The sequence below is a fragment of the Nocardia sp. JCM 34519.1 genome (assembly GCF_020361265.1).
GTDB classification, from domain to species: Bacteria; Actinomycetota; Actinomycetes; order Mycobacteriales; family Mycobacteriaceae; genus Nocardia; species Nocardia arthritidis_A.
Genome location: NZ_JAIRBR010000022.1, coordinates 1 through 114325 on the forward strand (window position 1 = coordinate 1; position 114325 = coordinate 114325).

117 protein-coding genes and 1 tRNA gene (1 of these 118 cut by a window edge) are annotated in these 114325 nt (G+C 66.6%); 62 read left to right on the forward strand and 56 right to left on the reverse strand.

The window, feature by feature from the left end; genetic code table 11:
* The 8 genes from LGY53_RS35530 to LGY53_RS35565 form a co-directional block, all read left to right on the forward strand.
* A partial coding sequence (locus LGY53_RS35530; RefSeq protein WP_225731087.1) for a hypothetical protein occupies positions 1–542 on the forward strand: 542 nt, incomplete at its 5' end.
* Positions 542–898 carry a hypothetical protein gene (locus LGY53_RS35535; RefSeq protein WP_225731088.1) on the forward strand — a complete coding sequence of 119 codons (357 nt, stop codon included), beginning with the start codon at positions 542–544 and terminating at the stop codon, positions 896–898. The genes LGY53_RS35530 and LGY53_RS35535, both read left to right, overlap by 1 nt.
* Before the next feature lie 153 nt (positions 899–1051).
* Entirely contained in the window at positions 1052–1387 is a 336-nt protein-coding gene (locus LGY53_RS35540; protein ID WP_225731089.1) for a WXG100 family type VII secretion target, read from the forward strand.
* Positions 1384–1689, forward strand: coding sequence for a WXG100 family type VII secretion target (locus LGY53_RS35545; protein ID WP_225731090.1), 306 nt, complete (start codon positions 1384–1386; stop codon positions 1687–1689). Before LGY53_RS35540 ends, LGY53_RS35545 begins: the two co-directional genes overlap by 4 nt.
* Positions 1686–3023 (forward strand): polymorphic toxin type 28 domain-containing protein, encoded by a 1338-nt coding sequence (locus LGY53_RS35550; protein WP_225731091.1) that lies wholly within the window; start codon positions 1686–1688, stop codon positions 3021–3023. The genes LGY53_RS35545 and LGY53_RS35550 overlap by 4 nt, the downstream gene beginning before the upstream one ends.
* Before the next feature lie 4 nt (positions 3024–3027).
* Positions 3028–3480, forward strand: coding sequence for a contact-dependent growth inhibition system immunity protein (locus LGY53_RS35555; protein ID WP_225731092.1), 453 nt, complete (start codon positions 3028–3030; stop codon positions 3478–3480).
* A 43-nt stretch (positions 3481–3523) separates the two neighbouring features.
* The gene (locus LGY53_RS35560) at positions 3524–3820 is read left to right on the forward strand and encodes a hypothetical protein (RefSeq protein ID WP_225731093.1); all 297 of its coding nucleotides are present in this window, start codon (positions 3524–3526) and stop codon (positions 3818–3820) included.
* 26 nt (positions 3821–3846) lie between these two features.
* Positions 3847–4188 carry a hypothetical protein gene (locus tag LGY53_RS35565; RefSeq protein WP_225731094.1) on the forward strand — a complete coding sequence of 114 codons (342 nt, stop codon included), beginning with the start codon at positions 3847–3849 and terminating at the stop codon, positions 4186–4188.
* 187 nt (positions 4189–4375) lie between these two features.
* Here LGY53_RS35565 and LGY53_RS35570 read toward each other — a convergent pair whose 3' ends face one another.
* Complete coding sequence (locus LGY53_RS35570; protein ID WP_225731095.1) at positions 4376–4903, reverse strand: DUF6508 domain-containing protein; 528 nt, start codon at positions 4901–4903, stop codon at positions 4376–4378.
* On the opposite strand from LGY53_RS35570, the gene LGY53_RS35575 reads away from it, so the two are divergent.
* The 4 genes from LGY53_RS35575 (at position 4890) to LGY53_RS35595 (ending at position 11587) form a co-directional block, all read left to right on the forward strand.
* Entirely contained in the window at positions 4890–5186 is a 297-nt protein-coding gene (locus LGY53_RS35575) for a hypothetical protein (protein ID WP_225731096.1), read from the forward strand. The two genes, LGY53_RS35570 and LGY53_RS35575, sit on opposite strands and share 14 nt — an antisense overlap.
* Before the next feature lie 48 nt (positions 5187–5234).
* Positions 5235–5561 carry a hypothetical protein gene (locus tag LGY53_RS35580; RefSeq protein WP_225731097.1) on the forward strand — a complete coding sequence of 109 codons (327 nt, stop codon included), beginning with the start codon at positions 5235–5237 and terminating at the stop codon, positions 5559–5561.
* Between the two features lie 31 nt (positions 5562–5592).
* Positions 5593–9222, forward strand: coding sequence for a tetratricopeptide repeat protein (locus LGY53_RS35585; protein ID WP_225731098.1), 3630 nt, complete (start codon positions 5593–5595; stop codon positions 9220–9222).
* Positions 9223–9628: 406 nt separating this feature from the next.
* Positions 9629–11587: an amidohydrolase gene (locus tag LGY53_RS35595; protein ID WP_225731099.1), complete on the forward strand. Its 1959-nt coding sequence runs from the start codon at positions 9629–9631 to the stop codon at positions 11585–11587.
* Positions 11588–11839: 252 nt separating this feature from the next.
* Here LGY53_RS35595 and LGY53_RS44510 read toward each other — a convergent pair whose 3' ends face one another.
* The 4 genes from LGY53_RS44510 to LGY53_RS35615 all read right to left on the reverse strand — a co-directional run bounded on the left by LGY53_RS44510 (position 11840) and on the right by LGY53_RS35615 (position 15458).
* The gene (locus LGY53_RS44510) at positions 11840–12376 is read right to left on the reverse strand and encodes a restriction endonuclease (protein WP_225731100.1); all 537 of its coding nucleotides are present in this window, start codon (positions 12374–12376) and stop codon (positions 11840–11842) included.
* A complete protein-coding gene (locus LGY53_RS35605; protein WP_225731101.1) occupies positions 12373–13332 on the reverse strand; it encodes a hypothetical protein in 960 nt (319 codons plus the stop codon). The genes LGY53_RS44510 and LGY53_RS35605 overlap by 4 nt, the downstream gene beginning before the upstream one ends.
* 405 nt (positions 13333–13737) lie before the next feature.
* Positions 13738–14979 carry a hypothetical protein gene (locus LGY53_RS35610; RefSeq protein ID WP_225731102.1) on the reverse strand — a complete coding sequence of 414 codons (1242 nt, stop codon included), beginning with the start codon at positions 14977–14979 and terminating at the stop codon, positions 13738–13740.
* 179 nt (positions 14980–15158) lie between these two features.
* Positions 15159–15458, reverse strand: a complete 300-nt coding sequence (locus LGY53_RS35615) for a hypothetical protein (RefSeq protein WP_225731103.1) — start codon at positions 15456–15458, stop codon at positions 15159–15161.
* A 500-nt stretch (positions 15459–15958) separates the two neighbouring features.
* On the opposite strand from LGY53_RS35615, the gene LGY53_RS35620 reads away from it, so the two are divergent.
* From LGY53_RS35620 to LGY53_RS35645, 6 genes are all read left to right on the forward strand, one after another.
* Positions 15959–16026, forward strand: a tRNA-Arg gene (locus tag LGY53_RS35620).
* A gap of 333 nt (positions 16027–16359) precedes the next feature.
* On the forward strand, positions 16360–16632 hold the full coding sequence (locus tag LGY53_RS35625; protein WP_225731104.1) for a hypothetical protein: 273 nt from the start codon (positions 16360–16362) through the stop codon (positions 16630–16632).
* Positions 16633–16756: 124 nt separating this feature from the next.
* On the forward strand, positions 16757–17590 hold the full coding sequence (locus LGY53_RS35630; RefSeq protein WP_225731105.1) for a hypothetical protein: 834 nt from the start codon (positions 16757–16759) through the stop codon (positions 17588–17590).
* A gap of 31 nt (positions 17591–17621) precedes the next feature.
* Positions 17622–17840, forward strand: a complete 219-nt coding sequence (locus LGY53_RS35635) for a hypothetical protein (protein ID WP_225731106.1) — start codon at positions 17622–17624, stop codon at positions 17838–17840.
* Positions 17841–18337: 497 nt separating this feature from the next.
* On the forward strand, positions 18338–19207 hold the full coding sequence (locus LGY53_RS35640; RefSeq protein WP_225731107.1) for an NAD(P)-dependent oxidoreductase: 870 nt from the start codon (positions 18338–18340) through the stop codon (positions 19205–19207).
* A gap of 165 nt (positions 19208–19372) precedes the next feature.
* Positions 19373–19699 (forward strand): antibiotic biosynthesis monooxygenase, encoded by a 327-nt coding sequence (locus tag LGY53_RS35645; RefSeq protein ID WP_225731108.1) that lies wholly within the window; start codon positions 19373–19375, stop codon positions 19697–19699.
* A gap of 219 nt (positions 19700–19918) precedes the next feature.
* Here LGY53_RS35645 and LGY53_RS35650 read toward each other — a convergent pair whose 3' ends face one another.
* The 4 genes from LGY53_RS35650 to LGY53_RS35665 all read right to left on the reverse strand — a co-directional run bounded on the left by LGY53_RS35650 (position 19919) and on the right by LGY53_RS35665 (position 23843).
* A complete protein-coding gene (locus tag LGY53_RS35650; RefSeq protein WP_225731109.1) occupies positions 19919–20551 on the reverse strand; it encodes a hypothetical protein in 633 nt (210 codons plus the stop codon).
* A gap of 721 nt (positions 20552–21272) precedes the next feature.
* Positions 21273–22139, reverse strand: a complete 867-nt coding sequence (locus LGY53_RS35655) for an N-acetyltransferase (protein ID WP_225731110.1) — start codon at positions 22137–22139, stop codon at positions 21273–21275.
* Between the two features lie 252 nt (positions 22140–22391).
* Positions 22392–22979 (reverse strand): hypothetical protein, encoded by a 588-nt coding sequence (locus tag LGY53_RS35660; RefSeq protein ID WP_225731111.1) that lies wholly within the window; start codon positions 22977–22979, stop codon positions 22392–22394.
* A gap of 399 nt (positions 22980–23378) precedes the next feature.
* The gene (locus tag LGY53_RS35665; RefSeq protein WP_225731112.1) at positions 23379–23843 is read right to left on the reverse strand and encodes a hypothetical protein; all 465 of its coding nucleotides are present in this window, start codon (positions 23841–23843) and stop codon (positions 23379–23381) included.
* A 176-nt stretch (positions 23844–24019) separates the two neighbouring features.
* On the opposite strand from LGY53_RS35665, the gene LGY53_RS35670 reads away from it, so the two are divergent.
* Positions 24020–24496: a DoxX family protein gene (locus LGY53_RS35670; RefSeq protein WP_225731200.1), complete on the forward strand. Its 477-nt coding sequence runs from the start codon at positions 24020–24022 to the stop codon at positions 24494–24496.
* Positions 24497–24609: 113 nt separating this feature from the next.
* A complete protein-coding gene (locus LGY53_RS35675; protein WP_225731113.1) occupies positions 24610–25911 on the forward strand; it encodes a sialidase family protein in 1302 nt (433 codons plus the stop codon).
* An 83-nt stretch (positions 25912–25994) separates the two neighbouring features.
* Here LGY53_RS35675 and LGY53_RS35680 read toward each other — a convergent pair whose 3' ends face one another.
* Entirely contained in the window at positions 25995–26330 is a 336-nt protein-coding gene (locus LGY53_RS35680; protein ID WP_225731114.1) for a DUF3140 domain-containing protein, read from the reverse strand.
* A 260-nt stretch (positions 26331–26590) separates the two neighbouring features.
* On the opposite strand from LGY53_RS35680, the gene LGY53_RS35685 reads away from it, so the two are divergent.
* A complete protein-coding gene (locus tag LGY53_RS35685) occupies positions 26591–27922 on the forward strand; it encodes a phosphoribosyltransferase (protein ID WP_225731201.1) in 1332 nt (443 codons plus the stop codon).
* Between the two features lie 390 nt (positions 27923–28312).
* Positions 28313–28651, forward strand: a complete 339-nt coding sequence (locus LGY53_RS35690; protein ID WP_225731115.1) for a non-heme iron oxygenase ferredoxin subunit — start codon at positions 28313–28315, stop codon at positions 28649–28651.
* A 59-nt stretch (positions 28652–28710) separates the two neighbouring features.
* Here the strand turns inward: LGY53_RS35690 and LGY53_RS35695 are convergent, their stop codons facing one another.
* Together LGY53_RS35695 and LGY53_RS44515 are read right to left on the reverse strand one after the other, a co-directional pair.
* Positions 28711–29355 carry a cyclase family protein gene (locus LGY53_RS35695; protein WP_225731116.1) on the reverse strand — a complete coding sequence of 215 codons (645 nt, stop codon included), beginning with the start codon at positions 29353–29355 and terminating at the stop codon, positions 28711–28713.
* 1 nt (position 29356) lies between these two features.
* Entirely contained in the window at positions 29357–29479 is a 123-nt protein-coding gene (locus LGY53_RS44515; protein WP_374111285.1) for a hypothetical protein, read from the reverse strand.
* A 250-nt stretch (positions 29480–29729) separates the two neighbouring features.
* Here LGY53_RS44515 and LGY53_RS35705 point away from each other — a divergent pair, with 250 nt between their 5' ends.
* Together LGY53_RS35705 and LGY53_RS35710 are read left to right on the forward strand one after the other, a co-directional pair.
* The gene (locus tag LGY53_RS35705) at positions 29730–31625 is read left to right on the forward strand and encodes an aconitate hydratase (protein WP_374111281.1); all 1896 of its coding nucleotides are present in this window, start codon (positions 29730–29732) and stop codon (positions 31623–31625) included.
* A 269-nt stretch (positions 31626–31894) separates the two neighbouring features.
* On the forward strand, positions 31895–32374 hold the full coding sequence (locus LGY53_RS35710; protein ID WP_225731117.1) for a hypothetical protein: 480 nt from the start codon (positions 31895–31897) through the stop codon (positions 32372–32374).
* A 21-nt stretch (positions 32375–32395) separates the two neighbouring features.
* Here the strand turns inward: LGY53_RS35710 and LGY53_RS35715 are convergent, their stop codons facing one another.
* Positions 32396–33175, reverse strand: a complete 780-nt coding sequence (locus tag LGY53_RS35715; RefSeq protein WP_225731118.1) for an acyl-[acyl-carrier-protein] thioesterase — start codon at positions 33173–33175, stop codon at positions 32396–32398.
* Positions 33176–33427: 252 nt separating this feature from the next.
* On the opposite strand from LGY53_RS35715, the gene LGY53_RS35720 reads away from it, so the two are divergent.
* The 4 genes from LGY53_RS35720 (at position 33428) to LGY53_RS35735 (ending at position 36519) form a co-directional block, all read left to right on the forward strand.
* Positions 33428–34804: an acyl-CoA dehydrogenase family protein gene (locus LGY53_RS35720; protein WP_225731119.1), complete on the forward strand. Its 1377-nt coding sequence runs from the start codon at positions 33428–33430 to the stop codon at positions 34802–34804.
* Between the two features lie 161 nt (positions 34805–34965).
* Positions 34966–35772, forward strand: a complete 807-nt coding sequence (locus LGY53_RS35725; RefSeq protein ID WP_225731120.1) for an LLM class flavin-dependent oxidoreductase — start codon at positions 34966–34968, stop codon at positions 35770–35772.
* A 184-nt stretch (positions 35773–35956) separates the two neighbouring features.
* On the forward strand, positions 35957–36148 hold the full coding sequence (locus LGY53_RS35730; RefSeq protein WP_225731121.1) for a hypothetical protein: 192 nt from the start codon (positions 35957–35959) through the stop codon (positions 36146–36148).
* 167 nt (positions 36149–36315) lie between these two features.
* Positions 36316–36519 (forward strand): cold-shock protein, encoded by a 204-nt coding sequence (locus LGY53_RS35735; protein ID WP_225731122.1) that lies wholly within the window; start codon positions 36316–36318, stop codon positions 36517–36519.
* Between the two features lie 531 nt (positions 36520–37050).
* Here the strand turns inward: LGY53_RS35735 and LGY53_RS35740 are convergent.
* Both LGY53_RS35740 and LGY53_RS35745 read right to left on the reverse strand, forming a co-directional pair.
* Positions 37051–37647 carry an SMI1/KNR4 family protein gene (locus LGY53_RS35740; protein ID WP_225731123.1) on the reverse strand — a complete coding sequence of 199 codons (597 nt, stop codon included), beginning with the start codon at positions 37645–37647 and terminating at the stop codon, positions 37051–37053.
* Positions 37648–37705: 58 nt separating this feature from the next.
* Positions 37706–38530, reverse strand: coding sequence for an alpha/beta fold hydrolase (locus LGY53_RS35745; protein ID WP_225731124.1), 825 nt, complete (start codon positions 38528–38530; stop codon positions 37706–37708).
* Positions 38531–38661: 131 nt separating this feature from the next.
* Between LGY53_RS35745 and LGY53_RS35750 the strand changes: the two genes are divergently transcribed.
* Positions 38662–38829, forward strand: coding sequence for a hypothetical protein (locus LGY53_RS35750; protein WP_225731125.1), 168 nt, complete (start codon positions 38662–38664; stop codon positions 38827–38829).
* A gap of 16 nt (positions 38830–38845) precedes the next feature.
* Here the strand turns inward: LGY53_RS35750 and LGY53_RS35755 are convergent, their stop codons facing one another.
* Together LGY53_RS35755 and LGY53_RS35760 are read right to left on the reverse strand one after the other, a co-directional pair.
* Complete coding sequence (locus tag LGY53_RS35755) at positions 38846–38989, reverse strand: hypothetical protein (protein ID WP_225731126.1); 144 nt, start codon at positions 38987–38989, stop codon at positions 38846–38848.
* Positions 38990–39098: 109 nt separating this feature from the next.
* On the reverse strand, positions 39099–40061 hold the full coding sequence (locus LGY53_RS35760) for a DUF5937 family protein (protein ID WP_225731127.1): 963 nt from the start codon (positions 40059–40061) through the stop codon (positions 39099–39101).
* Positions 40062–40170: 109 nt separating this feature from the next.
* On the opposite strand from LGY53_RS35760, the gene LGY53_RS35765 reads away from it, so the two are divergent.
* Positions 40171–41559, forward strand: a complete 1389-nt coding sequence (locus LGY53_RS35765; RefSeq protein WP_225731128.1) for a wax ester/triacylglycerol synthase family O-acyltransferase — start codon at positions 40171–40173, stop codon at positions 41557–41559.
* Here the strand turns inward: LGY53_RS35765 and LGY53_RS35770 are convergent.
* Both LGY53_RS35770 and LGY53_RS35775 read right to left on the reverse strand, forming a co-directional pair.
* Complete coding sequence (locus tag LGY53_RS35770; RefSeq protein ID WP_225731129.1) at positions 41552–42487, reverse strand: alpha/beta fold hydrolase; 936 nt, start codon at positions 42485–42487, stop codon at positions 41552–41554. The genes LGY53_RS35765 and LGY53_RS35770 overlap by 8 nt on opposite strands.
* Before the next feature lie 58 nt (positions 42488–42545).
* A complete protein-coding gene (locus tag LGY53_RS35775) occupies positions 42546–43004 on the reverse strand; it encodes a MaoC family dehydratase (RefSeq protein WP_225731130.1) in 459 nt (152 codons plus the stop codon).
* A gap of 126 nt (positions 43005–43130) precedes the next feature.
* Between LGY53_RS35775 and LGY53_RS35780 the strand changes: the two genes are divergently transcribed.
* The 4 genes from LGY53_RS35780 to LGY53_RS35795 all read left to right on the forward strand — a co-directional run bounded on the left by LGY53_RS35780 (position 43131) and on the right by LGY53_RS35795 (position 47525).
* Positions 43131–43877, forward strand: coding sequence for a glucose 1-dehydrogenase (locus tag LGY53_RS35780; RefSeq protein WP_225731131.1), 747 nt, complete (start codon positions 43131–43133; stop codon positions 43875–43877).
* A gap of 180 nt (positions 43878–44057) precedes the next feature.
* Positions 44058–45035, forward strand: coding sequence for an alpha/beta hydrolase family protein (locus LGY53_RS35785; RefSeq protein ID WP_225731132.1), 978 nt, complete (start codon positions 44058–44060; stop codon positions 45033–45035).
* Positions 45036–45269: 234 nt separating this feature from the next.
* Positions 45270–46379 (forward strand): lipase family protein, encoded by a 1110-nt coding sequence (locus LGY53_RS35790; RefSeq protein WP_225731202.1) that lies wholly within the window; start codon positions 45270–45272, stop codon positions 46377–46379.
* An 87-nt stretch (positions 46380–46466) separates the two neighbouring features.
* On the forward strand, positions 46467–47525 hold the full coding sequence (locus LGY53_RS35795; protein WP_225731203.1) for an NAD(P)-dependent oxidoreductase: 1059 nt from the start codon (positions 46467–46469) through the stop codon (positions 47523–47525).
* On the opposite strand, the gene LGY53_RS35800 is transcribed toward LGY53_RS35795, so the two are convergent.
* The 3 genes from LGY53_RS35800 to LGY53_RS35810 are packed head-to-tail and all read right to left on the reverse strand — an operon-like array spanning position 47522 to position 50573.
* Positions 47522–48553, reverse strand: coding sequence for a sensor histidine kinase KdpD (locus LGY53_RS35800; protein ID WP_225731133.1), 1032 nt, complete (start codon positions 48551–48553; stop codon positions 47522–47524). The genes LGY53_RS35795 and LGY53_RS35800 overlap by 4 nt on opposite strands.
* Before the next feature lies 1 nt (position 48554).
* Positions 48555–49256 carry a response regulator transcription factor gene (locus tag LGY53_RS35805; RefSeq protein ID WP_225731134.1) on the reverse strand — a complete coding sequence of 234 codons (702 nt, stop codon included), beginning with the start codon at positions 49254–49256 and terminating at the stop codon, positions 48555–48557.
* A gap of 6 nt (positions 49257–49262) precedes the next feature.
* Positions 49263–50573: a hypothetical protein gene (locus LGY53_RS35810; RefSeq protein WP_374111283.1), complete on the reverse strand. Its 1311-nt coding sequence runs from the start codon at positions 50571–50573 to the stop codon at positions 49263–49265.
* A 146-nt stretch (positions 50574–50719) separates the two neighbouring features.
* Here LGY53_RS35810 and LGY53_RS35815 point away from each other — a divergent pair, with 146 nt between their 5' ends.
* The 7 genes from LGY53_RS35815 (at position 50720) to LGY53_RS35845 (ending at position 56890) form a co-directional block, all read left to right on the forward strand.
* A complete protein-coding gene (locus LGY53_RS35815) occupies positions 50720–51403 on the forward strand; it encodes a glycosyltransferase family 2 protein (protein ID WP_225731135.1) in 684 nt (227 codons plus the stop codon).
* Entirely contained in the window at positions 51396–52079 is a 684-nt protein-coding gene (locus LGY53_RS35820) for a DUF2064 domain-containing protein (RefSeq protein ID WP_225731136.1), read from the forward strand. The genes LGY53_RS35815 and LGY53_RS35820 overlap by 8 nt, the downstream gene beginning before the upstream one ends.
* Positions 52076–52762 (forward strand): class I SAM-dependent methyltransferase, encoded by a 687-nt coding sequence (locus tag LGY53_RS35825; RefSeq protein WP_225731137.1) that lies wholly within the window; start codon positions 52076–52078, stop codon positions 52760–52762. The genes LGY53_RS35820 and LGY53_RS35825 overlap by 4 nt, the downstream gene beginning before the upstream one ends.
* Before the next feature lie 83 nt (positions 52763–52845).
* A complete protein-coding gene (locus LGY53_RS35830) occupies positions 52846–53979 on the forward strand; it encodes a molybdopterin-dependent oxidoreductase (RefSeq protein ID WP_225731138.1) in 1134 nt (377 codons plus the stop codon).
* Positions 53976–54428 (forward strand): hypothetical protein, encoded by a 453-nt coding sequence (locus tag LGY53_RS35835; RefSeq protein ID WP_225731139.1) that lies wholly within the window; start codon positions 53976–53978, stop codon positions 54426–54428. Before LGY53_RS35830 ends, LGY53_RS35835 begins: the two co-directional genes overlap by 4 nt.
* A 25-nt stretch (positions 54429–54453) precedes the next feature.
* Positions 54454–55317: a PHB depolymerase family esterase gene (locus LGY53_RS35840; RefSeq protein ID WP_225731140.1), complete on the forward strand. Its 864-nt coding sequence runs from the start codon at positions 54454–54456 to the stop codon at positions 55315–55317.
* A 37-nt stretch (positions 55318–55354) separates the two neighbouring features.
* Positions 55355–56890 carry an AMP-binding protein gene (locus LGY53_RS35845; protein WP_225731141.1) on the forward strand — a complete coding sequence of 512 codons (1536 nt, stop codon included), beginning with the start codon at positions 55355–55357 and terminating at the stop codon, positions 56888–56890.
* Between the two features lie 22 nt (positions 56891–56912).
* Here the strand turns inward: LGY53_RS35845 and LGY53_RS35850 are convergent, their stop codons facing one another.
* The 10 genes from LGY53_RS35850 to LGY53_RS35890 all read right to left on the reverse strand — a co-directional run bounded on the left by LGY53_RS35850 (position 56913) and on the right by LGY53_RS35890 (position 65820).
* Entirely contained in the window at positions 56913–57323 is a 411-nt protein-coding gene (locus LGY53_RS35850) for a hypothetical protein (RefSeq protein WP_167473499.1), read from the reverse strand.
* Positions 57320–57568 (reverse strand): hypothetical protein, encoded by a 249-nt coding sequence (locus tag LGY53_RS35855; protein WP_167473498.1) that lies wholly within the window; start codon positions 57566–57568, stop codon positions 57320–57322. The genes LGY53_RS35850 and LGY53_RS35855 overlap by 4 nt, the downstream gene beginning before the upstream one ends.
* Before the next feature lie 139 nt (positions 57569–57707).
* Entirely contained in the window at positions 57708–58298 is a 591-nt protein-coding gene (locus LGY53_RS35860; RefSeq protein WP_225731142.1) for a hypothetical protein, read from the reverse strand.
* A complete protein-coding gene (locus LGY53_RS35865) occupies positions 58288–58569 on the reverse strand; it encodes a hypothetical protein (protein WP_225731143.1) in 282 nt (93 codons plus the stop codon). The genes LGY53_RS35860 and LGY53_RS35865 overlap by 11 nt, the downstream gene beginning before the upstream one ends.
* Before the next feature lie 17 nt (positions 58570–58586).
* Positions 58587–59123: a hypothetical protein gene (locus tag LGY53_RS35870; protein WP_225731144.1), complete on the reverse strand. Its 537-nt coding sequence runs from the start codon at positions 59121–59123 to the stop codon at positions 58587–58589.
* Positions 59124–59169: 46 nt separating this feature from the next.
* Positions 59170–63243, reverse strand: a complete 4074-nt coding sequence (locus LGY53_RS35875; protein ID WP_225731145.1) for a hypothetical protein — start codon at positions 63241–63243, stop codon at positions 59170–59172.
* A 98-nt stretch (positions 63244–63341) separates the two neighbouring features.
* Entirely contained in the window at positions 63342–63689 is a 348-nt protein-coding gene (locus LGY53_RS35880; RefSeq protein WP_225731146.1) for a hypothetical protein, read from the reverse strand.
* Positions 63690–64014: 325 nt separating this feature from the next.
* The gene (locus LGY53_RS35885) at positions 64015–64815 is read right to left on the reverse strand and encodes an N-acetylmuramoyl-L-alanine amidase (RefSeq protein WP_225731147.1); all 801 of its coding nucleotides are present in this window, start codon (positions 64813–64815) and stop codon (positions 64015–64017) included.
* Positions 64816–64844: 29 nt separating this feature from the next.
* Complete coding sequence (locus tag LGY53_RS43840) at positions 64845–64979, reverse strand: hypothetical protein (protein WP_255664819.1); 135 nt, start codon at positions 64977–64979, stop codon at positions 64845–64847.
* Between the two features lie 220 nt (positions 64980–65199).
* Positions 65200–65820, reverse strand: a complete 621-nt coding sequence (locus tag LGY53_RS35890; protein WP_225731148.1) for a LysE/ArgO family amino acid transporter — start codon at positions 65818–65820, stop codon at positions 65200–65202.
* Between the two features lie 73 nt (positions 65821–65893).
* On the opposite strand from LGY53_RS35890, the gene LGY53_RS35895 reads away from it, so the two are divergent.
* The 3 genes from LGY53_RS35895 (at position 65894) to LGY53_RS35905 (ending at position 68136) form a co-directional block, all read left to right on the forward strand.
* Positions 65894–66766, forward strand: a complete 873-nt coding sequence (locus tag LGY53_RS35895; RefSeq protein WP_225731149.1) for a LysR family transcriptional regulator ArgP — start codon at positions 65894–65896, stop codon at positions 66764–66766.
* Positions 66767–66866: 100 nt separating this feature from the next.
* Positions 66867–67403: a hypothetical protein gene (locus tag LGY53_RS35900; protein ID WP_225731150.1), complete on the forward strand. Its 537-nt coding sequence runs from the start codon at positions 66867–66869 to the stop codon at positions 67401–67403.
* A gap of 160 nt (positions 67404–67563) precedes the next feature.
* Positions 67564–68136, forward strand: a complete 573-nt coding sequence (locus tag LGY53_RS35905; protein WP_225731151.1) for an LppP/LprE family lipoprotein — start codon at positions 67564–67566, stop codon at positions 68134–68136.
* Here LGY53_RS35905 and LGY53_RS35910 read toward each other — a convergent pair whose 3' ends face one another.
* The 3 genes from LGY53_RS35910 to LGY53_RS35920 form a co-directional block, all read right to left on the reverse strand.
* Positions 68137–68976 carry an alpha/beta fold hydrolase gene (locus tag LGY53_RS35910; RefSeq protein ID WP_225731152.1) on the reverse strand — a complete coding sequence of 280 codons (840 nt, stop codon included), beginning with the start codon at positions 68974–68976 and terminating at the stop codon, positions 68137–68139. It abuts the gene before it with no gap.
* A gap of 104 nt (positions 68977–69080) precedes the next feature.
* On the reverse strand, positions 69081–70415 hold the full coding sequence (locus tag LGY53_RS35915) for a HAMP domain-containing sensor histidine kinase (protein ID WP_225731153.1): 1335 nt from the start codon (positions 70413–70415) through the stop codon (positions 69081–69083).
* Positions 70412–71107, reverse strand: a complete 696-nt coding sequence (locus tag LGY53_RS35920) for a response regulator transcription factor (protein WP_225731154.1) — start codon at positions 71105–71107, stop codon at positions 70412–70414. The genes LGY53_RS35915 and LGY53_RS35920 overlap by 4 nt, the downstream gene beginning before the upstream one ends.
* 251 nt (positions 71108–71358) lie before the next feature.
* Here LGY53_RS35920 and LGY53_RS35925 point away from each other — a divergent pair, with 251 nt between their 5' ends.
* From LGY53_RS35925 to LGY53_RS35945, 5 genes are all read left to right on the forward strand, one after another.
* Positions 71359–72264 carry a hypothetical protein gene (locus tag LGY53_RS35925; protein ID WP_225731155.1) on the forward strand — a complete coding sequence of 302 codons (906 nt, stop codon included), beginning with the start codon at positions 71359–71361 and terminating at the stop codon, positions 72262–72264.
* Between the two features lie 125 nt (positions 72265–72389).
* Entirely contained in the window at positions 72390–73814 is a 1425-nt protein-coding gene (locus LGY53_RS35930; protein ID WP_225731156.1) for a hypothetical protein, read from the forward strand.
* Positions 73815–73977: 163 nt separating this feature from the next.
* Positions 73978–74268: a hypothetical protein gene (locus LGY53_RS35935; protein ID WP_225731157.1), complete on the forward strand. Its 291-nt coding sequence runs from the start codon at positions 73978–73980 to the stop codon at positions 74266–74268.
* A 103-nt stretch (positions 74269–74371) separates the two neighbouring features.
* On the forward strand, positions 74372–75247 hold the full coding sequence (locus tag LGY53_RS35940; RefSeq protein ID WP_225731158.1) for an alpha/beta fold hydrolase: 876 nt from the start codon (positions 74372–74374) through the stop codon (positions 75245–75247).
* A gap of 37 nt (positions 75248–75284) precedes the next feature.
* Positions 75285–76034 (forward strand): trans-aconitate 2-methyltransferase, encoded by a 750-nt coding sequence (locus LGY53_RS35945; RefSeq protein WP_225731159.1) that lies wholly within the window; start codon positions 75285–75287, stop codon positions 76032–76034.
* Here the strand turns inward: LGY53_RS35945 and LGY53_RS35950 are convergent.
* Positions 76031–78859 (reverse strand): BTAD domain-containing putative transcriptional regulator, encoded by a 2829-nt coding sequence (locus tag LGY53_RS35950; RefSeq protein ID WP_225731205.1) that lies wholly within the window; start codon positions 78857–78859, stop codon positions 76031–76033. The two genes, LGY53_RS35945 and LGY53_RS35950, sit on opposite strands and share 4 nt — an antisense overlap.
* Positions 78860–78978: 119 nt before the next feature.
* On the opposite strand from LGY53_RS35950, the gene LGY53_RS35955 reads away from it, so the two are divergent.
* Positions 78979–79800: an endo alpha-1,4 polygalactosaminidase gene (locus LGY53_RS35955; protein ID WP_225731160.1), complete on the forward strand. Its 822-nt coding sequence runs from the start codon at positions 78979–78981 to the stop codon at positions 79798–79800.
* 56 nt (positions 79801–79856) lie between these two features.
* Here the strand turns inward: LGY53_RS35955 and LGY53_RS35960 are convergent, their stop codons facing one another.
* A complete protein-coding gene (locus tag LGY53_RS35960; RefSeq protein ID WP_374111284.1) occupies positions 79857–81458 on the reverse strand; it encodes an ABC transporter substrate-binding protein in 1602 nt (533 codons plus the stop codon).
* Positions 81459–81632: 174 nt separating this feature from the next.
* Complete coding sequence (locus LGY53_RS35965) at positions 81633–83327, reverse strand: LuxR family transcriptional regulator (protein WP_225731161.1); 1695 nt, start codon at positions 83325–83327, stop codon at positions 81633–81635.
* 396 nt (positions 83328–83723) lie between these two features.
* Between LGY53_RS35965 and LGY53_RS35970 the strand changes: the two genes are divergently transcribed.
* Positions 83724–84557: an SDR family NAD(P)-dependent oxidoreductase gene (locus LGY53_RS35970; protein ID WP_225731162.1), complete on the forward strand. Its 834-nt coding sequence runs from the start codon at positions 83724–83726 to the stop codon at positions 84555–84557.
* Positions 84558–84582: 25 nt separating this feature from the next.
* Here the strand turns inward: LGY53_RS35970 and LGY53_RS35975 are convergent, their stop codons facing one another.
* Positions 84583–85551 (reverse strand): cytochrome c oxidase assembly protein, encoded by a 969-nt coding sequence (locus LGY53_RS35975; protein WP_225731207.1) that lies wholly within the window; start codon positions 85549–85551, stop codon positions 84583–84585.
* Between the two features lie 211 nt (positions 85552–85762).
* Between LGY53_RS35975 and LGY53_RS35980 the strand changes: the two genes are divergently transcribed.
* A complete protein-coding gene (locus LGY53_RS35980; protein WP_225731208.1) occupies positions 85763–87130 on the forward strand; it encodes an FtsW/RodA/SpoVE family cell cycle protein in 1368 nt (455 codons plus the stop codon).
* 25 nt (positions 87131–87155) lie between these two features.
* Here LGY53_RS35980 and LGY53_RS35985 read toward each other — a convergent pair whose 3' ends face one another.
* The 4 genes from LGY53_RS35985 to LGY53_RS36000 all read right to left on the reverse strand — a co-directional run bounded on the left by LGY53_RS35985 (position 87156) and on the right by LGY53_RS36000 (position 91155).
* Positions 87156–88331, reverse strand: coding sequence for an NAD(P)/FAD-dependent oxidoreductase (locus tag LGY53_RS35985; protein ID WP_255664822.1), 1176 nt, complete (start codon positions 88329–88331; stop codon positions 87156–87158).
* Positions 88332–88530: 199 nt separating this feature from the next.
* Complete coding sequence (locus tag LGY53_RS35990; protein ID WP_225731164.1) at positions 88531–89481, reverse strand: hypothetical protein; 951 nt, start codon at positions 89479–89481, stop codon at positions 88531–88533.
* Positions 89468–90835 carry a hypothetical protein gene (locus LGY53_RS35995; protein ID WP_225731165.1) on the reverse strand — a complete coding sequence of 456 codons (1368 nt, stop codon included), beginning with the start codon at positions 90833–90835 and terminating at the stop codon, positions 89468–89470. The genes LGY53_RS35990 and LGY53_RS35995 overlap by 14 nt, the downstream gene beginning before the upstream one ends.
* Positions 90832–91155: a hypothetical protein gene (locus tag LGY53_RS36000; protein ID WP_167473462.1), complete on the reverse strand. Its 324-nt coding sequence runs from the start codon at positions 91153–91155 to the stop codon at positions 90832–90834. Before LGY53_RS36000 ends, LGY53_RS35995 begins: the two co-directional genes overlap by 4 nt.
* A 305-nt stretch (positions 91156–91460) precedes the next feature.
* Between LGY53_RS36000 and LGY53_RS36005 the strand changes: the two genes are divergently transcribed.
* On the forward strand, positions 91461–92981 hold the full coding sequence (locus LGY53_RS36005; protein ID WP_225731166.1) for an AIM24 family protein: 1521 nt from the start codon (positions 91461–91463) through the stop codon (positions 92979–92981).
* A gap of 2 nt (positions 92982–92983) precedes the next feature.
* Here the strand turns inward: LGY53_RS36005 and LGY53_RS36010 are convergent, their stop codons facing one another.
* Positions 92984–93691 (reverse strand): nitroreductase family protein, encoded by a 708-nt coding sequence (locus LGY53_RS36010; RefSeq protein WP_225731167.1) that lies wholly within the window; start codon positions 93689–93691, stop codon positions 92984–92986.
* 170 nt (positions 93692–93861) lie between these two features.
* On the opposite strand from LGY53_RS36010, the gene LGY53_RS36015 reads away from it, so the two are divergent.
* Positions 93862–94206 carry an Lsr2 family protein gene (locus LGY53_RS36015; RefSeq protein WP_167473459.1) on the forward strand — a complete coding sequence of 115 codons (345 nt, stop codon included), beginning with the start codon at positions 93862–93864 and terminating at the stop codon, positions 94204–94206.
* A 206-nt stretch (positions 94207–94412) separates the two neighbouring features.
* Here the strand turns inward: LGY53_RS36015 and LGY53_RS36020 are convergent, their stop codons facing one another.
* Complete coding sequence (locus LGY53_RS36020) at positions 94413–95516, reverse strand: Gfo/Idh/MocA family protein (protein WP_225731168.1); 1104 nt, start codon at positions 95514–95516, stop codon at positions 94413–94415.
* A 92-nt stretch (positions 95517–95608) separates the two neighbouring features.
* Here LGY53_RS36020 and LGY53_RS36025 point away from each other — a divergent pair, with 92 nt between their 5' ends.
* Positions 95609–96088: a TetR/AcrR family transcriptional regulator gene (locus tag LGY53_RS36025; protein WP_225731169.1), complete on the forward strand. Its 480-nt coding sequence runs from the start codon at positions 95609–95611 to the stop codon at positions 96086–96088.
* 181 nt (positions 96089–96269) lie between these two features.
* Here LGY53_RS36025 and LGY53_RS36030 read toward each other — a convergent pair whose 3' ends face one another.
* A complete protein-coding gene (locus LGY53_RS36030; RefSeq protein WP_225731170.1) occupies positions 96270–97298 on the reverse strand; it encodes a triacylglycerol lipase in 1029 nt (342 codons plus the stop codon).
* 400 nt (positions 97299–97698) lie between these two features.
* On the opposite strand from LGY53_RS36030, the gene LGY53_RS36035 reads away from it, so the two are divergent.
* Entirely contained in the window at positions 97699–98400 is a 702-nt protein-coding gene (locus tag LGY53_RS36035; RefSeq protein ID WP_225731171.1) for a cupin domain-containing protein, read from the forward strand.
* 6 nt (positions 98401–98406) lie between these two features.
* Here the strand turns inward: LGY53_RS36035 and LGY53_RS36040 are convergent, their stop codons facing one another.
* From LGY53_RS36040 to LGY53_RS36070, 7 genes are all read right to left on the reverse strand, one after another.
* Positions 98407–99213, reverse strand: coding sequence for an SAM-dependent methyltransferase (locus LGY53_RS36040; protein ID WP_225731172.1), 807 nt, complete (start codon positions 99211–99213; stop codon positions 98407–98409).
* A 15-nt stretch (positions 99214–99228) separates the two neighbouring features.
* Positions 99229–100497 carry a sensor domain-containing diguanylate cyclase gene (locus LGY53_RS36045; RefSeq protein ID WP_225731173.1) on the reverse strand — a complete coding sequence of 423 codons (1269 nt, stop codon included), beginning with the start codon at positions 100495–100497 and terminating at the stop codon, positions 99229–99231.
* A gap of 114 nt (positions 100498–100611) precedes the next feature.
* Positions 100612–102474, reverse strand: a complete 1863-nt coding sequence (locus tag LGY53_RS36050; protein ID WP_225731209.1) for an amino acid transporter — start codon at positions 102472–102474, stop codon at positions 100612–100614.
* A gap of 212 nt (positions 102475–102686) precedes the next feature.
* Complete coding sequence (locus LGY53_RS36055) at positions 102687–104285, reverse strand: FMN-binding glutamate synthase family protein (RefSeq protein ID WP_225731174.1); 1599 nt, start codon at positions 104283–104285, stop codon at positions 102687–102689.
* Between the two features lie 69 nt (positions 104286–104354).
* Positions 104355–105572, reverse strand: coding sequence for a flavin-dependent oxidoreductase (locus LGY53_RS36060; RefSeq protein ID WP_225731175.1), 1218 nt, complete (start codon positions 105570–105572; stop codon positions 104355–104357).
* Positions 105573–105641: 69 nt separating this feature from the next.
* A complete protein-coding gene (locus LGY53_RS36065) occupies positions 105642–105836 on the reverse strand; it encodes a ferredoxin (protein WP_225731176.1) in 195 nt (64 codons plus the stop codon).
* A gap of 9 nt (positions 105837–105845) precedes the next feature.
* Entirely contained in the window at positions 105846–107060 is a 1215-nt protein-coding gene (locus tag LGY53_RS36070; protein ID WP_225731177.1) for a cytochrome P450, read from the reverse strand.
* A gap of 187 nt (positions 107061–107247) precedes the next feature.
* Between LGY53_RS36070 and LGY53_RS36075 the strand changes: the two genes are divergently transcribed.
* Entirely contained in the window at positions 107248–108057 is an 810-nt protein-coding gene (locus LGY53_RS36075) for a GbsR/MarR family transcriptional regulator (protein WP_225731178.1), read from the forward strand.
* On the opposite strand, the gene LGY53_RS36080 is transcribed toward LGY53_RS36075, so the two are convergent.
* Positions 108017–109477, reverse strand: coding sequence for a carboxylesterase/lipase family protein (locus LGY53_RS36080; RefSeq protein WP_225731179.1), 1461 nt, complete (start codon positions 109475–109477; stop codon positions 108017–108019). The genes LGY53_RS36075 and LGY53_RS36080 overlap by 41 nt on opposite strands.
* A gap of 90 nt (positions 109478–109567) precedes the next feature.
* Between LGY53_RS36080 and LGY53_RS36085 the strand changes: the two genes are divergently transcribed.
* On the forward strand, positions 109568–110521 hold the full coding sequence (locus LGY53_RS36085) for an Lrp/AsnC family transcriptional regulator (protein ID WP_225731180.1): 954 nt from the start codon (positions 109568–109570) through the stop codon (positions 110519–110521).
* On the opposite strand, the gene LGY53_RS43845 is transcribed toward LGY53_RS36085, so the two are convergent.
* Complete coding sequence (locus tag LGY53_RS43845) at positions 110511–110642, reverse strand: hypothetical protein (protein WP_255664824.1); 132 nt, start codon at positions 110640–110642, stop codon at positions 110511–110513. The genes LGY53_RS36085 and LGY53_RS43845 overlap by 11 nt on opposite strands.
* Before the next feature lie 74 nt (positions 110643–110716).
* On the opposite strand from LGY53_RS43845, the gene LGY53_RS36090 reads away from it, so the two are divergent.
* Both LGY53_RS36090 and LGY53_RS36095 read left to right on the forward strand, forming a co-directional pair.
* Positions 110717–112039 (forward strand): lipase family protein, encoded by a 1323-nt coding sequence (locus tag LGY53_RS36090; protein ID WP_225731210.1) that lies wholly within the window; start codon positions 110717–110719, stop codon positions 112037–112039.
* 164 nt (positions 112040–112203) lie between these two features.
* The gene (locus tag LGY53_RS36095; RefSeq protein WP_225731181.1) at positions 112204–112860 is read left to right on the forward strand and encodes a GGDEF domain-containing protein; all 657 of its coding nucleotides are present in this window, start codon (positions 112204–112206) and stop codon (positions 112858–112860) included.
* Here the strand turns inward: LGY53_RS36095 and LGY53_RS36100 are convergent.
* Positions 112847–113734, reverse strand: a complete 888-nt coding sequence (locus LGY53_RS36100; protein WP_225731211.1) for an aminoglycoside phosphotransferase family protein — start codon at positions 113732–113734, stop codon at positions 112847–112849. The two genes, LGY53_RS36095 and LGY53_RS36100, sit on opposite strands and share 14 nt — an antisense overlap.
* Before the next feature lie 69 nt (positions 113735–113803).
* Between LGY53_RS36100 and LGY53_RS36105 the strand changes: the two genes are divergently transcribed.
* Positions 113804–114220 carry a heme-binding protein gene (locus tag LGY53_RS36105; RefSeq protein WP_225731182.1) on the forward strand — a complete coding sequence of 139 codons (417 nt, stop codon included), beginning with the start codon at positions 113804–113806 and terminating at the stop codon, positions 114218–114220.
* 72 nt (positions 114221–114292) lie between these two features.
* Positions 114293–114325, forward strand: partial view of a thioesterase domain-containing protein gene (locus LGY53_RS36110; RefSeq protein WP_225731183.1) — the start only. It continues 732 nt past the right edge of the window; only the first 33 of its 765 coding nucleotides appear in the window; it begins with the start codon at positions 114293–114295; the stop codon falls past the right edge of the window.

A 114325-nucleotide genomic window follows, 5' to 3' on the forward strand; every position in this document is an offset into this window, starting at 1 on the left:
AACAACACGGCGGCCGGTCCTTCCAGGGCGTCGCCGTCCGCGTCGCCCAGCGAGTCCTGGCCCTGGCCGCGGCGATCACCCGAGGGCGGCACAAAGCCCGCGGCGAGCAAGGACACCAAGTCCGGGGCGGCGGCCGCGTGATGCTCGTCTACGCCACCATCGCCGACCTCACCGGCCGACTCGACCCCATCCCCGCCAACGCCGCCGCGCTGATCCGCACCGCCTCCGCCCAGGTTCGCGATATCACCAGCAACGACCTCTACGACATCACCCCCGCCGGACTCCCCACCGACCCCGACCTACGTGACGTGCTTCGAGAAGCCACCTGCGTCCAGGTCTTGTCGTGGGTCGCTGCGGGGATCGATCCGTCGGCCGCACCGTTGCGGCCCGAGATCGCCAGCCAGAGCGCCGACGGCGGTTCGGTCAGCTACCAGCTACCCGACCCCGACCGCATCCAGCGCGCCGGTGAACGCCTGTGCCACGAAGCGGTACTGGTGCTGCGCAACGCGGGCATGGCCACCGGACGACCACTCATCTGCTGATGAACACACCCGGCTACCCGCACGGGGTCATACTCGACATCTACCGCGAGGGAGACCCCGACGCCTACGGCGATCTCCGCGACGAACACGGCCAGTTGCTGGACCGGTACGCCCGCCTGCACCACAGGATCGGGCCCTGCGCCATCTCCTGGACCACCAGCGAGATATACATCGATGGCGAAGTCATCGAGATCGCCGCATCCGTCACCGCCCCCACCGATTCCGATGTCTTCGCCACCGACCGCGCCAAGCTCGACGGTCAGCCATTCCGCATCGTCGGAGCAATCCTCGTGCCCCGCAACTCCTTCACCGGTTGGTCACCGGGTAAACGGTTCCGCATCGCCCGCGGATTTTGAGCCCGATCGACTCGGGATCGCGACCATGATCGGATAGTCCCGTTGCGCGGCCGCCGGCGCGGATCACCCTTCGCAGCCGAACCCTGGACATCCGGCGTGATCAGCAGCGATGTGTATGGACGCCAACCGAGCCGACCCGTTATGGTCGGACGCATGAGCGGCAGCGGGGGGCCTTCCGATCCCAGCCAGAATCTGTCCGTTGTGCCTGATGACGTGCAAGCGATCGGCCAGTACGTCTACAACATCGCCGACACCATGAAACAAGCCCTCGACTCCGCCGCCCGAGAGGTCGACAACCTGCTCGCGCAGGGGTGGACGGGGGACGCCGCCGCCGAATTCTCCACCGGCTGGACCGAAACCCACGACGGCGGAACACAACTCCTGCAAGCCCTGACCAGCCTCGCCGAAAAGCTCGGTGTCACCGCCGCCACCTACCGCAACACCGACACCGCCATCAGCACCGGTATCTCCAGCCTGGACCTGCCATGAGCTCGGAATTCAGCGTCGACCTCGACCAACTCGACCAGATCGTGTCCCGTCTCAACGGCCTGGCCGGGTTTCTGCGCGATCATCTGGACGAACTCGACCGCAAGGTCGCGACCCTACGGCGCGGCAGCTGGGAGTCCGCCGCGGCCAACGCCTATAGCGAGGCACACACACAGTGGCTCACGGCCGCCCGCGAATTCGCCGATGGCGTGGCCGCCATGAGCGCCGCCGCCCAGCAAGCACACGGCCGCTACACCCGCGCCGTCGACGTCAACCGCCGCATGCTGGAGTCGGGGCAGCCATGAAAGTCGACTGGCAGACCTATTACGACGCCGCCAAGAAATGCCACGACCTCGCCGACGAACTGCGCAAGGCCGACAAACCGGTCCACGACGCGGTCAAGGGCGACTGTGTCGGCATGGCCGGTGACGCCCCCGGCTGCAAACAATGGGGCGAAGCCTACGACACCGCCGCCCAGCAGACCATGCAAGCCTGCTCCAGCCTGGCCAACGCCCTCACCAACTACGGCGCCGTGCTGTATGCCAACGGCTACAACTACGGCATCGCCAACAAAAGCAATCCCGCCCCCTCACAACCTTCTATCAGCCAGGTCGGCCAGTACCAGGTCGTCATCCCATCCTCGGTGGCCGACAACGGCATCGGTTTCGACCACGACGGTGGCATCAAGGAATTCTTCGACAAACTCGTCGCCAAAATCCTCTCCGCATTCGGCAAACTCCCCAACGGCGACAAGACCAAACTCGACAAGGCCCACACCACCTGGAATACCTTCGCCAACCACGACACCATCACCAGTGCCGCCGCGCGTATTTCGGCGATCTCCGCTCTGTTCGATGGCATGGATGACGCCACCAACCGGCAACTGATCCAGGGCCACTTCGCCACCCTGAAAACCGGCGCCGATACCGTCGTCACCGCGGCCCAGAAGATGGCCGACCCGGTCGGCGACTATCGCGACGCGACCGTGGCCCTCGGCGGCGAAACTACCAGCGCGATCAACAGTGTCGAACTGACCATCGGCATCACCGCATTCGTCGGTGGTGCGCTGTTCCTGTTCAGCCTCGGTACCTCCGCCGCGGTCGCGGCCGGCGTCATCGACACCGACGTGATCGCTACCATCAACGCGATCCAGGCGTCCTACCGTGCCAGCAAAATGGCCAAGGTGCTCGGCATAGCCAGCCTCGGTCTCGGCGCTGTTGCCATCATCGACGCCTTCCACGCCCTACCCACCGTCGATCTCGACAAAGCCATCACCAACCTCGCCGCCATCATCGGCATGAAAGCCGTGATCGATGACGCCAATGATCTCGGCGATGCGGACAAGGCCGGGCAATCGACACCGACAGATCGCATCAAGGAGCACCTGACCGATCGGGACCTCGACGCGGCCAGACGTGAACTCAACGGCGAAGTCGTGGCGGAAAAGCCGGACGGGACGCCATGGGATCACGTCAATGAGGTCAAGGACGCCCAGAATGGTCTGATCAAGCGAATCGGGCAGCTCAAACGCAGATTGAGCTGGCCCAACTTGTCCGACGAGGAACGCCCGCTGGTCGAAAAGGAGCTGTCGGAGGCCAGCCGCCTGCTCGACTACAGTGAGCAGTTCGTGCCGAGGTAAATGTGTGCCGACCAGAACCAGGGACAGCGTGAACGCCGATACTTCGAACCAAACCCTAGAGCAGGTAGACGGCCTCGTCTGGCCGGACCCGCCGCCCGACGCGACGCGCGTGATGAAGACGGTGCACACATTGCGCCGCAAGCCCATTCGCCTGTTCACTGCCGAAGATCTCCGCGTCATGCTGGGACAACGGGAAGGGATATCGGTTCTCCTGCCCCGAGCGCTCGACGTACTGGAGCGCGACCCGCTGGCCGAAGGTGACTACTATCCCGGCGACCTCCTGGTAGCGGCGTTGAAGATTCCCGAAGGCGAATGGGCTGCGAACCCGAACCTCGTGACTCGCCTGCGTGCCGTGATCGATCAGCTGACGCAGCGGGACGATCTGGACATCTATTTCCCCTCCGATGACGAAATATGGTCTCGAATAACGGAATTGAAGTCCTCCGACATACTGTGACGAGCCAGCTGCGGCCGGAACTCGATGACATGCTGGAGGATTGGTGGATTACGACCCGACAGGCAATCAGTTCGACATCGCGGTCGGCGAAGGTGAGGGCACCCGGCAGGCCCTCGAACACATCGCGGCGCGCGGTGCCGAATATTGGCGTACCCGCTCGCGCCACCGGACCGGCTTCAACGCGATCTCGGTGATCGGTTATGTCGATCCTGGCGACGGCCACCAGTACGGGGTCGTCTACGCCTACGGCCATTACGCGCGCTATCGAGAGCAGGGCACCCGCTACAACGCCGCCGAACATGTCATGGCCGACTTCCTCCACGGTATCGACGAATTCTGATGCCCACCTACCCAAACGTCCACGAGGTGCTGATCGCATTGCTTGCGCCGATCGCGCCGACCGTGAAATCAAAACGGCAGGGACAACCGTTGCCCTACAACATTGTTCGCCGCATCGGCGGAGCCGAGGACGGCATCACCGACCGGCCCATCGTGCGCGTCGACACCTACGCCGCCACCGATGAACAGGCCGAACAGTTGAAAGAAGCCTGCCGCCAACGCATCACAGAATCCGGACGAACCCTCGTCGGCGGCATGCTGATCGACACCGCCCACGAAATCACCGCAGGCCACGACATCACCGCCCCGGACCCCGTCGACCACAAGCAAACGGCGGTGTACCAGTTGTCATTCCGAGCGCATTCCTGATTGTGGCTGCGCTGGTGAAACCGACGCCGGTCACAGCGAACAGCGGCGTCGAGCCGTGGGCAGGAACCGGTGAAAGCGTTCGCCAGGACGCCCATTCCTAGAGGCGGCGGCACACACCTACCATGATCGGGTTCGCTGTCGCGCGACGATTGCCAGCCCGCTGGTGTGCGACCGCGCGAACCTCGGATCATTGGTTCGCATGCTGCTCGTACCAGGTACGCAGTCGTTGCAGAGCAGAGAGCAGAGTGCCGTCGCTCAGCGCTGCGAGGATTGTGCCGTCGTTGAAGCGCTCGGCACGGATCACAGCGGTGAGCACGCGTGCGGCATCGGCGACCGGAGCAGTATCCAAGCCCCAGCCACCTGGATAAGCACTCTTGAAATCCCATTTCATCCATGGGAAGTTCACGATCGCGTCGACGTCATACAGGGCCTCGGTCATTCGATGGATCGCGTTGCTGTAGTCGACGTGCGGCATCGACAGGGAGCCGTCGGAATTCTCGAATCGCCAACTCGCTTGGGACTCGGGGTCCTCGGTGAGGATCTCATCCACGGCGGACCACAGTCGGCGCCAGGCTTCCGGCCGTGCGGCACGGAGGACGGATTCGATGGCAGGATCTTCGCTCGGGTCGGGATGGTAGGGGTTGGCCCGCAATTCGGCCTCGGCCTGCCGCACTTTGCGGTTGAATTCGTCGAACTGAGCGTTGATCCGCGCCATCTCCTCCTCGGTGTATCCGGGTGGAACGTACTCGGAGCTCCTGCCGAACAACCTTTTCCACCATCCGGCCACGATTCTTCCCTCCCGGCTCGTCTACAAACTCGCCACCATCCCACGCTGGATCATCAACCAACCCGGAGGAACCCAACCCCGCCAGCCCTACTACTGGAGCCGCGGCCTCGACGGCGGCGGTTCCGGACCCGGCTATCCCGCACCACCACCGGTCCTCGCCGCCCCCAACTGCGGGACAAACCACTGGTGGCCGTGGTTCCTGCTCGGCTGACATCCGCAGTTGGGCAACACCATTCGTCGCACGCCTCCCGGAACTGTCATGGTCGAATTCCTGGGTTACCGTCCCAACAAATACACCCTCGTCCTCAGCAGATCCGCCGCGTTCACCCAACGCTTCGAAGTCACAGGCGACCCGCTACCGGACGACACGACCTCCTGGATCGACATCTACGACACCGACGACCAACTCCTCACCACCTGGCATGCGACCACCGTCGAACCGACGGCCGTCGAGTACCTCATCGAACCCATCCACACCGATACGATCGACGCCCACACCCGAGCCGCCTACAACCTCTACTTGAACTACCCGGGCACCCGATTGCCGTACTGCTGGTTCCGCGGTCCGGTCGTCCGCGAGCAATAGATTCTCCTGGGCTGGACCCCCTTCGGGTTCAGTGGCGCGGATCGTTGATCCGGCCGTCGAAGCCAGTGGATACTTAACGCTGTTGGCCGAAGCTAAGTCGGGAGGGTTCGGCATGGTGGGCGACAAGGCTATATCCTTTCAAGCCTTGATAAGTCAGCAACAAGCGGCTGGGTTCGTAGGGCGTGAGGGCGCCCTAGCGCAGTTTCGGGCTAATCTTGCTGTGCCGATTGGGGATCCGGCGCGTCGGCTGGTGTTCTTCATTCACGGTGACGGCGGAGTCGGCAAGACATCGTTAGTGATGAGGCTGCGGGAGATCTCTGCAGATCACGGGGCGGTGACTGCATATCTGGACGAGTCGGTGTTCACTGTGCCTGATGCAATGCACGCGATTGCCGTAGAGCTGGGCCGCCAAGGACAGCCGATGAAGCGATTCACCCGCCTGTTCAAGACATACCGGCAACGGCGTCTGGAGGTCGAGACCGATCACAATGCCCCGCCGGGGACAGCAACGTTCTTGACCTCGACCGCAGTCAAGCTCGGATTGCACGCTGCGAAGGGAATACCAGGTGTCGGCGGTCTGGTCGAGGTTGTGGACGCGGCAGCGCTGGCCGAGCAAGCGGAGCAGTTCCGCAAGTTCCTGGGCACCAAATTTCGCAGCCACCAGGACGTCTTGATGTTGCTGTCCCCTGTGCAGGCTCTGACACCCGCGTTCGTTGAGGATATCGCCGAGGCAGGCAAACACAAGCCGCTAACGCTATTCTTTGATACCTACGAACGCACTAGTTCGATTCTGGATGAGTGGTTGATCGGACTGCTTGCTGGGACGTACGGGGCTTTGCCACCAAACCTAGTGATTACAATTGCTGGTCGTGCCCCTGTGGATATCACTCAGTGGGCCCACTACCTCGATGTGGTGGCGGATACGCCGTTGGCGCCATTCACAGAGGTGGAGGCGCATCAATTCCTCGCAGTACACCGAATTACTGATCCATCGCTAGTCGAGGTGATGCTGGGTGTCTCGGGTCGGCTTCCGCTGTTGCTTGCCATCCTCGCGCAGAACCGTCCACACGACCCCGCACAGCTCGGCGACCCTAGCGGCGACGCGGTTGAGCGGTTCTTGAAATGGGAGACCGACGAACACCGTCGCGCCCTCGCCGTAGTGGCAGCGCTGCCGCGCTTCGTGGACGAAGATGTCCTTTCAGTCCTGGTCGATGAGGGTGCCAACAGCAGGGAATTGTTTGCGTGGTTGCGGGCACAGCCGTTCACATCACACCTGGCGGGTCGCTGTCACTACCACGACGTGGTACGGGCCGCGATGATCCGTGTGGCTCGTGGTCAATCACCGACCCACTGGCGCGAAATACACGGGCACCTCGCCGAACAACACCGGGCGTGGCGTTTAGTTATCAGCGAACAGGACGCCTGGGGTAATCCGGAGTGGCAAGCCCACTGGATCGAAGAGATTTATCATCGGTTGTGTATCGACGCAGACGGCTCACTGCCGGATGCGTTGAGAACCTTGGTGCAGGCGAGTTCGGAAAGCGAAGCCCTGCGGGGCCAGTGGGTAGAAATGCTCACCCAAGCTGGAATCGACGCTAAGGCTGCGCCACTCCAACAGTGGGGAGAACAATTAGAAACGGCTCTGCTGGCCGATGAGGCCGAAGTAGAATTCTACAATCTGCTCGCCGGGGCGGCGGCCATACCGACTGCCGCACGTGCGGAGGTTCTGCGTCTGCGGGGACGAGTCCATCGCAGTGTCGGTCGGTACGCAATCGCGCTTGCCGACTATAACCAAGCTATCGGGCTGTGCGATAACTTCGCATTCGCCTTCGCTGGCAGGGGCGAGACCTACCGGTTGATGGGGCGATATGACGATGCTCTGGCCGACTTCGACCGCGCTATCGAACTGGACCCGCGGGACGCGTGGACTATCGTCAGCCGGGGCGAGACCCGCCAGCTGATGGGTCGATACGACGATGCTCTGGCCGACTTTACTCGCTCCTTCGAACTCGATCCCAGCTATGCGAGGGCTATCGCCGATCGTGGAGAAACCCTTCAGTTGCTTGAGCGCTTCGACGATGCTCTGGCTGATTTCGACCGCGCGATAGGACTCGACCCTGACTACACGTGGGCCATCGCCAGCCGTGGACGGACTTATCAATTGATGGGTCGCTATGCGGAAGCTCTGGCTGACTTCGACCGCGCGATAGGACTCGACCCTGACTACCCGTGGGCAATCGAGAGCCGAGGTGAAACTTATCAATTGATGGGTCGCTATGCGGAAGCTCTGGCTGACTTCGACCGCGCGATAGGACTCGACCCGGACTGGCCGTGGGCTATCGCCAGCCGTGGACGGACTTATCGATTGTTGGGTCGCTATGCGGAAGCTCTGGCTGATTTCGACCGCGCTATCGAACTCGCCCCGGACTACCCGTGGAACATCGTCAGCCGAGGTGAGACTTGCTGGTTCACGGGACGCTACGACGACGCTCTGGCTGACTTCGACCGCGCTATCGAACTGGACCCGGACTACGTGGCGGCCGTCCTCGGCCGCGGGCGGACCTACTATTTTATGGGGCGCTACAACGACGCCTTGGTCGATTTTAGCCGCGCTATCGAAATCGCCCCGGAGTATGTCGCGGCTATGACGGCCCGGGCTGAGACCTACCGGTTCATGGGACGTTACGACGACGCCCTGGCCGAGTTGACCCACGTAATCGAACTCGTGCCGGACTACGATCGGGCTCTTGCTGCCCGAGGTGAGATCTACCGAATGACGGGTCGCTTTGACGACGCTCTGGTCGATTTCGACCGCGCTATTGAGCTGGACTCGGATTATATCAGGGCTATCGTTGGTCGGGGCGAGATTTACCGTTTGATTGATCGCTGTGACGACGCTCTGGCCGATTTCGACCGCGCTATCGAACTCGCCCCCGATTATGTAGAAGCGATCGTCGGCCGAGGCGAGATCTACGGCTCTATGGAGCGTTACGGCGACGCTCTGGCCGATTTCAACAGCGCTATCGAACTCGCCCCAGACAACCCAAGGGCTATCGTCGGTAGGGGCCAGGTTTATCGTTTGATTGATCGCTGTGACGACGCTCTGGCCGATTTCGACCGCGCTATCGAACTTGTCCCGGATTATGTAGAAGCGATCGTCGGCCGAGGCGAGACCTATCGCTTCATGGGACGTTACGACGACGCCCTGGCCGAGCTGACCCGGGCTGTAGGACTCGCGCCGGACTTCCCATGGGCCATCGAGAGTCGCGGGCAGACAAGCCTGGCAATGGGGCTTGGCCAGGACGCATTGCCAGATCTCACCCGCGCTATCGAACTCGTCCCGGGCTACACCAGGGCTATTGCTAGCCGGGGTGAGATCTACCGGTTGATGGGGCGCTACGAGGACGCCTTGGTCGAGCTTACCCGAGCTACCGAGCTTGCCCCGGACTACTACTGGGTCATTGTCACAAGAGGCGAAGTCTACCAGCTGATGGGTCGCTTCGACGATGCTCTAGCCGACTTCGAGCGTGCCATTGAATTAGTCCCGGGCGATAGGAGGGCTATCGCGGGCCGAGACGAGATCTACCAATTGACGAGGCGGTACGACGCATCGAGTGAGGGGTGTCCAATTAACGACGGATCCGATTCCGGCAGTAGTTAGTTCCGGCTAGGTGGATCTGTCCTTCGAAGGTGATATGGCGTTGGTGGAGCAGATGATTCGTCGGATCTCGATATCGTAGTCGAGGAACGACATGAATACCGGCCAGGCGTTGTCCCACAACCGAACACCGCTGGTCCCATTTGGCAGAGAATTCAGCGAACCGTTTCCGTCTTTCGAGCCGCTGTAGAGCACTCCGTACCGCCCGGTATGCGACATGCGTTTGTCGGTGGAACGCGCGGGACACCTCCATACGGTGCGAAGCCCCACCATGGATTTTTTTTGAACCGCCACCGGAACTTGTCGGCCGAATTGGCGAATAGTTCGAACTTGCCTGCCATGGCTACCTCGTTCCACACCCTTGAGAAAAGTGCATCTGACAAATATCAGCGTAAGCTCCAAATCCTGGATGTTCGGCATGGACATGCGCCGGCGTCAAACGTGGTACACAACGGCGGCGAATAACGGTTCACTCTCGCCTTCCGCCAGCGCCACAGGTCCCTTGAACACCCACTTTCACTTGATGCCTTTGCGCGCCAGTCGAACTGGATTGCCGCAGTGTTCCGGCGGACACGCCTGCGCTCACCGCGAACATCTCCCGAAAGGTGAACACGCCATGTACCCAGACCACGACCAACTCGTGCCAATCCCTCGATGGAGTCGACGCCGAATTCTGGGCCTTATCGGCACCAGTGCGACGATCACCGCAACGACGAGGCTGCTCACCGGATGCTCGAATCTCTCACGCCCGCATACCGATCCGATCGAGCCGCTGCTGGTGGACAACGTGCGCGGATACACCTGCACCAGCGACGGGCGACTACGGGAATTCGGTAGTCTCCTCATCGGCGCAGACGGGCGGGTTGCCGCGGTGGACCCCGCCTCGGTTGGGGGTGTGCGGCGTATCGACGGTCGCGGACGGGCGTGCTTGCCCGGAATGCACGACGCGCACGGTCACGTCTGGGCGCTGGGTGCGGCGACGACCCAGGTGGATGTGTCGGAGTCCAAATCCCTACCCGAAGCGCTTGCGGTGATCACGGCATGGGCGCGGGCGCATCCGGAGTCACTGTGGATCCTGGGCTGGGGATGGGACCAGGGAGCGTGGGGACTGGGTCGGATGCCGACCGCCGATGACCTCGCCACGATCGATGACATATTGGATGGGCGCCCGTTATGGCTGAAACGCCGCGACAACCACGCGGGCTTGGCCAACCGGGCGGCCTTACGCGCCGCTGGGGTCCTCGGCCCCCACTACGACGACCCGCCGGGTGGACACATCGAACGAGACGCCGCCGACCGACCCACCGGAGTATTCGTCGACACCGCCAAGGCATTGATCGAGCAGGTGATCCCTGCGGCGACGCACAGCGACTACGCCGATCGGCTCCACGCCGCTCAACAGATGCTGCACCAGGCCGGTCTGACCTCGATGAGCGAAGCCTCCACCAATCCCGAGCAACTCGCGACCCTCTACGACGCCGTCAACAATGGCCGACTTACGTTGCGGCACAATGTTTTCCTCAGCTGGGAAACGTTCGACCAATTCGGTACGGCGGCTCGTATCGACTCGGTCGCCGACCATCTACTGCGGGTGCGGACTGTCAAGCTCGTGCTCGATGGCGCGCTCGGATCCTATGGAGCGGCCTTGCTGGATCCCTACAGTGACCAGCCCGGCACCTCCGGTCTGCCTCGGTTGGGACCCGACGAACTATCCTCCCGGATCCGCCGGATCATCGCCGCCGGGTACCAGGTCGCAGTGCACGCCATCGGCGATCACGCGAATCGGCTTCTGCTCAACGCTTTCGAAGACGTACTGGGTTCCTCACCCCGAACTCATCTGAGGCATCGGATCGAACACGCCCAGGTGGTCGCGCTCCGGGATTTCCCGCGCATCCAGCGGCTGGGCCTGATTGCGTCTGTGCAGCCCTCCCACGCGGTCGACGATCGGCTGATGGCCGAAAAACGCCTCGGTGCCACGCGGATGGCTGGCGCCTACGCCTGGAGGCGATTCCTCGACCAGGGCACGATCCTGGCCGCGGGCAGCGACTTCCCCGTCGCCTCCTACCGTCCATTCGACGGCTGGCACGCCGCGGTGACCCGGACCGACCACCACGGCCAACCCACCGGAGGCTGGCACGCCGAGCAGACGATGACACCCTACGAAGCGCTTCGCGCATACACCCTCGACGCAGCCAAGGCCGCTCACCAAGAGCACATCCTCGGAACGCTTCAGCCCGGCAGAATTGCCGACTTCATCATCACCGACCAGGACCCGATCCACCTCGACGCTGGCCAGCAGACTTGGCGGACCGCCGTTCTACAGACCTATGTAGGCGGACGCCTTGTCGGCGAATACGGCCAACTCTGACCACACCTGCGGCGATCCCCCAGTTCAGACCGTCCAGGCCAACGCTCCGGGAATACCAACTCTTCGGCTCACACCACCCACTATCCCAGCGCTTCTGGTGGATTCTCCAGCGATTCCGACCGTCCGAGGTGCCGCAACGATGAAGACGATGCCCGAATTCGAGAAGGCAGAAACAGGGCTCCGTTCAGGAGAACCTCCTCAAGACGCACCCCCGGCCGCTCATCATATGCGCGGTTAATATTCGCACCGAACTTACGGCACGCCGATGCCGCCCCGCATGTACGCCGACAGAAATCTCCGTAGCAGTAATTCGACAAACTCACTGGTGCAAGTAAGTTTCTGAATCTCTTCGGTCGTAATGACCAGCACCTTAATGCCTCTCGCCAGAGCGCTTACCCCCAGGGAGTGCGCATAGGTATGATCCCGCGCCTCCCCCGTAATGCCATTTGCTGCAATAAGTATGCCCGCTTCAACCCTGCGGTTATCGAGTATATTTATGAAGTATCCAAGAGTGCTACTGTCAACTGGCTGACTCCAGTCCTTGCATTCGACAAGTATCACGTGAGGAAGCGCATGCAATCCGTCCTGATGCTTTCCATTGCAAACGCCGACGTCGATCTGCTCGCTACGGAAATGACTCACCCCATTCCGTTCGGCGAGACATCCCGGAATGCATTCGAACAAATAGAAGGCAAGCGCTTCGAGCGCTTTGCCCTGAGTGTCAGTATCCGGCGCGGTTCGTGCGACGTCGAGATAGTGTCGGACTATGGCGGGATCCAGTTCCGTCATTGACCATGCACCAGCTGATTGCGGGTATGCGCAAGGAAGGAACCCAAGCGGTCCGGTTCTACGCTGGCGACGAAGTCCATAAGACTCAAAGCCAATATTTGGGGGTAATCGGGCGAAAAGTTAGGCGTCGATGCGCCGGGCAGTTCGTCAAAGAGAATCAAGCCGATGGATTGGCTGTTGTTCCGCATATATTTGGACAATTGCCGCCGCGCGCCATCAAGCGAGCCTTCCTCGCCTCCGAACTTCTTTATCTCAACAAGAACGGTTTCCCGAATACCGGGATGCGTGAAAGCTAGTTCGATTGCCCCGGATTCCCCCCGCGCCTCTCTTTGAACAAGAGCACCTTGGGACTGTAGCATCTTCTCGATATAGGTGGCTATCTGGGACTCGGTGTACTCCTGTCGAGAATTCCTACGAAATACTCGGTCCAGTTCCGCTTTGATCGCCTCTTCATTCCACAGTCTTTTAATCTCATCGGCACTTCTGTCCGCCCGCTGGACATCGTAGAACTTCCACAGCGCTGATGTTGAGGCATCCCTTGAGAGCGGGGCCAAGAATAGTCCGATATGCAACCGCAAGGCATCTGCATTGTCGATACGCGTTCTGACCTGCACAAGATCTCCCAATGCCGGGAGCGGAGGCTCATCAGGAGAGGTGATAACTAGCACAGGGAGGTTACGTGCGGCCGCTATACCAATCTCAAGAAATATGGCAGCCCTCACGCCACTGTTCTCCGCCGCATCGTCCGGGATGATGGCAATCCCAAAATCGAAATCTTCGAGAGGCACTCGAAGTAGATCAACTCCCGGCCCAAGGATCGAGGTTGACTCAGATTCGGCGTGCAGATCGGCAAGAACCTCGTGCAACACCCCCAGATCGAGCGACGCCGATGCCATGATGAGACAACGCATAAACAGATCGTACTCATCCGGCTCCGTAAAGGATCGCTCGACCACGAGCCCGGCTCCCCCTTGTCAGCAAAATAAGACGGTAGTGCCACAACTGCAAACGACGGTGATGCGGTGAACACCACGTCCATGAGACCGACGCCCCTCCAGAGCTTCAGCATCCTGTATCTGTCTGCTGGTCGAAGTTGTGGCTCTATGAGGATCAACGGTCAGGTAGGGCCTGGGCTTCTGCAAGATTCGTGGAACTTTGCGAGTTGACTCAAACGTGCCAGGTTTGATTGAGCGACGTGCTGCGCTTAGCCACCTACCGCGCTGACCGGATCGGTCAGCGCACGGCGTCGGCGACACAACTGGAGTCCCCGTCCAGACATCAAAGGGGCTCAGTAGCCGACCGGCAATAGCCGGAGGCTTGTCGTCTGCCTCAGCTGATACGGCAACCTGCGATACCCCAGTTCACTCCGCCTCGTGATTATGTTTCTGCAGAAACTGGAGTGCGCTCGCCCACCAGCTTTCCAGACGTTCCCCGTGTGAGAGCGCCACGATTACCGTGCCGGGCGAAAGTTGTTCATCCGCTGCGCCTTTCAATGCGACAGCTTCGATGAAGGCGATGTCGCCGACAGCAGCGCGATCGTGTTCATGCCACCTTCGCAGATCTTCGATCGGCGAATAATCGGCCAACGGATGGACGGGTGGTCGCACCGTGTCGAGAAGAGTCGGGAGCACTTCGAGGTCACCGAAGATGTTGTCGAGGTCCTTGCCGGTATGGGTTTCCAGGTAGAATACGGTGACGCCGATCGACGGCAGCAGCGGAGCCATCCGTGTGTGCCTGGTCAACAGCTGTGTCAGTTCGAATGTTGTCCGCTGCTTGAATGCGGAAGATTCACCTGGCCGTGTCGGTAGCGGGCCCAAGTTGACGGCGAGGCCGTATTCGAGCAATCTGTGCAGCGCTACGTTGGTCGTGGGTAAGCCGAAGCGATCACGGAAGCGCTTGTCTGCGTGGGTGAACACCACGGCCGACGACAACTGGTCAGTGAGCCCCAAAAAGGTCAGCTGGTATCCCAACCGCTGTCGGACATAATCACGAAGGGTGTATTCGCGGATGGTGTTTTCATCCAAACCGGCAGCCTGTAAAAAGTCCGCGGAAACTCCCTCGTAATAGTAACTGTCTTCATCGAGGTCACTGTGCAGGGCCAGCTGCCAGTTGGCTTCGCCGACATTCCAACGGCAATCGAGACTATCGACTCGCCGAAGCCCTTCATTAATCCGCGCCACCGTTTGCGCGGTCACCCAGATCGACGGTTCGTCCGCATCGTGGGCGAGGCGTGCGAACAGCATCTTAACTTGCCGGTCATCGGTGTACACGATCGGATCGCCATGCTGACCTCCGAGCTCGTCCAACAACCACTTGCAGTACTTGTCGATCCGAGCGGGATCACGCAGTGTCGTGCGCATCGTGATATCGACTGCTAGGTCCGCGCGTGACCGAGGCCATCTGCCGCCGTACTTCCCGTCCAACCGGTGCCACGTGGCGGCATCGCGGAGCAGCAGGTCACGTAGTTCTCGCTTGCGGGCTTTTCCCTTCGCCCCCTTCGTCATTGGGTTTTGTTCGAGGCGCAGCAGCAGCGTCGATACCAACCGGTGTGTGTCCTTGAGACGCAAGCCGGCTTCGGTAGTCCAGTAGGACCCCTCGTACATCGCTCAATACGAGCACGTCGTACGGCCCGAGACAAGTCAAATTCGACCGGGCTGCTCGGCAGGGTGAGAACGGGGCGAGGAAGGCGACGACTGCGAGATACAGGAATATCCGCACCGCGTATCGGTCATCCGGTGCGATTCGTCAGTGCGATGTCAGTACTAGCTCGTCATCAGGAATGTCAGAGCTGCATATTCCCCAGCATGGTGCTGAACTGGTTCAGCCAGTCTGCGGCGTAGGCGTGGATGTTCCCGGCTGGCTCCCCGTCCTTGGTCGCCATCGATATCAGCAGCGCTTGGGCGAGCGCCAGTTGTCCGACTATCAGCATTTCGGAGTCGACCGCGTTGGGGCCGGTGAGACGCGCCTGAACGTATTCGCCCACGGCCTGAACCTCTTCCTCGCTCTCGGCCGCCATGTATACGGCCAAGAACTCGACGGCGACGCGAATGGCTTCCACGAGACTGGGAGAAGATTCCGTCATGCTGCGACGGTAGGAGCTGCGACGGTTCAAGTGATCGCGACACGCTTGTTGGATTGACATTGCAGTGACGAACCCGCAGGTCAGGCCACTGACATTTCCGTGGCGAAAACCACTGACACTGAGTGGCGAACCCGCTGGTCAGCTACTGACATCCTGATGGCGAGGCGCAATCCGGGAATACGGCGTCCGTCAATCAACAGCGCGACGATCCGTTCTACTTCCGTACTGCTGTCGGCCGGAGTTGACATGAGAATTTCCCGCAACTGTGGCAAACAACAATGTTTGGGTAGCGGCAGGTTCGCCACCAACTCTGTGTTCTGAGTTGGCCTCAAGGGGTGGTCCTACTGAAACCGCGTATCACACAGCTTCTGTACTCTCTATTTACTCTCTACTTTCACTGAGATACAGCCGAATCAAGCTGAATCCGAACGCATCTCGACTCCATGATGTGATTCAATATTCTTCCTGGTAAACGTATAAAAACGCATCTATCCGAACATGGCCGAATGGTTTCGGCAGCCGTGGACTGCGAATCCATTGGTCGCGGGTTCGAGCCCCGCCCGCCCCACTCGATCGAGGGCGTGCCTGCTCGGCGGGCACGCCTTCGGGGTGGGCGATCATCGTCGTGTTTTGTGGGGGCCGCGCCCCCACGCCCCCGGCCGGGGGCGAGCCCCCGGACCCCCGGATCTTGTGGTCATCCTGTGCGGTGACGTTACCTGTCGGCGTGTTGGTTCTGCGGTGTTAGGCCCGCAGACACCTCTCTGGGCTGCGGAAACCGCGAGTTGAAGAACGAGTTCACTGCCGAGCTGTGTCGGGAGAACCGCAGTAAGAACACCTCGATGGTTATCTGGTCCGGATCGATTACTTCGTCTAGTACCTGGTCGAGAACAACCTGCCGACGTTGGCGCCCGAGGTCACACGCGATCATCTCGGATCGTTCATCGAGTCCTTGCTGACGCGGCCGAACGAGCGGACGGGCAAGCCGCTGTCGGCCGAGTACGCGCGAGGTCATTACCGGGCACTTGAGCAGTTCTTCAAATACCTTGTGGCAGAGGACATCATCTCCTCGAATCCATTCGACAAGATGACCTTGCCCGACGCGCCGGAAGTACTTGTAGCCGACGAGAGGGCTAAGGCAGCCCACCGTCGCGCTCGTCTCGGCGACAAGCTGTAGTGGGCACGACTCCCTGTTTGGGATCCGTTGCGACACAAGATGGTTCGATCGAGCTTGTGGATGTGTCGAGCTTGTCTTCGGTGAACAATCACGACGTTCGCGAGTGGTCGGAGAGAATCGACATATGACTGGGCTTTCGTTGACGACCGAGCGACGGGACGAACTGGCCGCACTGCTGGGGGACGAGCAACGACTCCGAACCGAGTATCCGAAAGTCGCTGATTATCTCGATATGGCACCTCAGCTACCCGGAACCGGTGATGACGTTGCCGATGCGGCGTTCGATCTGCGATTCGTGCACTTCATGACCGGCGGTTCGACGACATCGGCGAACCCGTACTGGGACATCGTCGGCCCATCGGTCACCGGCACCGAACAGCGAAGGGTCGTCAACGGTGGTCGGCCGAACGGCAATGCACGACTCGGCTACGCACAGATGATCCTGCAAGCCGTATACGCATACGCGATCCCATCCCCCGAAACCCTGTCGTGGATAAAGGAATTCACCGAAGGGCAAAGCATTCTCGAAATCGGCGCGGGCCGCGGCTATCGGGCCAACCAACTGACAAAGCACGACGTGGCAGTATCGGCATTCGACTCCGAACCACCGGACCAGACCGCGAACGTGTCTTTCCCATCTGCCGCCGGACAACTCGATGTCTGGTATCCGGTCGGCACCCTCGACAACCTCACCGCCGAACAGCAGAAAGACAGCGTTCTGTTCCTGTGCTGGCCACCGGGATGGGGCGATGCAATTGCATCCCGAGCACTCCACGCCTTCGAAAACGCCGGCGGCGAACGCCTGATCTTCATCGGAGAACCCAAGGGCAGCAAAACCGGAGACGACGCCTACTTCGACAGACTCAACACCTCCTGGCAATTGAAATCCCAAGACACACAATACGTTTCCTGGTGGAACCTCGGCGACATCGCCCAAGGATGGGTACGCCGAGGCTAACTCCGGGGTGACCGCGGGCCAGGTGGGGGAGGTGTTGCAGGCGGTGTGGGCGGCGTTTCCGGGCTACACGTTTCATGACGTGCAGCGCGCGCCGGGTGTTGTCGCGGATACGAGGCGTCCGGGGACCTGGTTGTTGCAGTGGCTGGATGGTCCGGATGGGTGGGCCGCATTGTTTGTTGATCGCGGGCAGCCGGTGCCGGGCGTGACCGTGCGGGCGACGCGAGACAGCCTGCATATCTCTCCCGAGTAGTGGAGAAAGCCTCTGCACTGGACTGGCCGAGGGGTGGGCGAAGTGGATGAGTGCGGGGTTCGGCCGTGTTCAATTGTTCTCCCGTAGATGCGCGAACCGGTGCCAGCTGGTTGTGTAACTGCCCTCAATTCTACTGGGGTAGAATAGTTTTACGGATTATCGGATTCGGATAGTTGCGAATTCCATTCCGCGACTGATTATTCGGCTACTCGCCTGACAGCGCGACGATTCGGGTTGTGTGAATCGTCTAGGGCTGCTGGAGATATCAGTGTGCCGCGACAGCCTTCTGGAATATCGTTTACGGCTTCCGTAGAAAACCGGTGGGATCGGCGGGATCCCGGTCGACGACCGGACCGGGCGGCCATACCATGTTCGCGCCTCGGTCCGCGATCGGCGATGCACCGCAGTATATTTCGTGTCGCAAACAGCGCTGAATGCGGAATTGTGGAGTGTTCGTTCACGACCGGACGAGTCGACGCGCGGTAGAGTCGACGTACATGGTGTTGGGAGTGGTGTTGGTAACCGGTTCCTCCGGTGTTGTCGGTGCTGCGGTCGCACATGAAATGCATACCGCGGGTTGGCAAGTGCGTGGGTGGGACCAGCGCCCGGGGCGTTGGACGACCTACTGCGGCGATTTGCGCGATGCGGAGCTTCGAAAACGTGCTGTCGACGGTGTGGACGTCGTAGTACACGTGGCCGCCCTGCATGCCCCGCACGTCGGTTCGGTTCCCGATAGCGAATTCCGGGCGGTCAATGTCGATGCCACCGCCGATTTGCTCGCGCGAGCGGCCGACTGCGGTGTGCGGAGGGTGATTTACACCAGTTCCACCTCGGTGTACGGGCATGCGCTGGTACCCGATGATCGTGCGGTCTGGGTCGACGAGTCACTCCGGACCGAGCCACGCGATATCTACGACGAAACCAAATTCGCGGCAGAGAATCTGGTCCGGGCGCCCGATCACCCGTTCTCGACGATCGTGTTGCGCATCGCCCGATGCTTTCCCGAGCCGCTGGCTGTTCAAGCCGCGCACCGGCTCTACCGTGGGGTCGACGTCCGCGATGTTGCCAGCGCGCACCGACTGGCCGCCGAACGCCCCACGGTGACCGGCCTGTTCAACATCGCCGGTCCAATGGTGTTCCGCCCCAACGACACACGGCAGTTGTGGCGCGATGCCACGGCGCTACTCACCCACCGGGCACCGGAGACGGTGGCGTTGTTCCGGCGGCGGGGCTGGCCTCTACCGGCTCGGATCGACCGGGTTTACGACTCCGGCAAGGCGGAGCGAAAGCTGGGCTATCGTCCCGTTCATGATGTCGCGGCACTCGCGGCTACACCCGTAACCGCACCGGGTGCAACTCCACCGTAGACAGCACCGACATCCGCTCGTCGGCATGTGCGAACGTCTTGCGCCGCAGTCGGTTTCGCTTCATCGGAGCGCCCGACCGCGGCAAGACACCGGTATTCGCTTCCGGTGAGCTCAGTACGAGGCCGATCGATGGTCAAGTAGCCTGCGGTATAGGAAGATTCGTCCATGACCACTATCGATCCCGATCAGAACGTTGTGACTCTGGTCAACGTTTTCACCGTCGAACCCGCCGACCAGCAGCGGCTCCTCGACCTGCTCGACCGAGCGACCGAGGATGTGATGCAGCACCTGCCGGGGTTCGTCTCTGCCAACCTACATGCCGGCCTCGACGGTACCCATGTCGTGAACTATGCCCAGTGGCGGAGCGTCGAGGACTTCCAGGCCATGCTCGAATCCCCCCTCGTGCGCGAACACATGGACGCGGCAGCCGAGCTGGCCACAGTCGAGCCCAACCTGTATCGCGTGCACAAGACGTTTCTCGCGCGGCAGTAGTCGGCATCCGCCGTCGATATCGTTTGTCCCAGTCGGGTACTCGACCGCCGCATCACTTGTGTCGACTGTAGGCAGCCGTTCGGGTGGTCCTGTCCACTTCCGGGATGTCATCGGTGAGGCCAGCGTGAATCGAGGCGCGGTTACACCTGATGCGGCCAGGCGATGAAGAACGCCACGCCTGGCCGGCGGCTGCTCGAATGAGTATGCAGAAGTGGGCCGCTACGACTTCGGGGTGTCGGTGAGCGTGCCTGAGATCTTGCTGTCGTCGCTCGTGCCCCGAAAATCGTCCGGGCTACACGATCCCAGCTTCAGGCTCGTGACCTGACCGTCGAACGTTATCGTGCTTTTCTTTCCGAGCAGAGACAGAGTGCCCTCGACGTCAACTTTTGCGTCACCGCCCTTCGAAGGAACGACTATCGAACCTTTCGTCATTTTGAATATTTCTTCATCACCGTTGGCGTCCTTGTCGTCGGTTCCCACCTTGGAAAGCGAGATTTCACAGTCGCTACCGTTCGAATGGAACTGGAGGTCATCCCTGTTCAAAGGATCATCGATGGGCAACTCGACGCAGCTGGAATCGCTGTCGGAGGTGTATTTGAGGTCAGACTTGACGGTGAATTCCTCGTCGCCTTTGTTCCGTGTCACCGAGATCGGGGTGTTCTCGGCGATCGTGCACGTAGTCGTCTTCGCGCCCGGCTTCTCCGCCATCGCGGCAGGGGCGGCGACCGCGCTGTAGCCGAGTGCCCAGACGCTCAGCAGCACCGCGGCGGCCGGGGCGAACCGGCCCGGTCCGGTGTGACGGGAACGTGGCGAACTCGCCGGTGCCTGTGCTTTCGATCGTTCGATTTCCATGCAAACCTTCCGTCGTTCGTGTGGCGCGTCGATACGACAACGCCGCGCCGCCAGGACAATTCGGCCCGGCCTCGCCACGACCCCGGGCTGAGGTCGGGTAGAACCGATCACCAGCCGGACCTCGTCTCCGCGTGCCGGATCGACGGGTTGCGCCGGACCAGGGCAGACTGCTCCAGCCGCTAGCGACCGATTCCGAAACCGCATTCGTTGCGGTACGGGATACAGATGGGTCGAATCCGGCAAACTCGTCACCCGTTGCGGTCCCGGATCGGCGGCCAGGTGCCGCGCCGCCCCCAGCACCGTTCCACGAACGTACGGAAATCGGCTACTACCCTGCATTGGATCCACCAGATCAGCTCGGCGCGTTGATCTCTGGACCGCGCTCCCATCCGGAATCGTCCCTGTGTCTTCAATTCTGCTGCCGGGAGATCGAGTTCGGTCATCGAGCCCACTTCGAACCGCAGGCCGGGGTGGTCACGCCGCGCCGTCGCGATCATCCCGGGAGACAGGGCATCGACACCTAGCTTGTGCAGGTGGGCGGTGACTTGCCCTGCGCCGCAACCGATATCGGCCCGCCGCATGCACGCTCTCGGCGGACACCGCAAGCGCCCCGCGCAGGTACCGATGTCTGGTGATGGCATCGCGTACCCGGTCGGCATAGTCGACTATCCGCGTTCACCGGCCGTTCGAATTCGGCTTACGAGCGTGCGGCGGAATTGATTCAGGTGTCCCGACATTGGTCCCGGATCTCGGAAAGTTGTTGGAAGCCAGCCGACTTGTAGGTGGCGACGGCACCGATATTGGAGCTCGGGGTGCAGACGATCGCGCTCGACGAGCCGAGCTCCTGAAGTGCGGCCGCCGCGGCGACGGTGATCGCCTTGCCGTAGCCGTGACCGCGATATTTTCGATGCACGCCCATCGGCTCGAGCAACCCGGGCTTCGCAGGACCGGCCGACCACACCGTCACCGCCGCCACCGCCTCGCCCTGGTCGTCGTAGGCGACCAGACACCGGGCGTCGGCGTAGGGCAACCCGGCCGCCATCGCGTGCCAGCGCTCGCCGGTGAACGTCGACCCGTCGAATGATGCCCGCTGTACGGCCGTCCGCACGTGCGCCTGCTCCGGCCCGATCACCTCGATCCGCACGCCCGGGTCCGGCACCGGCTCGGTGAGGTCGCGGCGAAGCGGCGTCCACGGCTCGTCGGCATTCCAGCCGCCCCCGGACAGCAGATCGCGGACCAGTGCATCCGTCGGCGCGGCGACACACGCCTGCCCCTCAATCAGTACGCCGCGCTCCGGGGCGGTCACGTCCTCAACCAGCTGCCGCGCCAGCTCCTCGTCCAGCGCAGCATCCGGCGCGATCGCCAGCCGCAACAACGTCGGCCCGTCCAGCAGCCCGACCGCGAGAATCCGTCCCTCCCGACGCCAAGTCCGCACCGCCGCGGCCGTAGCCTGTGCACCGAACCGCCAGAACCAGCACAGATCCCCCGGATGCAGCTGTATCGGCGCCCCGTCGTACTGCCACTCCCGCAACGCTCCCACAGGCTCGCTCAGCCCGTCGACTCCCGGCGTGCCCAACACAATCGCCATACCCGCGATCACACACCACCGTGCCGACCGTCCGCACCCGGTTTTTCGGGCGACCGGCGGATTCGGGAAGGGCGCGAGGCGAATTCAATGATGTCTGAGCAATCCCACCAACCCTCGAACACCGAATGATCAACGCGCACAAATGAAGTCATCCTGCGATGCCTGGGGGTTCAGGCCGTCAGATCAACTGGGCAACATGGCATTCAAACGCACACATGCCGATTAGACGGTATTGCGCGGAGCGCCGCGAAGTCACCGGCTCGGATCGGGTTCGACAGTGATAGGCAGCGATGTCGTGGGGCTGTGGCCGAGCGCGGTATTGGTGGCGGGGTTGGTGACCGTTACATCCACGGACGACTCGCCGCTGCCGATGGCCGCTTCGTGGTCGGCGGCCAACTGCACCTCCAATTGGTAGGTGGCGGTCTGTCCGTGGGCAAGGGCGAACGGTGCGACGACGGTTCGGCCGAGGAAATCGGTGCCGCCGCCTTCGGCGACGTAGGGCACCGCCTGCCAGACGTTGGTAGCAGGGTTGAGCATCAGCATCGACCCGGCGGGCATCATCTTGACCGGGCTCGGACTGCACGAACAGTGCCCCAGTGACACCACCAAGCCCACCGCGGGATTGTCGGTGGTCGTGGTGTTGGCCAGTGTGACGGTGAAGCGCATGGGCGCCCCGCCCGGCCGAAGCGTGGTCGGGTCCTGCGCCGAAATGGTGACGTCGATACCCTCGGCCGATCCTGTCTCGGCGGAGGCGGAAGCGGAAGTGATCAGCGAGAAGCCAACCGCGGCAACAGCAATCGCGACCCCTGCCAGTCGCCTGTTCGTCTTCTCCCTGCGCATCGAACCTCCTGGGGTCGCTCGTAGCCTGTCGAACCCGACATGGCTGGACATCGCAGTCCACACCAGCTCATATCCGGTACCGGCGACTGTAGGGGCGGCGGCCGCGTTCTACTTGCCGGTCAGCGCACCGAACTGTTCGTCACGCGAACATCCGCCATATCTGGCGTCCCTTGGCAGGTTCATGTGGGCGGTCGGGTGACGGCTCGGCAGGTAGGTGACTCCTCCATCTGGCGCTCCGGCGCGACTCGTGGGATGAGTGCCGTTGGGAGACAAGCAGATCGGCGGTCTCTGCTGCAGACCGTATGCTGTCGGCAGACACCGCCGATCAGCTCGCGAAGCTTCTCGCCACCCGGTCCGAACAGGTCGGGCATCCCGAAACCCTCAGTCGGCCACGGCTTTCTATCGCATTTCATTCGACATGGATCGCGCGTGGATCCAGGGCCGGATTGTGCGGGCGAGGATTCCGAGAGCGACAAAGATGAATATCAGCCCCGCAAGCATTTCTGTTGTTGCGTAAGTAGTGTCGGCAGGATAGATCGTCACCCCTGACAATTCTGGTGTGGGGATACGAAAGACATGAAGTATCGCACCGCGGTCGTAAGGGCCGCCGCCGACGACGATGGGACTCGAACCCGCGCCGCCGCTATCGGGTATGAACGCGCCATCACACATTTTCTTGTCGTCGCGGTGGCATTGGGAGACGATGACGCTGCCCGGAGTACCGATCCACCCGAGACGCCCAGCGCTCTCGTAACCGGCGCTGAACCCGGCAAACACGCATAGGAGAAAGAGGAGCAGCCCGAGTACGATCTTGGCGATCCGATAACCAGCAGCTGCCTGGCCCGACCTGAACGTTCTCCCCACTGTGCCGCATCTCCTTCGAGAGCGTTGTTGCCGCCGACGATACGCCCGAATCTCGAGATTACGCCCGTGTGGGCCGTTGTACCTGCGGCGGATGCGGCATCGTGGATATTGTCGGACTTGCGATACCGGGAGGCGATGTCATGGTGACGAAGTCGAGTCGGGATCTCTGGGTGAGGATGCTTGGCGCCGAAGGGCACTCGGCGGTGATCTGTATCCGGGTGGCGGTCGGGTTGGTGTTCTTCAGCGAGGGGGTGCAGAAGTTCCTGTATCCGGACAAATTGGGGCCGGGCCGGTTCGACAAGATCGGAATTCCGGCCCCGACGTTCTTCGCAAACTTCGACGGTGTAGTCGAAATAGCTTGTGGCGCACTGATCGTGGTCGGATTATCGACTCGGCTGGCGGCGATACCGTTGCTGATCGATATCGTTTCGGCGATCGCGCTGACCAAACTGCGTGAGTTGCGGCCCGGCGGTTTTCAAGGGGTACAGGGCTTTTGGGGCATGGCACACGATGCGCGGACCGATTTCGCGATGCTGCTCGGCTTGGTCTTTCTGCTGTGGGTAGGACCCGGCCGCTGGTCGGTCGACGCGCTGCTGGCCCGACGCTCGGGTGCGTCGTCGTCGACAGACGTTGCGGGAGAACATGTTTCGTAGCCGCCGAGGTGCTCGCTGGATCATCGGCGGGTCAGCGAGATTCCCGTCAGCCCTTTGATATCCCCTCGGGGGCGAGGATCGTGAAAGATACATCCACTCAGGAGGCGCGGATCATGACACTCACCCCTGGCGCCAATATCCAGGTCACCCACGACAGCAATCCGAATAACGATCGGAGCGAGTCCGCACTCGCGGTCAACCCGCAGGATGCCAACAATATGGTGGGGTCCTCGAAGCGATTCACCGATCCCGCGACGTATGCGTTTGCCCTGTCCACCTACAACACCTTCGACGGCGGCTCGACGTGGACGGAGTCGATGCCGGCGGTGCCGTCGGATTGGGCCGGTACCTCCGATCCGGCCGTCGCCTTCGACCGGAGCGGAAATGCGTATCTGCTCGCGCTGCCGTTCGGACCCGGCGCGAACGCGCCGCTCATCGGCATCGCCATCTACCGCTCGACCGACAGCGGACGCACCTGGGGCGCACCACAGCTCATCCATCAGAGCAGCGGCGACGACAAACAGGAACTCACCTCCGACACCTATCCGAACAGTCCCTTCTACGGCAATGTCTACGGAGCCTGGGACGACGGCACGCCGACCCAGGCGGCACTGCGTTTCGCCCGCACGACCGACCTGGGCCAGACCTGGCGTGGCGCCGGGAGCGACGCCGTCGGCACCGGTTTGGCCGACGACTCCTTCTCGCCTTCCCTCACGGTCGCCCCTGACGGCACCCTCTACATCGTCTGGACGAACCAATTCGAGCTGAAGTTCGTCAGGTCCACCGACGGCGGTGAAACGTTCTCCGATCCCGCGGTGATCGCCAGCGGCATCACGTCTTTGGACGCCGCCGGGCTGAACGCACCGGACGGCTTCCCGGAACTACCCGGTGGGACCTTCCGAGTGGATACGATTCCGGCCGCAGTCGCCGGACCCGGCGGGAGCCTCGTCGTGGCCTGGGCCGACTATCGGGAGAATGTCTCCCGCATCTACTGCCGTCGCTCGGGCGACGGCGGCCAGACCTGGGACGGCTCGCCGTCCGGCGATCCGCTGCTCACGGGAACAGCCGTCTCCGATCCCACCCTGCACGACTTCCATCCGCAGCTCGCCGTCACACCGGCGGGGGTGATCGGTTGCGCCTTCTACGAATTCGGGCGGATGCCGACCACGCCCCTGATCAATGTCGTCATGGTCGCGTCCTACGACGGTGGAAAGACGTTCATCGATCGCGTCACCGTGACCGATCACCCCTGGGACCCCGCGGTCGACGCCCCGCTCTCGCACGGAAGCTCGACCACCACGTTCATCGGGGACTACTTCGGCCTGGCCGCCGGCCCGCTCGGCTACTTCCCGTTCTGGACCGACACCCGCACCGGCATCCAGGAAATCTTCACCGCACGCGTCACCGTCAGCTGAGACACCCCCGGCAGCGCCTGCCCCGGCTGGACTCCGATTCGACCTGAGGCGCTGCTCTCCGCCACGAATAGTGACCGTTCCGGTCAGCGAGCGCGCAGCGGGTCATGTCCGATCGACATCAGCCGATGCCGCCACTGTGGTTGTCCGGCAATGGATTCCGGTTCAGCACCGTGTTCGTCGGTCACCTCCCACACCACCGCTCGCATCACCTCGGCATCGTCGGCGTCGGGATCGGTGCGGCGTTTGGCGAGAATCGCGAGCACACGATAGCCCAGCTCGGTGGCTCTGCCGTCGGGTAGCGGCTCGGTGTCGGGGCCTGCGGCATTGGTGCGCAACCAATCCCGCAGCTCGCGGGAGGTCATGTTCACCGCATGGTGGAAATCGGTCCACAAGCGGTCATCCACAATGGTTTCGGCCATGTCAGCCTCCATTCGTTCCGGTCGTCGATCATGACGGCACCGTGCGGCGGCCGAGGGTGTGGGCGAGATAGTCGCCGAGTAGATTCCTCCGTCCGGTCCGGCCGCGCACTGATATCGCGCCTGACCGTAGTGCGGTCATGAGGCGATTAACCACGAATATCGGGCCGAAAACCGCAACCGCTCACAGTGTTCGGCGAGGGAGGTTTTCGCCCTCGCGACACGGGAAGGCCGTAACCGAGGGTCTTTCAGGAGGTTTCGACATCGTGTTCAAGGATCGCCGAGAGGCCGGGCGCCGGTTGGCCGAACGGCTGTCGCTGCCGCACGGCGAGGATGCGGTGGTGCTCGGGTTGACGCGCGGTGGGGTTCCGGTGGCCTATGAGATCGCGCGGGCACTGGGCGCGCCACTCGATGTGCTGGTGGTGCGCAAGCTCGGGGCGCCCCAGCAACCCGAACTGGCCTTCGGCGCGATCGGTGAGCATGGGGTCCGCGTGCTCAACCCGCAGATATCGGCGCTACTCACCGACGCCGAGAAGGCGGGCGTGGAAGCTCGTGAACGTGCAGAACTTTCCCGTCGAGTCGAACGGCTGCGGGGACCTGATCCGCCGATTCCCCTGACCGGGCGCACCGCGATCGTCGTCGACGACGGCATCGCCACCGGCGCCACCGTCCGTGTCGCCTGCCGCGTCGCCCGCGCCCGCGGCGCGGCCCGGGTGCTGCTCGCCGTTCCCGTCGCCGCTCGCGACACCCTCGCCACCCTGCGCGACGACGCCGACGAGGTGATCTGCCTGCACGCTCCGCCGGTGTTCCTCGCCGTCGGGCAGTGGTACCGCCACTTCCGCCAGACCAGCGACCATGAGGTGGCCGAACTACTGCGTGCCGCCGCCGCGGAAACCACTGTGCCACACCCCGTTTCAGCCGCCGACCCGCCGCCGCACGACGAGGAGATCGCCATCCTGGCCGAAACCGTGGAACTGACAGGACATCTCACCATTCCCGAGCATCCGGTCGGGTTGGTCGTGTTCGCACACGGCAGCGGCAGCGGCCGCCACAGTCCGCGCAACCGCTACGTCGCCGAGGTGCTCGAGCAGGCCGGGCTGGGCACGCTGCTGTTCGATCTGCTCGCCCCCGCCGAGGAAGCCCACCGCGACAACGTCTTCGACATCGCGCTGCTCGCCCGCCGCCTGGTCGACGCCACCCTCACCCTCGCCGAGCGGCCCCACACCGCCGGACTGCCGATCGGCTACTTCGGCGCCAGCACCGGTGCCGCGGCGGCCCTGCGCGCGGCCACCGACCCACGCTTGAACATCGCCGCGATCGTCTCCCGCGGCGGCCGCCCCGACCTCGCCGGCGACGCACTGAACCGGGTGCGGGCCCCAACCCTGCTCATCGTCGGCGGCCGCGACCCGGTGGTCCTGGAGCTCAATCGCCATGCCCAGCACACACTCCCGGTCGATACCGAACTCCGCGTCGTCCACGGCGCATCCCACCTGTTCACCGAGGCCGGCACCCTCGAACAGGTCGCCGAACTGGCCCGCGACTGGTTCCGCACCCGCCTCGCCCCCTTACCCGCGACCGGACGCGCCCCCTCCTGAACCATCGAAAGCAACGCGACAACGACAGGCAACGGTCACCCATTCGCCCGCGCCGAACAAAACGCGCGAACCTGCATGATGGCGTCGAGCCAGTCCACCGCTTTCTCCTCAGCGGAAGGCATCACACTCCGCCGCGGGCGAGCCCGCTATGCCCGATCCCGTGACCTCGAAACCGCCCGCTGCGTGAACAGGTTGATCACCGCCGTGATCGCGAAACGGTCGTAGCCTCGACCATATGGCTCTGCCGTATCCGCCACCGATTTCGCCGATCACTCGATCCGCGGGGTCATCGCCGGCATCGGCGGTGGAGACCAAATCACCGTCATCCCCACCTGGACGCCGAAATCATTGCCGCGCAATGGCTTTTACCCGGGAGGGGCGTGAGGATCGATGAATGGGAATGGCATCCGCGTCGCGGCTGTCAACGATATTCCGGTCGGTGCGGGTATCGCGATCGATCGCAGCGTCACCGGCACAGCTGACGATATCGCTCTGCTGCGGGACGGCGACGGCACCGTGTGGGCACTCGATGACACCTGTACCCACGACACCGCCTCCCTCTCGGAGGGCTGGGTCGAGGGCGGATGCGTCGAATGCCCTCGGCATTCGAGCATGTTCGACCTGAAAACCGGTGCGGTGCAATGCCCGCCGGCAACCGAGGACACCCGTCCGCACCGGGTCGAGGTACACGACGGCGACGTCTACGTGTTCCCGAACGAACAACCGTAATCGGACCAGACCCCCCGGGTGCCCGTCGGCTGAGTCGCAGACGCGGGGGCGGCGCGGTTCTAGCCCACGGTGGCGATGGCGCGGACCGGGAAGGAAGTCATCCCACGGATCGGTGGTGGAAGCGCGGTGAGCCGGGCACCGATATCCGGCACCCGGTCCAGGTTCGTCAAATGCTCGATGATCGGTATCCCGGCGCCGAGCAGGGTGTGATGAACCGGTCTCGTGGGCCGAGAGGTGTCGTCGATGTCGAGCGAGTCGATGCCGACCACGGCGACATTGGCCGCGACCAACGCGTCCGCCAGGTCGGAGACGAGATAGGGATGATCGGATTCGCGATACGCGGGTGATCCCCAGCGACTGGACCACCCGGTGTGCACGAGAACGGCTTTGCCCCACAACCGTGCAGGGTCGCCGAGCAAGTCGGGTCCCACCGTGCGTTCGTCGGCCGCACGGATCATCACGATGGGCACATTGAGTAGTCGTTCCACGGGCAGATCTGCCATGTCGGCACCGTCCGCGTCGAAGTGGAATGGGGAATCGACATATGTGCCGGTGTTACCGACCAGATCAACTCGCGCGATCTCGTATGAGATGTCGACCAGTGGGCCATCCCGCCGCGAGGTATGCGTCGTGATCAGTGGTTCCGGCAGCCCGGGAAGGGTTGTCATCCCATTGGTTACGGGATGCGAAAGGTCGATGAACACGCTATACCGGTGTTCCGGCGATCTCGACGCAGTGGCCCGCGGGGACGATGGTGGGCACGACGTTGTTCATCACGGTCTCCTTGGTGACGACGATGACGTCATCGCGGCTGGCTATGTCATACATGACCGGAAGTCGAACTTCCTCCATGATGGCCCACAAACCACGGCGCATGTTCTGCGCCACCGCACGTGCGCGCTCCACCGATGCCGAATAACCCTGGACTCAACATAGCGAGTCACCACCAGCCGTAATGCCGCCGCGCGGGCGTTCGATCGACTCGTTTTCGGCGCATGCTGGAGAGCAGGACATCCGACGACGACGGCGTTTGCGGTCCGCACCCCGGTGGGCAAGCAGGCGCTGACTAGGAGTGCAGATGGCTATCGACAAGCTCTCTGAAAATGGTCCCCAGAACGTCGCGCGCAAGTTGATCCGGTCCCATCTGGTGTCCGGGGTGATGAGTCCCGGTGCGGAGATCGGGTTGCGGATCGACCAGACGCTGACCCAGGACGCGACCGGCACTCTGGTGATGCAGGAACTCGAGGCGCTCGGGCTCGACCGGGTCCGCACCGACCTCAGCGCGCAATACGTCGACCACAATCTGCTGCAGACCGACGAGAAGAACGCCGAGGACCACGAGTTCCTGCTGTCGGCGTGCCGCCGGTACGGCCTGTGGTTCTCCAAGCCGGGCAACGGTGTCTCACATCCGACACATATGCAGCGTTTCGGCAGGCCCGGTGTCACCATGGTCGGCTCCGACTCATACACCCCCGCGGGTGGGGCATTGGGCATGCTCGCGATCGGCGTCGGCGGACTCGAGGTAGCCCTCGCGATCGCCGGACGACCGCTCTACATCCGGATGCCGCAGATCTGGGGCGTGGAGCTGACCGGTGAACTGCCGCAATGGTGTTCGGCCAAGGACGTGATCCTGGAAATGCTCCGCCGTCACGGAGTCAAGGGTGGGCTCAACCGGATCATCGAATACCACGGCCCCGGCCTGGCGACTTTGACGGCGATGGACCGACATGTGATCGCGAACATGGGCGCGGAGCTCGGCGCCACCACCACCGTGTTCCCCGCCGACGGCATGGTGCGGGAGTTTCTGCGGGGCGAGGACCGCGAAGACGACTACACCGAACTAATCGCCGACGCGGGAGCGACCTACGACATCCACGAGCAGATCGACCTGGCGACCATCGAACCGCTCATCGCCAAGCCGTCCTCACCGGGCAATGTGGTGCCCGTCCACGAGGTCGCCGGGGAACCGGTCGCCCAGGTGGTCATCGGATCCTCGGCCAACCCCGGCCTGCGCGACTTCGCGATCGCCGCCGCGATGGTCTCCGGGCGTCAGACCGATCCTGCCGTCAGCTTCGACATCAACCCGACGTCGCGGGAGATCTTCGAGGATCTGACCAGGATGGGCGCCACCTTCGAGTTGATCCGCGCCGGGGCCCGCATCCATCAGTCCGGCTGCATGGGCTGCATCGGGATGGGGCAGGCGCCCGCAGTCGGACGAAACTCGCTGCGCACCATGCCGCGAAATTTCCCGGGCCGCTCCGGCACCCGGGAGGACTCGGTGTGGCTGTGCTCGCCGGAGACCGCTGCGGCCTCGGCATTGACCGGGGCGATCACCGATCCTCGAGACCTCGCCGAGCAGCTCGATCTGACATACCCGGAGCTGGCCCTTCCCGCGCACGCGTCGGTGAACACCGCCATGCTGGTGCCGCCGCTACCCGAGCAGCAGGCCCGCCACGTGCCATTGGTCAAGGGACCGAACATCTCCGCACTGCCGGACTTCGAGCCACTGCCGGATGTGATCGAGGCGCCGGTGCTGCTCCGGGTCGGCGACAACATCTCCACCGATGAGATATCCCCCGCCGGGGCCCATGCCTTGCCGTTCCGGTCGAACATTCCGAAACTGGCCGAGTTCACCTATACCCAAATCGACGAGACCTACCCGACACGGGCCGCCGAGATCGCTTCCGGCACCGGGCATATCATCGTCGCCGGCGAGAATTACGGCCAGGGCTCCTCCCGCGAGCACGCCGCGATCACACCCCGCTACCTGGGCCTGCGGGCCGTCATCGCCAAATCGTTCGCACGAATCCACTGGCAGAACCTGGCCAACTTCGGCATCCTGGCGTTCGAATTCGACAACCCCGACGACTACGACCGGATCGACCAAGGCGACGTGCTGCATATCGACGGGCTCCGCAAAGCACTACAGACGGCAACCCCCGATTTCGGTGCACATCACCGGCGGCCGAGGTGACGACATCCTGCTGCGTCACCGGTTGTCCGAACGCCAAATCCAGGCGGTGCTCGCGGGCGGAATCATCCCCCTGCTCGCCGAATGACCCGGCGGCGGGACCCCTCGGTGACGAACAACCGCCGGGCGACCTCTGACATCGACATCGACCGGCGCAGGTTCTGGCAGAGGATCGGTCTCCGGGCGTGCCCCGATCAGGAGCGCCCGGGTACGGAATAAGCCGTCCCGCATCGGGTATCCGGCGGACGAAATCCACCGGAGGAGAAGTTCGTATGACTACTCGGCTTATCCGCTTCGCCGCAACGACCGCCATGGTCGCGGCGGCTGCGGTCGCGACGACAGGGCAGGCGGCGGCAGCGCCGGCGAGCGTATCGATCAACGGCAATATGCAGGTGATGGGCCTGAGCGTTCTGCACGTCGACGCGCAGGGACAGGGAGACGGCCCCGCTACCGGAACCTACCTGGCCACCGCCCAATTGGGCGGCATGCCGCTGCCCGTGCGGGTCACCGGCCCCGTGACCTGCCTGCGCGTCGAAGGCGACACGGTTTCGCTGATCTACCCGATCACCACCAGCGAACCGGTCATGGTGTTCGCACCCGATTCGATGGCGATCCAGATCACCGTCGCCAAGGGCCGCGATGGTGCGCCCAACATGATCGGCTACGGACTGCCCATGCCCACCAACATGTTCCGGGACTGCCAGCCCGGACCGACACCGATGGTGTTCGACGGGACGATCGACATCAGCTGACCGGAACTTGCGCCGGGCCGCTCAGGACCGAGATTCGATGCGTGCCAATGTCCGTGCGCCGCCGTCGACTTCGAGCTGCACGTGCAGCGCGGAATCGGACCGCCAGGCGCGGATGAGCACGTCGTCGCCCGCCATCACCGGGCCGACGTGCTCGACGATCACCCGGTACGGCGGCGTGTGCGCATCGGGGAACCGCGCGAGCGCCTCCTCCACCGCTTCCCAGTGCACGGCGTTGTTGACGTGCCCGTAGTGGTCGACATCGGTCACCCGCAGGGGAAAGGGCCACGTCTCGGCGTCGGCGCGGGTGTACTCGGCCAACGCGGCTTTCCACCGCAGCCGGTGTTCCGTGGTCGCCGCAAGCATCGGCGCCATGAATCGGTCGCTCATCCGGGCCGGGCGCCCGGCTTCGATATCGACGTGGATAAGGAACATCTCGGTCTCGATCAAGCCACCGTTCTCGCTGCGAACCTGGATGCGCATATTGCACCACCGATTCGACAGCGCCGACGGCCAGCGCCGCAGATGCACCCGGTCGCCGAACTCGATCGGCCGCAGCACGTCGATCACGGTGCGGCGCACGATCCAGCCGGAATGCAGGTCCCCCTCCTCGACCACCTTCAGATGGTCGTACCCGATGTCCTGGAGATATCTGGCCACCGCGTCGAGCCGCAACCGCTGCTCACCGTCGGTGTCTCCCAACCGAACCGGCCATTCCTCATGGAAGGCCCGGCTCAGGTCCGGACACGGCGGCAACGGAAACGCGATATCGGCCAACCGATCGACGGCGGTGGCGGCACTCATGAACGCTCCTTTCGCAGGCCAGGCGCGAGCGTACCGACCGAGGCACCCGACAGCCCGGCTCGACACGGTGCGAGCTTGTTATGTCATAGACGCTCGCCTATTCGACGGCCGATCCGGGCCGGATGGGAAAGACCGCGGCCACCGTACTTTTCGGGATTTCGCGGCGTAGCGTCGATTGTTCGGCAAGGATTCGGGTCGCCCGCGCCGGTGCGGGCGAGGTGTCGACCGGCTCTGGCCGGGTATCGAGAAATCGTGACGTTCGACTTGACACCGACGGTCGCGCAGCACGACTTGGTGACGCGCGTCCATGAATTCGCGCAGGACCGCATCAGGCCGGTGGCCGCCCATTACGACCGGACCCAGGAATTCCCGTGGCCGGTGCTCGAGGAAGCCGCCGAGCGAGGGTTCTACAGCCCGCTTTTCTACCGCGACCTCATCGGTGACCGAACCGGTTTATCGCTGCCGATGTTCATGGAAGAACTGTTCTGGGGCTGCGCCGGTATCGGATTGGCAATCGTGATGCCCGCGCTGGCCCTTTCGGCGATCGGCCAGGCCGCCACCCCCGAGCAGATGCTGCGGTGGGCGCCCGAATGTTTCGGCACCCCAGGGGATTTGAAGCTCGCCGCGCTCGCGATATCCGAACCCGAGGGCGGCAGCGATGTGCGCAACCTGCGCACGCGCGCCGTCCGCGACGGCGCGGATTGGGTTATCGACGGACACAAGATGTGGATCGGCAACGGCGGCATCGCCGATGTGCACGTCGTGAACGCGGTGGTGGACTCCCGGCTCGGGCACCACGGCCAGGCGCTGTTCGTAATACCGGGCGGCACACCGGGTTTGGAGCTGGTGCGAAAGCTGGACAAGTTGGGTTGCCGGGCATCGCACACCGCAGAGTTGAAATTCGATCAAGTGCGGGTGCCGAGTGATCACCTGCTCGGCGGGCCGGAGAAACTCGAGCACAGGCTGGCCCGAGCGCATGCGTCGGCCCAGGACGGTCACGGCGACTCGGCCACCTTGGGCACTTTCGCGCAGACCCGCCCGATGGTCGCCGCGCAAGCGCTCGGAATCGCCAGGGCCGCACTGGAATACATGACCGACTACGCCAACCGGCGGGAGGCGTTCGGCGCGCCGATCATCGACCATCAGGGCATCGGCTTCCCGATCGCGGATCTGGCGACGCGAATCGATGCCGCGCGGCTGCTGACCTGGCGGGCATCCTGGATGGCGGCCAACGGCGTGCCCCACGAACGCGGCGAAGGTTCGATGGCGAAGCTGGCGGCCAGCGAGGTCGCGGTGCAAACCACCGAACGCGCCATCCAAACGATGGGCGGATGGGGTTACATCACCGATCATCCGGTCGAAAAGTGGTACCGAGACGCGAAGCTGTACACCATCTTCGAGGGCACCAGCGAAATCCAACGCATCGTGATCTCCGGTGCCCTGGGAGCGGCGGGCGGCAAACCACCGATGCATATCCGACTCGAGCCGTCCGGCGGCCCGCTGAACAAGATGTTCGGCCGCGGCACCGAGATCCGAATCAGGGCCGCGGCCGCGGCATTGAAGATGAAAGACCATGTGCCGGAACCGGTCAGGAAAGCCGCGATGAAGGTACTTCGGCCACCGCACTGAGCCATTCGCGCTATCGGGCCGCAGACGACCTCACGAACATCCGCGATCGCGGCCGCACCGATGAATTCCGCGCGGATCAGTCGTCGAAGTCTCTGAGTACCGAATGAGATCATGGTCCGTCAGGAGTGGCTGATCTCACCGACGCGGAGAGGAATTCGGTCATGACGAGACCATTTCGATTCGGGGTCGTCGCCCCGCTCAGAACCGACGTGCCGACGTGGCGAGATCGCGTGCGCCGCATCGCCGACAGCGGCTACTCGACGCTGCTCGTGCCCGACTTCCCGCAGCTGCAACCGGCGCCCGGTCCCATGCTGGCCACCGTCGCGGCACTGACCGACCTGCGCGTCGGCACGTGGGTGTACGCCTCTCCGCTGCGTCCGGCCTGGCTGACGGCGTGGGAAGCGCATTCGCTTTCGCTGCTGACCGAGGGCCGCTTCGAGATGGGCATCGGCACCGGCAGACCGGGAATCGAGGACGAGTTGCGCGATAAGGGGATGCCCGCCGTACCGCCGCCGCACGAGCGGCTGGCACAGATCCGTGAAACCGTCCGGACACTGCGCGAACTCGACGGCCCCGGCCTGCACACGCCCGTGGCAATGGCCGTACTCGGCCCGAAGGCCCAGGCGTTGGCGGCCGAGGTCGCCGATACCGTCACCTTCGTGCTCGGCGCTCACCCTCGGCACGAAGTCGCGCGGCTGGCAAGCGATTTCCGCGCTCTCGCCGATGTCGAACTCGCGCTCGCCATCCCGGTTATCGGCGACACCGTCGCACCGCATATGGCGCCCCCCGACACCGACACCGCCGCACTCCACGCCGCGGACGCATTGACCGTGCTTCCCGACGACCCGGCGGCCGCCGCCGAGGAAATCCAGCGCCGCCGCGAGGAAATCGGCTTCTCCTACTTCGTCTTCGGCGCCGACTTCGCCGAAAGGTTCGCCCCGATCGTCGCCGAGCTCGCCGGACGCTAGCCGAGCGTCGATCTCGGGGGCCGGTAAAGGGGTAGCCGAGTACCGCGGCGGCCGAGCGGGTAACGTCGACAGCAATCGAACACGATCTTCGGCCGTCACGCAGGATGCGGCGGGTCGTGGTCGAGTATCGGCCCTCGATCGCAGGCATCAGGCGTTCGGTCGGGGCTACTCGCAAGGAGTCTTCATGGCATCGGCCCGAAGTAGCTGTTTCGTCGATCCGGCAATCCCGTTCGCGGATGTTCGCGCCGCTGAGAAGGCGGCGCATCTCGAGCGGAACGCGCTGGCGGCGAGGACGACAGCCGTCCACGCACAGGACGCTGCCGAGTGCATACAACTGCTGGCCATGCTTGGCCTCGATTTGTCCGAATTGAAGTAGCGGGCGAAGTACACCCGCGACGCTCAGCGACGGCGGCCGCGTGGCGTCGTCGATCCACTGCTGACCGGGCTGCTTCTGGCTGACACGCAGGAGTGTGACATGCTGGGCAACGAGCACGGGTTGTTGATGTGATCGCTCGGCTCACAACAGGAAGTAAAAACAACAGTATGTCGCAAGGCAGTGTGAAGTGGTTCAACGGCGAAAAGGGCTTCGGGTTCATCGCGCAAGATGATGGCGGCCCCGACCTTTTCGTCCACTACTCCGAGATTTCCGGCTCCGGCTTCAAGTCCCTCGAGGAGGGGCAGCGTGTCGAGTTCGAGATCGGCAAAGGCCAGAAGGGTCCGCAAGCCCAAAGCGTCCGCGCCATCTAGGAGCCGACAGTACGAAACCCGCGCCAACGGCGCGGGTTTCCTGCTTTTCGGGCGATTGCGCGGAACAGCACAGCCGGGGCCACGCGAAACCCACATGTCACAACAACCGAGAAAGACAATTGTGAGCGACGAGCACTCCTTCCGTGCCCAGCTGTTCAGTCACGAGCACAAGGCTCCCGACAGCACACCAGCCGAGACGGCCCACATCGATCGACAGCCGCTATTCCTCGCGGTGCCCGACGATGTGCGAGAACACAACTCTCGCCCCAAGTCGAGCCCGGGTGAATCGTCCGTGCAGCCCGAACCGCCGACCGACCCACCGACCAGCTCTTCAGACAACACCACCCAACCTGCCCGAACAGTCGCACCGAAATGATCTAGAGGGCGGTCTTCACGAATCTCCCTCGGCCGCAGACACATCGGTACGCTGGCCGCCGAGGACCGCCCGGCGGCATTGCCCGCTATGTCGATTCGCTTCCCGACGACACAGTGCTGGCCCGGGTCTACTGCCACGGCTAGGGCCCGATTCGGCTACACGATCATCCGCGGGTGCGGCTGCCGGCTCAGGCCCTCGATACCGCGCTCGATCCAGTTCTCGTAGAAGTCAAGGAATTCCGGGCCCAGCTGCCATTCGGCGCTGTTGTACAGCAGGAACACCACGTGTCCGCGAGACTGCCCCGCGGTGATCACCGCCACCTCGTCCCCACAGCCCATGTCGGTGATCACCAGGTAACCATGCTCGATACCGTCATCATCCTCGTCGCGGTAGATGGGGCCGCTGCTTCCCGCCGGAAAGGCCTGCGCGCACGCCGGGCTCGCGCAACGCTCCAACTTCGACCATGGAATCCCGTAGTACGGACCGCTACCGGTGCCGATCCGGCTCAGGAAACCTCGAAAGCCCTCGGGGAGCGGACATTTCATCGCAGCCTCGAGACGCTGCAGCGCATGTTCCGGTACCGCTCGGTTCTCGTGGCGATGGAGATCGGCACCGAACATCACATAGCCGGGGAGCCGTCGGTCGTCGTCATCGACGAAATTGGACGCGCCCGGCCGAGGCACATCCAGCTCACGCAGATGCGCCAGCCGACTCTCAATCCGCGCCAACCGCTCCCCCAGACCCTTTTCCACTCGCCCATCGTGACAACAGACCATTCTCGACGCCACCGAATAATCCGGTGATACGGCGTCAGCGGCGGGCGACTTCTCGGACGGTCGCGGCGACGGCGCGGAAATCTTTGCGTACGACGGTGGAGTGGTTGCTCGGGACGGTCGCGCTCACTCGGACGTTGGGGTTGCGGGCCAGAATCGGGTCGAGGGTGGCGCGCATCGCGGCGTGTCCTTCGGCGGTGGCGCCCAGGGCCGAGCCCGAGGCCACGACGAATCGCATGGGGAAGCTCACCCGGTCGAAGACGGGGGCGCCCGCGGCGACGATCTCGTTGAGTTCGATATTGATCTCGGCGTGTTCGGCGGCGCTCATGCGGGCCGCGTTGCCGGTCAACCGGACCAGCGGCAGCAGCGGCTTGAAGCGCCGGAACAGCCGCCGGATCTCCTCTTTGCCGGCCTCCGGGCCGCCTTCGACGGTGGCCAGATAATCCCAGGGATAGCCGCCGTCGACCATCACCACTCCGGCGACGCGGTCGGGATTCCTTGTGGCCCAATGCAATGCGAGCGCGGCCCCATAGGACCAACCGACCAGCACCGGCCGGTCCACCCCGCGCGCGGCCAGCACGGCATCGATATCGCGCAGGCAGGCCTCGAAGGAGTAATCCGCCGACCTCTTCGACCGGCCGCGGGCGCGTTCATCGTAGGTGATGTGCCGCCAGTCGGCGCCGAGTTCGGCGACCACCGGTCGCCAGTGCCGCTGGCTGGCGTAGGAGCCGTTCAGGTAGACCACGGGACGGCCGGGACCACCGGTGTCGGTGACGGCCAGCTCGGTGTCGTCGACGGGAATCATGCCGGTCCAGGCCGAGTCGTTCGAATTGCCGGTGCGGTTCTGCGCTGCGTTGTTCATGGGAATACCGTCGCCGACCCGACTGATACCGACCTGACTGCGTTCTGACATTCCCCCTGATACCTGGAATCCGAGAAAACACCTCGCTGCAACGACACGGTCGACACTTCGGTGCGTAGTACAAATAGAGGATGGGACGACAGACAGGTGTCGTGATCTTCGTACTCACACTGGTGGCCGTCGTGGTCGCCGTGGACGTCCTTTTCTTCAGAGGATATTTCTGGGCGCGGCTGGCCGCGAACGTCGGGATCGTCCTGCTGTTCGTGGCGTTCTATCTGCGGTTCTTCAAGGGTTCGTGATTCGATACGGCAGGGTTTATTCGATGCACTTGCCGATCAGGAACATCGCGGTGAGAAATCCACCGGCGACGACCAGTACGTAGTGGTCCGCGGATGCGCCGTAGTCGTAGGCCGATATGGCGACGATAACCGCCATCACGAGAAAAAGAATGCGCTTCATCGCTGACTCCCGCAGACTCGGTCTTCAACCGTAGGAGAAGCGACTTCCGTTGCGCCACAGCGGAATCAAGGAATGGCAGCATTCCGGCGACGCCGGGACAGCGGTACGGCTACGCGCCCGCGGTGAGCAGGTCCAAACCGAGCGGCGTGCACTGATGCAGGACCGCCTTGCCGTCCCTCTGGGAGGCGACCAGACCGGCCTCGCGAAGCGTCTTGGCCTGTAGAGATGCGGCGGGCACGGTGACGTCGAGATCGCGGGCGAGCTCGCTGGTGGTGCGCTGATGGATCAGCACCCGCAGGGCGCGGGCGCGGGTGGCGCCGAGCAGGGCCGTGATCGGCTCGGCGGGCGCCGGCGCGTCCAGCAGCGGCAGTGGCGTCGCGGCCGGATAGAAGAGGAGCAGTCTGCCGTCCGGGTGTTGCCCGGCGAGCAGATGCCCCGTCCACAGCAGGGTCGGATAGAGGATGATGCCGCGTCCGGTGAGCATGATGGTGGCGTCGTTCGGCGAGTCGACTTCGAGGGTTGTGGTGTCGCGCCAGCGGATCGACGGGGCGAGACCACTCAGCGCGGCGTAAAGGCCGTCGCGGGCAAGAATCCTTGTCCGCCAGGCGGTTTCAGCGTTGAAGGCGGCCCGCAGCTGGGGCCACCGCTCGGCCAGAACGGCACGGTAGCCGCTCCTCAGCGCCTGCTCGAGCTCCCGCCAGGCGTCTCGGTCCCGCTCCGCGAGCAGGCGAACCCATGGGGTGACCGGACGATCTATCGCGCTCATCCACCGCAGTTCGGCTCGCACCGTGGCGAGCGGCGTCGACATGATCCGATCGATACCCTCGTCGAAATCGACGCTGGGCGGCTCCAGGAAATCGGGACCCGCGCCGCGCGGCGATACCAGCTGCAGCAGCGGGTGCGCTTGGCTGGGCAATCCTCGCAGGACCCGTTTCCGCCACGGCGCGAAGACCGGATGGGCATCCCGGCGTTGAATCATGGCCATCGCGATCGCCGCTTCGGCGAGCGGTAACGGCTGCCCGGCGATCGTCACCCGAAGCAGATCATCGGCGGTGCACTGTATCCGCAACATTGCGCGGCCCCCTGATCGGACGGTACGGATCGAGCTTAAACCGCCTGCGCCGGAACCGCTCTCGCCACAAAGCCCGAATTTCTAGAACCTGTTCTAGTAGTCTTTCGCTATGGAGCGATTGACCGGGCTTGATGCCAGCTTTCTCTATCTGGAAACGGGGACACAGCACCTGCACGTATGTGCGCTGCTGATCTTGGATCCCGAACCGGGGCAGTATTCTTTCGAGACGTTCAAGGCCGAACTCGCCAGGCGGTTGCCGCTGATTCCGCAGATGCGGCGGCGGGTGCACGAGGTGCCGTTCAACCTCGATCATCCGGTCTGGGTGGCGGATGGCGATTTCGACCTCGACTACCACGTGCGCCGGGTCGGACTGCCGGGTTCGGCCGGGCGCGCCGAATTGGCCGAACTGGTCGGCGATATCGCGGGCAGACCGCTGGACCGGGACCGGCCGCTGTGGGAGATGACGGTGGTCGAGGGCCTCGAATCCGGCAAGATCGCGGTGATCTGCAAATACCATCACGCCACGGTGGACGGGATCACCGGCACCAATATGATGATGCACCTGTGCGATCTGGAACCCGGCACAAGCAGGCCGGAACCCGAACCGTGGCAACCGGAATCGACGCCCGAGGACTGGAAGCTGTTCGCCCAGGCCGCTCTTCGCTTCCCGGCCAAGGCGGGCATGCTCGGCATGGTGCCGAAAACTCTCGGCATGGTGGCCGGTTTCGCGCAGCGGCGGCGAAACAACAAGGCGGGCATGGCATTGCCGTTCACCGCACCGCGCACACCGTTCAATCTCGCGATCACCCCGCACCGTTCGGTCGCGTTCACCGAAACCGAACTCGCCGGCATCAAGGAGATCAAGACGGCATTCGGGGTGAAGGTCAACGACGTGGTGCTGACCATCGTGGCCGGCGTACTGCGCAGCTATCTCGAAAAGCACGGCGAGCTGCCGGAGACCTCGCTCATCGCCTCGGTGCCGGTGTCGGTGCACGAATCCACCAGGCACACCGCGGGTATCAACAAGGTGTCGACGCTGTTCTGCCGGCTCGGCACCGATATCGCCGATCCGGTGGAGCGGCTGCGCCAGGTGGCCGAGGCCAATCGCGGCGCCAAGGCCGAGCACGACCTGATCGGCGCCGATTTCCTGCAGGACTGGTCGAAGTACGCCCCGCCCAACGCCTTTCAACTTGCCGCCCGGGTGTATTCCTCGCTGAAGCTGTGCGAACGCCATCCGGTGGTGCACAACCTGGTCGTGTCGAATGTGCCCGGCCCGCCGATGCCGCTGTACTTCCTCGGCGTCAAGGTGGACGGGATGTATCCGTTCGGGCCGGTATTCCACGGCGCCGGATTGACCGTCACGGTGCTGTCGAACAACGGCGATCTCGATTTCGGGTTCATCGCATGTAAGGAGCTGGTGCCCGATATCGCGGCGCTCGCCGCGGCGGTACCCGAGGTTGTCGGCGAATTACTCGACGCCGCAAGGCATTTCAACTGACATCCGGGACGTCCTGTTCGCCATCGGCGTCGGACAGGCCCCTCTTCCCCGCCTGCCGCGCGGCGACATCGGCGCAGGCACGAACCAGCACCGGCACGAAGCGGTCCGCGCGCAGCACGCACGCCGCATGCCCGCCATTGACCAAATGGATTGTGGCGCCGGGAATCATCGTCGCCATCTCCAATTGCCGGTACACCGGAATCGCGTGATCGCGGGTGGTGATCACCACGGCCGTCGGCGCTCGCAGCGCGCCGAGCCACGGACCGGCGTCGAACCGGCCGACCTCGGCGATCACCTGGGACACCGCCCAGCCGCTGGTACTGCGCAGCTCACCGAGCGCCCAGGCATTGAATCCATCAGGAGCCCACGAACATTCGGGCATTTCAGGTAATCGCGCACAGTACTCCGACGCGCGGCGATAGGCGTACGACCCGAACGCGGCGGCGAGCGCACCGTAGGCCCGGTGAAATGCCCGCTCCCGCCACTTCTCTTGGAAACGGTAGGGCGTCGCGCAGAGCACCAACCCCCGCACCCGGTCCGGATAACGATGCGCGGCAAGCAATCCCACGACACCGCCGAGTGAATAACCGGCGCAGATCGCGCCGTCGACGCCGAGCGCGTCGAGCACCGCGACCACGTCGTCGGCACAGTCGGCGATGCGGAACCGGTCCGCGCGGATGCCGCGACCGTGCCAGCGCTGGTCGTAGAGCACCACGCGGAAATGCGCGGCCAGCTCGGTCAGCGCCGGAAACCAGTTGAGATAGGCGGTACACCCGGCGCCGTGCAGGAGCAGCAGCGTCGGCGCGTCGTCCGGGCCCGGTATGTCGACGACATAGGTTCGGCCGCCGGGCAATTCGACGAGCCGGCCGCCGGGCACCGCACTGCTGCCGGGAACGCCGAATTGTTCGCGCAGGCGGCTCGATCGCATTCGGCGCCTCCTTCACCCGGCCCGAAAATGAAACAGGTTCTACAACGGATGCTACCGCTCAATCCAGCGCGCGGACCAGATACTCCGCGACACAGACCGGTTTCTCGCCGCCCTCCCGTTCGATGCTCGCCCGAACGACCACCTGCAGCCCGCCCGGCACCTCGTCGACGCCGACGATCACGGCCCGCGCCCTGATCCGGGAGCCGGCGGGCACCGGCGCCGGGAAACGAACCTTGTTGAGCCCGTAGTTGAGTCGCGCCGACGCATCGGTGATCGCGATCAGGTCGGCCATCAGCGACGGCAGCAGCGAGAGCGTGAGATAGCCGTGTGCGACGGTGGTGCCGAACGGACCGGCCGCGGCGCGCTCTGGATCCACGTGGATCCACTGGCGGTCCTCGGTCGCCGCGGCGAATGCGTCGATGCGGTCCTGCGCCACCGTCAGCCAGCGGCTCACGCCGAGATCGGTGCCAGCGGCCTGCCGCAACGTCGCCATCGTGAAGGTGATCGGCTCACTCATATCGCCACGGTAGCGGGGAAATCCGTTCGGGCGCACGCCGAATGGATCCGACCACGGGCGGGGGCGCATCGGGAATTTCGCAGGTAAGTTGACGGGGATTCGGTGACGAGACAAGGAGGTCCCGCGATGGGGCGTTTGACCGGCAAGGTGGCATTGATCAGCGGCGCGGCCCGCGGGATGGGCGCCGCGCACGCGCGCGCCATGGTGGCCGAGGACGCCCGGGTGGTCCTGAGCGACGTCCTCGACGAGGAGGGCACCGCGGTCGCCAAGGAACTCGGCGACAACGCCACCTACGTGCACCTCGACGTGCGCGAGCCCGAGCAGTGGCGGGCCGCCGTCGAGGAGGCGGTGCAGCGCTTCGGCGCACTGAATGTCCTGGTGAACAACGCGGGCATCGCGAACGGTAACCTGCTCGCCGATTTCGAACTCGACAAGTGGCAGCAGATCGTCGACATCAACCTCACCGGCACCTTTCTCGGCATGCAGGCCGGGGCGCGGGCGATGATCGAGGCGGGCGACGGCGGTTCGATCATCAATATCTCCTCGGTGGAGGGTCTGCGCGGCACCGCGGGTCTGCACGGCTACACCGCGACCAAATTCGCGGTGCGCGGGCTGACGAAATCGGCGGCACTCGAATTGGCGCAGTACGGAATTCGGGTGAACTCGGTGCATCCCGGCCTGATCACCACGACGATGACCGAGAAGATCCCGGCCGATCTGCTGCAGATCCCGCTGGGGCGCGCCGCCGCGCCGACGGAGGTCTCGGCGCTGATCACCTTCCTGGCCAGCGATGAGTCGTCCTACTCCACCGGCGCCGAATTCGTCATCGACGGCGGCCTCACCGTCGGCATCCCGTACAAGCAGTTCTCCTGAATTCCACGCCGCCCGACCGATTCCGATATGCGCAACTCGGCATAATTCGGCGCGGCGGGCGGCGAAATTTCTCCCGAGCCCATAGGGTGGGCCGCGGTTGAGCACCGACTGAACGGTATGTAAAGTCGCGAACGGTTAATCGACTTCACCTCCGCAAACATCCGGAAAACGCTGAGATGAATGGGAGTCGAAATCGTGCTACGCAAAGTGATGACGGCCGGCGCCGCCCTCATACCGCTGATCTCCGGCATCGGCGCCGCGACAGCGGATACCGCACCCGCCGCGGCGGTCGTTCGTATCGATCAATTGGGCCCGACCCGGTCGAAGATGCTGATCGACTCGCCCGCCATGCAGCGCGTCGTGGAGGTGCACGTGCTGCATCCCGACAACGACGAGCCGCGCCCGGCCTACTACCTGCTCGACGGCGTCGATTCCGAACCGCCGGAGACCAATTGGACCCAGCACACCGATATCGTGCGGTTCTTCGCGGACAAGCAGGTCAACGTCGTGCTGCCGGTGGGCGGCGAGGGCAGCTACTACACCGATTGGGAGCGCCCCGACCCGCACCTCGGCGGCCAGCTCAGGTGGGAGACATTCCTGACCGACGAGCTGCCGCCGCTCATCGACAAGGTATTCGACGGCAACGGCCGCAACGCGATCGGCGGACTGTCCATGGGCGCGGCCTCCGCGGCGATCCTGGCCACCCGCCACCCGGACCTGTACCGCGGGCTCGCGACGTTCAGCGGCTGTATCGACACCCTGGAGCCGAACGCCAAACTGGCCATCCGCGAATCGATCAGCTGGGTGGGCGGCAATCCGGACAACATGTGGGGCCCGGATAACGATCCGGCCTGGCAGGCGCACGATCCGCTGTCCAACGCCGAGGCGCTGCGCGGCAAGACCATCTACGTATCCGTCGGCAACGGCGCCTCCGGACCCGAGACCTGGTCCGACCCGCAGATGCCCGCCGCGGTCACCTTCGGCGCGCTGCTCGAATACGCCGCCCGGCTGTGCACCGAGGAATTCCAGCGCAGGCTCGGCCTGCTCGGCGTGCCCGCCACCTTCGTCTATCGCGAGGTCGGCACCCACTCGTGGCCGTACTGGCAGATCGACCTGCACCAGTCCTGGCCCGCGATAGCCGCCGCGCTCGCCGAGTGAGATGAATTCTGGGCAACAACGGCGTGTCGCGTGCACATAATTTCTCTTCCTCCTTCGAGAATTTGCGCGGCAATATTTCAGTTAATTGTCAAACCCATATGAGGAGGCGTATCTGTGAGGTCGACGATCGTGCGCATCGGGACGGGCGCGGCAAAAGGTTTCGCGTTGACAGGATTGCTGGCGGCATTGCTGGCCGGAATACCGGGAATCGCGGCCGCACAACCGATCTATCCGATGCCCGATCCAGATCCTTTCTATGCCGCGCCGCCCGGTCTGGAGAATGCCAAACCCGGTGACGTGCTCGCGGTGCGGCCGATGCCGCCGATCATCGCGTTTCCGGACACCACGGTGAACCTGGTGAAGTTCCGGTCGACGAATTCGACGGGTCAGCCGATCGCGGCCACCACCACGGTGCTCACCCCGCGCAGCCACCAACCCGACGGGCCGCTGCTGTCCTATCAGCACATCATCAACGGCCTCGGCGCCCAGTGCGCGGTATCCCGGGTGCTCTACACCCCAGACCCGAATCTGCAGGTGCGCGAGGCGCCCGTGCTCAACGCCGTGCTCATGCGCGGTTGGTCCATCGCGCTGCCCGACCACCTCGGCCCGAATTTCGCCTACGGCGCCGCGAAACTCGGCGGCCAGATCACCCTGGACGGCCTGCGCGCGGTGCGGCAGGTGGGCGAGCTCGGACTCGCCAACAGCCGGATGGCCATGCTCGGCTACTCCGGCGGCGGCATGGCCACCGCGTGGGCGGCGGCACTGGCCCCGACCTACGCACCGGAGCTGCCGATCGTCGGGGCGGCCGAGGGTGGCGTGCCGATGAACCTGGTGAAGATGGTCGAGGGCCTCGGCTACAACCACCACCCGGTATTCGGCCTCGCGCTGGCCGCCGCCATCGGCCTCGAGCGGGAATACCCGAAGGAACTGCCGATCAGCGATCACCTCAACGGGCTGGGCATGGTGCTGCGCAACCAGATCGCCAACGGCTGCACCAACGAGATCCTGGCCGCGGGCGCGGGCCACGGCGTACTCGACGTGGCCACCGAGACATCGATGGCATACGACCCGACCGCGCGAAAGGTGTTGGAGGACAACAGCCTCGAACTGTACGACGGTGTGCCGAACGCGCCGGTCTACGAATGGCGGGCCCGGGAGGACGCGCTCATCCCGACCGATTCCATCGATAACACCATGCACCGCTACTGCGCGGCCGGAGTTCCGGTCGAGGCCGACCTCTACACCAGCCCGGACCATCTGAGCACCGCGGTGATGGGCGCGCCCACCGCCGTCGCCTGGATCGATGCGCGGTTCCGCGGCGAGCCCGCGCCGAGTAACTGCTGACGAAAGTGTGACGGAGCGGCCGCGCCGGGCGACTCGGCGGGTCGGAATGGACAGAATCGGTCCATGCCCATCGACAGGACGGCGCCAATGCGCGTATTGCTCACCGGCGCCGCCGGATTCATCGGCGGCCGGATCCATCGTGCGCTGCTCGCGGCGGGGCACGAGGTGACGGCCATCGATGTGATGCTGCCCGCCGCGCACGGTATCGCGGCGAAAACGCCGACGGGCGTGCTGCGCAGGGATATTCGCGACGCCGACGCACTGGATCCGCTGCTGCGCGGCATCGATGTGGTGTGTCATCAGGCCGCGGTGGTCGGGGCCGGGGTGAGCGTGCGCGACGCCCCGGCCTACGCCGGACACAACGATCTCGGCACCGCGGTGCTGCTCGCGGCGATGGACCGGGCCGGCTGCGGCCGGTTGGTACTCGCCTCCTCGATGGTGGTGTACGGCGAGGGCAGTTACGCGACCGCCGAGGGTGTGCCCGCGACGGTGACGAGGCGGGCCGTAAGCGATTTGGCCGCCGGGTTTTTCGAATACCGGTCACCGGAAACCGGTGCGGCGCTGGACTGGTCGCCGGTGTCCGAGGACGCGCCCGCGCGGCCGCGCAGCCTGTACGCGGCGAGCAAGGTGGCACAGGAGAATTACGCCGCCGCCTGGGCCGCGGCCACCGGCGGCAGCGTGACGGCGCTGCGGTACCACAACGTCTACGGGCCGGAAATGCCAAGGGATACACCGTATTCCGGGGTGGCGGCGATCTTCCGGTCGGCGCTGGAGTCCGGGCGGGCGCCCGAGGTGTTCGAGGACGGGCGGCAGGCGCGGGATTTCGTGCACGTCGACGATATCGCGGCGGCCAATCTCGCCGCGGTCGAGCGGCCGCTGGAAGGGTTCGTACCGCTCAATATCGCCTCGGGACACCCGATCACGATCGGCGAGGTGGCCGCCACGCTCGCCGCCGCCCGCGGCGGCCCGGCCCCGGTGGTGACCGGGCGCTATCGAGCGGGCGACGTGCGGCATATCGTGGCGAGTCCCGAGCGCGCACGCAGCGCGCTCGGGTTCACCGCACAGATCACACCGATGGCCGGTCTCGCCGAATTCGCCTTCGCCCCACTGCGTTCCGCGGCGGGAGTCGGTGCGCCCGCGCTCTAGGTCCCTGCCGTGCTCAGTGGCAGCCTGACCTCGAAACGGCAACCCCGGTCCCGGTTTTCGGCGGTGACCTCACCGTTGTGCGCGGCGACCAGACCGGCCGCGATCGCAAGGCCCATACCGCTGCCCGCGGGTACGCCGTCGGATGCGACCGGGGAGCGCGCCGCGGTGCCGCGGTAGGCCACCTCGAAGATGCGCGGCAGGTCCTCCGCCGAAATGCCGGGGCCGGTGTCGTCGACCCGCGCCCACGCGTGGTCGTCGGCGGCGCCCGCGGAGATGTCGACCCGCCCGCCCGGCGGAGTGTGCGCGATGGCGTTGGAGACCAGGTTCGTCAGCACCCGGCCGAGGGCTTGATCGTTGGCGGACACCATGATTCGCGCATCCGGCTGGTCCACGTGCAGGTCGACATGCGCGCGTTCGGCGGTCGGGCGGTTGGCGGCGAGCACCTCGTCGATGAGCTCGCGCAGGTCGACGGGTTCCAGTTGCAGACGCAGCGCGCCCGCGCTGATCTTCGACATCTCGAACAGATCGTCGACCATATGGGAGAGCCGGTTGGTCTCGCGGCCGATCTGCTCGGCGTAGCGGGCGACATCGGCGCCCTCGGTGACAACGCCGTCGGACAGCGCCTCGGCCATGGCCCTGATACCGGCCAGCGGGGTGCGCAGATCGTGACTCACCCAGGCCACCAGCTCGCGCCGCGACCGTTCCGCGGCGCGTTCCTGTTCGCGAATCTGTTTCTCCCACACCATCTTCCGCGCCTGCTGCCGACCGAGGAATACGGCGGCGGGCACGGTGACGGCGGCGACGACGGCCAGCACGATCAGGGTGCGCTCCAGCGCGTCGGTGAACATCAGCCCGCTCACCACGATCATGCCGACCAGTGCCGATACGATCGGAATCAGCACCAGCACAACCATGCTCAGCACCAGCGAGCGATTCCGGTTGATATGCAGCAGCACCGCGCCCACCGCGACCACCGGCACCGATCCGGCCAGGGTGTACGCGATCAGATCCACACTGTTCTCGGCCATTTCACGCTCCCTTCTCGGATCCGTTGCGCGCCCACACATAACCGCGGCCCCACACGGTCTCGATCCGGTGCTGCCCGCCCAGCTTGGCTCGCAGGCGTTTGATGTGCACGGTGACCGTGGACAGGTCGCCGAATTCCCAACCCCACACCTGGGCGAGCAGGTCCTCGCGGCTGAACACCTGCCCCGGATGATTCAGCAGGAAGATCAGCAGGTCGAATTCGCGCGGCGTCAATTCCGCGGGCGCACCGTCGATCAGCGCGAGCCGGGCCGCGGGCCGCACCTCGATGGGGCCGTCGCGCACAACCTGTTGCGGCGTATCGGGCGGTTCGGCCCGCGTCGACCGCCGCAGCACCGAGGCCACCCGCAGCGCGAGTTCGCGCGGGCTGAACGGTTTGGTGACGTAATCGTCGGCGCCCGCCTCCAGGCCGATCACCCGATCGTCCTCCTCACCCAGCGCGGTGAGCAGGATGATCGGCGTGCCGGGGCGCGGGCCCGAGCGCACCGCGCGGCAGATCTCGATGCCGTCGGGCGCGGGCATCATCACATCGAGCACGGCCAGCTCGACCTCCGCACCACGCTCCGCGAGGGCGGCCAAAGTGGTTGGCCCGTCCCCGGTTTCGACGACGGAAAGCCCGTCGCGCTCCAGATAGCGGCGCACGACCTCGCGTACCACCGGATCGTCGTCGGCAACCAGAATGGCCATGGCCCCTTACCAATTCGTGAGGATGAGATGGACGAGCAGCAGTGCGCCCGCCGCCTGCACCGCCAGCCAGGCGCGGGCGGCGGGCCGGGGCAGGAAGGCGGTGGCGGCGAGCAGCCAGACGGTGAACGGCAGCCAGATCCGTTCGGTTTCCGCCTTACTCAGCCCGCTCGCGTCGGCGGCCAGGATGGCGGCGAGGCTCGCCGCGACCAGTAATGCCGCCGGATTCAAGGCGCGCAACGTATTCCGCGTCAACGCCCGTGGCAGCGCGGCCGGTGTCGCCAGCCCGACCGCACACACGGTGGCGGCCAGATTGCCCCACCACCAGTACCCGAACGGGCGCTCGCTTGCGATGCCCTGGTAATACCGTTGCACCACAAGGTGATAGCCGTCGAGCCACCAGAATCCGGCGATGGTGAAGGCCGCCACCACCAGCAGCGCACCCACCAGCGCCGGGAATACCGGCCACCGCGCCCGGCGCGACAACAGCACCGCGGCGGCGGGCAGCGCCATCAGCACCAGGCCGTAGTTCAGGTAGATACCGAGCCCGAAGAACGCTCCGGACGCCAATGCCATTACCACCCTTGGCTTTTCGCCGGTAGCGCAGGCGAGCAGCGCGACCGCCCAGGCGGTGACGCCCGCGAAGACGGCGTCCGCCGATACCGCGATCCAGATGGCGGCCGGCGCGAGCACCAGGAACGGCAGCGCCGCCCTGGCCCGATCCTCGGCGCCGAGCGCGCGCAGCGCCACCGCCACCGCGAGCACCGCGCTACAGCCGATCAACAGACAGGCGACGCCCGCCCAGGCGCCGCCGCCGAGACCGACCCGGTCCAGCAGCACGAAGAACAGCAGCGCGCCCGGCGGATGACCGGAGACGTGGGTGGTCCAGGAGTCCGGCTGGAAGTCGAGGATCCGGCCGGTGAAACCGCGCAGCATCGCCGGAATATCGGTGACGCCGCCCACCTCCTTCAGATATTCGTTGGGGTCGAGTAGGCGGTCGGCGAAACCGCGCCGCCAGCCGTCGACCATGGCCAGCGCGAAGGTCCACCCGAGCGAGGTCAGATAGGCGGCGCCCAGTAGAGGCCGCCAAGAAAGGCGCGCGGCGAGCGCCGGGCCGTAACCGATGACCAGGAGCGCGATCACGATCGCAGGCCCGCTCCCCCAGCCGATATGCGGCAGCCAGTAGCCGAATATCGGTGCGGCGGCCGCGTAAAGCGAGCTCCGGAAATGTTCGCCGGAAATTCGCGGAACGAGGAAGGCCAGGGCGGCCAACGCGGCGGCCAGCGCGGCGGCGATCAGGCCGGAGCGGTGTGTCCGCAAAGTTCGGGGCGGTACTTCGGTGCCGAGTTGCACGAAATTCACCTTAAGCCGGTCCGCGCCGGTCACGCGGTGGCTCTTGACGATGTCAGCGTTTCGTCACCGTTTTTCCGGGTCCGCCGCAGCCGGTGCGGCCTACGGTCGGACAGGTGACCGAAACCGTGAACCAATCGAGCAGCGTGACGGTCGTTATCCCGTGCCGCGACGAAGCTGAGGCGTTGCCGAACGTCCTCTCCGCAATTCCGCCCGGTTATCGCGCACTGGTTGTCGACAACGGGTCCACCGACGACACCGCGGCCGTCGCCCGGCGCGCGGGCGCCCGCGTCGTCGGTGAACCGCGGCCCGGCTACGGGTCGGCCGTGCAGGCGGGTATCGCCGCCGCCGATACCGAGCTGATCGCCGTACTGGACGGCGACGGATCCATGGACCCCGCCGAATTGCCAACGCTTGTCGCGCTCGTGCGCGGCGGCGCCGACCTCGCGGTCGGCAGGCGGCGGGCCGTCGGCCGGGGCGCTTGGCCATGGCACGCGAGGCTGGGCAATCGATTGATCGCGGGCAGGCTGCGCCGCGAATTCGGTGTGCCCGTGCACGATATCGCCGCCATGCGGGTAGCGCGGCGGGATGCGCTGCTCGCGCTCGGCCCGCTGCATGCCCGCTACGGCTATCCGCTGGCCCTGCTCATCGCCGCGGCCCGGGCGAAATGGCAAGTGGTGGAACGAGATATCAGCTATCGGCCGCGAGCGGGCGGCGTCTCGAAGGTGTCCGGATCGCTGCGCGGGTCGCTGCGGGCGGTCCGGGACTTCTGGTTGGTGCTGGGGGCCGGGCATGAGTGAAACCGTCGCCGCGACCCTACTGGTGATCGCCAAGGCGCCCGTCGCCGGATTCGCGAAAACCCGCCTCACTCCGCCGCTCACCCCGGCCGAGGCGGCGACGGTGGCGGCGGCTTCGCTGCTCGACACCCTGGATGCGGTGCGGCGCAGCGCGATTCGGCACCGGGTCGTCGCGTTCACCGGCGATATCGCCGCAGCCGAGAACAGCGCCGAATTATCGCGGATGCTCGGCGAATTCGAGATCGTTCCGCAGCGCGGCAGCACCTTCGGCGAGCGGCTGGCCAACGCGCACGCCGACGCGGCCCGCTGGGGCGCGCCGGTATTGCAGATCGGCATGGACACACCGCAACTCGCACCGGCCACCCTGACCGCGGCGGCCCGTCTGCTGGCCGAAACGGGCGACGCCGTGCTCGGGCCCGCGGTCGACGGCGGCTGGTGGGCGCTGGGCCTGGCGTCGCCGCAGCCGGCGCGGGCGCTCGTCACGGTGCCGATGTCCACCGACCGCACTGGTGCGCTGACGCGTAAGGCGATGCGCGACTGCGGGTTACGCGTACGGAATCTGCCGCTGTATCGCGACGTCGACACCTTCGACGATGCCCTGCTGGTCGCCGCACAGACCCGAGGCCGGTTCACCGACGCGCTCACCAGCTTGTCCGACCGGCGAATGGCATTGCGGTGAAACAGCATTCGCCCGACCTGTTCGACTGGGCGCTGACCGGAACGGCCTGCTGGGCACGCACCGGTGATGGACGACGGCACCGGCTGCCGACCGGGCGCTGGCTGGGCCTGGCCGAGCTGGATCCCGCCGCCGACCACGCGCTCACGGCGCGTTGCGATGGGCCGACACTCGATCTCGGCTGCGGGCCGGGGCGGCTGGTCGCGGCGCTGCTGCGGCGCGGGGTGATCGCGCTCGGCGTCGATATTTCGCCGATGGCGGTGGCGATCACCAGATTTCGCGGCGCGCCCGCGCTGCGGCGCGACCTGTTCGGTCCGCTGCCCGGCAGCGGCCGCTGGGCGTACGCGATCCTCGCCGACGGCAATGTCGGAATCGGCGGCGATCCGGTGCGGTTACTGACCCGAGTTCGAGAGTTGCTGGCCCCCAACGGTATCGCCATCGTCGAATGCGCCCGCCCCGGAACCGGTATCGTGTCGCGGCCCGTTCGGCTGGAGTCGCGCGGGCGCGTCGGCGAATGGTTCCCGTGGGCTCAGGTCGCCGTCGACCGCATCGGTGTGATCGCGGAACCCGCCGGGTTCCGGGTGTTGGAAACCGCCGCGGTGAGCGGACGGCATATCGCATGGTTGGGTCGAGCTTCCGAACCGATCATCGACACGCCGCCGAGCGACGGAGCGGGAGCGGCATGAGCGAATCACAACGCCCATCCCGCACGCCGCGACCGAGTGCCAGCGGTACGAGTGCCGAACCTGGTGTCGATGCGGACACGACCATGAGCATGGAACACCGACCACGCACCTCGTCGGCGCGCGGTCCGCAGGTGGCCAGCCGGGTCGGAATCGCCCTCGGCGCGGCCGTTCTCATATGTTTCGGCACCGGGTTACTGAGCCATTGGATTCAGCATCCACCGCCCTGGTTCCAGTGGCCCGCGCATCCGGTGTGGCTGTATCGGGTCACTCAGGGCACGCACGTCATCACCGGGGTCGCGGCGATTCCGCTACTGCTGGTGAAGCTCTGGGCGGTGTATCCGCGGCTGTTCAACCGCCCGGTATTCGGCTCGCCATTGCGGATGCTGGAGCGCGGATCCGTTGCGCTGCTGGTGGGTTCGACGATATTCCAGCTCGGCACCGGGTTGTTCAATATCGCGCAGTACTACCCGTGGAAGTTCTTCTTCACCACCACGCATTACGCCATGGCCTATGTCGCGGTCGGCGCGCTCGCGGTACATCTGGCGGTGAAGCTGCCGGTGGTGCGAACGGCGTTGCGGGACAAGCGTTCCAGCGAGCCAGCGGATGACGACGGCCCGCGAGCCGGTGTTTCTCGCCGGGCCGTGCTCACCGCGGCCTGGGTCTCGGCGGGCGCCGCCGCGGTGGCCGTCGCCGGGCAGACCGTACCGTTCCTGCGCTGGGCCGCGGTGCTGGCACCGCGCAGCGGGCAAGGGCCACAGGGCGTTCCGGTCAATCGCAGCGCGCTCGCCGCGGGCGTCGACGAGCTCGCCCGCGATCCGGAATACCGGCTGACCGTCGCGGTCGGCGGGCTGCGCCGCCGGTTCAGCCGGGCCGAATTGCTCGCGCTGCCACAGACTTCGGCGCGGCTGCCGATCGCCTGCGTCGAGGGCTGGTCCGCCGGGGCGCACTGGTCGGGGGTGCGGCTGTCCGATCTGCTCGCGGCGGTGGGCCCGTACCGCGGCGGCGATATTCGCTTCGATTCGCTGGAACGCGGCGGTCTCTACGCCACCTCGGTGCTACCGCACCGTCACGCCACCGATCCGGACACCTTGATCGCATTGTCGCTCAACGGTGCACCGCTCGATATCGACCACGGCTACCCGTGCCGGCTGATCGCGCCGAATCGTCCCGGCGTGCTGCAGACCAAATGGCTTTCCGGAATCGAGGTGCTGTCGTGATCGTCATCCGCGCCGTGCTGCTGCTGGCGGGCCTCGGCGCGCTCGCGTACGGTCTCGACCTGTTCACCGGTTTCCGGACAGCGGATGTCGTCTCGGTCGGACTGTGGTTCTGCGCCGGAATCCTGCTGCACGACGCGGTATTCGCGCCGTTGGCCGCCGCGGTGGGACTGGCCGGACGAGTTGGACTGCCGGCGCGGTGGTGGCCGCTGGCCGCCACCGGCGCGGTGGGCACGGTGACGCTCGTGCTGATCGCCGCCCCGGTGCTGGACCGCGCGCACGCGCATCCGGACAACCCGACCGTGCTCGACCGAAACTATCCGCTCGGTCTCGCGCTCGCCGTCCTGCTGCTGTGGACAGTTGTCATCGCCATCGGTTGCCTCCGAAATATCCGAACCACCAAGCGATTCCACACGGTCGTGCGCGGCAGGCGGCCCGCGCGGCGATCATGATCGTGATGTAGCAGACTCGAATATCGTGCGATCACTCACCGAGCTCGTCGACAGGCGCGGCGCCATCACACACGATGGTCGCCGCCGCGATTACCGGCTGGTGCACGCCGCCGATCCGAAACCCGGCGCCGCACTGGTGCTGGTGCTGCACGGCACCGGCGAAACCGGCGATTCCATCCGGGAATTCAGCAATCGGGCCTTCGAGACACTGGCCGCCACCGGCGCGGCCGTCGTCGCGTACCCGGATGCGGTGCGGCGCGAATGGAACGGTGCGCGCAAGGCCGTGATGTTCTGGCGCGGCGCGAAATCCGTCGACGACGTCGGTTTCCTGCGCGCGCTGATCGATGAGCTCGCGACGTCCGGCCTGATCGATTCGCGGCGGGTTTTCGTGGTCGGCTATTCGCTGGGCGGGCAGATGACGATCCGCCTGCTGCACGACGCGCCCGGACTCCTGGCGGGTGCGGCCTTGATCGCCTGCAACCAACCGGCGCCGGATAACCTCACGGCCTCGACCGAACCACCGGTCCCGGTGCCGCTCTTGATATTCCACGGCACCGCCGATCCGGTGTCGCCGTATTCCGGTGGCACGGTGAGCCTTTACGGTCTGTTCCCGAAAGGCGGGCACCTGGCCACCGCGGAAACCGCGGCATATTTCGCCGCGCGCAACGGGATCGACACCGCGCCGTCCTTCCACTGGCTGCCGGGCGGACAGGTGTGCCGAACCGAATACCGGGCTCCCGGCCGACCTCCGGTGACGCTGTACTCGATATTCGGTGGCGGACATCACATTCCGGGCGTATCGACGACGGGCACGTGGCTGCGCGGGCCGGTCGCGCCCGAACCGGATACGGTGGCCGTCTTCGCGGAGTACTTCGGCCTCTCGATCTGAAATTGCGCCGCGCCACATCCATGGCTACCTTCGGGGCGTGACTACCCCGACCATCACCTGCGGCGGCCGGACGCGCACCCATGCGGCGGCGCAGGATCGCGCCGGGCGGTTGGCCGCGGCGCTCGCGGCCGTCGGCGTCGCGCGGGGTGCGCGCGTCGTGGTGATGCTGCGCAACGATATCGAATTCCTGGAGATCTCCCTCGCGATCGCGGCCTGCGGCGGTAACCCGGTCCCGGTGAACACCCGGTGGCAGCCCGCCGAGATCGAGCACGTGCTGCGGGACAGCGGCGCGCGAATTATCTTCGCGCACACCGAATTCATCGACCGCGTCGCGACTGCCGTCGGCCGCGCGGATGCCGATTCGGCAGTGGTCGAGGTGGCCATGCCCGCCGAACTGGTCGAGGAGGCGGGCCTTGATCGGCACCTGACCACCCCGACGGGGCGATACCCGACACTGGAGCAGTGGATCGATGGACAGCCCGAACCGCTCGGCCACCTCGACGGTGCGATCGCCGATTCGATGGGCCTGATCTACACCTCCGGCACCACCGGCGTGCCGAAAGGCGTACTGCGCGAACGCATGACACCACAGCAGCTGCTGTCCATCGCGGGCGCCACCGCACAGCGGATGGGGCTGGTGCCGGGCAGCCGGGTGCTCGTCGCGGGCCCGCTGTATCACACGAGCCCGAATGCCGTTGCGGTACTTGCCCTCCGGATGGGCGCGGAGATAACCATCATGCCGCGCTGGCGTCCCGAACGCTTTCTCCAGTTGATCGACCGGCACCGCATCACCCAGGCCAAGGTGGTACCGACGATGCTGTCGCGGCTGCTGTCCCTGCCCGCGCCGGTGCGGGCCCGCTACGACGTGTCCAGCCTGACCCACCTGGTGCATTCCGCCGCGCCGTGCCCGCCCTCGGTGAAGCGGGCCGCCATCGACTGGTTCGGCGATGCGCTCACCGAGTTCTACGGCTGCACGGAGGCGGGCAGCATCACCTGGATCGGCGCGGCGGAGTGGCTGGCGCATCCGGGCAGCGTCGGGCGCGGCGCGGACGGTTCGGCGGCGGTGGTCGCCACCGCGGACGGAAAATTGTTGCCGCCCGGCGAGATCGGCCAGGTGTTCGTGCGCGGGGCCGACTACTGGCCGAGGTTCACCTACCTGCATCGCAACGGTGAAACCACAAGCCCGATACCGGATTTCATTTCGGTCGGAGATACCGGATATCTCGACGCCGATGGCTACCTGTACCTGACCGGCCGGTCCAGCGAGATCATCATTTCCGGCGGGGTCAATATCTACCCGGCCGAGATCGAGGCGGCGATCGGCGCACTCGACGGGGTGGAGGACGTCGCCGTATTCGGCATCCCGGATTCCGGAGATCTCGGGGAAATCGTTGCTGCCCATATTGTTTCGCGACCCGGCGCCGATCTGACGGCCGCGGGCGTGCGCGGCTCGCTGACCGGCTCGATCGCCGACTACAAGGTGCCCAAGGAGATCCGCGTCGTCGCCGAACTCCCCCGCGACGATTCGGGCAAGGTGTACAAGCGGCAGCTGCGCGCGCGATACACCGACTGAAGCGGTTGCATACCAGGCGGATTCAGGGCAGCTGGTCCACGTCGGCGGCCGGTAGCAGCCGGGTGAGCAGTCCGGCCCGGTCGGTGGCGATGGGCCAGCCGCGGTTCACCCCCTCGATGGCGGCGTGCGCGGCCGAGAGCTGCCCGCGCACATCGTCGGAGACGGCGGCGAGCAGGGTGCCGCAGCGGGCCGCGACCACATCGTTGAGGTCGGCGATCACCGTATTCGGCAGGGACAGTACGACATCCAGGATGTCCAGGCCGGAGCGCGGGATGCGCGCCCTCGCCTCACCGAGCACCGCGGCGGGCACGACGAGCACGCCGTGCGTGATCACGGTGCCCCAGATCACCGATTCCGGATACGGTTTGCGGCGACACGCGCCGATGAGCGCGGCGACGTCGAGTACGTATCCGCCGATCGCGGCGTATTTCACGCGGCGCCGTCGATCAGGTCGGGGCGCCCGAGCCTGCGCAATACCTTGGCCAACGCATCGGCGGGCGGTTTGGCGCCGAAGACCTCCTCCAATCGCGCCAGCGACACGTCACGGCCGATCCTGGCCCGCACCGATTCGGCGATATAGCCCGATACCGAGAGGATGCGGCCGTCCTCGGCCCAGCGCGTCAGCGTGTCCGCGAGTTCCGCGGGCATGGTGACGCTCACCTTCCTGGACTTGGCCATGCGGGAAGGGTAGCGCAAACATACCGGTTTCCCAGGCGTTTCCCCCGCCCGGTGTGGTCGGTTGCGGCACAGCGTGATTCGGTGCGGGCACGCGCGGTCCCCGTGCCACGGGGGAGACACGGGGACCGGCGGACCGCACTCAGCTACCCACTTGCTGCACGGTCTGTATTCGGGCGGCCGGTTCCGGGAAAACAGACGAACAGGCCACACGCATGCGGTTCATCGCGCCGTTCAGCGAATCGAGCGCCGCGGACAGCGAATCGGTGACGCCCTGCGCGGGCCGCCCGCTGTCCAGCGCGGCGTTCAGGTCGCCGAGCGCGTCGTGCAACCGCGCGCCCGCCTGCCCGACATCCTGGTAGGCGCTGCGGATGAGCGGCGAATTCATCGTCGCCGTCGCGGGTTGGATACTCGCCGGGACCTGCGCCGCGAGCCGCATCCCTTGGCCGACACGGTTTTTCACATCGGCGAGGTCACCGCGGGCCGATGCGGGCCCGATGCCGTTGAGCTGATCGGACAGTCCGCGGAAGGTGTTCTGCAGCCCGGAGATGGCCCGGCCGCCCACCGCGCAGTCGACGGTGTCCGGGTCGCCCGCGCGGCTCTGCTGCGCCGACGGCCCCGTGCCCGCACAGCCCGTCAGCAGGGCGAGCCCGAGCACCCCCAAGGCCAGGGCGGGCGCGCCGCGGACGAGTCGTCCGCGGCGCACCGGCCGCGCGATCCGGTCAGCCCGCATGGGTGATCACCGACAGGATCGCGTTCTGCGTGGCGGGCAGGAAGCCGATCGTCAACACCATCGTCATCCCGACCGCCGCCTGAATCGTGCGGTGCCGGTTCCACCAACCGATTGCACCGGTCCTGGTACGGGTGTTCCAGGCCACCGCGGGCGCCGCGGCGATTTCATTGCTCTCGTAGTACCCGTACCCGATCTGGTTGTCACCCAGCTCGAGCAGCCCGGCGAACGAGTCGACCGGAAGCCCGGAACCAACGTTGCGTGAATCGAACATGGCGCCAACTCCTTTCGTCAGGCTTCGATGCTGTTCAGCCAGGGTCGCATCAGCTCGTCGTATACCGCCTTGGTGAAATCACCGCGGCCGACCAGATCACCGAGTACGGCCGCGGTGACCGCCTGCCCGACCACCGTCACGGCGCCGAGCGAGCCGAGCGATTCGAACAGCCCGCTGAGATCGCCGTTCGACAGTCCGGAGGCGCCGGGCGAAACGGCCTGTCCGGCAATCATTCCCGCGACCTGCACATTGCGGGAGCGGCCGAACGACTTGGCGGTGGTGGTGGCGATGTTCAGCGGTTCGGTCTGCTGGGCCCCGCCCTGCAGACCCGCCAGCAGCCCGGCCAATCCGCCCTCCGCGCCGCCCTGCAGCCCGGAATAGCGCTGCTGCAGGAACTTCGACGCCTCGGCGTTCAACTTGTCCCGCTCGCCGGGGCGCAGTTGGCCCGAGCGTTCGATGATGGCGAGTACGTCGCGCCACTGCGGGCCGTAGAGGTACTCCAGGTGCATGGTCGCTTCGGTGGTGCCGACACCGTCCTGCATCGCGTGCGTCATGATCGTGCTCCTTTACCTGAATGTGTTGGAACAGTGGGTATCCGGTTCAGACGGCGATGCTGACCAGTTGACGGGCGTCGTGTGTGACGCCGTCGGCCGCACCGTTTCCGGTGTACGGGATGTCCGCGTGAGCCACCGGATTCGCAGGCGCCGCACTGGCTTTCGGGCCCAGCGCCTGCTGGAGCGAGGTGATGAGCTGCTCCAGGCTCGGGTTGTCGGGAATGTTGTCGAGGAATTGCGTTCCGGTCGCGGCCGCACCGCCCGAGCCGAATGCGGGCACCGCGGCGCGGATGGCGGAGATGAGCCACACCCGCACCGGCGGGGTGAGCAGCACCAGCAATGCCAGGGCCAGGCCCAGCAGCACGGCACCCGCCGTGAGCGCCACCGGAACGCTGACCGCGGCGGCCAGCGCCAGCACCGGAAGGGCCAGCAGTGCGGCACCGCCCGCCACCGCGAGCGCCAGCAGCGGCAGCCCGACCGCGATGGCGATCGGAATGCCGATCGCCAGCGCCGCACCGAGCGCGAGCACCGCACCGGCCGCGAATGCCGCCAGCGCCACCGGAATTCCGATAGCCAGGGCGACACCGAGTGCGACGACGGCACCGGCGACGAATGCCGCGACCGCGAGCGCGGCCGCACCGAGCGCGGCGATGACGGCGCCGATGGCGAGCACCGGAAGCGCAAGCAGCGCAAGCGCTCCCACCGCGGCCAGCGCCAGCAGCGGCACGCCGATCAGCAGGGCCAGCGGAATGCCGACCACGAGCGCGGCGCCGACGGCCGCGACGATGCCCGCCACGAACGCACCGCCCACCACCGCGGCGGCGGCCAGTGCGGCCAGGCCGAGCAGCGGGATCGCGATCGCCGCCAGTACCGCGAGCACCGGCGGGCCGAGCACCACCGCGGCACCCACCGCCAGCACGGCGAGCGCACCGAGCGCGGCCAGGCCGAGCAGCGGGATACCGATCACCGCGAGCACCGGCAGCGCGAGCAGCGCGAGAGCACCGACCGCGGCCAGCCCGAGGATCGGCAGCGCGATCGCGGCGAGCAGGAACAGCGATACGAAGCTCAGCGGCGCGGTGACCAGGAGCATGGTCAGGAAAAGCCCCTTCGCCGCCAAGGTCAGGCCGCCGAGCACGATCGCCGCCAGGATCGGCAGGCCGATCAGGCCGAACAGCTGGATCGCGATGGCGGCGGCGGCCACCGTGAGTCCGGCCGCCAGCACGGGCGACCAGATGGCCGCCAGAGCCAGCGCGATGATCGGCATCAGCGCCGTCGAGACCACCGGCGCCAGCGGGCCGAAGATCAGGAACGGCAGCGTCAGCGCGGCGGCGAAAACGAATCCCGCTACCCCGACCGCGGCGGTGGCGATCACCGCGGCGATGCCGAGGGCGATCGCGATCACGTTGCCGGCCAGCAGGATTGCCCCGATACCGGCGCCGAAGATAGTGCCGGTCGCGATGGCCAGAGCCATGATGGCCACGAACGCCACGGCCGCCACCGGGATGCTGACCAGCAGGAACGGCGGGAACACCGACGATACCGCGATGAAGGTGCCCAGCAGCAGGATGCCGAAGCCCACCCAGGATGCGATGAGGCCGAACCCGAGGAAGGCCGCGAGCCCGGTCACCAGGCTGGAGACCACGGCCACCGTGCCGAGGGTGGCAAGGACGCTCAGCAACAGGCCACCGAAGATCACCGGCAGCGCCAGCAGAGCCAGCGGCGGGTTGGTGATGATCAACGCGAACGCACCCAGGGTCAGCAGGGCGAACGACAGCACACCGATGGCCAGCCCACCGGCGAACACCGTCGCCGAGGCGGCCAACGCGAAGGCGAGCACCGCCAATGCGGCCGCGCCGCCGAAGAACCAGGTGAAGACCACGTTCGCCGCCGCGAGCGCGGCCAGCCCGGCGCCGACGATGATCGCGAAGGCAAGGTCGGCCAACAGAATGATCGGAATCGCGTACGGCATGGTGATCATGAACACCAGCGAGGCGACCAACGCGACGCCGGCCAGGTTCGCGATCCCGAACAGGATCAGGCTCGTGCACACGAACGTGAGCATCGCCCCGAACGTGAACGCGCCGAACAGGAACAACAGGCCCAGCGCGGCCGGGATGGCGACCAGTCCGATGAACAGCAGCGGCGCCAGCAGCGGCCCGATGATCGGCACGCCGATCATGATCGCGGCCGTGGCGATCAGCCCGCCGACGACGGCGAGCGCGGTCGCCGCCATGCCGAGGGCGCCGACGATCAGCGTCGCGGCCGACAACGCGGCCCACACGACCACATCCGCCGCCGCCAGCACGGTGCTGACCACCAGAACCAGCGCCAGCAGCACGGTCACCGCGGCCCCGCCGACAATTCCCAGCGCGACGAGCTCGACGAGGCCGAGCGCGGCCAAGATGGCGCCACCGGCCAGGCCAACCGCACCCATCAGGATCACGGCGGCCGCACCGAGCGCGAGCAGGATCGGAATCGAGATCAGCCCGAACGGGGTGAACAGCGACAGCACACCGACCACCGCGAATACCGCGGCGCTCACCAGCGCGGCGATGCCGAGGGTGCCGAAGAACGCGACGGCGACGCCGATTCCACCGAGCACCAGCCAGGCGAGCGCGGCGGTAAACGCGAGCGGTCCGATGATCAGGCCCAGGAACGGCACGAAAATCGTTGCCAGCGCGGCAAATACGGTCAACAGAACGAACCCGACGATCTGCACCGCCAGCCCGAGTGCCAGTACGACGACCGCCACGGCCGCACCGCCGACCACCGCCGCCGCGAACAGGGCGAGGCCACCGGCCAGGATGAACGGCGCCAGCACCTGGAACGCGATGAAGGCGACCGGAAGCGCGATGATCAGCACCGGTATCGCGATCACCGCGAGCACCACCAGCACCGGGATGGCCAGCACGGCCAGGATCGCGCCGCCGATGACGAGCGCACCGATCACCAGGGGCGCCAACAGGAGCGCGCCGAGCACCACCGCGCCGAGGGCGAGCGCCCCGACGACCGCGATACCGCCGGCGAACAGCAGCGGCACGAGCGCGAACAGCCCGACCACCGGCAACGTCAGCAGCGGCAGCGCCGCATTGTGCCTACTGTCGCCGAGCAGACCCTGCACCTGATCGCGCAGCGTGGTCAGCACCGCGCCGATCGCGCCGACCGGATTCGAGGCGATGGCCAGCAGCGGCGCGAGGAAGCCGAGCACCGGGGCGAGGCCGTCGAGGTGCGGCGCGGCGAAACCGAGCACCGGCGCGACGAGTGCGGCCAGTCCGGGCGCGATACCCGCCATCGGGTCGTTCTTGCCGACGGCCGGGCCGACCAGCAGGTCGCGCAGCGCCTGGGTCGGGTCGGGACCGTCCTTCGGGAAGCCGAAGACCGTGCGGGCCTGATCGATCAGGTCGTCGATGGTCGGGTTCGCGCGCTCGCGGCGTGCGCCCGCGAGTTCGGTGGCCTGCTGGACGAAGCCGAGCAGATCATCGACCGGACCGCGCATCGGACCATCGGGGAAGGTGGTGTTCGCCCAGCCCGCCAGCTGTTCCAGCGGCAGTTTGGCCACGGCGATCTGTGCGGCGGTCGCGGCGAGTTCGGCCACCGGAGTCGGGACCATGCCGACGACCTGGTTCGCGATCGCGGCGGGCGAACCGGCGGGCGCGGGTGTGCCGCCGACGACCGGGGTGGTCGCGGGCTGGCCCGGCTGGGCCGGTTCGGGCCGCTGCATCGGTGCGGGCGCCTGTGGCGCGCCGCCCGCCTGGAAGGCATCGACGGCCGCACCGACCTGGGAACCGATGGGTGTCGGCGCGACGACCTGGGCCGCCGCCCCGAGCGCGCCGTTCAGCGCGGCCTGCTGGGACGGATCGAGCAACTGTCCGGCGACGGCGCCCGCGGTGCCGGGCAGCGTCTGGCCAACGGCCGCGCCCCGGTTCATACCGGGCGCCTGCGGGGGTACCGGCGCCTGCTGGCCGTCCGGCGCCTCCGCGGCGGCCTGTCCGGCCATCATCACCGTCGCCATGGAGGCGAAGGTGGCGGCGGCGTACATGCCGCGGCGGGCGCGCTTGGCGTCCTTGCGGCATTTCGCCGATGCTTTGGTTTCTCGCGAACGTTCCATCACAACGCGCATGATTCGAGCCTTTCTTTGGGCTGCGAACGCGCCATCGCCCTGGACTACCGCATTACGGGCATTCGGCGCGAAAAGGCAGAGCTGGGTCCGGAATATGTTCAGGCCGGACCGTTTTCGCCCGGGGCACAGACCGCCCTGGACCAACCGCCATCCGACCCGATGGTCGGACCGATGTGGGTGTGTGCGATACCGACGAGGTCACGGCACCGGATGAAGGCGTGCTGCCCCTGTCCGGAGCCCGGCTCACACTTCATGGTCATTTCGTTGGACACCGAGTAATCCGAGGAGCATCCCGGGATTTCCGGGTCGGCGACCGCGCTCGGCGCGGCGATCAAAAGATCGGCCTGGGCCGCGAACAGCAACAACAGCCCGGTTCCACCGATGACGCCCGCGCTGATGCGCGGGTTACGGCGTCCAACTTTTGCTGAAAGTTTGCCGAAGGTCATGCAGTAATCGTGGATTTGTCCAGAATCCTGGTCAACATAATGCAGATCACAATCGGCCATATTCGCAGGTCACGCGGCCAATATTGACTCCGAGAGAGGGTCGTTGCGGCCAGAAACCGTAAAAGAAGCTTTACTTACATGACCGAATTGCCTATCCTTTGCGTGGCCAGCATGTGGTAATCCCAATTTTCAGAGGGAAATGTGCGCCGGACCGGCCGGGAATGGGGCCTTCGAGAAATTCTTCCCGGTTATATAGGCAGACGATCAGCAATAAACTGGTCGTCCGTATAATTCCTATAGAGTTTGCTAACAAGGCAGATTTTTGTCAACCCAGGTAAGCGGTGATCCCGGCGGCGATGGCCGCCGCGATGCGGGCGCGGCCGTCGGGGGATTCGAGCAGCGCCGCATCACCGGGATCGCGCATATTCCCGCATTCGACCAACGCGGTGGGGCGCTCCGACAGATTCAGCCCGGCCAGATCGGCCCGTGGATCGAGTCCGGCCGAGCCGACGTAGCTCGATATCGCGAAGCCCGCGCCGACCATGGTGTCGCGCAATGTATTCGCCAGCCGGACCGACGGTTCGCCCTGCGCCGCGTTGAGCGGCGGCGCGGAATAGGCGATATGAAATCCGTGCGCACCGGCGCCATCCGCGCCGTCGGCGTGAATGGCGACCACCGCCGCCGCGTCGCCGCGGTTCCCGATGGCGGCCCGCTCGTCGACGCATGGGCCGACGCCGGAATCGTCGTTCCTGGTCATGACGACGCGCAGACCGCGCGCGGTGAGCAGATCCCGCACCTGCTCGGCGACCGCCCAGTTGAACGCGTGCTCCGGATAGCCGTCCCTGGCCGAGGTGCCGGTGGTATTGCACGCCTTGGTTTTTCCGCGACCGTCGGGGACCTGCCGATTGATCGCCGCCGGATTCGCGCCGTTGCCGCCGTTGTGGCCGGGATCGAGCACGACCACCCGCTGCGCGGCGACCGGGGTGAACGACGGCGCGCCGGCGGTTATGGACGGCGCGCCGGTGCGCGGCGGGTGCGGCGGTTGCGCCGCCTCACCCGCGCAACCGCCGAGCAGCGCGCCGGACGCGGCGATCGCCAAACCCGCTCGCGGCAAACGAAATTCCATGGCCCCACCGTAGGCCACCCCGGGCCAGGTCACCGCCCGAGAAGTAGCTCCGACCCGAAATCGTCATGCCCGCAATCGATCTCGCTATTGCGCCGGGCCCGCATCACCCAAGCCGCCATGACCGCGATGACGGCGGCGCACAGCACCAACGACCCACGGTTCACCGGCGACCACCCCGCACCGAATCAACCGACCCCCGAACCGATCCCATCATCCGATGGATCCCCACTGAGCGTGCTCCTCCCGGGCAAAAGCATTGCCGTCACCCATCCGGAACGGACGGGCATGCGGTTGTCGGGCACGAAACTAGCGCACCGCGGCGAAACTGTCGCGACGCGATTCACAGGTTCGAAGTGAGCGCGCCGCATGCGGCACACCGAAAGTTCACCGCGACAGCAGCAGACCGACGGCGAGGGTGAGCATCACCAGCGCGATGAGCGAATCGAGGATCCGCCAGGCGATCGGCCGGGCGAACAGCGGGCCGAGCAGCCGCGCGCCATAACCGAGGCCGGTGAACCACAGCACGCTGGCGACCATCGCCCCGAGACCGATGAACCAGCGGTCTTGACTCGCATGCCCGTTGGCGAAGGAGCCGAGCAGCAGCACGGTGTCCAGGTAGACATGCGGGTTGAGCCAGGTGAGCGCCAGGCAGGTGGCCACGGTCGCACCGAGCGCCATGGTGGCCCCCGCGTCGGCGATCAGCGCCGAATTCGCGAAAGCCCTTCGCGCGGCGAGGAATCCATATCCGGCCAGGAACGCCGAGCCCGCGTAGCGCACCAGCACCAGCACCGCGGGCGCGGCGGCGACCACTGCGCCGAAGCCGCCGACACCCGCCGCGATCAGCACGATATCCGATACCGCGCACACCGCGACCACCGCGAAGACGTGCTGCCCGCGCAACCCCTGACGCAGTACGAACGCGTTCTGCGCGCCGATCGCCACGATCAGCGACAGCCCGAAACCCAAACCCGAGACGGCCGCAAGTACCGCCGATGAAGCCGTCATGCCATCGAACCTACGGCCGTAAACGATCGGCAGGCAAACTAAATATTCTTAACTATCATTAGAATCTCTGAATATGGATCTGCAATTCGACCAGCTCCGCGCGCTCGACGCCGCACTCACCGAGGGCACCTTCGAGGCCGCGGCGCGCAGGCTGCGAATCACCCCGTCGGCGCTGAGCCAGCGGATCAAGGCGCTGGAAGACGCGGCGGGCCGCATCCTGGTGCAGCGCACGAAACCGGTGCGCGCCACCGAATCCGGGCTCGCCGTACTGCGCATGGCCCGGCAGGTAGCACTGCTCGCCGAGGACACCGCACGGGAGCTCGGCGACAACGATCGCCCCACCGATCGGCCCGTCCGCGTCCCCATCGCCGTGAACGCCGACTCGCTGGAGACCTGGGTGTTGCCCGCGCTGGCGGCCGCACCCGCCGGGGTGTGCTTCGAAATCCACCGCGAGGACGAGGAGCACACCACCCGGCTGCTGCGCGACGGCACCGTGATGGCGGCCATCACCTCGACGGCCGAGCCGGTGCAGGGTTGCCGGGTGCGCAGGCTCGGCGCGATGCGCTACCGCCCGGTGGCGAATCGCGAATTCGCCGACGCCTGGTTCGCCGATCGGCCCGCCGCCCGGGCATACGCCACCGCGCCGGTGGTGCTGTTCGACCGCAAGGACGATTTGCAGGATCGCCAAATCCGCAGGCGGACAAGGCATCCCGTCGATCCACCGCGGCACTATGTGCCGTCTTCGGCCGGATTCGCCGCGGCGGTGCGGCTCGGGCTCGGCTGGGGCATGTTGCCGGACGCCCAACTCAGCGCCGACCTTGTCCGGATCGACGGGGATTCGCATATCGACGTTCCGCTGTACTGGCAGCAGTGGCGTTTGGACTCCCCCGCGCTCACCGGCGTCGCCGCCGCCATCGCCGCGGCCGCCGCCGAATCACTGGGCTGAGCCGGGCGCGCCGGTGGCGCTGCCTTCCCGGATCGCCGCCCCGCAGCGGGATAGACTGCCGCGACCTGCGGTTTGGCTTGTGCGAATCGAGGAGGACCCGATGCTCGAGGTGTTCCGGTGCGCAACCCGCGGCGCGGCCGCACTGGCCACGGCCGGATATCTATGCGCGGCGGCCGCGGTCGCGGGCGGTGCGAGCCCGGCCGACAATCTGGTCGCCGATCCCGACTTCGCGAACGGTCTCGGCCGGTGGTCGGCCCACATCTACAATGCGACAACGGATTTCGTCGACGGCCGCTCCGCGGCGCGCACCGGCGACAACGGCTACGTCGGCCAGGATGTCGGGGTGGTCACCGGCGGGCGCTACGTCTTCTCGGTGCTGGTCTGGGCCGACCCGAACGGCGGATCGGTGCTCGCCATCGCGCTGGACGGGCCGAACGGCATCCCCTACGTCAGTCAGCAGGTCGGCTCGTCGACGCCGACGGTGGTCAGCGGCACATTCACCGCGACGAGCCCGACACTGTACGTGGCCTGCCAGTCCACCGGCGGTGCCGGCGGCTGGTGCACCGATTTCAGCGTCGTTCCGGCGACCGGGCCCGCGACGAATACCGGTTCGGCGAGCAGCGGCTCGGCGCATTGATCCGCTCTGTTCACTGAATACCCGGCCCGTTCCCGCAAACCCCTCTATCCCGGGAACGGGCCACCGTGCACGGAACCCCCGTCCGGCGGATCATTGCTTGCGAACACGATGACGCGGGGTCGATCAGGTCGGCGGCAACCGCGGAAGGGATTATCGAATCATGTTGCGTTGCACGGTGATCGTGGCAGCGATTCTGCTCGGCGCCGGCCAACTCGCCGGTTGCGGTTCGGCCGGCGCACCGGCGAAACCGGTCAAGTCCAGCAGGCCGGCTCCGGTGGCCGCGCCGCCCGGATCCACCGCCGCGGCATCGCAATCCGGGCAGCCGGGGCAGCCGTGCGGGGTGAACCTCGGCTCCCCCATCGTCAGATCCGCCGTCTCCCGACTACCTGCCGAGCCGGTCACCGGCGCCCGGTGGTCGACCGAATCACGCACGTATACAGGCGATTTCGATACATGCGCGACGCTGTCGGTCGCCATCGTCCCGATCGAGAAGGCCACCGGCAGCTCACCGGAACACGCACTGCTCTTCCACAAGGGCGAATACATCGGCACGGCGACCCCGAAGGCGTACGGCTTCACCGCATTCGACCCCGAACACACCACGGACGAGACGGTCGGGCTCACCTACAAGACGCCCGGCAGCTGTGACGCCTGCCCCGACGGCACCTACACTCACGTCCAATTCCGTTGGGACGGAACGCATGTGCAGATGATCGGGGCGCCGCCGTCCTGATCAGAGGAATGCGCGCAACCGGTCCACCAGCACCTCAGGGCGCTCCTCGGCGATGAAGTGGCCGCAGTCCGGAATCGGGCCGCCCTGCACGTCGTCGGCATACTTGCGCCAGATATCCAGTGCCGGAAGCTTTTCCAGGAAGCTGCCGGAACCCCACAGGGCCAGCACCGGCTGCCGCAGCGACCGCTCGGCATCGGCGTCGTCGTGTTCGGCATCCAGTTCGGCGGCGCGGTAGTCGTCGAATCCGGCGCGCAGCGCGCCCGGCACACTGAAGGCGCGGATGTATTCGTCGACGGCTTCCTCGGTCAACCCGTGCCTGTTCACCGTCCAATGTTCGAAGAAGTACCGCAGATAGCCGGAAATATTCTGTCCCACAAGCAGTTCCGGCAGGTCCGGCTGGAGGTGGAACAGCCAGTGGAAATAGCGGCGCGCGATATCGGCGTTCATCAGCCGCCACACCTCGCGGGTGGGAATCACATCCAGCACCGCCAATTTGGTGACCTGATCGGGACGATCGAGCGCCCACCGGTGCGCGACGCGCGCACCGCGATCGTGCCCGACCACCGCCGCGGTCGACACGCCGAGGTGTTCGAGCAGGCCCGCGATATCCGCGGCCATGGTGCGCTTGTCGTAGCCGCCGACCGGTTTGTCGGTGCGGCCGTAGCCGCGCAGATCCGGCGCGATCACCGTATGCGTCGCCGCCAGGTCGGGCGCGATCCGGTGCCAGCACAGTCCGGTCTGCGGCCAGCCGTGCAGCAGCACCAGCGCGGGGCCGGATCCGCTGATCCGGTAGTGAACGCGGATTCCGTTCACCGAGGCAACACCTAGTTCTTCGGCCATTTCGCCACTCTCATCGGTCGGGGACGAGGCACGGCATCCGGTGGACGCCGCATGGCCGAAAGTCTGCCCCGCCGATTCACATCGGTCTTGTAGAAATTCACTCCCTAGGAGCGCCGGAGCAGCCCGGTGCGGCGCGGCCGATCCTGCGGTGGCAGCCGGAAGCCGACCCGCCCGCCCGGCCCCGACTCGGCGAAGACGCTGCCGCCGTGCGCCGCGACGATATCGGCGACGATGGCGAGCCCGAGCCCTGATCCCGGGGTGCCCTGGGTGGCGGCGGACCGGTAGAAGCGGTCGAAGACGGCGGTGGTGTCGGCGGCTGGGATACCGGGCCCGTCGTCGTGCACCGCGAGTTCGGCGCCCCGGATGACGATGCGGACCGGCGTATCCGCCGGGCTGAACTTCACGGCATTACCGATGAGGTTGTCCACACAGCGGGCGATGGCGCGCGGCCGGGCCCGCACCGGCAGCGGCTGCGCCGCGGTGACGGTGATGGTGCGGCCGGTGCGCATGCGATGGTTCGCGGCGCAGTCCTCGGCCAGCTCCGGCAGATCCACCGGCACCGGCTCCTCGGCGGTGTGCTGGTCGGTGGCCAGCTCGACGAGCTCGGCCACCAGGGTGTCGAGTGCGGCCGACTCCTGGACGAGCACGGAAAGCACCTGCCGCTCGTCGGCCGGGTCGAGCCTGCCGCGGGCGCGCTGCAGCAGTTCGGCGCTGCCGCGGATGGAGGTGAGCGGGGTGCGCAGCTCGTGGCTGGCGTCCTGCACCAGGCGGTGCTGCTGATCCCGCGACCGGCGCAGCGCGGTCAGCATGGCCGCGAAACTTCCGGTGAGCCTGCCGATTTCGTCGCGGCCCGCCTTCGGCAGCGGGGTCGTCAGATCGTTGGTGGCCGCGATGTGTTCGGTCGCGGTGAGTAGTCGCCGCACCGGGCGCAGGATGCGGCCGATCGCAAGCCAGCTGAGCAGCGCCGACACCGCGACCGCGAGTGCGGTGATTCCGCCTGTGCGCCAGAAGAATTCGTTCTCGATCCGATCGGATATCGCATACCGGTGGCCGACCATGATCGCGCCGCCGCCCTGGCGCGGTTTGGTCAGGGTGCCCCACGGCTCGCCGTCCAGCTCGATATCGGCTGCGGCCGTGCCGATTCCGGTGTCGGCGACGGCGCGATCGGCGGCCGATACCGGCAGCGCGGCCGCGCCGGGGGTGAGCGGGCGGACCGAGCCGTCGGGCAGCAGCAGTTGTTCGGTCATATCGGAGCGCGGCGGCAGCGTGCGGCCGGTGTCGAGCAGCGCCGACACCGCGTCGAGGCGGTCGTTCAGCCCGCGATCCAACTCGTCCGCGACCAGATCGCGGACGCCGCGATAGGAGCTGGCCATGGTGAACGCGATCGCCGCCACGGCGACCACGATGACGACGAGGGTTATCCTGGCGCGCAACATCATTCGGCTCGGATGGTGTAGCCGACGTTGCGGATGGTGTGGATCAGCCTCGGCTCGCCGCCCGCCTCGGTCTTGCGCCGCAGATAGCCGATGTACACATCCAGCGACCGCGAATCGGTGGCGAAGTCGTAACCCCAGATGTGCTCGTAGATCGCGTTGCGGCTCAACACGATTCGCTCGTTGCGCAGCAGCAGCTCCAGCACGTCGAATTCGGTTCTGGTGAGTTCGATCGGGCGCTCGCCGCGGCGCACCTCTCTAGTGGCCGGGTCCAGGACCAGATCGCCGACCGCGAGCGTGCTCGGATCGGCGTCGAATACGCTGCGCCGCAGCAGCGCCCGCAGCCGGGCCAGCAGTTCGTCGGCGGCGAACGGTTTGGCCAGATAGTCGTCGGCGCCCGCGTCGAGTCCGGCGACCCGGTCACCGACCTGATGCCGCGCGGTGAGCACCAGAATCGGCAGCCGGTCGCCGCGCCTGCGCAGGTTCCGGCACAGCGACAGCCCGTCGAGGCGCGGCATCACCACATCGACGACGGCCAGATCCGGGCGCTGCTTTTCCAGCAGCTCCAGCGCCTCGATGCCGTCGGCCGCGAGATGCACCCGGTAGCCCTCGAAACGCAGCAGTTGGTCCAGCGTGCTGCGGACATGCGGATCGTCCTCGACCACGAGGACCGAGGCCGGGAGGTTCGGAGCGCTCACCGCGTCATTGTTGCCGGATGGTAGCGATGCCACCGGTGCCGGATCGTTCATTTCGTGACCGCCGTCACCGTCGGCTGCGTTTTCGTCATGGGACAACCCTGTCCGCGCCGCGACAACGGCCGGTTAGCCGAATGACAAAGGCAGGTAAGAATCCGGTCCTCACCGGAACAGGACCTGACCGAAATCCAGGTCCAGCGGCTGGCCGGGTTCGCGCATTCCCTGGACAATCGATGGTGGCGAGGAGGAGCGCCATGTCCTGGGAAACCATTACCGACGCACTGGATCGGATCGCCGGACGGGGTACCCGCAGCGGCGACTGGCTGCGCTATCTGTGTCCGGTGCACGAGGGCGACGGCCGCAGGCACCATCCGTCGCTCGGGGTGATCTACAACCGGCAGCGCGGCAAGACCGTGGTCCGCTGTTTCGCCGGATGCCCCGACGAAATGGTGCTGGAGCGGCTCGGGCTCACGGTCCGCGACCTTTACGACCGGCCCGGCGCGCATCCGGTGGCCCGTAGCTCGGCCCGTACCGGCGAGCGGTCCCTGGTCGATCGAGCGCTGCTCGCCGCGGGCCTGCCGCTGACCAGCCACCGGACCGATCCCGGCCGGGCGCTCGGCCCGCCGCGCATGGTGGCGCGGTATTTCTACCGCGACCCCGGCGGGCGGCTCGTCGGCATGGTGGTGCGCATGCACACGCCGCACGAATCCGGCAGGTCGAAAACCTTCTGGCAGGCCAGGATGACCGAATCCGGTTGGCGGCCTGGTGGATTCGCACCCATACCATTCCTGTTGCCCGGCCTGCTCGCCGCCGTCGCGAACGGCACGGACATCTACGTCTGCGAGGGCGAGGAGGATGTCCGCACCGCCGACCACGCCGGGCTCGCCGCCACCTGCAACGCCGGCGGCGCGCTCAATTGGCAACCGGCGCACGCGAGTTGGTTCCGCGGCGGGCGGCGGGTGCTGATCGTCGCGGACCGTGACGCCCCCGGATACCGGCATGCCGCCCGGGTCGCCGCGACGCTGCGTCCGCTGGTCCGCGATATCCGAATCCTCCAGGCCCGGGACGGCAAGGATTTCACCGAACATTGCGACGCGGGCCACGAGATCGCCGAACTCGATCCGGTTCCGGTGCTCGACAACCACTTTCGGCTGCCATAGCGGCACGATTCGGGTCACTCGGATTGCCGAATTGCGGTCCGCGCAACGTATTGCCCGCTATGCTCGAGTCGCGCCGACCGGACAGAATGGTAATGCTGGATGGCGTGCGGGAGCTCGGAGAAACGATGACGGTGGAACGTCGCCTACTGCTGACCTTTTCCGGTCGGCTCGACCAAACCCGGTTGGACGAATTGCGGCAGCGGCTCGGGCTGCGCGGCAATGTCCGGCTCGCCGACCAGTCCGCGGGCGCGTTCGGCTCCAGGGAGATCCCGGATCACGGCAGCCCCGAACGAAATACGAACTCGATGGCGCTGAAGCTGTGGCGCGACGGCGCCGGTTGGGCCATCAGCATCGACGTGCCGACCACCATGAAGGTCGCGGGCACCGAGGTGCCGTGGTGGGGTGACCGGGCGGTCTCGGCGGCCACCGCGATGGGGCTGACGCTCGAGGAGCGCCGCACCTGGCAGCCCGGCGCCGCGGAGCCACCGAACGCGTATGCGGCGCAAGCCGATTCGGCCGGGCCCGCACCGGACGCGACCGCGGCGCTGCGCCTGCCGGAAGACGAATTCCCGGCGACGGCGGCGCTACGGTTGCCACCGGCCGAACCCGCGCCCGAACCGGATACCGTTGCGGCGGAACCGGAAGCTCGCGACCCACTGCCAGTGGCCGAGCCGGATCGGTTCGACTCGCAGCCGAATCACGCCGCTACGAAATCAGAATGGCGCGACCCACTACTGACCGACGAGCCGGACTGGTTCGACTCCCAACCGAATCACGCGGCCACGAAATCAGAATGGCGCGACCCACTGCCGACGGCCGAGCCCGATCGGTTCGACTCCCAACCGAATCACGCCGCCACAGAATCAGAATGGCGCGACCCACTACTTACCAATGAGCCGGACTGGTTCGACCCCGGTCCCGATCACGCCGCGGGCGAACCCGACCTCGACCTGCCCATCTCCCGCACCACCCGCGAGGCGCACGTCTTCATGGATATGACGCCGTGCGACTGCGGCGACACCAGATTCGAACGCGCCGATGCTCTCCACCCGCTGGGCGACGGAAGATTCGTCCGGCAATACACCGGAACCTGCGAAACCTGCCGCGAGCCTCGCGAATTCACCTTCCTGCTGCCGGACGACGCCGAAACCCCTGCGGGCGATCTCGAATTCGGCGGCCCGCTGCCGTCCCAGCTGATCGATGCGGGCGGTTGGCTGTGGGTGGCCGACGAATACGCCGCGGCCGTACCGCCGAATCCGTACCTGTTGGACGGCGCCGAACGCGACCAGGTGGCGACCTGGCTGGCCAGCGCCATCGCCGCGCTCGACGAGGTGCGGAAATTCATACCGCCGGGCGGCGCCGAACTGCCGCCGACGCGGCTGTGGACCCGGCTCGGCCTCGATATGTACGCGCGGGATCCCGGGCGGTTGCGTCTCGATCGGCTGCAGGCCACACAGGACGCCTACCGTGACTATCTTGCCGAACTCGGCTATCCGACCCAGGCCGGGCCACGCTGGCCGACAATGAATTACGGACATTCCACACTCTGAAACTCCCAATTTCAGGACAATTCCGACACCTCGCTGTCCCCTTGTCCAGGGCACCCGCGCGAGTTACCGTTGATTCCGGTTACCACCTGCAATTTTTCCGCTATCGACCAGACCGCATACCGGCCAGAATTACCCATACCTTTTCCGAAAGGTGTTATCCGCCATGATCAACGTGCGGAACCAGCCGCTTTTCCCGGTAACGGTTGTCAACGCGACCCACCGCGACTCCGACGGACACGGCGACCGCTGGGTCGCCACCCTCACCAACGAGCGGATGCACCCCGATTGGATCGCCGCGGCGCTCGCCGCCGACCCGAGGATGACCCGCGTCTGGTGCGAAACCTGCGGCGCGCACGCGCACCTCTGCCCGGAGATCGCCCACCTGCTCCCCGAGGAGCTGCTGCGCGTCCTCGGCCAGGTCTGGGCCCACTACTTCCCGCCGTATCGGATCTGAATCCCCTTGCGGCGCAATGCCGCCGCCGGACGGCCAGTGGCGCCGGTCATACTGTGCGACCCCGTGGTGAACTCGTCGAAAAGGTCGGCGACAGAATGGGGCCATGAGCACCTTCGTCGTCGAGCCCGCCCGCACCGGTACCGAATCCCTCCCGGACGGAAGGTCGCTCGGCTGGGCGGAATGGGGTCCGGTGGACGGTACACCGGTGCTGTTCTCGCCCGGCGCGGCGACCAGTAGGCGGCTCGGATTCGGCGCGGCGGTGGTCGATGCGCTCGATATCCGTCTGATCGCCGTCGACCGGCCGGGACTCGGCGCGTCGACGCCGCATCCGGGCCGCACGTTCACCGATTTCGCGACCGATATCGCCGCATTCACCAAGAGCAGGGACCTCGGCAGGCCGCTGATGGTCGGCAATTCGCAGGGCGCGCCATTCGCGCTGGCCTGCGCCGCGGCCGGGGTCATCACCGCGCTTACGCTGGTCTCCGCCGCGGACGAGGTGGCCGAACCGCGGTTCGCCGATGTATTGCCGCAGCAGCTGCGGCAGCTGATCGATACCGCGATCACCGATCCCGTTGCCGCCGAGCGGATTTTCGCCGAGTTCACGCCACAGGCCATGGTGGACATGGTGCTCGCGGGCAGCCCGGACAGCGATCTCGCGGTCTACCGCGACGAAACCTTCGCCGCCGCATACCGTTCGGCGCTGGACGAGGCCTTCGCGCAGGGCCCCAATGGCTATGCGCGCGATACCGCGCTCGCCATGGGCCACTGGAATATCGATCTGGCGGCGATCCGCATCCCGGTCGACATCTGGTACGGCGAACAGGACACCAGCCACTCCCCCGACCTGGGCGCCGGTCTCGCCCAACAAATCCCGGCCGCGACCCGGCACCTGGTCGCGGGCATCGGCGGCGCGCTGCTGTGGACCGAACCCGAACCGATCCTGCGCGCACTGCTGGCCCACGCCGCGAACAACGGCTGAATCCCGTTGCGCCGCAATAGCGTGCGATGATACGCGAATGACCGGACTCGGAAGCGGCGGGCGCGCCGACGCCGCCCGCCTCGCGGGAATCGCCGACACCATGGACGGCTATACGCTGTCACTCGTCGAATCCCTCGGCATGGCGCCCGAAGCGCACGTCATCGATATCGGCGCCGGAACCGGCGGGGTCGCCGCGGCGCTCGCCGACCGCTATCCGGCGGCCCGAGTGGTCGCGCTGGACCGGGACACCTCGATCATCGATCCGGCCGTGCGCGCGCGGCCGAATATCGACGTGGTGAGCGCCGACATCACCGATTGGGCGACAACGCGACGATTCGACCTGGTGCACGCCAGATTCGTGCTGATCCACCTACCCGATCGCGATACCGTACTGGCGCGCCTGCGCGACCTGCTCGCGCCCGGCGGCCTACTCGTGCTGACCGAGCCGTATCAGCTCGACGATTCGACCGCACCCGATCCGGCGGTCGGCCGGGTACTCGCCGCTTACCGGTCCTTCGCCGCCCGTACCGGCACCTCGTTTACCTGGATTCGGTCCGCACCAACGCTTTTCACCGAGCTGGGCTTCACCGGCATCGATGTGCGCACCCGGGCCGGTCGGCTCGGCGGCGGTCCGGAGGATCGCTGGTCGAACCTCATCCGTCCGGTCGCCGACCGCCTCGAGGTCGCCGCCGAGGACCTCGACCGCTTCTACGAAATCGCCGGATCGCCCGGCTGGCACGACATTCCGCAGCTGATCGTCACCGTTGTCGGGCGGCGCCCGGACTAGCGGGTTTCGAGCTCGCCGACCGCGTCGTGGAAGAGCCCGATCATGGTGTGCCAGGCCGGGGTTCGGGCGGCGGGCCGGGCGGCGTCGAGCACCGCGTTCACCCTTGCCGCCACCTCGGGTCCGGCGAGCCGCAGATAGCGGCACGGATCGATGCCGATCCGTGCGGCGTGCGCACGCACCGCCGCGTAGAGGCGCAGCGCGATCTCCGCGCGGTCCGACAGGATCAGGACGCACACGCCCGCGTAGAGGGAGACCAGCACCTCGGAGGCGTTGGGCTGGCGTTCGAATGCCGCGACCGCCGAGGTGAGGTGCGCGAATACCCGGCGGATCCGGGCCGGCTCGGCGACGGCCCGGCCGAGCAGCAGCCAGGCCAGCAGCAGTTCGGAAATGCCCTCGCCCCACAGATATCCGCACTCGCGCGCGAATTCACCGTTGGCGCGCATGATTTCGGCCGCTCCGTCGACATCACCGTCGTAGAACCGCATGATGGCCACACCGAGCCCGGCATTGACCCGCATATCGTCGGGCGCGTTCGGGCTCGCCGCGGCCATCCGGAAACGCCGATGCGCCGGGCGCAGCGCCATCAGATCGCCCAGGTCGGCAAGTGCGTTGCATTGGCGGGAATAGGCCTTCAGCAGCGGCACCTCATGTGCGGGATCGGTTTCGTCGAGCGATTCGATCACCGATTCGGCCAGCCGCAGCGCGGTTCGCGCGTCACCCGCATGCAGTTCGCAGATGGACAGCGCGATCATCGCACCGGCCCGGTCCACGGCCGCCGCGTCGGGACAGGCGGCCAGCGCGGACCTGATGCACCGCATACCCTCCGGCACGGAACCTATCGTGACCCACATATTTCCGAGCGCACCGGCCGTGCGCAGTGCCTCGATCGGATGATGGGTCAGGTCGTGGCCGAAACCCGCACGGATATTGGCCATTTCGGCCGCGAGCAGCGCGGCCGCCGCGCTCGACCGAGGCCCGGTGAGCAACGCCGCCTGCCCGCGCGCCAGCTCACGCACCCAAATCGCATGCGCCGCAAGCGATGCCGCCGGATCCGGATCAGCGTCGCGGCAGTGGCGCCGGATGGTCTCCAGCAGCCGATATCGGCCGCTGCCGAGGTCGACCGTCAGCACCGAGCGGTCGACCAGCGCCGCCAGCCCGGCCAGCACCGCGCCACCGCAGTCGGTTCGCACGGATTCGACCGCCTGCCAGGTGAATCCGCCCTCGAACGGCCAGAGCCGCAGCAGCAGCGCGCGATCAGCGGAGTCGAGCAGATCGATACTCCATTCGATGGCGGCGCCGAGCGAATCGTGCGGTGAAAGCGAGCCGCGCGCGGTCGGCGCGAGCACGTCGACGCGGTCGTGCAGATGCGTTGCGATAGTTGACAATCCGAGTGCGCGCTCGCGCGCCGCGGCGAGTTCGATGGCCAGCGGCAGACCGTCGAGCGCGCGACAGATGGTGCGGGCCGCCGCGGCGTCGGCCGGGGTGTGCCGCCAGTCGGCGCGACCGGCGCGCACCCGCTCGAACAGCAGCTCGACGGCCGCACCCGCCCGGCCGTCCGCCGCGTCGACGGATAACGGCCGCAACGGCATCAACTGCTCACCGGCGATGCCGAGTGCTTGCCTGCTGGTCGCCAGCACGCGCGAACCGCTTGCGTGCGCGAGTAATTCGGAGACGATCGGGGCGAGTTCGTCGACCAGATGCTCACAGTTGTCCAGCACGAGCAGCCCCGGCTGCCCGGTGAGCGTGCGGCACACCGCCGTCATCGGATCGCCCGCGACGCCGGACAATCCGATCGCGGCGGCGATCGTCGGCGCGATGGCCGCCGCGCCGTGGATGTCGGCGAGCCGGACCATCCAGACATCCGGCCGCTCGGCCGCGTATTCCACGGCGATGCGGGTCTTGCCGACGCCGGCGGGTCCGATCACCGTGACCAACCGCCGCGCCGCGAGCAGCTCATCGAGCATGCGCAGTTCGCCGCCCCGCCCGATCAGCGCGGACAGCGGCCGCGGCACCATCGGAACACGCTGCGCGCCAGCGCTTTCGGTGGTCTCGATGCGGTGGGACGGTGATCCGGCCAGCAACAGCTCCGGATCGTGTCCGAGCATTCGGCGTTCCAACTCGCGCAGCGCCGGACCCGGTTCCACCCCGAGCTCGTCGACGAGCAGGTCGCGCACCCGGCGCAGTTCGGCGAGCGCCTGCGCCTGCCGCCCGCTGCGGTAGAGCGCCAATGCCAGCAATTCCCAACGGCGTTCGCGATACGGTGTCTCCGTGATCGCACCGCTCAACGCGACGACGGCCTGAGTGGTTTCACCGCATTCCAGCCGCGCCGCCTGCAACTCCTCCAGCGCCACCTCGCGTAATTCCACCAGCCGGGCCCGGCTCGCCGCCACCGCCGCCGATTCGTCGAATTCCGGCCATGGCCTGCCGCGCCACAGCCGCAGCGCCGACTCCAGCGCTTCGGCCGCCTCGGCCGCCCGGCCCGCGGCGAGCGCCCGCAACCCGGCCGCCACCCCGTCGGTGAACAGTTCGTGGTCGACGCCGCCCGGCCCGGCCGCGAGCCGGTACCCACCCGGCGCCGGGGCGATCCATTCGCGTCCGCGCGGCCCCAGCGCCGCCCGCAGCCGATGCACCACCACCCGAATGGTTTTCATGACGTCGTTGGGCTGCTGCGCACCCCACACCAGCTCGGCGAGTTCGGCGCCGCCCATCGGTGCGCCCATACCCGTCGAGAGCGCGGCGAGCAGCCGCCGCGGCACCGGGCCGCCGAGTTCGACGACCGCGCCGTCCACCTCGACCGCGACCGGTCCGAGGATCCGGCAGAGCATCACCCGGTCACGGTATCCGACGGCACGACGTCGTGAGTCACAAGTCGGCGGGCCCCGCCACGTCGAGACCCACCAAATGTGGGAAGGCGTCAGCACATTTCCGTAACTATTGTCGCGCCATGCTTTTCACTCGATCACCGATATGGTTGCGGTTCGCGGCGGTCGCCGTCGCCGCGGTGGCCGCGACCTGTGGCGCTTCGGCGGCAAATGCCGACCCCGGCGGATGGTGGCATCCGGCAAAGGGTTCGACCTGGCAGTGGAACCTGCACGACATGGTCACCGACCTGTCCATCGACGCACAGGTATACGACATCGACCTGTTCGAGAACCCCGCCGATACCGTGCAGGCCTTGCACCAGCGGGGACGCAAGGCGATCTGCTATATGTCGGCGGGCTCCTGGGAGCCGAAAAGGCCGGACAGCGACAAGTTCCCGGATTCGGTGAAGGGCCCGAACCTGCAGGACTGGCCGGACGAACGGTGGCTCGACATCCGCCGGATCGACGTGCTGCAGCCGATCATGGCGGCCCGCATGGATCAGTGCAAGGCAAAGGGTTTCGACGGTGTCGAACCCGATTTGCAGGACGTCTTCGCGCAACCCGACGCGCTGTTCGACGGCAAACAGCTGAGTTCCGACGACCAGCTGGCCTACAACAAGATGCTGGTCGGCCTGGCTCATCAGCGCGGGCTGGCCGTCGGACTCAAGAACGACCTCGAGCAGATCACCGATCTCGTGGACAGCTACGACTTCGAGGTCAACGAGGAATGCGCCGAACAGGGCGAATGCGATGCGCTGAAACCCTTTATCGCACAGAACAAACCGGTGTTCCACGCCGAGTACAAGCTGGGCCTCGACGAATTCTGCCCGATCTCGAAGAGCCTGGGTCTGTCCTCGATCCACAAACATCGGGAACTCGACGCCTGGCGCGAAACCTGCCCGTAGGCAACCGATTCCGTGCCCGGCTCACCGATCGGTGAGCCGGGCACGCCGAAAACCGGTTACTTCTCGATGTTTTCGAAATCGAACAGCCCGGACCAGGCCAGCGGAGCCTTCTTCACCTTGTCCGAACGGCCCGCGTTCGCGACGAAGTCGAGCACCGGGATGTCGGCCATCTCCTTGAACAGCAGCGTCTGTGCCTGCCCGATCACCTTGTACGACTCCTCCTCGGTGGGCGCGGCCTGCGCCTGTGCCAGCAGCTGATCGAACTGCGGGTTCTTGTAGTCGGAGTTGTTGGTGCCGGAGCTGCTGAGGTAGAAGGCGGTGAGGAATTCCATCATCGCCGGGTAGTCACCCTGCCAGCCGTACCGGAACGCCTTGCCGATCGACTTCTTGTTGATCAGATCACGAATGGTCTTGAACGTCGGGTACGGCGTGGCGACCGCGTCGATGCCGAGCGCGTTCTTGACGCTGTTGGCCACCGCCTCCATCCAGGCCTGGTGGCCGCCGTCGGTGTTGTAGGCGATCTCGAATGTGCCCGACCACGGCGAGATGGCATCGGCCTGAGCCCACAGCTTCTTGGCCCCGTCCGGATCGAACTTCAGCACCTCCGAGCCGGGCAGATTGGCCTGGAAGCCGGGCAGTGTGCTCGCGGTGAAGTCGCGGGCCGGGATCTTGGTGCCCTTCCAGATCTTGTCGCAGATGGTCGCCCGGTCGATCGCCATCGAGATCGCCTTGCGCCGCAGCACACCCTCCTCGCCCGCGAAGTGCGGCACGTTGGACTGGATGCCGATGTGCTGGTTCTGCGCGGTCGGCTTGCTGATCGCGCGGTCGCCGAGATCCTTCTTGAAGGTGGTCAGCGCATTGTCCGGAATGGTGTCGAGCGCGTCGAGGTTACCGGCCTGCAGATCCGCGTACGCGGTCTCGTAGGTCTGGTACATCACGAAGTCCAGGCCCTTGTTCTTCGGCGGGCGACCGCCGTGATAGTCCGGATTGGGCCGCAGCTCGATCCTGACGTTGTGGTCCCACTTCTGGAACTTGTACGGGCCGTTGCCGACCGGGTTCTCGCCGAAGGCCTTCATATCCTTGAACGCCACCTCGGGCAGCGGATAGAAGGGCGCGAAGCCGAGCGAGAGCACGAAGTCGATCGACGGGTGGGTCAGATCGACGGTGAAGGTCTTGTCGTCCACCACCTTCAGGCCCGACATGGTCTGCGCCTTGGGCGGATTCGCCTGCACGTCGTCGAAGCCGACGATCGGCTGGAAGATCCAGTTCTGCAGCTGGGCATTGGTGCCGAGAGCGCCGTAGTTCCACGCGTCGACGAACGACTTGGCGGTCACCGGGGTGCCGTCGGAGAACTTCCAGTCCGGCTTGATGGTGATCTTGTAGTGCTGCCGGTCGCTCGTCTCGATCGACTGCGCCATCTCGTCGTGCGCCTTGCCGTCGGCGTCGTAGTACTTCAGGCCCGCGAACAACCGGTCGACGACGCGGCCACCCATATTCTCGTTGGTGTTGGTGGGCACCAACGGGTTCTGCGGTTCGCCCGCGTTCACGGTGACGACGCCCGATTCGGCGCTGTCGCTCGACGAGCAGGCCGCCAACCCGAAGCTCGCCACCATCACCGTGATGGCCGCCAGGGTACTTACTCTGGTGAATCTCAAAATGCTCTCCCGATACTGCATGGCGAGGAGACCCGTGCGGCACGCCGATGGCGGAACCATCGGGTGTCGGCGAGTCGCCTCGTAATGACCTCGGACAGTATCCATTGCGCGCGGTCTTGTCCCCATAAACGGCAAGGACTTAACGGACAAAACTCCCGCCGCTGGTACAGCGCTCGATCAATACGGCTGCGCGGGCAGCGCGAAGCGGAGTTCGCCCCGGCGCGAGACGGCCAGTTTGCGGTAGACGCGGGTGAGGTGTTGTTCGACGGTGCTGGTGGTGATGGAGAGCGCGGCGGCTATTTCCCGGTTGCGTCTGCCGACGGCGGCGAGTTCGGTGACCCGACGCTCAGCGGGCGTCAGCAGATTCGCGGGCGCCTGCGGTTCGGCGGGCGGCGTCGGCCGCTGCGGTTCACCGGTCAACTCGCGTGACAGCGTTGCCGCGCCGCAGGATTCGGCAAGTCCGGTGGCCTCGCGCAGTAACGCCCATGCCTTCTCGTTGTCGCCGACAGCGCGGTGGGCGCGTCCGAGTTCGCCGAGCGCCGTTGCCAATTCGAGGTCGCAGCCGCCGGTGCGGGCGATCGCCACCGAACGCCGCAGCATGCCGATGCGCCTGCACCGGTCCGCGGTCGCGGCGAGCAGCCGCAGCGAGGTGCCGCCGGTCGGATGCCCGTCGGGACCGCCGAGCAGATCCAGGTGCAGGGTCGCGAATCGCCGTACCTGGTCGTGATTTCCGGCGCTCAGATAGGCGGCCGCGATCTCGTTGCGCCACGGCACCAGCCACGGATAATCCATCCGCCAACGCCGCATCAGCTGCCCGCAGCGCCGGAATGCGCGCAGCGACTCCCCGATCCGCCCCGTCGCCAAACTGTGCCGTCCGCGCGCCCGCAGATACGGCAGGGCGAAACGGGTTTCGAACATCGCCCGCGGCACCGGCCTACGCAGTTGCGCATCCGCCTCGCCGTGCCTGCCGAGCATGGTGAGCGCCCGCACCAGCGCGGCGACCGGCGTCCCGATCCAGACACCGAGATGTTCGGCGGGCACCTGATTCAGCGCCAGCGCCGCATAGCGCACCGCCGCGCCCGGATTGCCCTTGGACACCAGGGTTTCCGCACGCAGCCCGGTGAAGATGGCCCGCCAGGTCGGCGCGTGCCTGGCCTGCGCCTGCGCCGCGAGCGCCTCACACCACGCCTCGGCGCGGTCCAGCCTGCCACCGTAGATGAGGCAATACACCGCCGCGGCAAGGGGTTCCACGGTGGGCTCGGTGAGCCGGTGCCCGGCGAGCACCCGCTGCGCGAGCGCGACCGACCGCTCCACCGAACCGGTGAACATCGCCCCGAGCATGGCCGCCGCCTGCCGGTGCGCCGAATCGTCGTCGGCGCCGATATCCACCAGTCTGGCGGTACGGTTCACCAGGGCCGGATGTCGTTCGGCATGCACCGGATAGGTGTAACGCAGCCAGTGGCCGAGGAATTCGAGTTGCTCCGGCGCGGGCATCGCGACCGACGGCCGCGTCAACCGCAGCAGGACGCGGTCGGCCTCGGCGCCGCAGCCGTGCCACAGCAGATGCGGAAGCACCTGGGGCAGTTCGGCATCCGGCACCTCACCGGCGGAAAGCGCGGCGGCGAGCCGGGTGAAATTCCTGGTGCGGGTCGATGGATTCGTCCGCCATTCGAGCGCGACCAGCCGGGTACAGATCGCCGCACGGCCACCTTCGCGTCCGCTCGCGCGGAACGCCCGTTCGAACAATTCGACGGCGCGGTCGATCTCGTCGTGCGCCGCCGCCGTCTCGGCGTCGCTGAGCAGTGCGCCGACCGGCTCGGGCCGGTCGGCGTCGACCAGGAGTTCGGCGGTAAAACCGTTGTGCTGCAACATACTCGGTCCTTCGTGGATCGGGTGCGCCGACTGGGGGTATACGGCACCCCGGAAGGTGGAGCCTGGGGTGCGCGCAAGAGCAGCATCGTCGCAGCGCGGGCATCTACGCCCGTTGAATCCAGCCGGTACGCAACAGGTTCGGCACGGCTGCCGGGTGCAACTACCCTACCCGGACCCGGGTATGTCCCGCATACGATCCGCCGCAACAACTTTCGCGATTCGGACTGTGATTCGACACAGCCGTCGCGGCCCCTGAACACACCCCTACCGCCGGAGTCCCGGCCCGCCGGCCGCGCCGGACATGCGGAACCGACCAGCGCATTCACCCCGAATCCCCACTACAGCGGCGCTATTCGTGATCATCCCGCGACCCCGCCCTGTGCCATGGTGAATCCCGTGCGGACGATCCTCATCACCGGAGCGACCTCGGGCATCGGCTTGGCCGCCGCGCGACAACTGGCCGCATACGGCGACCGACTGGTGCTGGTGGGGCGCAATCCGGAGAAGCTGGCCGACGCCGCCACCTCGGTGCGCGCGGCGGGCGCGGGCGCGGTGGACACCATCGGCTGCGATCTCGCGATACAGGCCGAGGTGCGCGCGCTCGCGAAAACGGTGCTCACCACATACGACCGGCTCGATGTGCTCGCCAACAACGCGGGCGGCTATTTCGGCAGCCGCACCGTGACCGCCGACGGAATCGAGGCCACCTTCGCGGTCAATCATCTCAGCGGCTTCCTGCTCACCGAACTGCTGGTGGATCTGCTGCGCGACAGCGCACCGGCCCGCATCCTGTTCACCTCCTCGGTCATGCATTACGGCGCGGCCATCGACTTCGCCGATCTCGGCATGCATCGCGGATACTCCGGCGAAAAGGCTTACAGCCGTTCGAAATTGGCGAACATCCTGTACGCACGCGCGCTGGCGGACCGGCTCGCCGGTTCGGGGGTGACGGTCAACGCCTTCCACCCGGGCGCGGTCGCCACCGGCATCTGGAAATCCATGCCGTGGTTCGCCAAACCGTTTCTGGCCGTCGCCGAACGGGTCTTCATGATCTCGGCCGACGAGGGCGGGCGCGCGCTCACCCAGCTGGCCACCGATCCCGGCCTCGCCGAGGTCACCGGCCGCTATTTCCAACGGCGGCAACCGAAAACGCCCTCCGGCCGGGCACGCGACGACGAGCTGACCCGCCGCCTGGTCGAGGTCAGCTATCAGCTGGTCGGCCTCGGCTGAACCGCCGCAACGGAATTCGCGGCATTCAGCGCCGGAAGCGTTCGCGCAGTTGCGGATCGTTTTCCCACCAGAGCCCGGACGCCTGCGGCTCGTCCTCCGGTTCCGGCGCGGCGGCGCGCACGGTGCGCCGCGACCGCCGCTTCGCTTCCGCCGCATCCAGTTCGGCGTCGACCTGAGCGGCCTTACGGCGCTCATCGGCCGCGAACGATCGCATCAGCACCAGCAGGAAGGGTAGGCCGAGCACATCGCCGAGCAGCCAGATGACGCCCGCGCCGATGATCTGATCCATCCGGGCATCCGGCCCCCAGGTGCGGCCGATCTCCGCGTAGTAGCCGGCGGCCAGCAACGGCCCCAGCCACAGCACGATGCCGAGCACGCCATCGGCCAGCGATTCGAACACCGTGATCAGCAGCGAAATCGACTGGGTGAAGCGGCGCGGCACCGGATCGGCCTGCAATCGGGAATAGAAGTAGAGGAATCCGATCACCACCACCAGCAGCCTGGTGAGCACATCGACCCAGCCGTTGCGCAGCACCGCCTCGAACCACGGCGACAGGTAGAACAGCCACGGCGTCGCCAGGATCAGCAGCGAGGACACCGCGGGATAGGTGATGGCGCGGGCGAATCCGCTCGCGAGCACGCGGTCGACGCGGGCCTGCCGGGCGGGACCGAGCGCATCACGCAGCACCGTCACCGGCTTTCCCGCGGCCAACCCGAACGGAACCACGTACAGCAGCAACAGCATCTGCAGCGCGCGCACCCAGAACAGCGTGTCCGAGTAGACGCCGATCACGCTGATCCCGGTGAGCAGCCAGACGCCGAGCCCCACCGCGAGGAAGGATGCGGCCCGCCCACCGCGCACCGCGGTCCCGCGCCTCCGGGCCACCGACCAGGCCGCCCAGTAGGCCACGCCGAGTACCGCGGTGATCAGTACGGCCGAGGTGTCCCAACGCCACGATGTCAATACGGCGCCGCCGGTCAGCGGTGTCTCGATCCAGCTCACTCGAGCAGTATGCGCCGATCCACATGCGGCACGACGATCGGGCGCGGGTCCCCGGCGGACGCCGCCGCCCGCGCACGCACGCTAGGGTCGAGGGGTGATGTTCGGCGCAAGGCCGTGTCCGCGGCCGCACCTCGACCCGGCAGGGTGGTGAACGATGCACCCCGAAACCATCTTTCGCGACCGGGTCCCGGAACGGACCGGAATGGCGCATCCACGGCGCGCCGAACTACTGCTGTGCGTCGCCGCCGTCGCGCTCACCGCATTCGCCGGATTCGCCCTGAGCACGAGCATCGGCGCGGGTCCGATGGTGTCGGCGCTCGGCGTCTTCGCGGCGATCGCGCTGTGCGCCCACCTCGCGGTGCGGTTCTGGGCGCCGCGCGCGGATCCGGTGATCCTGCCGTGCGTCGTGGCGTTGAACGGGATCGGTCTGGTGCTGATCGAGCGGCTGGACCGGGCCGCCGCGCTGTCGGACGATACGGGGGCGGGCGGCTCGTCGTCCGATGCCATGCGCCAGCTCATCTGGACCGGGATCGGTGTCGCGTTGTTCGCGGCGACGCTGATCGTGGTGAAGGATCACGGCCAACCGGCGAAATACGGGTACACCTGCGGGTTGGCCGGTGTGGTGCTGCTGCTCATACCCGCCGTGCTGCCGAGCAGGTTCAGCGAGGTCAACGGCGGTAAAAGCTGGATTCTGCTGAGCGGGTTCTCCATTCAGCCCGGCGAATTCGCCAAGGTGCTGCTGCTGATCTTCATCGCCGCCTTCCTGGTCGCGAACCGGGATCTGTTCACCATCGCGGGTAAACGCATCCTCTGGATGACCGTGCCGCGATTGCGGGATCTCGGGCCGCTGCTGCTGGTGACGTTCGTCGCGGTGATCGTGCTGGTCTACGAGAAGAACCTCGGTTTCTCGCTGCTGATCTTCGGCACCGTGCTGGCCATGCTCTATATCGGCACCGGCCGGGTGTCCTGGCTGTTCATCGGGATCGCCATGTTCGCGGTCGGCGCGATACTGGCCTACAACCTATATGGGCACGTGCGGGTGCGCGTCCAGGTGTGGCAGGACCCGTTCGCCACCTACAACACCACCGGCTATCAGATCGCGCAGGCCCTGTTCGGCCTCGCCACCGGCGGCATACCCGGAACCGGCATCGGGGCGGGCCGCCCGCAGATCGTCCCGTTCGCCAAAACCGACTTCATCATCTCCACCATCGGTGAAGAACTCGGCCTGGTCGGGCTCACCGCGATCATCGCCGTCTTCCTCGTGCTCACCATCCGCGGTTTCACCGCCGCCCTGAGCACCCGCGACGCCTTCGGCAAACTGCTCGGCGGCGGGCTCGCCTTCACCCTGGCCTGGCAGCTGTTCGTGGTGGTCGGCGGCGTCACCAAACTCATCCCGCTCACCGGCCTCACCACCCCCTTCATGTCATACGGCGGCTCATCCCTGCTCGCCAACTACATCATCGTCGCCCTACTCATCCGCATCTCCCACGACGCCCGCTCCGCCACCACACCCCCACCCCGCCCGCCCGGCAACATCGCCGAAGCCCAAACCGAACACATCCGCCGCTGAATTCGGGCGGGCCGGGTAGCGCCGCTCAGCTGACCGGGAGTGGGTCCTGGCCGAGGAAGCGGGTGCCGTTGGTGGCGCCGAGGCGGACGGCGGCGAATCCGTAGTCGATCATTTGGTGTTCGTAATTTCGTAGGGCCGCAAGGAGATTGCCGTGCGCGGCGGCTTCTTCGAGTGCGTCGCAGAGGTTGGCGGCGTCGCGCAGGGCCACGCAGGCGCCCGCGCCCGCTGCCGGGCTTGTCGCGTGGATGGCGTCGCCGAGCAGGGTGATGGGGGTTGTCGGCCATGGGGCGATCGGGACGGCGGAGCGGATCTGTAGCGCGAACATCGCCGACCGATCGATCCGGTCGACGACGGCGCGCAGCCGAGGATGCCAATTCGCAACCGCGGCAACGACTATCGAATGCAGGGCCGGGCCGTCGAGCTCACCGAGGAGCCGGGCGTCGGATATGCCGAACCATTCGGCGCGGGCGCCGAAGGAGCAGGTCAGGTAGTCGGCGGTGGACAGCGGACGCAGCGTCGGCGTCAATCGCGCCGCCGCGGTTTCCGGCGATTCCCGGAATTCGACCGGCGCGACGCCCAAATGCGTCCGCTCCGGGCCCGGCACGATGGTGAAGATGCCCAACATGTTGTCGTCCAACAGGTTTCGGACTTCCGCCGTCAGCGGGACCACGCCGTACAGTTGCCGCAGCCCGGTGTCGACCACCCTGGCGTTCGGCAGATATTGCTGACGCACAGCGGAATTCACACCGTCGGCGCCGATCAGCACGTCACCGGTGACCGTGTCGCCGTCGGCGAATCGTGTGGTTATCCGCCCGTCGAAGCCGATCTCGTAGTCGCACAGCTGTTTTCCGAAGACAACCCGGTCCTCGATGCCCGCGAGCAGGGTCTGCCGCAGCAGCATCCGGTCCACCGCCAGATCGATGGGCTCGGTCGACTCCTGCACGAAGACCGGGTCGAGGCTGTCCCGGTCCAGCACCGTGAACCGGGGTTTCGGCAAACCTGCTGTGGCATCGAGGAATTCGAAGTTCTCGGCGGGCAGCAGCCGGCGCAGCGCCGCATGGGCGAGCGCGTCGATATGCAGCCGGTAACCCTGCCGTCGCGCGGTGAGCGTCGCATCCCGTTCGAAGACGGTGACCTCGATTCCGGCCCGGCGCAACCCCTGGGCCAGCGCCATCCCGCCCAATCCGGCGCCGGCGATCATGACATGGAGCATGACGAATTCGTCCCTTCACATAACGCAACAATGGAAGGAACGCACAGGTGGCACCCGGGTGGGGTGCGCTGCTCGAGCGACAAGCGCCGTTCGGACTAACCCATACCGAACTGTGTCTTCGCGCGTCCATTCGCGACATTAATCAGCCGGAAAGGCTTGCGCAACAACCAATTCTGTGGGCCGTGCGTCAGCCTGCGCTGATCGCGGTGATCAGCGTGCGATCCGCGGCGGTGCGGGTCGTGATCACCTGGGTGAAGGTCTGCGCGTCCTGCCCCGGCTGTTGTTGGGTGAGCTGCACCTGCCACCGCATCTGTCCACCGTCGCCGCCGGGTGTCGGGGTGATCCGCACGCAGTAGCGGGTGCCATCCGCGATCTGATTGATCCCGCGCTGGATCTGTTCGGCGGGGGGCACGGTGGCGTCGGGGGCGACGACGGCGCGCGCCGCGTACCCGGAACGCTGCACGTAGTAGGCGCGTTCGAAGGCGAGGATCGCAGACGGTCCGTCACCGGTGCCGCCGGGGTCGGTGCCCGACACCACATCCGGTGTCCGCTGCTGCGGGCAGCCCGGCGTCGCCACCGCCGACACCGGCTCGCTCGTCGCGGCGGCCGACGAACCCGCCGTCGGCTGCGCGGCCACCGAGGTGGTCGGCGCCAACGGATGTTTCGTCTTGCCGGACGCCTTGAACGCCACCAGCACCACCGCGACGATCGCCACCGTCACGCCCAGCGCGATCAATACCGGCAGCAACCGATTCCCGCTGCTCGCCGGTTCGTCGCGCCGCCGCGGCCGTCGCAGCCCGAGTCCCGGATTGCCGCCGGTGCGGTCGATGATCGACGGCACGACGGTGCGGTTCTCCTCGTACGGTTCGGCGTCGGCCGGGTCGCGTCGGTACCGGCCGGGCTCCGGCTCCGGTTGGATCACCGGCTTTTCCGGCGCCGGATCGAGCCAGCGCTGCCAATCCTCGTCGCCGCGCACCGTTCTCGCTCCCTGGTTCGGCTCCGGTCGCGGCGCGCGCCGACCGGAACCGCGGCGCGCCTTGCGCTTCGGCTGCGCCTTGGCGGGCAGCCGCAGCATGGGTAGACCGGTGTCGAACGGATTGTGTTCCTGGCCGGGCTCGTTCGAATCAGAGCGTGTCATCGCCGAAGTCGCCGATTACGGCGACCGGAACCGTCTCCTGCGCCGCGGGCACGGTCACCCCGAGCTGACCGTCCTTCGGTTTGTGTTCCTGATCGCCGCCGCCCGGCACCGCCGGCACCACCATGCCGCCGGTCGGTGCGGGTTGGGCCTGGGTGTCGGCCGACGGTTTGGGCGCGGGCGCGGGTGCGGGTGCCGGATCTGGTTTGGCCGGTGCGGGCGCGGGTGGTTGATCCGCGGCGGCGGGAGTCTGGAAGGGCGGTTGGGACGGCGCCGGATTCGGGGCCGGTTTCGGCGCGTTCGGCGCGATGAGGGGTGACGACGGCGCGGGCGCGGAGGCGTTACCGGTCCCGGTGCCCTTGCCGAAGTCGAAAACCCCGGGCGTACCCGGCGTGCCGGTGCTCGGGTTGTCGCCGTTCGTACCCTGCGGCTGGGTGGAACCGGGATGGATCAGCTCCGGAATCGCCTTATCGATCACCTTGTCCACCGACGAGCCGACGGTATCCATGGCGTGCGTGCCGATTTCGACGATCTTGTCGATCAGGTGGGTGCCGATGTTGACGCCCGCATCGATGGCCGCGGTGCCGACCTGCACGCCCGCCGAGATCAGCTGCTGCTGGACCTGCAACTGCGCGGCCTGCATCGGATCGAGCTGCTGACCGGGAACGCCGGTGCCGTATGTGCCGACGCCCGTGCCGATTCCGGTGCCCGGTACGTACTGGGTGGACGGCGTCGTACCGATGCCCGCCGGTTGGGTGACGGTGAGCGGGCCCATACCGTCGAGGGTCTGGGTGTGGGTGTCCATTTCGGTCTGCGCGGCCTGCACCGTACTGACGGCATCGCGCAGCGCCTGGGTGGCCCGCGCGATCACGGCATCGGCCTCCGGCGCCGACGATGCATTGCCCAGAATTTGCTTGGCATCCTTGCGGAAGTCGGCGATGATCTGGTCGACCCGTTGCGCCGCACGCGAACTCGTCGACTGAGCGGCGGAAAGCACCGAAAGATAGGCCGGTCCGCGATCGGAGATGTCGCCGATCTGGGTTTGAGTGGTGCGCAGCGCGGGCACGGCGGCGTCGGCGCCGGTGGAGGACCAGGTCGACTCCAGGGCGTGCAAACCGTCGCGGTGCGGGCCCTCGGTGTCGGCCGCCTGTGCCGACGCGGCGGAAAGGGCTCGGGTGATGCTCGGATCGGGTGCGGACGCGCCGGTGCCGAGCGATGCGCGCAGCCGCAGCATCGGCTGCACGAGCGCGGCGACGATCGGCGGATCCGCCTCGGGATCGCTGGAAGTTGTCCGGCGGACCGGTTCCCGGGTGGGCACCGCGGCGGGGCGCCGCCGCAGGGTGGCCAATCTCCTCATGCCAGTTCCCCTTTCGCCCGGTCGAGCTTCGCGGCGGTATCCACATCGGAGGCGTGCATATCCGCGCTGTATCCGCGCAGCACCGCACCATAGGCGGCGACCAGGCGGCCCGCGGTGGACAGCGCCTGCTGATGTTCCGTCACCGCCGCCGTGAACCGCTGGGCGAACTGGGCGCCGATCAATCCGAGATCGGCCGACAATCGCTCCGGATTCACCGCGCCGCCCGCGACCTGCGCCGCCGATGCCAGCTGCTGCGAAACCGTCTCCGCGATCTTCGTGTAGGCGGCCATCGCCGCCGGGTCGAGCTTCAGCGTGTCCACTGTTCCCCCTCACGGAAACCAATACTTCGCTGTCGCGGCATGATTCGACACACCGAGCCTACTTCGCGCCGGGCCCGCGCGCTCGCGATCCAGGAGCCGAAATCCGCTGCACCGCGGAGTTCGCAAGCATCCGACCTGCGAATTGTAAAGCCAGCGCGGCACGCTGGACCAGACCGAACCGTTCGTACCGGGGACTGCACCGCGCGCCGAGGGGGCAAGTGGACGCGCCGCGCGCACACGGGACACACTTGAGCGGTGAACCGTTGGAGAATTGGACAATTCCACCAGCAGGGGGACGGTCTATCGTGACGACACTTGCCCGCGGCGAGAATCGCCCGGCTCCAGCCGACCGGCTATCGATCACCGTCACCTGCTCCGCCGGTGTCGACGTATCGGCGCTGCTGCTCGGCGCGAACGAAAAGGTGCGGTCCGACTGCGATTTCATCTTCTTCAACCAGCCGGTCGGCCCCGGCGTCGTCTACCGGCACGGCCGCGGCGCGGGTGACGTCGTCGATGTACAAACCTCCGCCCTGCCCGCCGATATCGACAAGGTGGTGATCACCGCCAGCCTCGACGGCAGCGGTCCCGCGACCTTCGCGGGCGTCGGCACGCTGCGGGCCACCATCGAATCCGATTCCGGCGCACTCGCTTTCCCGATGACCGGGCTCACCACCGAGACCGCGGTGGTATGCGTCGAGATATACCGCCGCGCGGGTGCGTGGAAGGTGCGGGCCGTCGGCCAGGGTTTCGACAACGGTCTGGCCGGAATCGCCACCGCATTCGGGGTGAACGTCGACGACGAGCCGGAACCCGCGCCGCCGCCGAATCCGGTTGCGGCACCGAATCCGCAGGCAGTGGTTCCGCCCGGCGCGCCGAATCCCATTGGCGCGCAGAATCCACAAGCGCCGATTCCGCAAGCGCCGATTCCACAGGCGCAGATTCCGCCGGGCGCCGCATATCCGCCGCCCGGGCAATACCCTCCGGCGGGGCAATACCCTCCGGTCCCGAATCCGGTGGCACCCGCATACGCTGCGCCGCCCCCATACCCGACACCCGCCCAGCCCGCATTCCAGCAAGGAGCCATGCCCATGCAGAGCGAACTATTCGCCCAGAAGCACGCCGAGGTCGCGGGCGCGGGCATTCAGGTGCAGGGCAGCAAGATGATTCGGGTCGGACTCAATGGCGAGGTCATGGCCCGCGCCGGTTCGATGGTCGCCTACCAGGGCGATCTGCATTTCCAGGCGCTCGGCGCGGGCGGTATCGGGCGGGCGATTCAGCAGCGGCTCACCGGTGAGGGCGTGCCGCTGATGAAGGTGTCCGGCCGCGGCGATCTATTCCTCGCCAATGCCGCCACCGATGTGCACATCATCGATCTGGACGGCACCGACGGACTCACCATCAACGGCGCCAATGTGCTCGCCTTCGACCCGACGCTCACCTATAACATCCGCATGGTGCAGGGCGCGGCCGGATTCACCAGTAATGCGGGCCTTTTCAACTGTGTTTTCACCGGACGCGGCCGCATCGCCATCACCACGCACGGTCATCCGGTGGTGTTGAACGTCGACCAACCGACCTATGCCGATCCGCAGGCCGCGGTGGCCTGGTCGTCGAGTCTGCAGACCGGAATCAAACGCAATGATTCGTTCGGGCTGGGCAGGCTCATCGGGCGCAGCACCGGTGAGGGAATCACGCTGTCGTTCTCCGGCCACGGATTCGTCATCGTGCAACCGTCCGAAGTTCCCACCGGCGGGATCATCGGCGGCGCGGGCGGCGGGGAACGCGCCGGAGAAAACAGCGGAATACTGGGCGGGCTCTTCGGCTGAGGCTATTCCGGGAAGAACTCCAATGCCGCCCGCAGCGGCTTACGGCTCAGATCCGGTACCTCGCAATCCGGTGCCGGATAGCCCACCGGGAAGAGGATGTAAGGGCGTTCGGAACCCGGACGCCCCAGAATCTCGGAGAGGAAGCCCATAGGATTGGGGGTATGGGTGAGCGTCGCGAGGCCCATGGAATGCAGCGCGGCGATGAACATTCCGCACGCGATGCCGACGCTCTCGTTGACGTAGTAGTTCTTGCGCAGCGAACCGTCGGGTTGCGGGGTGCTCTTCTCCGCGAAAACCGCCACGATCCACGGAACCACATCCAGATAGGACTTGTCGGAGTTGGTCTCCAGTGGCGCCAATGCCGCACGCCAGGCGTCGGGTAACCGCCCGCCCTCGTAGTTGATCCGCTCCTCCTCTTCGGCCGCGACGCGAATCCGGTGTTTCACCGCGGGATCGGCGACGGCGACGAACTTCCACGGCTGGTGATGCGCGCCGGACGGTGCGGTATTCGCCGCCGCGACGGCGAGTTCTATCATCCTGCGCGGCACCGGATCCGGGGCGAAGAATCGCACGCTGCGCCGGGTTTCGAGGAATTCGTGGAAGGTCTCGCCGCGCAGGATACCCTCGGTCTGATCGAGGCGGGGCGGTGCGTACGGCACGAAGGGGTGGTCGTGCCTGCGGGACGGTTGCGTACTGGTCTGGTTCACCATGCAGCCAGCGTATGGCCGGAGCGCGAACCGGGCCGCGGAACCGAAAGAATCCGCCGCATTGCAAAATCCACAACCGGCCATAGCAAACTCGATTGAATGGGATTTGGAATAATTGGGTATCCGCATTAGCATTCGAAGGAAATACCCGCACCTACCCTAAGGACTGCCTCATGGCCAAGAAAGTAACCGTCACGATGGTCGACGACTTCGACGGCACATCGAAGGCGGACGAGACCGTTCACTTTTCAATCGACGGCGTGGCCTACGAGATCGATCTGTCGACCAAGAACGCGGGCAAGCTGCGCGCCGCTCTGGAGCCGTGGGCGGACAACGCCCGTCGCACCGGCCGTCTCAAGACGAAGACCCGTGGCGCCGGGAAAGATTTCCGCTCCACGGTCGATCGGGACCAGTCGCTGGCAATCCGTGAATGGGCCCGCAAGAACGGCCACAAGGTTTCGGCCCGTGGCCGAATCTCGGCGGATGTGGTCGCCGCCTACAACAACGCACAGAAGTAGCAAATCCACCCGGTCGCGCCCCAGGGTTTCCACCATCCCCTGGGGCGCGATTTATTGTCTTTCCACAATGGCGCGGGCCCGCCCGGTTCGCGAAATTCGACGGATCTCGCGAAGCAAACGACGCCCATTTTCATATTCGCGCCCGCTACCGCCCGGTCCACTGCCACCGCGCCGCGATCGAGCGAGATACCTTGCGGCCCAAGGTTTCAGCGGGCGCTCAGGCGACGACCGGATTCGGCGGACCGGCGGATCGCGTCCAGCAGCCGATGCACGCGAACCCCGTCGGCGAAGGTGGGCACCGTATGCGTGCCGGTGCGGATATCCTCGGCCAGCGCCGCGTAGAGCCCGGCCACATTCCGTGGTTCGGTGCCGAGTTCCGCTGCGAGACCGGTCCTTTCGCCCAGTTCCCGCCAGGTTCCGTGCACGCCGCGGGAGCCGAACAGGCGCAGCTCGCTCATCTGGATGCCGCCCAACGGGCGCGCATCGGAGACGATGGCCAGATCGCCCTCCGTGCCGGAGATCGCGACACGGGTCGGATCGTCGGTCAGCTTCGCGTCATGGATATGCGCCGAGATCACCGCACCGCCATCGAGCGCGCCGGTAAGCAGTACGTGATCCGGGCTGGTGACCGCGATCCGCTCGCCGGTTTCCGCGATCGTGTTGTGCGGGTGCCGAATCGACAGCTGCGCGGACACCTCGGCGAAATCGCCCACCAGATACCGCACGGCGTCGAGGGTGTGCCCGCCCGCCACCTCCAGCACGCCCGCGCCGTTGCGCTCGTCCAGGGTGTATGCCACCCAGCCGGGTACCGTCGTCCCGGCGCCCTTGCCGCGCGGCGAGTAGACGGTGACCGAAACCACTTCCCCCACATAGCCTTCGGCGATGAGATCGCGGGCCCGCCGGATCTCCGGGGCGTAGCGGGCCTGTAATCCGACGGCGTGCCGAACGCCCGCGGCCGCGGCCATGCCGGACAGCTCGACGGCCTCGTCGGTGGTCAGGGCCAGCGGCCATTCGCAATAAACGTGCTTTCCCGCCGCGAGCGCCGCGCGGATCAGCGTCGCGTGCGCGGGCACCTTCACCGTGATCGCGACCAGATCGACGTCGGGATGTTCGGCCAGCTGCCGCGGATCGGTGAACGCGTGCGCGCCGCCCACCAATTCCGCGGCGGCCCTTGCGCTTTCCGTCCTGCTGGTGCCGACCGCGGTGATCCGGTAATCCGGCAGCGCCCGTAGCGCCGGAATGTGCGCGCGCACCGCCCAGCCCCGCTCCGGATTGGCCCCGATGATGCCGACGCGAATCGGATCCGCCATTGCTCCTCCTCGAAATAAGCGGACTCACATGGTCCGCTTAAACACGCTACGCTAACCGGACTCACAGAGTCCACTTGGTAGGCTTGCCGGTCATGAGCGCACGCGACGCCGGAACGACGGCGATCGATCGACTGCTGGCGGAACAGGACGGCCCGCCGCGGGCCGACGCCCGCCGCAATCTGGAACGCCTCGTCGCCGCGACGCGCGAGGCCGTCGCGGAGATCGGCGTCGAGGTCACCGCACAGGAGATCGCCCGGCGGGCCGGAGTCGGCAAAGGCACCTTCTACCGCCGGATCTCCTCCCGCGAGGCGCTGTTGCGGGCCGTACTGGAGGAGGTGCTCGACGAAATACTCGCCGCCGCCGACGACGGGCTCGCCGACACCGACGCCTGGCGCGGATTCACCGGATTCGCCGCGAAATACGCTCGGCTGCGCGCCGAAAGCTGTGGTGTCGCAGCGGCTTTGGGCGCCGAACCGTGCCTGGAGCGCACCCTCGCCGACCTACGCGACAAACTGCGCGCCATGGTCGAGCGAGCACAGTCGGCCGGCGCCATGCGCGCCGATATCGCCTAGGCGGACGTGGCTTTCGCGCTGGCGGGCGTGACGAGCGGCGACCACACGCTGGGGCTCACCGCCGATTCCGACCAGTGGCAACGCAATCTACGCATCGTGCTCGACGGGTTGGCCGCCGGCTAGACCACCGAAATCGCCCGCACCGGAACATATTCCGGCACGGGCGATTCGAACTATCGACTCAGAGCAGCCACGGGTTGATGGAGCACACCAGATTCGGGTGACCCGCCGGATCCAACGCCTGCAGTGCGATGGAGGTGGCGCGCGGCGAGAACATCATCGAGTTGTGGTCGGAGGTATCCAGATCGCAACCGTCCTGGAGCAATACGTCATGCACCTGCGCGCCCGGACCCGCCTGCAAGTAGGTGCGGGTGTACGGGCTGGACACCTCGTCGTAGCGATCGGCGACGATGGTGTACTCGACGCCCGGCATGGTGTCGCCGCCCGCGTTCAACTCGGTCAGCACCGGCGAGCCGATGAGCTGCTGGATGCCCGCGTGGCCGATCAGGGTTTCGGTCGGCGCGCTCAGGTCCAGGCCCGCATTCTTGAAAACGCCCAGCAGGCTGCCCAATCCGCTCAGCGTGGTGCCGTGGTTCGTCGCGCCGAAGGTGATCACCTTCTGCACCTTGTTCCGCGACGGATCGCCCGCGTCGGCGCCACCGTTGAATTTCAGGTACTGCCGGATCACCACCCCGCCCTGCGAATGCCCGATGACGTCGACCTGCGCGGTGCCGGTGACGGCGCGCACGCGATCGACGAAGGTGGCCAGCTGCGCGGCGGAATCCTCGATGTAGCCGGTGGCGCCGATGGTCGGCTGCACCAGCCCGGCGCCCGGCGCGTCGGCCCGGCCGTAGTTGAAGGTGAAGACGCAGTATCCGGCCTTGGCCAGGCGCGGCGACATGTACGCGTACGCGCCGTACGCGCTGGCCCAGGTGCCGTGCACCAGTACGACCGGGCGCGGGTGGGCTGCGTCGGGGCGGCACGACCAATTGTTCGCGCCCTGCGGGGCGACATCCGGATTGGCCAGGCCGTAGGCGAAGGCGGCCGCCTCGTCGGTGAGTTCCGGGCCGTAGCCGACGGTGTCCGAGGCGTGCGAGCCGACACCGTTACCCGGATCCGCCATGGCCACCGCGGCATTCAATCCGATCCCGACGATCGCGGCTGCCATGATCGCCGCGACGGCGCGCGGCGTGCGGAAATTGCGTTTCATTGACGTGCTTCTTCCTGGAACTTTCGGGTGTACCCCCGAGGGATTTCGAGTGACCGGCGCAGCCACCGTAATGGTCATACGTCCAGTTGGAGTACACCGTAAAGCCACTTCGCCAAGAATTAGCCGTGACGATGATCATCGGTCGGTCAGGTGAACCGCTTCGGCCCATCTTCTGGCCGGTCGATGTACGGATCGATACGCGAAACCGCACTCATTGTTTACGCATCGTTTCCGGTGTTCAGCACTGTCGAACGCTTCCGATTGAAAAGATGACGGCCATCGCGCATACCCGCCGAAACTCGCGGACAATGGCAGTGCGTAAAACGGCCGAACATCGATAGCCTACCGATAACCCGAACCCGATTCTCCGCGCATACCCGGAAAATGGAGGACGCCGCATATGACCACCGATTCGACACCGGAAAACACTGCGGCCCAACCGAACAGGCGCGCGCTGCTCGGCGCGGGCGCCGCCGCGCTGGGTGGCGCCGCGGTGGGCGCGGCACTGGTCGCCGACGCATCGACCGCCGCGGCGGATCAACTCCCCAGCACCGCCGCGCTGGACGACAACCTCAACACCGCACCCCACCTGTTCCACCTCACCGCCGCCGAACCCGCCCGGTTCGACGGCGGCACCCTGCAGGGCGCGCACGAGGACAATTTCCCGGTGCTGGCCGGGCAGAGCGGATCGGTGTACTTCGTCCGGCTCGAACCGGGCGGCGTGCGCGAACCGCACTGGCATCCGACCGCGTGGGAGCTGAACTTCGTGATCTCCGGTACCGCGCGCTGGACGATCCTCGGCACCCATCCGGAGGGCGGCTACCGCAACGACGTCTTCGACGCGGGCAAGGGCGATCTGGTCTTCGCGCCGCAGGGCTTTTTCCACTACTTCGAAAATCCGGACGCCACCGCACCGCTGGAGGTGCTGGTCGTATTCAACACCAGCGCAAAGGAACCGAACGACGATATCGGCATCGTCGGTGCGTTCAACGCGGTCCCGCGCGAGGTCCTTGCCGCCGCCTTCGGCGTCCCCCGGGCGGCATTCGACGCGATCCCCACCGAGACGAAGCCGGTGGTGATCACCAAACGTCAAGTGCGGTAACGCAACTCAGCGCGCCACGCGCCCGATCCCGACATAGCCGTCGAAATCGCGTACCTCGACGATATCGTCCGGATCGGGTCGCCACTGCGACAGATACACCAGCCCTGGTTCGACCAGCTCGAATCCGGCCAGGAACGCGGCGATTTCGGTGCGCGAGCGCAGCACCATCGGGGTCGGCGTGCGGCGGTAGAGCTCCAGCGCGGCGGCCATCTGGTCCGGCGGGCCCTCGTTCCCGGCGTGCGAGATCGCCAGATAGCTGCCGGATGCCAATGAATTACGCAGGCGCGCAATGGTTTCGATGGGCCGGACAGCGTCGGGCAGGAAATGCAGTAGCGCCACCGCGAGCACCGCGACCGGCCGGTCGAAGTCGAGCATGTCGGTGACCTCCGGATGGCGCAGCACCGCGTCGATATCGTTGAAATCGCCGCGGATCGCGGTGGCGGCCGGATTTCCGTCGAGCATCATGCGGCTCATCGCCACCGCCACCGGATCGATATCGACGTACACGACGCGGGCCGCCGGATCGTGCGCGTGCACCACCTCGTGCACATTGCCGACGGTCGGAATGCCCGAACCGAGGTCGAGAAACTGGGTGATACCGGCCTCGGCCACCAGGTAGGTCACCGCACGGCGCAGGAAGGCCCGGTTGGCGCGACCGCTGCGCGGCACATCGGGGGCCAGCGCGGTGATCTGCGCGGCCAGCCGCCGGTCGCTCTCCAGATTGTGCACCCCGCCCAGGATGTAGTCGTAAACCCTTGCGCTACTCGGTATTTCGGGATCTATATCGTCGGGCGCCCAGTCCGGCAACGGCATTCGTCATTCCCCATCTCAGATATCCGACATATGGTGCAGCACCCAGCGGCTCTTACCGTCCGCCTTGGCCCGGTAGAGCCCGGTATCCGCGGCGTCGAACAGCGATTCCGCCGATGTGCCCGCGGCTTTCGCGGTGACCGCGCCGATGCTCGCGGTGACCCGCAGCAACTTGTTGCCGACCGGAACGGGCCGGGCCAGCGCGGCGAGCATGGCCTCGGCGACCCCGGCGACCCGGTCGTCGTCGGCGGGCGGCGGGATCAGCGCGGCGAATTCGTCGCCGCCGATGCGGGCCACCAGAACCCCTTGCGGTGAGGCACTTTCGCACAACCGCTGTGCGACGGCGGCGAGCAACCGGTCGCCGACGCCGTGCCCGAAGCGGTCGTTGATGCCCTTGAACCCGTCGAGGTCGATGAAGCACAGGCCGAGCCGTTCCGCGCCGTTCCCGGTGCGCAGCAGTTCGATTCGCTCCAACAGGTGACGCCGGTTCGGCAGGCCGGTCAGCGGGTCGTTGCGCGCCTGCCGGTGCAGTTCGTCCTGCATCCGGTGCTGTTCGGTGCTGTCGACGCCGACCGCGAGCAGGTAATCGTCATGCCGGCCGATCCCCCGCACAAATGTGACGGCGAAGGCGACCCAGCCATGGCCGCCGTCCGGTCGCACGGTGCGCAGCTCCATGTTCACCGTGCCCTCCCCCGCCGGAATCAGCTTCTCGTACACCAGTTTCCGGATCTCGTCGCGATCGTCGGGATGGGCGAAGTCGTATACCGAACGGCCGCGCAAACAGTCGACCGGCACGCCGACCATATCGGCGAGCCCGCGATTGGCGTCGATAACCGTACCGTCGACGCCGCCCACCGCGATGGCGACCGCCGCATTGTCGAACACCACCCGGAACCGCTCCTCGGCCGCGCGGCGCGCCTGGTCCATGGCCAGCTCCACCGCGTCGCGGCCCCGAAATCGCCGCTGCTGCAACGCTTCCCCGTAGCCGCGCCCGAAAGCCGCGAGCAGCTCGGCGAATCGGACGGCATCGGGCCCGGCCAGCTCCGCGAGCACCCGCGCCGAGGTGGTGAGCACCGGCGCGCCGGTGAGCTGCGCCTCGACCAGCGCCGCCCCGATCGGCGCGCCCGCGTCGGCGTCGAACGGTTCGGCGGCCAGCGCGGCCGCGAAATCGCTTACCAGCCCGGCGAGTAGCCGCCGGGCCGAACGCGCCGGCATCGGCAGATAGGACACCTCGGCCAGTTCCTGCCACCATGCCCGCGCCAGCCTGGCCCGCGCGCCGTCGTCCACCGCACCCCTCCGGATCGCGCCACCGGGCTACCCCCATCCCGCGCGGCACCCCGATGGTAGCAATGCCGAAACCCGACCGCTCGGGATAATGGTTGCGGCACTCGACGGTTCGGATCAGCTGTCGACGTGCACATGCGGCCGTTCGGCCGGATTCGGCACCGCGCGCCGGATGATCTCCCGGGTCACCGGCGCCACCTCGCCCTCGCCGACGAACATGAACTTCAGCAGGTTCACCAGCGGATTGCCTTCGGTCCATTCGAAATACACATGCGGCTCCAGCCCGGTGCGATCCCGGACGGCCAGCAGGATGGCGGCGATCGAATTGGGGACGGCGGTGGCTTCGACGCTCAGAATGCGGTAGCCACCCACCTCGATTCCGTTGACCCGCAGCTCGGTGCTGAAATCCGATGCGTCGCCGACGATCACCTCGAGGAACATGATCGGCGCGTCGTCGGGGATGTGGCTCTCTATCCGCTGCTCGGCCGCCTTCTCCAGATACTCCTCCGGCTGACGCTGATCCACATCGTGGGTGACGATCCGGATCATGCCCTGCGCCGCGGCCTCATCGATCATCTCGGCCGCCGCGTCGTCGAATGTCACCTCCAGCGCCCGCAATTCGAACGAGCGCCGGGCCCGGGACACGAACGACACCACGATGATCGCGAGGATGAACAGCGAGGCCAACTGCACGCCCTCCGGCCGCTCGAAAATATTCGCGATGGTGGTGTACACGAATACCGCTGAGACCGCGCCGAAGCCGATCACCTTGCGGTGCTCGCCTTTTCGCACCGCCGAGATCGTCACGGCGACGGCGGCGGAGGTGATCAGCACCAGCACACCGGTGGCGTACGCGCCGCCCTGCGCATCGACGTCGGCGTCGAAATACCAAGTGATGCCGAAGGATATGACCGCGAACACCAGCACGAGCGGCCGCACCGCGCGCGCCCACTCCGGCGCCATGCCGTAGCGGGGTAGGTAGCGGGGCACCAGATTCAGCAGCCCGGCCATGGCCGACGCACCCGCGAACCACAGGATCGCGATGGTGCTCAGATCGTAGACGGTGCCGAACATGTCGCCAAGGTGCTGATGGGCCAGGTAGGCCAGCGCCCGGCCATTCGCCGCACCGCCCGGCTGGAACTCCTTCTCCGGAATCAGGACGGCGGTGATGAAGCTGGTGACCACCAGGAATGTGCTCATGATGAGCGCGGCGGTGGTGAGCAGTTTGCGGGCGCCCGCGATCCTGGTCACCGGATTGTCCTCGGACTCACCGGGCGCGCCCTTGATCTGCGGCATCACCGCGACGCCCGTTTCGAATCCGGATAGGCCGAGCGCGAGCTTCGGGAACACCAGCAGCGAAACGCCGACCATGGCCAGCACATTGCCGTGCTGCGCGGTCATCGCGTGCGTCCAATCCACCACCAGCCCGCTGGCACTGAGCACCTGGTACAGCCCGACGACCGCCACCACCAGATTCAGCGCCAGATAGGTGCCGACCAGCGCGACCGCGATACCGATCGCCTCGGCGAAACCCTTCAGGAAGATCGCCGCGAGCAGCGCGAGCAGCACCAGCGTGATCAGCAGGTTGTGATGGTCGAACGCCTTGGGCACATACGGGTTCTCCACGATATGCGCCGCGCCGTCGGCGGCCGACAGGGTCATCGTGATGACGAAGTCGGTCGCCGCGAAACCCAGCAGCACCAGGATGAAGATCTTGCCGGTCCAGCGGGGCAGCACGTGGCTGAACATGGCCAGCGAACCGCCGCCGTGCGGGCTCTCCTTCGCCACCCGCCGATATACCGGCAGCGCGCCGAGCAGCGTCAACGCCACCAGCACCAGCGTCGCCATCGGCGAGAGCACGCCGGCGGCCAGCGCCGCGATACCCGGCTGATAACCCAGCGTCGAGAAGTAGTCGACGCCGGTCAGGCACATCACCTTCCACCAGGAATGCTCGTGTTCGGCATCACCCGGTTTGCGCATCGGACCCGGATGCTGCGAATAGCGTTCGTCGGTGGCGCCTTCCAGCAGCCAATCCCGGAAGGGCGTCGCCGTCCGGTCCGCGGTCGTTGTCACCGTTGTCCCCTCGGTGTTGTCCGGTCCGGCTGACCCGGGCCGGGCGCGAGCATGTCGACGGAACCTTAGCGGGCCGGAATTCATAGGACGTGTCCCCCGTTCTCGGCGATTCGCCCTTTCTATGCTTTACCGGGCATCGGCCGGAACGAATCCGGATCCGCCGCGGCCCAGTCCATGCGCCAGCCGCGCGGCGGATCGCTCAGCAGCTCACCGGGGGCGAGCCACTCGTACAGCTCCGCATACGACTGCACCACCGTCGGCGAAATCTTCTTGCGCAGCATGTGCGGGTTCAGCTCGCCGGGCTCACCCACGCCGAGCGAGGCCATCAGCTGCACCGCCTGCTGCACCGTCGCCTCCTGATAGCGCTGGGCGCGCACCGATTTGTCCGCGACGTCCAGCGCGCGCGCCCGCCGCGGATCCTGGGTGGCGACGCCGACCGGGCATTTGTTGGTGTGACAGCGCTGGGCCTGGATACAGCCGACGGCCATCATCATGGCGCGCGCCGAATTGGTGTAGTCGGCGCCCTGAATAAGCCGCTTGACGATATCGGTTCCGGTGGCCACCTTGCCGCTGGCGCCGAGCCGGATCCGGTCCCGCAGGCCGGTGCCGACCAGCGCGTTGTGCAGCGTCATCAGCCCGTCGGTGAGCGGCAGGCCGACATTGTCCTCGTATTCCAGTGGGGCAGCCGCGGTTCCGCCCTCCTTGCCGTCGACGACGATGAAATCCGGTGCGATGCCCTCGGCTTGGATCGCCTTGCAGATGGCGAGCACATCGATGCGCGATCCGACGCACAGCTTGAAGCCCACCGGCTTACCGCCGGACAATTCGCGCAGCCGCGCGACGAACGCGATCAGCTCACGCGGTGTGTGGAAGGCCGAATGTGCCGCCGGGCTGACGCATTTCGTATGCGCGGGAACACCGCGACAGGCCGCGATCTCCGCGCTCACCTTGGCCGCGGGCAGTACGCCGCCCAGCCCGGGTTTCGCACCCTGGCTGAGCTTTATCGAGATGGCCTTCACCTGTTCGCGCGCCGCGGTTTCGGTGAATCGGTGCGGATCGAAGGCGCCGTCGGCGGTGCGCGTGCCGAAGTAGCCGGAACCCAACTCCCACACCAGATCTCCGCCGCCGTCGAGATGGTACGGGGTGAGCCCGCCCTCGCCCGTGTCGTGCGCGAAACCACCCATGGCGGCCGCCCGGTTCAGAGCGCGCAGCGCGTTCGCCGACAGCGCGCCGAAGCTCATCGCCGAAACATTCAGCAGCGACATGGAATACGGCTTGGTGCAGTCCGGGCCGCCGATCAGCACCCGCGGCGGCGTCTTCGGCTCCGGCACCGGCGCCGTCGAATGCACCAGATATTCGTAGCCGACCTGTTCGACATCGCGTTCGGTGCCGAAGGACAGCTCGCCGTGAATTCCCTTGGCCCGCTCGTAGATCATGGTGCGCACGTCGCGGTCGAAGGGGCGGCCGTCGAAGTTGCGTTCCACGAAATACTGCTGGATCTCCGGGCGGATGCCCTCCAACATGAACCGCATATGTCCGAGCACCGGATAGTTGCGCAGTATCGAATGCCGCTTCTGCACCATGTCATAGACGCCTACGCAGAGCAGCAGCGCGAGCAGCGCGACGAGCACCCACCACGCCCACGACCCGATCGCCGCGGCCACCCCCACCAGCACCACCGCGGTGGCAAGGAATCCGAGTATGAAAAACCGGAGCATTGTCGCCCTTTCCGATATCGCCCGCCGTGTCGGAAACTACCCCCTCGGCGGCCCGCGGCGCCGGATTCGTCAGCGGTCGGTCGGCGAGGTCTGCCGATACGCCCGGTCGAGTTCGGCGAGCTCGTCGGGTGTGAGCACATCGGTGATGCGCTCGAATCCGTCTGGCGCGCGCTCGGCGACGGCGCGCAGGATGCGGTCGGCGGGCATGTCGTGGTTGGCCAGCACGATGGCGTTGGCCGGTTCGCGGCGCACGCTGTCATAGTGGGCCAAGGCCCGCTCCGGTGTCGGCTCCCCGGCGAACGCCTCGGCGAGCGCGGCCGCGTCGAGAATGGCCTGAGTGCCTCCGTTCGAGCCGATCGGGTACATCGGGTGCGCCGCGTCGCCGAGCAGCGTCACCCGTCCCTCGGTCCACGCGGGCAGCGGCTGCCGGTCGACCATCGGGTATTCCAGGATGCGCGGCGCGGAGGCGAGCAGCGCGGGCACATCCAGCCAGTCGAAACGCCAATCCGCGTAGTACGGAAGGACATCCGCGAGAGCGCCGGTGCGGTTCCAGTCGGCCCGGCCGGGCTCGGCCGCCGGATCGGCCACCTCGCACACCCAATTGGTCCGGGCCATGCCGTGCTCGTCGAGTTCCTCGGCGATCGGATAGACCACGAGCTTGACCGATTTGTTGTCACCGGCGATGGCGACGGTGCGCCCGGTCCGGAATGGTTCGGCCCGGCCGACGCCGCGCCACATCCGCATTCCGTACCACAGCGGCCTGCCCTCATCCGGATACAGCTGGGCGCGCACTGCCGAATGCAGACCGTCGGCGCCGATCAACGCGTCGCATTCGATGCACCGCTCGGTACCGTCCACCGCCACAACCACTTTCACCCCGCGATGGTCCTGGATGAAGGATCGCACCACGGTGCCGGTGTGCACCGCGTCGGGTCCGAGACGTTCCAGCACCGCGCGGTAGAGCATTTGCTGCAGCAACCCCCGGTGCACCGAATATTGCGGCCACCTCGCCCCCGCCACCAATCCACGCGGCTGCGACCAGATGAAATTGCCGTGCCGGTCGAAATGCGCCATTTCGGCGGTGGCGACGGCGATCTCGTCCAGCGCGGCGCCGAGGCCGAATTCGATGAGCCGCCCGACGGCGGGCGGCAGCAGATTGATGCCGACGCCGAGCGGCCGCAGTTCCGTCGCGGCGTCGAGGACCACGACCTCGACGCCGACCGCGCGCAACGCCAGCGCGGCGCTGAGCCCGCCGATACCGGCCCCGGCGATCACCGTGGAAACCATTGCGACCTACCGTGACTCGGGCCCTACGGGATATTCGCAGTGTAGGCCGGTCGGCGGGTTCGGGCGGGGCTATTCCGCTATGGTGATGGCACCCGACGGGCAGGCCAGCACCGCCTGGCGTACCGCCTCTTGTCGATCCGGCGCCGGATTCTCGTCGAGGACGAGCACCCTGCCCTCATCGGTGTCCTGGTCGAAGTTTTCCGGCGCGGTCAGGGCGCACATTCCCGCGCCGACACAGATTTCGCGATCCGCGATAATTCGCATCGACAATCCTTACCAAATGACGGGGAGCTCGCGCACGCCACCGATTTCATAGGGTCCGTGGAATTCGATCCGCTCCGGCGCGACGGCGAGACGCAGGGCCGGGAACCGGGATAGCAGCGCGGGGAAGGCCACCCGCATCTCGGTGCGGGCCAGCTGCTGGCCGAGGCACTGATGGATGCCGTGCCCGAAGGCCAAGTGCCCCACCGGGTTCCGGCGAATGTCGAGGGTGTCCGGTTCGGCGAACCGAGTGCCGTCGCGATCGGCGGCCTGCACCGAGAGCAGCACCGTCTCTCCGGCCCTGATCACCTGCCCGGCGATCTCCACATCCGCGAGGGCGGCCCGGCCGATGGTGTGCGCGATGCTCAGGTAGCGCAGCAGTTCCTCGATCGCGCCGTCGATCAGGTCCGGATCCGCCCGCAGCAGCGCAAGCTGCTCCGGATTCCGCAGCAGCGCAAGGGTTCCCAGCGCCAGCATATTCGCGGTGGTGTCGAGCCCGGCCACCAGTAGCAGGCCGCCGACGCCCGCGAGCTCATCCTCGGTGAGGTCGCTCTCGGTCAGATCGCTGAGCAGGTCGTCGGTGCGTCGCTCGCGTTTGCTGACGACCAGATGGCGGATATAGGTCCCGATATCGGTGAACCGGGCCATGCGTTGGTCGATTATCTCCTTCGCCGGTGCGCCGGGTTCGGCCGCGGCCAGCGTCCGGAACCGGTCGTGGTCCGCCTGCGGCACGCCGAGCAGGTCACAGATCACCATTTCCGGTATGGGGCGGGCGAATTCGGTCACCAGATCGACCGGTCCGCCGCGCCGCTCCAGCTCGTCCAGCCGTTCGGCGGTGAATTCCTCGATGCGCTCGGTGAGCAGCCGCATCCGTCGCACGGTGAACTTGCCGGTCAACAGCTTTCGGAACCGGGTGTGTTCGGGCGGGTCGTAGCGGACGAAGGTGCCCGGAGGCAGCTCCAGCGGCACGACGCCCTCGAACGGCGAGTGCTGCAACGAACTTCGCGAGCTGAACCGCGGATCGGCGAGCACCGCGCGCACGGTCGCGTGATCGGTGGCCAGCCAGCCGCGGTGGCCGTCCGGAAAATCCATGCGGACCACCGGTTCTCGCTCACGCAAGCGGGTCTGCTCGGCAGGCGGGTCGAATGGCCGATCGGCCTGCCGGTCGAGCGGCAGACCCGAGATCACCGATACCGACTCCGCCCCGCTTCTCGATGCTGTAGTCATCTTGACTCCTCAATATTCGTACCGAGGCCAGAACTCCTGATAGGCGCTGTCGGACGCTACGTCGCTTTCATCAGCCGACTCAACCAGTCTGCCGCCGATTCCCGTTCCGTCGCAGCTAGATTCGTCGTGGTCATTGCAACGGTCATGTGCATGAAAGCAATTGGCGCGGGCGTCGTTGCAATGGTGTGTGTATGAACGCATACTGGCGGCAGCGAGCGAGGAGGTGCGCGCGATGCCCGGCGGCAGGTTGACCAGCGCGGACAGGGACTGCATCGCGGCCGGATTGGCCGAGGGACTCGGCTACGCGGAGATCGCCCGCCAACTCGACCGTCCCACCTCGACCATCAGCCGGGAGGTCGCCCGCAACGGCGGTCCGGGCCGCTACCACGCCGAGCGGGCGCACCTGGCCGCGAAGCGGCGCGCGCGGCGCACCGACCGGCGCCGGGTCACGGCGGAAAACATCGATATCCCAATCGGATTCGATCGGGACCTGACCGCCGTGCACGATTTCGCCGTCCGCGTCGTCACGCTGCTCACCGACGGCGGAATGCCGCGCACCCCCGCCCGGGTGCTCGCCTGCTTCTTCGTCAGCGACTCCGGCAGGCTCACCTCCGCCGACCTGTGCCGCAGGCTGTGGGTGAGCCCGGCGTCGATCTCGACGGCGCTGCGCCACCTCATGATCCGGGATCTGATTCGGCGCGAGCGCCATTCCGGCCGCGCGGACCATTACGTCCTCGACGCCGACGCGTGGTTCCGCGCCACCCTCGTCTCGGTGCGGACCTTGGGCGTGCTCTCCGCAACGGCCCACGACGGCAGCGAAATCCTCGGCGCCACCACTCCCGCGGGCACGCGGTTGGACGAGATGGCCAGCTTCCTCGACCATTTCGGCCACGATCTGATTCGCACGGCAGAGCGCGTGCGCGCCGCACTCGCCGCGAGCGCCGACGATCCGGCACTCACCCAGCGGCGGGAGCTGCCGCCGACCGGAAGTACCTGATCGACTCGTCCGTCGCGTAGGGCTGCCACGGCTCGAGCGCGGGCCCGTTCGGCGTTCCGGTCGCGACGAAAGCGGCCAGCGCACCGCCGAATTCGGCCGCCAGAACCCGGTCCGCCGGGCCGAATGTGCCGAGCATGGGCGCGTTGGGATAGCTCTCGAAGGTGCCGAAGAGGAAGGGCAGTTCGGCGCAGTGCGCCGCGCCGAACCCGTAGGGATCGACGGCGGGGCCGCGCATGAACCGGTAGACGTATGTCGGATTACCCTGTGCCACAAGACCATTCGCAAGGTCCGCCGTACCGCACAGCAGATCGCCGACGATCGCGGTGAACAGTTCGGCCGGTCCGGCGGCCGGATAGCGGTCGGCGTATTCGTCGTACCGCGCCGCACCGCCCCGTTCGGCCAGCAGGCGAACGGCGGTATCGCGGTCGGCGGTTTGGACGATCGGGTTCAGCGCCAGGAAGGACGTCGCCTCGTTGGCAGTGGACCCGATCAGCACATCCTTATCCGCCAGCGCGCCGCTCGCCAGCGCCTCGGGCCAGCCGACGGCCTGCCCCGCGCCGCCGCGCACCGGATACATCGGCGGCGCGATGCCGCCCGGCCGCGCGCTATCGGCCAAGAGCCGCGCATAGGCCGCGAGCAGACGAGCGACCGGCAGCTCGCGCAACCGCTGACTGTCCGATGAAATACCAAGTATCTCTAGGTATTTCGCCGCGACACCGGCCGCCTCCCCGGGATCCTGCGGCGGCATACCCCACGGACCGGACTGCCCGATCACCCGGCGCACCATACCTCCGGTCCCCGGATCCGCGGCCAGCGCCAGCGCCGAGAACGCGCCCGCCGACTGACCGCCGACGGTGATCGACCCCGGGTCGCCGCCGAACGCGGCGATATTGTCCACCACCCACCGCAGCGCGGCGGCCTGATCCTGCGTGCCGAGATTGTCCGCGCCGAATTCGGGCAGATACAGATAACCGAGCGGCCCGAGCCGATAGTTCGCGGTCACCACCACGATGCCGCCCAGCGCGGCGAGGCGTCCGCCGTCATACCAGTCCCAGCCGCCGCTGCCGCTGGTGAAACCGCCGCCGTGGAACCAGAGCAGCACCGGCCGCGCCGCGCCGAAATCGTCGTCGGGCGTCCAAATATTGAGGTTCAGGCAGCCGTGCTCCGACCAATCCGGCAGCCGGGTGCCCATCACGGCCTCGAGCCGCGACGGCCACTGCGGCGCGGCGGGTCCGGCCTCGATGGCGTCCCGGATCCGCGTCCAACCCGGATGTGGTTGCGGCGCCGCGAATCTCAGCTCACCGATCGGTGACCGCGCGTACGGGACGCCGCGGAAGGCCACCGACCCGGTGGCGACCCCGCGCAGCTTGCCCGACCCGGTTCCGATCACCACGTGACGCTGTTCGATGCTGTTGTCCATACGTCCGGTTTACGACGCGACACCGAAATCACGATCTGTTTCGTGGCCGCTTGTAGATTTTCGGACTCCACACGGCCGAAAATGGCGATTATGCGACAAAGCCTCGACCAGCTCGAGCAGCGCATCGCCGCCGCGCTGCTGGCCGCTCCGCGCGCGTCGTGGCGCACCATCGCGGACTGCCTCGACCTCTCGGAGCGGACGGTGCTGCGCCGGGCCGCACCGCTGTACGGTGACGGCACCCTGCGCGCCACCGCGGTCCGCAACCCGCTGTATTTTCCCGAGCTCACCCCCGTCGCGCTGCGAATCCGCTGCCGCCCGAGCACCATCGGCGCCGTCGCCCGCACGCTCGCGCACCGGCCGGATACCGTATGGGTCGAAATCCTCGGCGGCGGTGAGGAAATCAGCGTCGTGCTGTTCCTGGCCAACGCCGCGTCGCGCAACGGGCTACTGCTGCGCGACCTTCCGGCCACCGCCGCAGTCACCTCCTGGAGCACCCAGCAGCTCATCCGGGTCTTCCCCACCGCCTTCGCCTGGACCGGCGGCCTGCTCACCGAGACCGAGCTGGCCCAGCTCCGCCCACCCACCGAACCGGCGAAACCCGCTGCGCCGCAACCGGTCGACGCGGCGCTCATCGAGGCGCTCACCGCCGACGCGCGCGCGAGCTACGGCGCCATCGCCGCGCGGGCCGGAATCGGCGCGACCACTGCCCGCCGCCGCATCGCCGCCATTCTGGACGGCCAGATGATCCGTCTGGCAACGGAATTGGACCTCGCGCTGCTCGGCATCAAGACCGACGCGCTGCTCTGGCTGACGGTGCCGCCCGCCGAACTCGAGCGGACCGGCAGTACGCTCAGCGCCCACCCGCAGGTCCGCTTCGCGGCCGCGACCACCGGAACCTCGAATCTGTTCATCGCCGTCGCGGCGGCCGACCGCACCGGACTCTACGAATTCCTCACCGCGACCCTCGGCCCGCTGACCGGCGACAGCGCGGTGGAGACCCATCCCATCCTCAGCACGGTCAAACGCACCGGCCTCATTCGCTGACAACGACGTATTTCACAAAAAAGCCGGGCATATCGCGGCTAATCCGCAGCTCAGCGACCTGAGCAAGTTGTGCATCTTGCCAAATCCGCACCGTCAGCTTTGCTGATTTGACGGTATGCACCGGAGAAACAATCGCGTGTGATGGATCTGTACAACGGCCGTGATGCGGCGGCCGACCTGATGAAGGACGCTTCGATGAAGAAGACGCTGTATCGGCTGTTGGTGCTGTGCTCGGCAGCCTGCCTTACGACATCCGGTGCGGGTGTCGCCTCGGCCTTCCCCCAGAATTTCCCGCCCGACCAGAATCAACTACCGGACCTGCCGAGCGAACCGCAGCTGTACAACATGCTGCCGATCCCGACGCCGGACAAGGACCCCTGGTACGACGATCCGGCCGACCTCGCCTCGTACGCGCCCGGGCAGATCGTGCGCACCCGCGAGGTGCAGACCCGAGTGCTCGGCATTCCGTTCCCGGTGTACACCAAGCAATTGCTGTATCGCACCAACGATATCTACGACAATCCGATCGTCACCGCGACGACCGTCATCGTTCCCGGAATTCCGTGGCAGGGCAGCCCGCGCCCGCTGGTGTCGTTCCAGGAGGCCATCGATTCCAGCGACTCGTCCTGCAATCCGTCCTACACGCTGCAGGTCGGCACGATGAAGGAGTCGACGCTCGTAGTCGGCTGGCTGGCACAGGGATTCGCCATCAACATCCCCGACTTCGACGGCAAATTCAACACTTTCAACACCTACGACGAGGGCAAGATGGTCCTCGATAGCCTGCGCGCCGCGAAAAACGATGCGGCACTCGGCCTCACCGATTCCGGAATCGCGCTCTACGGGTACTCCGGCGGCGGCTCCGGCTCGATCCGCGCGGCCGAACTGCGCAAGACCTACGCGCCCGACGTCCGCCTGCTCGGCACCTCGATCGGTGGCACCCCCGGCGACCTGCGGATGCTGGCCGACTACGCGACCAAGCCGCAGCCGGGAGTCACCGGGCTGAGCAGCTTCACCATGTGGCTCGGCCTCGCCTCCTTCGCCAAGGAATATCCGGACGCCTTCAAGGTCGACGACCTGCTCACCCCGGACGGACAGCAACTCGTCGCCGATGTGCACAACCGCTGCGTGTTCACCGCCGCGGCCACCGGTTTCTACCGGCCCGTCAGCGCCTACTATCAGCCGGGGAAGTCGCTGGAGACCCAACCGGACATCCTGAAGGTGTTGCAGGACAACAGCCTCGGCAAATACGTCCCCGACAGCCCTGTCCTGTGGTGGCACGGCATGTGGGACGAACTCATCCCGCCCTCCGTCGTGCTACCCGTTGTCCACTCCTACTGGGAGCGCGGCGCCGACCTGCGCTTCTACACCGTCCCGCTGCCCGAACACGTCGTCAACGCGGGTGTCGGCTGGACTCCGGCGGTGGCCTGGACCTCCGCGATCCTGCGCGGTCTCTCGCCGGGTCCGCGCTTCATGGCCGATTTCAAACCCCTGCCGCCCGGTTTTCCCGGCAGCTGAAACCTTCGGCAACCCAACCGTTTACCGAATCGCGTCGCGTCGGCGATCTTCCAGCCATTCCTGAAAGCCATTCCGTGCGGTAGTTTTTCAGGATCACGGGCTGTACAGGGTATGGCATCGCCGGCGTGCATCGCCCGGCGGTGACGACGATGATGGGGGCCGCGGTGAACGAGTTCGTACCTGCTGCACCGGTATCCGAGCGGCAGCAGAGGTCGACAACCACCGGCGGCGTGCCGGTTCCGACAGGTCCGTCCGCGCCGCTGCTGGTCGGCATGTTGCTGGAGGCCAATCGCGTTCTCGCCCAGCTGATCGGCGAGTTACATCATCAGGCGCGCCACGATCCGCTGACCGGACTGCCGAATCGGCGGCATCTGCTCGAACGCATCGATGCGGCGATCGCGGCGGCGGGCGAGGACGATATCGGCCTCTGCTTCGCCGACCTCGATCACTTCAAGGACGTCAACGACCGGTACGGCCACGGCACCGGCGATCAGGTGCTCGCCGTGGTCGCGGACCGGCTGCGCGACAGTGTGCGGGGCGAGGACTGCATGATCGCCCGCATCGGCGGCGACGAATTCGTCGCCCTGATCCCGCCGCCCGCCGACGACGCCCGCATCCGCACGATCGCGAACCTGCTGCTGACGGCGCTGGCCGAACCGATAGTCGTCGCGGATCATCCACTGCGCCTGTCCGCGAGCATCGGCGCGGTGCTCACCCCGGTCGCGGGCGCACATGCCGAATCACTGCTCGACGCCGCCGATACGGGCCTCTACGAGGCGAAATCGACCGGCAAGGGCCGCTGGATCCTCAGCATTCGGTGATCCGTTCGAGCGTGCGCCGGCCGATCCGGCTCAGCGCCGGATTGCTCTCGGCGTAGTACCAGACCAGTCCCATCGCCTGTTCGAACGCCCAGGCCCTGCCGCGCTCCCACTCGAGTTCGGAACATCCGAGATGCGCGCGAAAGACGCTGCGCGGCACCGCATCCAGCAGATGCCACGCCGCAACCAGGTCCAGCGCCGGATCCGCGGGACCCAGCTCGCCGACGTCGATCACCCCGGCCAACCGGCCGCCGGACACCAGCACATTGCCAGGGATCAGATCGCCGTGGTTCAGCACGTCCGGGGCAGCCCCGCGCGGCAGCTCCCGCATCCGCGCCCAGATCGCCCGCAGCGCCGCGACATTCAGCATGCCCGCGCTGCGCTCGAAACAGGTTCGCATCCACTCGTCGTGCGCGTGCAGCTCGCCGCCGCGTCCGCCGCCGCCGAATTCGCGTCCGTCCGTGCCGATCTCACGCACCGCGCGGATGAACTCGGCCAGATCCAGTGCGAATCCCACCGAATCGCCCGGATCGTCCACGGCGGCAACGGTTCCGCTCACCCATGTCTGCACCGACCACGGCATCGGATAACCGGCGTCGGGCGCACCGAGCGCGATCGGCTCCGGTGTCGAGAAAGGCGTGCGGCCCAGCAGCTTCCGCGCCGCATCCGCCTCGCGGAGCAACGCCTGCCGCGCCGCCTCGACCGGGCGGAGCGCCAGCGGCAACCGGGCCGCCAAATGATCGCCGATCCGGAAGATCGCATGCACCGTCCCCGTCCCCCCGACCGCCCGGATCGGGAGCCCGCGCCAGGCCGGGAACTGCTCGTCGACCAGCGCCCGCACCGTCGCCGGGGTTACTGTCAATTGGTCGGCGTGCATCTTCACCCCCGCAGCCTCACCCACCCCCCGCCAGGCACACAAGTGATTTCCGACCGAGAGGACGTGCCGATGAGTATCTCGCTCGAACAGGCCGACCGGGTGATCACGGCGGCCAAGCAGGCGGCGGCCGAGCGCGGCGCACGGATCACCGTCGCCGTCGTCGACGCCTCGGCCAACCTCGTCGCCTTCGCCAGAATGGACGATGCCCATCTCGGCACCGTCGACTCCGCGCCGCGCAAAGCCACCGCCGCGGTCATGCTCGGATACGACACCGTCCAATTCGCCACCGCCCTGCGGCCGGGACAACTACTCGGCCACCTGTTGTCGGACGCCCCGTGGCCCACCGATCCGTATACCCCGATGCCCGAGCCGGGTGGCGTGCTGATTCGATCGGACGGCGCGACCATCGGCGCGGTCGGCGTAGCCGGTGCGGGCTCCCTCATGACCGATCACAAGATCGCGGCCGCCGCGGCCGGATCGCGCTGAGCCACCGGTGGTTATCCGGTCCGAAATTTCCCACATGCCGGATTCGGTTCGGCGGACTACACTTTCGAATACGTGAAAGAGTCAGTGCGTCAACCATTTCCGCTG

Coding starts and splice junctions, on each gene's coding strand:
- LGY53_RS36100 (WP_225731211.1), bottom strand. CDS start 113,734: ATGCACGCCGACCAATTGACAGTAACCCCGGCGACGGTGCGGGCGCTG.
- LGY53_RS35545 (WP_225731090.1), top strand. CDS start 1,384: ATGAGCTCGGAATTCAGCGTCGACCTCGACCAACTCGACCAGATCGTG.
- LGY53_RS35735 (WP_225731122.1), top strand. CDS start 36,316: ATGTCGCAAGGCAGTGTGAAGTGGTTCAACGGCGAAAAGGGCTTCGGG.
- LGY53_RS36085 (WP_225731180.1), top strand. CDS start 109,568: ATGCGACAAAGCCTCGACCAGCTCGAGCAGCGCATCGCCGCCGCGCTG.
- LGY53_RS36070 (WP_225731177.1), bottom strand. CDS start 107,060: ATGACTACAGCATCGAGAAGCGGGGCGGAGTCGGTATCGGTGATCTCG.
- LGY53_RS35780 (WP_225731131.1), top strand. CDS start 43,131: ATGGGGCGTTTGACCGGCAAGGTGGCATTGATCAGCGGCGCGGCCCGC.
- LGY53_RS35535 (WP_225731088.1), top strand. CDS start 542: ATGAACACACCCGGCTACCCGCACGGGGTCATACTCGACATCTACCGC.
- LGY53_RS36010 (WP_225731167.1), bottom strand. CDS start 93,691: ATGGTGAACCAGACCAGTACGCAACCGTCCCGCAGGCACGACCACCCC.
- LGY53_RS36035 (WP_225731171.1), top strand. CDS start 97,699: ATGACCACCGATTCGACACCGGAAAACACTGCGGCCCAACCGAACAGG.
- LGY53_RS35890 (WP_225731148.1), bottom strand. CDS start 65,820: ATGACGGCTTCATCGGCGGTACTTGCGGCCGTCTCGGGTTTGGGTTTC.
- LGY53_RS35895 (WP_225731149.1), top strand. CDS start 65,894: ATGGATCTGCAATTCGACCAGCTCCGCGCGCTCGACGCCGCACTCACC.
- LGY53_RS35705 (WP_374111281.1), top strand. CDS start 29,730: ATGGCTATCGACAAGCTCTCTGAAAATGGTCCCCAGAACGTCGCGCGC.
- LGY53_RS35915 (WP_225731153.1), bottom strand. CDS start 70,415: ATGATGTTGCGCGCCAGGATAACCCTCGTCGTCATCGTGGTCGCCGTG.
- LGY53_RS35755 (WP_225731126.1), bottom strand. CDS start 38,989: ATGAAGCGCATTCTTTTTCTCGTGATGGCGGTTATCGTCGCCATATCG.
- LGY53_RS44515 (WP_374111285.1), bottom strand. CDS start 29,479: ATGTATGACATAGCCAGCCGCGATGACGTCATCGTCGTCACCAAGGAG.
- LGY53_RS35580 (WP_225731097.1), top strand. CDS start 5,235: ATGGTCGAATTCCTGGGTTACCGTCCCAACAAATACACCCTCGTCCTC.
- LGY53_RS35640 (WP_225731107.1), top strand. CDS start 18,338: ATGGTGTTGGGAGTGGTGTTGGTAACCGGTTCCTCCGGTGTTGTCGGT.
- LGY53_RS35760 (WP_225731127.1), bottom strand. CDS start 40,061: ATGTTGCGGATACAGTGCACCGCCGATGATCTGCTTCGGGTGACGATC.
- LGY53_RS35540 (WP_225731089.1), top strand. CDS start 1,052: ATGAGCGGCAGCGGGGGGCCTTCCGATCCCAGCCAGAATCTGTCCGTT.
- LGY53_RS35950 (WP_225731205.1), bottom strand. CDS start 78,859: ATGCTCTGCCGGATCCTCGGACCGGTCGCGGTCGAGGTGGACGGCGCG.
- LGY53_RS36020 (WP_225731168.1), bottom strand. CDS start 95,516: ATGGCGGATCCGATTCGCGTCGGCATCATCGGGGCCAATCCGGAGCGG.
- LGY53_RS35865 (WP_225731143.1), bottom strand. CDS start 58,569: ATGTTCGATTCACGCAACGTTGGTTCCGGGCTTCCGGTCGACTCGTTC.
- LGY53_RS35610 (WP_225731102.1), bottom strand. CDS start 14,979: ATGTACGAGGGGTCCTACTGGACTACCGAAGCCGGCTTGCGTCTCAAG.
- LGY53_RS35690 (WP_225731115.1), top strand. CDS start 28,313: ATGAATGGGAATGGCATCCGCGTCGCGGCTGTCAACGATATTCCGGTC.
- LGY53_RS36090 (WP_225731210.1), top strand. CDS start 110,717: ATGAAGAAGACGCTGTATCGGCTGTTGGTGCTGTGCTCGGCAGCCTGC.
- LGY53_RS36060 (WP_225731175.1), bottom strand. CDS start 105,572: ATGGTTTCCACGGTGATCGCCGGGGCCGGTATCGGCGGGCTCAGCGCC.
- LGY53_RS44510 (WP_225731100.1), bottom strand. CDS start 12,376: ATGACGGAACTGGATCCCGCCATAGTCCGACACTATCTCGACGTCGCA.
- LGY53_RS35880 (WP_225731146.1), bottom strand. CDS start 63,689: ATGACCTTCGGCAAACTTTCAGCAAAAGTTGGACGCCGTAACCCGCGC.
- LGY53_RS35785 (WP_225731132.1), top strand. CDS start 44,058: ATGGGAGTCGAAATCGTGCTACGCAAAGTGATGACGGCCGGCGCCGCC.
- LGY53_RS35925 (WP_225731155.1), top strand. CDS start 71,359: ATGTCCTGGGAAACCATTACCGACGCACTGGATCGGATCGCCGGACGG.
- LGY53_RS35795 (WP_225731203.1), top strand. CDS start 46,467: ATGCGCGTATTGCTCACCGGCGCCGCCGGATTCATCGGCGGCCGGATC.
- LGY53_RS35965 (WP_225731161.1), bottom strand. CDS start 83,327: ATGTTGCAGCACAACGGTTTTACCGCCGAACTCCTGGTCGACGCCGAC.
- LGY53_RS35750 (WP_225731125.1), top strand. CDS start 38,662: ATGGGACGACAGACAGGTGTCGTGATCTTCGTACTCACACTGGTGGCC.
- LGY53_RS35875 (WP_225731145.1), bottom strand. CDS start 63,243: ATGCGCGTTGTGATGGAACGTTCGCGAGAAACCAAAGCATCGGCGAAA.
- LGY53_RS36025 (WP_225731169.1), top strand. CDS start 95,609: ATGAGCGCACGCGACGCCGGAACGACGGCGATCGATCGACTGCTGGCG.
- LGY53_RS35995 (WP_225731165.1), bottom strand. CDS start 90,835: ATGAGGAGATTGGCCACCCTGCGGCGGCGCCCCGCCGCGGTGCCCACC.
- LGY53_RS35985 (WP_255664822.1), bottom strand. CDS start 88,331: ATGATCGCCGGCGCCGGATTGGGCGGGATGGCGCTGGCCCAGGGGTTG.
- LGY53_RS36080 (WP_225731179.1), bottom strand. CDS start 109,477: ATGGACAACAGCATCGAACAGCGTCACGTGGTGATCGGAACCGGGTCG.
- LGY53_RS36065 (WP_225731176.1), bottom strand. CDS start 105,836: ATGCGAATTATCGCGGATCGCGAAATCTGTGTCGGCGCGGGAATGTGC.
- LGY53_RS35990 (WP_225731164.1), bottom strand. CDS start 89,481: ATGACACGCTCTGATTCGAACGAGCCCGGCCAGGAACACAATCCGTTC.
- LGY53_RS35910 (WP_225731152.1), bottom strand. CDS start 68,976: ATGGCCGAAGAACTAGGTGTTGCCTCGGTGAACGGAATCCGCGTTCAC.
- LGY53_RS35855 (WP_167473498.1), bottom strand. CDS start 57,568: ATGGCCAAGTCCAGGAAGGTGAGCGTCACCATGCCCGCGGAACTCGCG.
- LGY53_RS35955 (WP_225731160.1), top strand. CDS start 78,979: ATGCTTTTCACTCGATCACCGATATGGTTGCGGTTCGCGGCGGTCGCC.
- LGY53_RS35650 (WP_225731109.1), bottom strand. CDS start 20,551: ATGGAAATCGAACGATCGAAAGCACAGGCACCGGCGAGTTCGCCACGT.
- LGY53_RS36030 (WP_225731170.1), bottom strand. CDS start 97,298: ATGAAACGCAATTTCCGCACGCCGCGCGCCGTCGCGGCGATCATGGCA.
- LGY53_RS35945 (WP_225731159.1), top strand. CDS start 75,285: ATGACCGGACTCGGAAGCGGCGGGCGCGCCGACGCCGCCCGCCTCGCG.
- LGY53_RS36105 (WP_225731182.1), top strand. CDS start 113,804: ATGAGTATCTCGCTCGAACAGGCCGACCGGGTGATCACGGCGGCCAAG.
- LGY53_RS35905 (WP_225731151.1), top strand. CDS start 67,564: ATGTTGCGTTGCACGGTGATCGTGGCAGCGATTCTGCTCGGCGCCGGC.
- LGY53_RS35655 (WP_225731110.1), bottom strand. CDS start 22,139: ATGGCGATTGTGTTGGGCACGCCGGGAGTCGACGGGCTGAGCGAGCCT.
- LGY53_RS35715 (WP_225731118.1), bottom strand. CDS start 33,175: ATGAGTGCCGCCACCGCCGTCGATCGGTTGGCCGATATCGCGTTTCCG.
- LGY53_RS35570 (WP_225731095.1), bottom strand. CDS start 4,903: ATGGCGCGGATCAACGCTCAGTTCGACGAATTCAACCGCAAAGTGCGG.
- LGY53_RS35670 (WP_225731200.1), top strand. CDS start 24,020: ATGCTTGGCGCCGAAGGGCACTCGGCGGTGATCTGTATCCGGGTGGCG.
- LGY53_RS35710 (WP_225731117.1), top strand. CDS start 31,895: ATGACTACTCGGCTTATCCGCTTCGCCGCAACGACCGCCATGGTCGCG.
- LGY53_RS35615 (WP_225731103.1), bottom strand. CDS start 15,458: ATGACGGAATCTTCTCCCAGTCTCGTGGAAGCCATTCGCGTCGCCGTC.
- LGY53_RS35775 (WP_225731130.1), bottom strand. CDS start 43,004: ATGAGTGAGCCGATCACCTTCACGATGGCGACGTTGCGGCAGGCCGCT.
- LGY53_RS35550 (WP_225731091.1), top strand. CDS start 1,686: ATGAAAGTCGACTGGCAGACCTATTACGACGCCGCCAAGAAATGCCAC.
- LGY53_RS35980 (WP_225731208.1), top strand. CDS start 85,763: ATGGCGCATCCACGGCGCGCCGAACTACTGCTGTGCGTCGCCGCCGTC.
- LGY53_RS35680 (WP_225731114.1), bottom strand. CDS start 26,330: ATGGCCGAAACCATTGTGGATGACCGCTTGTGGACCGATTTCCACCAT.
- LGY53_RS35730 (WP_225731121.1), top strand. CDS start 35,957: ATGGCATCGGCCCGAAGTAGCTGTTTCGTCGATCCGGCAATCCCGTTC.
- LGY53_RS35885 (WP_225731147.1), bottom strand. CDS start 64,815: ATGGAATTTCGTTTGCCGCGAGCGGGTTTGGCGATCGCCGCGTCCGGC.
- LGY53_RS35820 (WP_225731136.1), top strand. CDS start 51,396: ATGAGTGAAACCGTCGCCGCGACCCTACTGGTGATCGCCAAGGCGCCC.
- LGY53_RS35630 (WP_225731105.1), top strand. CDS start 16,757: ATGACTGGGCTTTCGTTGACGACCGAGCGACGGGACGAACTGGCCGCA.
- LGY53_RS35870 (WP_225731144.1), bottom strand. CDS start 59,123: ATGACGCACGCGATGCAGGACGGTGTCGGCACCACCGAAGCGACCATG.
- LGY53_RS35805 (WP_225731134.1), bottom strand. CDS start 49,256: ATGGCCATTCTGGTTGCCGACGACGATCCGGTGGTACGCGAGGTCGTG.
- LGY53_RS35940 (WP_225731158.1), top strand. CDS start 74,372: ATGAGCACCTTCGTCGTCGAGCCCGCCCGCACCGGTACCGAATCCCTC.
- LGY53_RS35765 (WP_225731128.1), top strand. CDS start 40,171: ATGGAGCGATTGACCGGGCTTGATGCCAGCTTTCTCTATCTGGAAACG.
- LGY53_RS36040 (WP_225731172.1), bottom strand. CDS start 99,213: ATGCCGTTGCCGGACTGGGCGCCCGACGATATAGATCCCGAAATACCG.
- LGY53_RS35935 (WP_225731157.1), top strand. CDS start 73,978: ATGATCAACGTGCGGAACCAGCCGCTTTTCCCGGTAACGGTTGTCAAC.
- LGY53_RS35770 (WP_225731129.1), bottom strand. CDS start 42,487: ATGCGATCGAGCCGCCTGCGCGAACAATTCGGCGTTCCCGGCAGCAGT.
- LGY53_RS35745 (WP_225731124.1), bottom strand. CDS start 38,530: ATGAACAACGCAGCGCAGAACCGCACCGGCAATTCGAACGACTCGGCC.
- LGY53_RS35800 (WP_225731133.1), bottom strand. CDS start 48,553: ATGGCCGAGAACAGTGTGGATCTGATCGCGTACACCCTGGCCGGATCG.
- LGY53_RS35675 (WP_225731113.1), top strand. CDS start 24,610: ATGACACTCACCCCTGGCGCCAATATCCAGGTCACCCACGACAGCAAT.
- LGY53_RS35725 (WP_225731120.1), top strand. CDS start 34,966: ATGACGAGACCATTTCGATTCGGGGTCGTCGCCCCGCTCAGAACCGAC.
- LGY53_RS35790 (WP_225731202.1), top strand. CDS start 45,270: ATGCCCGATCCAGATCCTTTCTATGCCGCGCCGCCCGGTCTGGAGAAT.
- LGY53_RS35830 (WP_225731138.1), top strand. CDS start 52,846: ATGAGCATGGAACACCGACCACGCACCTCGTCGGCGCGCGGTCCGCAG.
- LGY53_RS35645 (WP_225731108.1), top strand. CDS start 19,373: ATGACCACTATCGATCCCGATCAGAACGTTGTGACTCTGGTCAACGTT.
- LGY53_RS35900 (WP_225731150.1), top strand. CDS start 66,867: ATGCTCGAGGTGTTCCGGTGCGCAACCCGCGGCGCGGCCGCACTGGCC.
- LGY53_RS35660 (WP_225731111.1), bottom strand. CDS start 22,979: ATGCGCAGGGAGAAGACGAACAGGCGACTGGCAGGGGTCGCGATTGCT.
- LGY53_RS35860 (WP_225731142.1), bottom strand. CDS start 58,298: ATGCGGGCTGACCGGATCGCGCGGCCGGTGCGCCGCGGACGACTCGTC.
- LGY53_RS36055 (WP_225731174.1), bottom strand. CDS start 104,285: ATGCTCCGGTTTTTCATACTCGGATTCCTTGCCACCGCGGTGGTGCTG.
- LGY53_RS35930 (WP_225731156.1), top strand. CDS start 72,390: ATGACGGTGGAACGTCGCCTACTGCTGACCTTTTCCGGTCGGCTCGAC.
- LGY53_RS36015 (WP_167473459.1), top strand. CDS start 93,862: ATGGCCAAGAAAGTAACCGTCACGATGGTCGACGACTTCGACGGCACA.
- LGY53_RS35595 (WP_225731099.1), top strand. CDS start 9,629: ATGTTCGGCATGGACATGCGCCGGCGTCAAACGTGGTACACAACGGCG.
- LGY53_RS36050 (WP_225731209.1), bottom strand. CDS start 102,474: ATGCGCAAACCGGGTGATGCCGAACACGAGCATTCCTGGTGGAAGGTG.